The sequence below is a fragment of the Pseudomonas bananamidigenes genome (assembly GCF_001679645.1).
GTDB lineage: Bacteria > Pseudomonadota > Gammaproteobacteria > Pseudomonadales > Pseudomonadaceae > Aquipseudomonas > Aquipseudomonas bananamidigenes.
Genome location: NZ_LRUN01000022.1, coordinates 1 through 115,343, shown reverse-complemented (window position 1 = coordinate 115,343; position 115,343 = coordinate 1). Strand labels below are relative to the sequence as shown.

General features: G+C 60.3%; 91 protein-coding genes, 1 tRNA gene and 5 pseudogenes (1 of these 97 running past the window's edge). 54 read left to right on the top strand and 43 right to left on the bottom strand.

Annotated elements, in window-relative coordinates:
- Together BBF94_RS08375 and BBF94_RS08370 are read right to left on the bottom strand one after the other, a co-directional pair.
- A protein-coding gene (locus BBF94_RS08375) for a SpvB/TcaC N-terminal domain-containing protein (protein ID WP_065258570.1) crosses the window boundary here: on the bottom strand, positions 1–2,134 show its beginning. The gene continues 2,330 nt to the left of window position 1, outside the view; 2,134 of the gene's 4,464 nt are visible here — the first part of the coding sequence; it begins with the start codon at positions 2,132–2,134; its stop codon lies beyond the left edge, outside the window.
- Between the two features lie 152 nt (positions 2,135–2,286).
- Positions 2,287–3,810 carry a fumarate hydratase gene (locus tag BBF94_RS08370; protein ID WP_065258569.1) on the bottom strand — a complete coding sequence of 508 codons (1,524 nt, stop codon included), beginning with the start codon at positions 3,808–3,810 and terminating at the stop codon, positions 2,287–2,289.
- Between the two features lie 368 nt (positions 3,811–4,178).
- Here BBF94_RS08370 and BBF94_RS08365 point away from each other — a divergent pair, with 368 nt between their 5' ends.
- The 3 genes from BBF94_RS08365 (at position 4,179) to BBF94_RS08355 (ending at position 7,042) form a co-directional block, all read left to right on the top strand.
- The gene (locus tag BBF94_RS08365; protein ID WP_065258568.1) at positions 4,179–5,285 is read left to right on the top strand and encodes a GGDEF domain-containing protein; all 1,107 of its coding nucleotides are present in this window, start codon (positions 4,179–4,181) and stop codon (positions 5,283–5,285) included.
- Positions 5,278–6,213, top strand: a complete 936-nt coding sequence (locus BBF94_RS08360) for an iron-sulfur-binding ferredoxin reductase (RefSeq protein WP_065258567.1) — start codon at positions 5,278–5,280, stop codon at positions 6,211–6,213. Before BBF94_RS08365 ends, BBF94_RS08360 begins: the two co-directional genes overlap by 8 nt.
- Before the next feature lie 79 nt (positions 6,214–6,292).
- Complete coding sequence (locus BBF94_RS08355) at positions 6,293–7,042, top strand: enoyl-CoA hydratase-related protein (RefSeq protein WP_065258566.1); 750 nt, start codon at positions 6,293–6,295, stop codon at positions 7,040–7,042.
- 152 nt (positions 7,043–7,194) lie between these two features.
- Here BBF94_RS08355 and pyk read toward each other — a convergent pair whose 3' ends face one another.
- Entirely contained in the window at positions 7,195–8,646 is a 1,452-nt protein-coding gene (gene pyk / locus BBF94_RS08350) for a pyruvate kinase (protein ID WP_065258565.1), read from the bottom strand.
- Positions 8,647–8,817: 171 nt separating this feature from the next.
- On the opposite strand from pyk, the gene BBF94_RS08345 reads away from it, so the two are divergent.
- Together BBF94_RS08345 and BBF94_RS08340 are read left to right on the top strand one after the other, a co-directional pair.
- Positions 8,818–9,201: a tetratricopeptide repeat protein gene (locus BBF94_RS08345; RefSeq protein WP_065258564.1), complete on the top strand. Its 384-nt coding sequence runs from the start codon at positions 8,818–8,820 to the stop codon at positions 9,199–9,201.
- Positions 9,202–9,417: 216 nt separating this feature from the next.
- Complete coding sequence (locus BBF94_RS08340; protein ID WP_065258563.1) at positions 9,418–9,777, top strand: PilZ domain-containing protein; 360 nt, start codon at positions 9,418–9,420, stop codon at positions 9,775–9,777.
- Positions 9,778–9,916: 139 nt separating this feature from the next.
- Here BBF94_RS08340 and BBF94_RS08335 read toward each other — a convergent pair whose 3' ends face one another.
- Positions 9,917–10,318 (bottom strand): DUF6124 family protein, encoded by a 402-nt coding sequence (locus BBF94_RS08335; protein WP_082302379.1) that lies wholly within the window; start codon positions 10,316–10,318, stop codon positions 9,917–9,919.
- 466 nt (positions 10,319–10,784) lie between these two features.
- Here BBF94_RS08335 and BBF94_RS27530 point away from each other — a divergent pair, with 466 nt between their 5' ends.
- The 5 genes from BBF94_RS27530 to BBF94_RS08310 all read left to right on the top strand — a co-directional run bounded on the left by BBF94_RS27530 (position 10,785) and on the right by BBF94_RS08310 (position 26,213).
- Positions 10,785–11,732: a hypothetical protein gene (locus BBF94_RS27530; protein ID WP_141676563.1), complete on the top strand. Its 948-nt coding sequence runs from the start codon at positions 10,785–10,787 to the stop codon at positions 11,730–11,732.
- A gap of 126 nt (positions 11,733–11,858) precedes the next feature.
- Complete coding sequence (locus tag BBF94_RS08325) at positions 11,859–13,970, top strand: Ig-like domain-containing protein (RefSeq protein WP_141676562.1); 2,112 nt, start codon at positions 11,859–11,861, stop codon at positions 13,968–13,970.
- Positions 13,971–14,103: 133 nt separating this feature from the next.
- Positions 14,104–17,679 (top strand): Tc toxin subunit A, encoded by a 3,576-nt coding sequence (locus BBF94_RS08320; RefSeq protein ID WP_065258560.1) that lies wholly within the window; start codon positions 14,104–14,106, stop codon positions 17,677–17,679.
- A 12-nt stretch (positions 17,680–17,691) separates the two neighbouring features.
- Positions 17,692–21,813, top strand: a complete 4,122-nt coding sequence (locus tag BBF94_RS08315) for a Tc toxin subunit A-related protein (RefSeq protein WP_065258559.1) — start codon at positions 17,692–17,694, stop codon at positions 21,811–21,813.
- Positions 21,810–26,213, top strand: a complete 4,404-nt coding sequence (locus tag BBF94_RS08310) for a hypothetical protein (protein WP_065258558.1) — start codon at positions 21,810–21,812, stop codon at positions 26,211–26,213. The genes BBF94_RS08315 and BBF94_RS08310 overlap by 4 nt, the downstream gene beginning before the upstream one ends.
- Positions 26,214–26,294: 81 nt before the next feature.
- Here the strand turns inward: BBF94_RS08310 and BBF94_RS08305 are convergent, their stop codons facing one another.
- Genes BBF94_RS08305 through BBF94_RS08280 form a run of 6 tightly spaced genes read right to left on the bottom strand, consistent with a single transcriptional unit; the run spans position 26,295 to position 33,011 of the window.
- Positions 26,295–27,626 (bottom strand): DUF58 domain-containing protein, encoded by a 1,332-nt coding sequence (locus BBF94_RS08305; protein WP_065258557.1) that lies wholly within the window; start codon positions 27,624–27,626, stop codon positions 26,295–26,297.
- Positions 27,623–28,624 carry an AAA family ATPase gene (locus tag BBF94_RS08300; RefSeq protein WP_065258556.1) on the bottom strand — a complete coding sequence of 334 codons (1,002 nt, stop codon included), beginning with the start codon at positions 28,622–28,624 and terminating at the stop codon, positions 27,623–27,625. The genes BBF94_RS08305 and BBF94_RS08300 overlap by 4 nt, the downstream gene beginning before the upstream one ends.
- Positions 28,621–29,784 (bottom strand): DUF4350 domain-containing protein, encoded by a 1,164-nt coding sequence (locus BBF94_RS08295; RefSeq protein WP_065258555.1) that lies wholly within the window; start codon positions 29,782–29,784, stop codon positions 28,621–28,623. Before BBF94_RS08295 ends, BBF94_RS08300 begins: the two co-directional genes overlap by 4 nt.
- The gene (locus BBF94_RS08290) at positions 29,781–31,325 is read right to left on the bottom strand and encodes a DUF4129 domain-containing protein (RefSeq protein WP_065258554.1); all 1,545 of its coding nucleotides are present in this window, start codon (positions 31,323–31,325) and stop codon (positions 29,781–29,783) included. The genes BBF94_RS08295 and BBF94_RS08290 overlap by 4 nt, the downstream gene beginning before the upstream one ends.
- Positions 31,312–32,289 (bottom strand): stage II sporulation protein M, encoded by a 978-nt coding sequence (locus BBF94_RS08285; protein ID WP_065258553.1) that lies wholly within the window; start codon positions 32,287–32,289, stop codon positions 31,312–31,314. Before BBF94_RS08285 ends, BBF94_RS08290 begins: the two co-directional genes overlap by 14 nt.
- A complete protein-coding gene (locus tag BBF94_RS08280) occupies positions 32,286–33,011 on the bottom strand; it encodes an RDD family protein (protein ID WP_065258552.1) in 726 nt (241 codons plus the stop codon). The genes BBF94_RS08285 and BBF94_RS08280 overlap by 4 nt, the downstream gene beginning before the upstream one ends.
- Before the next feature lie 180 nt (positions 33,012–33,191).
- Between BBF94_RS08280 and sbcB the strand changes: the two genes are divergently transcribed.
- Positions 33,192–34,622, top strand: coding sequence for an exodeoxyribonuclease I (gene sbcB / locus BBF94_RS08270; protein ID WP_065258550.1), 1,431 nt, complete (start codon positions 33,192–33,194; stop codon positions 34,620–34,622).
- 99 nt (positions 34,623–34,721) lie between these two features.
- On the opposite strand, the gene mvaT is transcribed toward sbcB, so the two are convergent.
- Positions 34,722–35,099: a histone-like nucleoid-structuring protein MvaT gene (gene mvaT, locus BBF94_RS08265; protein WP_065258549.1), complete on the bottom strand. Its 378-nt coding sequence runs from the start codon at positions 35,097–35,099 to the stop codon at positions 34,722–34,724.
- A gap of 338 nt (positions 35,100–35,437) precedes the next feature.
- Between mvaT and purU the strand changes: the two genes are divergently transcribed.
- Together purU and BBF94_RS27950 are read left to right on the top strand one after the other, a co-directional pair.
- Positions 35,438–36,286, top strand: a complete 849-nt coding sequence (purU, locus tag BBF94_RS08260) for a formyltetrahydrofolate deformylase (protein WP_065258548.1) — start codon at positions 35,438–35,440, stop codon at positions 36,284–36,286.
- An 86-nt stretch (positions 36,287–36,372) separates the two neighbouring features.
- Positions 36,373–36,549 (top strand): hypothetical protein, encoded by a 177-nt coding sequence (locus BBF94_RS27950; protein WP_176704433.1) that lies wholly within the window; start codon positions 36,373–36,375, stop codon positions 36,547–36,549.
- On the opposite strand, the gene BBF94_RS08255 is transcribed toward BBF94_RS27950, so the two are convergent.
- From BBF94_RS08255 to BBF94_RS28360, 5 genes and pseudogenes are all read right to left on the bottom strand, one after another.
- Complete coding sequence (locus BBF94_RS08255; protein WP_065258547.1) at positions 36,533–37,531, bottom strand: lysylphosphatidylglycerol synthase transmembrane domain-containing protein; 999 nt, start codon at positions 37,529–37,531, stop codon at positions 36,533–36,535. The genes BBF94_RS27950 and BBF94_RS08255 overlap by 17 nt on opposite strands.
- Positions 37,528–38,304, bottom strand: a complete 777-nt coding sequence (locus tag BBF94_RS08250; protein WP_065258546.1) for a DUF2334 domain-containing protein — start codon at positions 38,302–38,304, stop codon at positions 37,528–37,530. The genes BBF94_RS08255 and BBF94_RS08250 overlap by 4 nt, the downstream gene beginning before the upstream one ends.
- Entirely contained in the window at positions 38,297–39,409 is a 1,113-nt protein-coding gene (locus BBF94_RS08245; RefSeq protein WP_065258545.1) for a glycosyltransferase family 4 protein, read from the bottom strand. The genes BBF94_RS08250 and BBF94_RS08245 overlap by 8 nt, the downstream gene beginning before the upstream one ends.
- Before the next feature lie 128 nt (positions 39,410–39,537).
- Complete coding sequence (locus BBF94_RS28365; protein ID WP_371320922.1) at positions 39,538–40,302, bottom strand: methyl-accepting chemotaxis protein; 765 nt, start codon at positions 40,300–40,302, stop codon at positions 39,538–39,540.
- Between the two features lie 93 nt (positions 40,303–40,395).
- Positions 40,396–41,427 (bottom strand): annotated as a pseudogene (locus tag BBF94_RS28360) (HAMP domain-containing protein); the annotation flags it as partial.
- 188 nt (positions 41,428–41,615) lie between these two features.
- Here BBF94_RS28360 and BBF94_RS08235 point away from each other — a divergent pair.
- On the top strand, positions 41,616–43,103 hold the full coding sequence (locus tag BBF94_RS08235; protein ID WP_065258709.1) for a helicase HerA-like domain-containing protein: 1,488 nt from the start codon (positions 41,616–41,618) through the stop codon (positions 43,101–43,103).
- 9 nt (positions 43,104–43,112) lie between these two features.
- Here BBF94_RS08235 and BBF94_RS08230 read toward each other — a convergent pair whose 3' ends face one another.
- Positions 43,113–43,568 (bottom strand): DUF721 domain-containing protein, encoded by a 456-nt coding sequence (locus BBF94_RS08230; RefSeq protein WP_065258543.1) that lies wholly within the window; start codon positions 43,566–43,568, stop codon positions 43,113–43,115.
- A gap of 309 nt (positions 43,569–43,877) precedes the next feature.
- Between BBF94_RS08230 and secA the strand changes: the two genes are divergently transcribed.
- The 4 genes from secA (at position 43,878) to BBF94_RS08210 (ending at position 49,688) form a co-directional block, all read left to right on the top strand.
- The gene (gene secA, locus BBF94_RS08225; protein ID WP_065258542.1) at positions 43,878–46,616 is read left to right on the top strand and encodes a preprotein translocase subunit SecA; all 2,739 of its coding nucleotides are present in this window, start codon (positions 43,878–43,880) and stop codon (positions 46,614–46,616) included.
- 122 nt (positions 46,617–46,738) lie between these two features.
- Entirely contained in the window at positions 46,739–47,956 is a 1,218-nt protein-coding gene (gene argJ / locus BBF94_RS08220; RefSeq protein WP_065258541.1) for a bifunctional glutamate N-acetyltransferase/amino-acid acetyltransferase ArgJ, read from the top strand.
- Between the two features lie 158 nt (positions 47,957–48,114).
- Positions 48,115–48,747 (top strand): glutathione S-transferase family protein, encoded by a 633-nt coding sequence (locus BBF94_RS08215; RefSeq protein ID WP_065258540.1) that lies wholly within the window; start codon positions 48,115–48,117, stop codon positions 48,745–48,747.
- A complete protein-coding gene (locus tag BBF94_RS08210; protein WP_065258539.1) occupies positions 48,744–49,688 on the top strand; it encodes a Nudix family hydrolase in 945 nt (314 codons plus the stop codon). The genes BBF94_RS08215 and BBF94_RS08210 overlap by 4 nt, the downstream gene beginning before the upstream one ends.
- A gap of 124 nt (positions 49,689–49,812) precedes the next feature.
- Here the strand turns inward: BBF94_RS08210 and BBF94_RS08205 are convergent, their stop codons facing one another.
- Genes BBF94_RS08205 through BBF94_RS08195 form a run of 3 tightly spaced genes read right to left on the bottom strand, consistent with a single transcriptional unit; the run spans position 49,813 to position 53,400 of the window.
- Positions 49,813–50,397, bottom strand: coding sequence for a cob(I)yrinic acid a,c-diamide adenosyltransferase (locus BBF94_RS08205; RefSeq protein ID WP_065258538.1), 585 nt, complete (start codon positions 50,395–50,397; stop codon positions 49,813–49,815).
- 3 nt (positions 50,398–50,400) lie between these two features.
- Positions 50,401–52,437, bottom strand: a complete 2,037-nt coding sequence (locus BBF94_RS08200; RefSeq protein ID WP_065258537.1) for a sensor histidine kinase — start codon at positions 52,435–52,437, stop codon at positions 50,401–50,403.
- Between the two features lie 45 nt (positions 52,438–52,482).
- A complete protein-coding gene (locus BBF94_RS08195) occupies positions 52,483–53,400 on the bottom strand; it encodes a putative 2-dehydropantoate 2-reductase (protein ID WP_065258536.1) in 918 nt (305 codons plus the stop codon).
- Between the two features lie 140 nt (positions 53,401–53,540).
- On the opposite strand from BBF94_RS08195, the gene BBF94_RS08190 reads away from it, so the two are divergent.
- Both BBF94_RS08190 and BBF94_RS08185 read left to right on the top strand, forming a co-directional pair.
- Positions 53,541–54,026 (top strand): YajQ family cyclic di-GMP-binding protein, encoded by a 486-nt coding sequence (locus BBF94_RS08190; protein WP_065258535.1) that lies wholly within the window; start codon positions 53,541–53,543, stop codon positions 54,024–54,026.
- 139 nt (positions 54,027–54,165) lie between these two features.
- On the top strand, positions 54,166–55,008 hold the full coding sequence (locus tag BBF94_RS08185) for a mechanosensitive ion channel family protein (RefSeq protein ID WP_065258534.1): 843 nt from the start codon (positions 54,166–54,168) through the stop codon (positions 55,006–55,008).
- A 117-nt stretch (positions 55,009–55,125) separates the two neighbouring features.
- Here BBF94_RS08185 and BBF94_RS08180 read toward each other — a convergent pair whose 3' ends face one another.
- Positions 55,126–56,472 carry an OprD family porin gene (locus BBF94_RS08180; protein ID WP_065258533.1) on the bottom strand — a complete coding sequence of 449 codons (1,347 nt, stop codon included), beginning with the start codon at positions 56,470–56,472 and terminating at the stop codon, positions 55,126–55,128.
- An 879-nt stretch (positions 56,473–57,351) separates the two neighbouring features.
- Between BBF94_RS08180 and BBF94_RS08175 the strand changes: the two genes are divergently transcribed.
- On the top strand, positions 57,352–57,777 hold the full coding sequence (locus BBF94_RS08175) for an HIT family protein (protein WP_065258708.1): 426 nt from the start codon (positions 57,352–57,354) through the stop codon (positions 57,775–57,777).
- Positions 57,778–57,780: 3 nt separating this feature from the next.
- Complete coding sequence (locus BBF94_RS08170) at positions 57,781–57,987, top strand: SlyX family protein (RefSeq protein ID WP_065258532.1); 207 nt, start codon at positions 57,781–57,783, stop codon at positions 57,985–57,987.
- A 68-nt stretch (positions 57,988–58,055) separates the two neighbouring features.
- On the opposite strand, the gene BBF94_RS28290 is transcribed toward BBF94_RS08170, so the two are convergent.
- Positions 58,056–58,658 carry a cold-shock protein gene (locus tag BBF94_RS28290; protein ID WP_065258531.1) on the bottom strand — a complete coding sequence of 201 codons (603 nt, stop codon included), beginning with the start codon at positions 58,656–58,658 and terminating at the stop codon, positions 58,056–58,058.
- A 306-nt stretch (positions 58,659–58,964) separates the two neighbouring features.
- Here BBF94_RS28290 and BBF94_RS08160 point away from each other — a divergent pair, with 306 nt between their 5' ends.
- The 19 genes from BBF94_RS08160 (at position 58,965) to nadA (ending at position 74,081) form a co-directional block, all read left to right on the top strand.
- A complete protein-coding gene (locus BBF94_RS08160) occupies positions 58,965–59,435 on the top strand; it encodes a Dps family protein (protein WP_065258530.1) in 471 nt (156 codons plus the stop codon).
- A gap of 274 nt (positions 59,436–59,709) precedes the next feature.
- Complete coding sequence (locus tag BBF94_RS08155; protein ID WP_225875043.1) at positions 59,710–60,021, top strand: ribbon-helix-helix domain-containing protein; 312 nt, start codon at positions 59,710–59,712, stop codon at positions 60,019–60,021.
- A gap of 114 nt (positions 60,022–60,135) precedes the next feature.
- Entirely contained in the window at positions 60,136–60,357 is a 222-nt protein-coding gene (locus BBF94_RS08150) for an FmdB family zinc ribbon protein (protein ID WP_065258528.1), read from the top strand.
- 108 nt (positions 60,358–60,465) lie between these two features.
- A complete protein-coding gene (gene aspS, locus BBF94_RS08145) occupies positions 60,466–62,241 on the top strand; it encodes an aspartate--tRNA ligase (protein ID WP_065258527.1) in 1,776 nt (591 codons plus the stop codon).
- A gap of 128 nt (positions 62,242–62,369) precedes the next feature.
- On the top strand, positions 62,370–63,116 hold the full coding sequence (locus BBF94_RS08140) for a YebC/PmpR family DNA-binding transcriptional regulator (protein WP_065258526.1): 747 nt from the start codon (positions 62,370–62,372) through the stop codon (positions 63,114–63,116).
- Positions 63,117–63,274: 158 nt separating this feature from the next.
- Positions 63,275–63,799 carry a crossover junction endodeoxyribonuclease RuvC gene (gene ruvC, locus BBF94_RS08135; RefSeq protein WP_065258525.1) on the top strand — a complete coding sequence of 175 codons (525 nt, stop codon included), beginning with the start codon at positions 63,275–63,277 and terminating at the stop codon, positions 63,797–63,799.
- A 114-nt stretch (positions 63,800–63,913) separates the two neighbouring features.
- Entirely contained in the window at positions 63,914–64,522 is a 609-nt protein-coding gene (ruvA, locus tag BBF94_RS08130; RefSeq protein ID WP_007951205.1) for a Holliday junction branch migration protein RuvA, read from the top strand.
- Positions 64,523–65,584 carry a Holliday junction branch migration DNA helicase RuvB gene (ruvB, locus tag BBF94_RS08125; RefSeq protein ID WP_065258524.1) on the top strand — a complete coding sequence of 354 codons (1,062 nt, stop codon included), beginning with the start codon at positions 64,523–64,525 and terminating at the stop codon, positions 65,582–65,584.
- A gap of 127 nt (positions 65,585–65,711) precedes the next feature.
- On the top strand, positions 65,712–66,179 hold the full coding sequence (ybgC, locus tag BBF94_RS08120; protein WP_065258523.1) for a tol-pal system-associated acyl-CoA thioesterase: 468 nt from the start codon (positions 65,712–65,714) through the stop codon (positions 66,177–66,179).
- On the top strand, positions 66,169–66,864 hold the full coding sequence (tolQ, locus tag BBF94_RS08115) for a protein TolQ (protein WP_065258522.1): 696 nt from the start codon (positions 66,169–66,171) through the stop codon (positions 66,862–66,864). The genes ybgC and tolQ overlap by 11 nt, the downstream gene beginning before the upstream one ends.
- Before the next feature lie 23 nt (positions 66,865–66,887).
- On the top strand, positions 66,888–67,340 hold the full coding sequence (gene tolR / locus BBF94_RS08110) for a protein TolR (RefSeq protein ID WP_169432690.1): 453 nt from the start codon (positions 66,888–66,890) through the stop codon (positions 67,338–67,340).
- Positions 67,340–68,419 carry a cell envelope integrity protein TolA gene (tolA, locus tag BBF94_RS08105; RefSeq protein ID WP_065258520.1) on the top strand — a complete coding sequence of 360 codons (1,080 nt, stop codon included), beginning with the start codon at positions 67,340–67,342 and terminating at the stop codon, positions 68,417–68,419. The genes tolR and tolA overlap by 1 nt, the downstream gene beginning before the upstream one ends.
- A 17-nt stretch (positions 68,420–68,436) precedes the next feature.
- On the top strand, positions 68,437–69,717 hold the full coding sequence (tolB, locus tag BBF94_RS08100) for a Tol-Pal system beta propeller repeat protein TolB (protein ID WP_176704434.1): 1,281 nt from the start codon (positions 68,437–68,439) through the stop codon (positions 69,715–69,717).
- Positions 69,718–69,769: 52 nt separating this feature from the next.
- Complete coding sequence (gene pal, locus BBF94_RS08095) at positions 69,770–70,267, top strand: peptidoglycan-associated lipoprotein Pal (RefSeq protein WP_003178634.1); 498 nt, start codon at positions 69,770–69,772, stop codon at positions 70,265–70,267.
- Positions 70,268–70,273: 6 nt separating this feature from the next.
- A complete protein-coding gene (ybgF, locus tag BBF94_RS08090; protein ID WP_065258519.1) occupies positions 70,274–71,110 on the top strand; it encodes a tol-pal system protein YbgF in 837 nt (278 codons plus the stop codon).
- Between the two features lie 164 nt (positions 71,111–71,274).
- The gene (gene queE / locus BBF94_RS08085; protein WP_065258518.1) at positions 71,275–71,922 is read left to right on the top strand and encodes a 7-carboxy-7-deazaguanine synthase QueE; all 648 of its coding nucleotides are present in this window, start codon (positions 71,275–71,277) and stop codon (positions 71,920–71,922) included.
- Between the two features lies 1 nt (position 71,923).
- A complete protein-coding gene (gene queC, locus BBF94_RS08080) occupies positions 71,924–72,616 on the top strand; it encodes a 7-cyano-7-deazaguanine synthase QueC (protein ID WP_065258517.1) in 693 nt (230 codons plus the stop codon).
- A gap of 63 nt (positions 72,617–72,679) precedes the next feature.
- A tRNA-Lys gene (locus tag BBF94_RS08075) sits at positions 72,680–72,755 on the top strand.
- A 267-nt stretch (positions 72,756–73,022) separates the two neighbouring features.
- The gene (gene nadA / locus BBF94_RS08070; RefSeq protein WP_065258516.1) at positions 73,023–74,081 is read left to right on the top strand and encodes a quinolinate synthase NadA; all 1,059 of its coding nucleotides are present in this window, start codon (positions 73,023–73,025) and stop codon (positions 74,079–74,081) included.
- 60 nt (positions 74,082–74,141) lie between these two features.
- Here nadA and BBF94_RS08065 read toward each other — a convergent pair whose 3' ends face one another.
- From BBF94_RS08065 to arcD (BBF94_RS08010), 12 genes are all read right to left on the bottom strand, one after another.
- Positions 74,142–74,630, bottom strand: a complete 489-nt coding sequence (locus tag BBF94_RS08065; RefSeq protein ID WP_065258515.1) for an RDD family protein — start codon at positions 74,628–74,630, stop codon at positions 74,142–74,144.
- Between the two features lie 97 nt (positions 74,631–74,727).
- Complete coding sequence (locus BBF94_RS08060; RefSeq protein ID WP_065258514.1) at positions 74,728–74,940, bottom strand: cold-shock protein; 213 nt, start codon at positions 74,938–74,940, stop codon at positions 74,728–74,730.
- A gap of 404 nt (positions 74,941–75,344) precedes the next feature.
- Positions 75,345–76,469 carry a glycine cleavage system aminomethyltransferase GcvT gene (gene gcvT / locus BBF94_RS08055; protein ID WP_065258513.1) on the bottom strand — a complete coding sequence of 375 codons (1,125 nt, stop codon included), beginning with the start codon at positions 76,467–76,469 and terminating at the stop codon, positions 75,345–75,347.
- Positions 76,470–76,562: 93 nt separating this feature from the next.
- On the bottom strand, positions 76,563–77,939 hold the full coding sequence (locus tag BBF94_RS08050; RefSeq protein ID WP_065258512.1) for an L-serine ammonia-lyase: 1,377 nt from the start codon (positions 77,937–77,939) through the stop codon (positions 76,563–76,565).
- A 75-nt stretch (positions 77,940–78,014) separates the two neighbouring features.
- Positions 78,015–80,867 carry an aminomethyl-transferring glycine dehydrogenase gene (gcvP, locus tag BBF94_RS08045; RefSeq protein WP_065258511.1) on the bottom strand — a complete coding sequence of 951 codons (2,853 nt, stop codon included), beginning with the start codon at positions 80,865–80,867 and terminating at the stop codon, positions 78,015–78,017.
- A 10-nt stretch (positions 80,868–80,877) separates the two neighbouring features.
- Complete coding sequence (gene gcvH / locus BBF94_RS08040; protein ID WP_007951190.1) at positions 80,878–81,261, bottom strand: glycine cleavage system protein GcvH; 384 nt, start codon at positions 81,259–81,261, stop codon at positions 80,878–80,880.
- A 304-nt stretch (positions 81,262–81,565) separates the two neighbouring features.
- On the bottom strand, positions 81,566–83,074 hold the full coding sequence (locus tag BBF94_RS08035; protein WP_065258510.1) for a sigma-54-dependent transcriptional regulator: 1,509 nt from the start codon (positions 83,072–83,074) through the stop codon (positions 81,566–81,568).
- A gap of 208 nt (positions 83,075–83,282) precedes the next feature.
- Positions 83,283–83,645 carry a DUF5064 family protein gene (locus BBF94_RS08030; protein WP_065258509.1) on the bottom strand — a complete coding sequence of 121 codons (363 nt, stop codon included), beginning with the start codon at positions 83,643–83,645 and terminating at the stop codon, positions 83,283–83,285.
- Between the two features lie 64 nt (positions 83,646–83,709).
- Positions 83,710–84,639, bottom strand: a complete 930-nt coding sequence (gene arcC, locus BBF94_RS08025; protein WP_065258508.1) for a carbamate kinase — start codon at positions 84,637–84,639, stop codon at positions 83,710–83,712.
- 177 nt (positions 84,640–84,816) lie between these two features.
- Positions 84,817–85,827: an ornithine carbamoyltransferase gene (locus tag BBF94_RS08020; RefSeq protein WP_065258507.1), complete on the bottom strand. Its 1,011-nt coding sequence runs from the start codon at positions 85,825–85,827 to the stop codon at positions 84,817–84,819.
- Between the two features lie 174 nt (positions 85,828–86,001).
- On the bottom strand, positions 86,002–87,258 hold the full coding sequence (gene arcA, locus BBF94_RS08015) for an arginine deiminase (RefSeq protein WP_065258506.1): 1,257 nt from the start codon (positions 87,256–87,258) through the stop codon (positions 86,002–86,004).
- A gap of 34 nt (positions 87,259–87,292) precedes the next feature.
- On the bottom strand, positions 87,293–88,720 hold the full coding sequence (arcD, locus tag BBF94_RS08010; protein WP_065258505.1) for an arginine-ornithine antiporter: 1,428 nt from the start codon (positions 88,718–88,720) through the stop codon (positions 87,293–87,295).
- Positions 88,721–89,158: 438 nt separating this feature from the next.
- Here arcD (BBF94_RS08010) and arcD (BBF94_RS08005) point away from each other — a divergent pair, with 438 nt between their 5' ends.
- Positions 89,159–90,586: an arginine-ornithine antiporter gene (arcD, locus tag BBF94_RS08005; protein ID WP_065258504.1), complete on the top strand. Its 1,428-nt coding sequence runs from the start codon at positions 89,159–89,161 to the stop codon at positions 90,584–90,586.
- A 16-nt stretch (positions 90,587–90,602) separates the two neighbouring features.
- Positions 90,603–90,749: pseudogene (locus BBF94_RS28135) on the top strand (DNA-3-methyladenine glycosylase 2 family protein); the annotation flags it as partial.
- Between the two features lie 129 nt (positions 90,750–90,878).
- On the opposite strand, the gene BBF94_RS08000 reads toward BBF94_RS28135, so the two are convergent.
- The 9 genes and pseudogenes from BBF94_RS08000 to gap form a co-directional block, all read right to left on the bottom strand.
- A complete protein-coding gene (locus BBF94_RS08000) occupies positions 90,879–92,225 on the bottom strand; it encodes a CoA transferase (RefSeq protein WP_065258503.1) in 1,347 nt (448 codons plus the stop codon).
- 142 nt (positions 92,226–92,367) lie between these two features.
- Positions 92,368–92,892: pseudogene (locus BBF94_RS28355) on the bottom strand (methyl-accepting chemotaxis protein); the annotation flags it as partial.
- A 333-nt stretch (positions 92,893–93,225) separates the two neighbouring features.
- Positions 93,226–94,233: pseudogene (locus tag BBF94_RS28350) on the bottom strand (PDC sensor domain-containing protein); the annotation flags it as partial.
- A 453-nt stretch (positions 94,234–94,686) separates the two neighbouring features.
- Complete coding sequence (locus tag BBF94_RS07990) at positions 94,687–95,082, bottom strand: YbaN family protein (protein WP_065258502.1); 396 nt, start codon at positions 95,080–95,082, stop codon at positions 94,687–94,689.
- 165 nt (positions 95,083–95,247) lie between these two features.
- A complete protein-coding gene (locus BBF94_RS07985) occupies positions 95,248–95,844 on the bottom strand; it encodes a biliverdin-producing heme oxygenase (protein WP_065258501.1) in 597 nt (198 codons plus the stop codon).
- A gap of 110 nt (positions 95,845–95,954) precedes the next feature.
- Positions 95,955–98,540 (bottom strand): TonB-dependent receptor, encoded by a 2,586-nt coding sequence (locus BBF94_RS07980; RefSeq protein WP_065258500.1) that lies wholly within the window; start codon positions 98,538–98,540, stop codon positions 95,955–95,957.
- 122 nt (positions 98,541–98,662) lie between these two features.
- On the bottom strand, positions 98,663–99,628 hold the full coding sequence (locus BBF94_RS07975; RefSeq protein WP_065258499.1) for a FecR family protein: 966 nt from the start codon (positions 99,626–99,628) through the stop codon (positions 98,663–98,665).
- Positions 99,629–99,751: 123 nt separating this feature from the next.
- On the bottom strand, positions 99,752–100,270 hold the full coding sequence (locus BBF94_RS07970) for an RNA polymerase sigma factor (protein WP_065258498.1): 519 nt from the start codon (positions 100,268–100,270) through the stop codon (positions 99,752–99,754).
- Between the two features lie 189 nt (positions 100,271–100,459).
- On the bottom strand, positions 100,460–101,461 hold the full coding sequence (gap, locus tag BBF94_RS07965; RefSeq protein ID WP_065258497.1) for a type I glyceraldehyde-3-phosphate dehydrogenase: 1,002 nt from the start codon (positions 101,459–101,461) through the stop codon (positions 100,460–100,462).
- A 221-nt stretch (positions 101,462–101,682) separates the two neighbouring features.
- Between gap and edd the strand changes: the two genes are divergently transcribed.
- From edd to BBF94_RS07910, 11 genes and pseudogenes are all read left to right on the top strand, one after another.
- A complete protein-coding gene (edd, locus tag BBF94_RS07960) occupies positions 101,683–103,509 on the top strand; it encodes a phosphogluconate dehydratase (RefSeq protein ID WP_065258496.1) in 1,827 nt (608 codons plus the stop codon).
- A complete protein-coding gene (locus tag BBF94_RS07955; RefSeq protein WP_065258495.1) occupies positions 103,506–104,456 on the top strand; it encodes a glucokinase in 951 nt (316 codons plus the stop codon). The genes edd and BBF94_RS07955 overlap by 4 nt, the downstream gene beginning before the upstream one ends.
- A 178-nt stretch (positions 104,457–104,634) precedes the next feature.
- A pseudogene (locus BBF94_RS07950) lies at positions 104,635–105,365 on the top strand (response regulator).
- A 31-nt stretch (positions 105,366–105,396) separates the two neighbouring features.
- Positions 105,397–106,824, top strand: a complete 1,428-nt coding sequence (locus BBF94_RS07945) for an ATP-binding protein (RefSeq protein WP_162803532.1) — start codon at positions 105,397–105,399, stop codon at positions 106,822–106,824.
- Between the two features lie 296 nt (positions 106,825–107,120).
- A complete protein-coding gene (locus BBF94_RS07940; protein ID WP_065258493.1) occupies positions 107,121–108,380 on the top strand; it encodes a D-mannose isomerase in 1,260 nt (419 codons plus the stop codon).
- 118 nt (positions 108,381–108,498) lie between these two features.
- Positions 108,499–109,800 (top strand): ABC transporter substrate-binding protein, encoded by a 1,302-nt coding sequence (locus BBF94_RS07935; RefSeq protein ID WP_065258492.1) that lies wholly within the window; start codon positions 108,499–108,501, stop codon positions 109,798–109,800.
- Between the two features lie 93 nt (positions 109,801–109,893).
- A complete protein-coding gene (locus BBF94_RS07930) occupies positions 109,894–110,802 on the top strand; it encodes a carbohydrate ABC transporter permease (protein WP_065258491.1) in 909 nt (302 codons plus the stop codon).
- Positions 110,795–111,640: a carbohydrate ABC transporter permease gene (locus tag BBF94_RS07925; RefSeq protein ID WP_065258490.1), complete on the top strand. Its 846-nt coding sequence runs from the start codon at positions 110,795–110,797 to the stop codon at positions 111,638–111,640. The genes BBF94_RS07930 and BBF94_RS07925 overlap by 8 nt, the downstream gene beginning before the upstream one ends.
- 2 nt (positions 111,641–111,642) lie before the next feature.
- On the top strand, positions 111,643–112,803 hold the full coding sequence (locus BBF94_RS07920; RefSeq protein ID WP_065258489.1) for an ABC transporter ATP-binding protein: 1,161 nt from the start codon (positions 111,643–111,645) through the stop codon (positions 112,801–112,803).
- A gap of 195 nt (positions 112,804–112,998) precedes the next feature.
- Entirely contained in the window at positions 112,999–114,348 is a 1,350-nt protein-coding gene (locus tag BBF94_RS07915; RefSeq protein WP_065258488.1) for a carbohydrate porin, read from the top strand.
- A gap of 113 nt (positions 114,349–114,461) precedes the next feature.
- A complete protein-coding gene (locus BBF94_RS07910) occupies positions 114,462–115,316 on the top strand; it encodes a D-hexose-6-phosphate mutarotase (protein ID WP_065258487.1) in 855 nt (284 codons plus the stop codon).
- Positions 115,317–115,343 lie beyond the last annotated feature (27 nt).

Below are 115,343 nucleotides of genomic sequence, written 5' to 3'. Positions count from 1 at the left end.
TGCGATGTTTCAGCGTGGCGCCGTAGCCCATGTTGTTGTTGCAGCCGGTGAGCAGGTAGGGCCGTTCACTGACGAAGTGATACACCCAATGCTGCGGCGTCATGTGGGGTCTGATGAACAGCAGGCTGGCGCAGCCAATACCCTGCAGGTCGGCAAAGGTCACCTGACAGAGGTTGTCGTAGTGAATACCGTCAGGCCAGGCAACGATGAGCGGGTCTTGCTCAAAAGTATTGCCCCCGTGATTCCAGTAGATCTCGAAGTGATCGGAACACAGACGGATCAACGCCGGTGCACCGGAACCGTCGAGATCGGCAAAGCGAATCCGGTCGGCATCGAAGCCCGGGTATTCGAAGGGAAAGTCGCTGATTGCAACCGCCTTGCCGAATCTGCCATGGCCCAGATTGGCCCAGGTTTCGATCCGGTCGTGACGAACCCGGCACAGACCCGGGAGGTCACTGGCGTGCAGGTTGCCGAACATCACCAGTTCGGTGCGGGCGTCGCTGAACAGCGGCAGTCGGTCCGGAGTGTGCGGTACATCCTTGCCGGGCGCGAAGCCTTTTTCCCGCACATTGGCGTACACCCGGACGCTGTTCGGGCCGATCAGGGCCATGGAGTCCAGACCGTCGCCGCTCAGATCGCCCAGTTGCGCCAGTTGATGGAAAAACTCCACAGGGAACTGGCTGAACGGTTTGAACAACGACCAGGTGCCGTCCGGATCGAGCGTGTAATAACCGCTGCCGCCGGGCCGGGCGACGACCCAGTCGAGGCGGCCGTCACCCGTGAGGTCGGCGAGGATCTGCACCACCGCTTTGTTGCTGTCGGCGTTCGGAATCAGCGGCAGCAGTGTCCAGGGCCCGTAAACGATTTCGTCCGTGCCGGGCTCGCCGCGCAAGGGTTCGCGATAGTACCAGGCGCCGTCGTACTGGCAGAGAAATCCCGGCACGCCTTCGCCGTAAAGATCGACGCAATGGTAGGGCTGGCCGTCGTTGAGGCCGGGCATGTGGTCGAGTTGCAGGAAGGGTTTGGGGAGGGTATCGAGTGTCAGCGCTTCATAAAAATATTCCAGCGGCGGCAGGTGTTTGACGCGACCTGTAGCGTCATAACTCATGTAATGCGCGGCTTTCAGGTGGTTGTACCGGTGCGCTGTGGGTTCGTGCTCCAGCAACAGGCGATTGACCAGCACCGGAGCAGAGCTGATGGCATTGAACAGCAGGAATTGTCGGCACAGGCGCCGGGTGCCGACTTCAAAGCCGTAACGATGATTGCGAAACGGGTCGGAACGCACCGTCCAGTCATCCTCATTGGCGGCATACGGTGGAACATCGTCATATCCGGCGACGCGTTCGCCGTAGTCAACGATCAGTCGGAACAGCCAGTCGAGTAATTCAGGTTGCGCGATATCAAGGCAACACAGATCAGCGCTGGCGGTCTTGTTGCAATAACAGACCTGCCGCAGGTAGCGCTGGGCACTGTAGTCAAAACGGGCGTCAGTGACTTTGTCGTCCGCCTTGTACTGATAAAAGATGTTTTCGCCCACAGGGTTCCTGACTTCCACCAGCAACCACACTGCGACAAGGGTCGGGTCCGCCGGATCATGGATGCAGGCATCCAGGGTGTAGCCATAGCAATACAGAGTGCCGTCTGCTCCAGACACCATCCAGAACGGGTGACCGCCACCGGTGGGGGTCCAGAGCTCGTAACGGGTGAAAGTCGTTTCCAGGCGCGGAATGTAGCGCACCACGGAATAGGTTTTGGCGCTCTCGCCTTTACTGTGCGTACGCGTCGCGGTCTTGATCATGCCGCGCGTCGTCAGTTCGGGCCGCAGTTCGACGCCGTCAGCCAGCATGGCGTCCGTTGGCAGGTTGTGCGGCACGCCTTTGCTGGTCTTGCGCGAGATGGCAGAGGTCGGCAGATCCCAGCCGAGGCCGCACTTGCCGTTGCCCCCGTTGCCGTCATAAACCAGTTGCAGCTCGGGAACCAGCGTCCGGCCGGAGGCGGTCAGTGTTGGCAGCGACAAGGCGTAAGAGCGCTGCCCGGTCGCACCGATCTCACCCCAACTGCGCCCATTCGTTGCAATGGACGCTGTCTTTGCAATCGAGGGAGGCGTGACGAGCGCATCTGCATCAAGGGCCATGGCAACTCAACCTGAAGATGTCGAGTCGTCACGCTAGCAGAGCGGTGGTGGGGCAGGCACCTGTCAGATCTGACAGGTGCCGACTGACGGCAGGCGAAAAAAAACGGGCGGTCATCGCTGACCGCCCGGTTTTCTACAGACCGCTGAAGCGCTTACTGCACTTCCACCGCCAGGCTTTCGCTGATCTTCTGTTGCCAGATCGCAGGGCCGGTGATGTGCACCGATTCACCTTTGCTGTCCACCGCGACGGTGACCGGCATGTCCTTGACCTCGAACTCGTAGATCGCTTCCATGCCCAACTCGGCGAACGCCAGCACCTTGGACTTCTTGATCGCCTGCGCCACCAGATAAGCGGCACCGCCGACGGCCATCAGGTACACGGCCTTGCTGTCCTTGATCGCGTCGATGGCGGCCGGGCCGCGCTCGGACTTGCCGATCATGCCCAAAAGGCCGGTCTGCTCGAGGATCTGACGGGTGAACTTGTCCATCCGCGTGGCAGTGGTCGGGCCAGCCGGGCCAACCACTTCGTCGCCGACCGGATCGACCGGGCCGACGTAGTAGATGAAGCGACCTTTCAGGTCCACCGGCAGGGTCTCGCCCTTGTTCAGCATCTCGACCATGCGCTTGTGCGCGGCGTCGCGACCGGTGAGCATCTTGCCGTTGAGCAGCACGGTTTCGCCCGGCTTCCAGCTCTGCACGTCTTCCGGGGTCAGGGTGTCGAGGTTGACGCGACGGGCCGACGGGCCGGCTTCCCAGACGATTTCCGGGTAGGCGTCCAGCGGCGGCGCTTCCAGCGAGGCCGGGCCGGAACCGTCGAGCACGAAGTGGGCGTGACGGGTAGCGGCGCAGTTCGGGATCATGCACACCGGCAGGGAGGCGGCGTGGGTCGGGTAATCCATGATCTTCACGTCGAGCACGGTGGTCAGGCCACCGAGGCCCTGGGCGCCGATGCCCAACTGGTTGACCTTCTCGAACAGCTCCAGACGCATTTCTTCGATGCGGTTCTGCGGGCCACGGGCTTTCAGCTCGTGAATGTCGATGGATTCCATCAACACTTCCTTGGCCATCACCGCGGCTTTCTCGGCGGTGCCGCCGATGCCGATACCCAGCATGCCCGGCGGGCACCAGCCGGCGCCCATGGTCGGCACGGTCTTCAGGACCCAGTCGACGATCGAGTCGGACGGGTTGAGCATGGCCATTTTCGACTTGTTCTCGGAGCCGCCGCCCTTGGCCGCCACGTCCACTTCCACGGTGTTCCCCGGGACGATGGAGTAGTGGATGACCGCCGGGGTGTTGTCCTTGGTGTTCTTACGCGCACCGGCCGGGTCGGCCAGGATGGAGGCGCGCAGGACGTTTTCCGGCAGGTTGTAGGCGCGGCGCACGCCTTCGTTGATCATGTCGTCCAGGCTCATGGTCGCGCCATCCCAACGCACGTCCATGCCCACACGCACGAACACGGTCACGATGCCGGTGTCCTGGCAGATCGGCCGATGGCCGGTGGCGCACATGCGCGAGTTGATCAGGATCTGCGCCATCGAGTCACGGGCCGCTGGCGATTCTTCGCGCAGGTAGGCTTCGTGCATCGCCTGGATGAAGTCCACGGGGTGATAGTAGGAAATGAACTGCAGGGCGTCGGCAACGCTCTGAATCAGGTCGTCTTGCTTGATCACGGTCATGAGTCGCGCTCCTCTAAAAGACGGGAACATTTAATAGGGCAGCTTCGAGTTCCGGGCTTCGAGCGGCAAGACAAGGACAGTACGCGGACTGCCTGAACTTGAGGCTTGATGCTGGCGGCTTGAAGCTGGCCCTTTGGGCCGGGCACGCCTGGCTGCTGGCGCGACGCTAAAAAGGCGCGGCAGTATACCGCGCCTCGGTGGCGGGCACATCTGCCGGGAGTCATTCGTTGGTCGCATGGCTGCAGGTTTTTGACGCCAAATACCCGGCCCGAAAATCAATGGTCATTTATCGACTGGCCCTCTAAAGTGGCAGCCGGTCTGTAGAGTAGGACACTCGGTCAGCCTTTTATCGCACGGTGAGTCAACGATTGACCCATAACGCCATTCAACGTCTTTTGCTCAAACGCTTCGCCCTCGCTGCAGCCACCTATGGATTGGCCTTGCTGCTGCTGTGGCTGGCGTATTTCACCGGTCACTATGAAGATTCGCTGGCCGGCGTCGCCGTCGGCAGCGCGCTGGTGGTGATCAGCCAGGCGGTGCTGTTCGCCATCTTCCTTTCCGGGCGCAACCTGCGGTTCCCCGACCCCAGCCTGACCGAGGCGCAAGTGCTGCTCGGCCTTGGCTGGCAGACGTGGTTGATCGCCCATCTGGAGGAAGCCCGGGGCGAGTTCCTGGTCTTCTATGTGCTGATCCTGCTGTTCGGCCTGTTTCATCTGTCACGGCGGGCCTTCGTGCGCTGCGCGATGCTGGTGTTCTTCAGTTTCTGCGCGATCACGCTGTGGGACGGTTACCACTTGCGGCTGCACGACCCGGCGCTGTCCGCGTTGCAGGCCTGCATCCTGCTGATCGTGCTGGCCTGGCTGGTGATCTATGCACGCTTCGTCCAGACCTCACGGCAACGCATGCGCCAGCGCCGCTTTGCCTTGCAGGCGCATCAGGACACCTTGCGCGGGATGATGCGTCAGCTCGAGGATCTGGTGGCCACTGACGAGCTGACCGGGCTGTTCAACCGCCGGCACTTTCTGCGTCTGGCCACCCGCGAGCTGAATGCGATGGAGGCCGATGTGGTGCATGGTCTGGCGCTGATCGACCTCGACCATTTCAAACGCATCAACGACCTGCACGGCCATGCCGCCGGCGATCAGGTGCTGCAGGCATTTGCCGGCGTGGCCGGTGCCTGTCTGCGCGACGGCGACGTGCTGGCGCGTTATGGTGGTGAGGAATTCGTGGTGCTGCTGCCCGATTGCAACGCCGAGCGCCTGACCGCTTGCTGCGAACGGTTGCGCATTGCTTTCACCGACGTCGAACTGGTGGGCCTGAACGTGAAAAACCTGAGCCTTTCCGCCGGCATGACCCTGCTGGAACTGGGCGATGATCTGGACGATGCCTTGCAGCGAGCCGATCAGGCGCTGTACCGGGCCAAGCGCGACGGGCGCAATCGCTGCGCGGCGGCGTGGGAGAACGTCGATGCCTGAATTGCGAGTCGGTGAGAATCAGTGGTCGGTGGCGGCGGGCAGCAATCTGCTCGACGCCCTAAATAAGAATGGCGTGGCGGTGCCTTACAGCTGCCGCGCCGGCAGTTGCCATGCGTGTCTGGTGCAATGCGTGCAGGGCTTGCCCGCCGACAGCCGCCCCGATGCCTTGAGTGCCGAACAGCGTGATCAGGGCTGGCGGCTGGCCTGTCAGTGTCAGGTGGTGGAAGACTTGCAGGTACACACCTTCGACCCGCTCACTGACGGTCGCCCGGCGACGGTCGAAGCGCTGGACTGGCTCGGCGACAGCGTGCTGCGTTTGCGCCTGACGCCGCAGCGACCGTTACGCTACAGCGCCGGCCAGCATCTGGTGCTCTGGGCCGGGCACATTGCGCGGCCGTATTCGCTGGCCAGTCTTCCCGAAGAAGACCGCTTTCTTGAGTTCCACCTCGATTGCCGTCAGCCCGGCGAATTCAGCGACGCCGCCCGGCGTTTGCAGATCGGCGACCCGATCCGCCTCGGCGAGTTGCGCGGCGGCGCGTTGCATTACGACCCGGACTGGCACGACCGACCGCTGTGGCTGCTTGCCGCCGGCACCGGGCTCGGCCCGTTGTTCGGCGTGCTGCGTGAAGCCTTGCGACAGGATCACCGGGGCGCCATTCGCGTCATTCACCTGGCCCATGACACCCACGGGCATTACCTGGCCAAACCGCTTGCCGCACTGGCCGCGCAGCGGGAAAACCTCAGCGTCGAACTGTGGACAGCGGCAGAGTTGCCGGGCGCTTTGGCACAACTGCGCCTTGTTTCCCGACAAACCCTGGCCTTAGTCTGCGGCTCGACCGCCAGCGTCGACGCGTTTGCCAAGCGTCTGTTCCTGGCCGGACTGCCGCGCAATCAACTGCTGGCCGATGTCTTCCTGAGCCGTGGTTGAGCGCTGATCTTAATTGAGATTGAAGATCCTCTGTGGTGAGGGAGCTTGCCACAAGGAACGCTGCCAACCAGGACACACCATGCCCGAAGCCATTCTGCTGCAACGCGAACGCGGTTTGCTGACCCTGCGCCTCAACCGCCCGGACAAGAAAAACGCCCTGACCCGCGCCATGTACAGCCGATTGGCCGAGGCACTGAAGCAGGCTGATCGCGATCCGGAAATCAACGCCGTGCTGATCACCGGCAGCGCCGAGTGCTTCACCGCCGGCAACGACATCGCCGACTTCATCCAGCAACCGCCGAGCGACCTCGACAGCCCGGTGTTTCATTTCATGCTCGAACTCCTCGAATGCCGCAAACCGGTGATCGCCGCCGTGGCCGGAGCGGCGGTGGGGATTGGCACGACGCTGTTGCTGCATTGCGATCTGGTCTACGTGGCCCGGGATGCGCGGCTGCGCATGCCGTTCGTCAATCTCGGGTTGTGCCCGGAATTCGGTTCCAGCCTGATCCTGCCGCGTTTGCTCGGGCAGGCCAAAGCGTCGGAACTGTTGCTGCTCGGCGAAGGTTTTACCGGTGAGCAGGCGGCGCAATGGGGCATTGCCACCGAGGCGCTGGGCAGTGGCGAAGCGGCACTGGCCAAGGCGCGGGAGATGGCGCTGCGGTTTGACGAGTTGCCGGCCGAGGCGGTGCGCATCAGCAAGCAATTGATGCGGGCGCCGGATCGCGACTTGATCCGCAAGGTGATCGAGGAGGAGGGCGCGCTGTTCACCCAGCGGCTGAGGTCGCCGGAGGCGTTGGCGGCGTTGACCGGGTTCATCAAACGCCACTGACCGTCGACCAACCGATCGTTCCCACGCTCTGAGTGGGAATGCCTCAATGGACGCTCTGCGTCCGCTTCGGCATGGGACGCGGAGCGTCCCGGCTGCATTCCCACGCAGAGCGTGGGAACGATCAACTCACGATCAACTCAGAAAACTGTCACTCAGACCTGGGGATCGCCCACGTGCAGGATCTTCATGCCGTTGGTGCCGCCGGTGGTGTGGTAGCTGTCGCCCTTGGTCAGGATCACCCAGTCGCCTTTTTCCACCACGCCGCGTTTGGTCAGCTCGTCGATGGCTTTCTGGCTGACTTCGCTCGGCGGCAGGGATGCCGGGTCGAACGGCACGGTGTACACGCCACGGAACAGCGCCGCGCGGGCCTGGGCTTCACGATGCGGAGTGAAGCAGTAGATCGGCACCGACGAGCGGATACGCGACATGATCAGCGGGGTGTAGCTGCTTTCGGTCAGCGCGATGATCGCTTTCACGCCCGGGAAGTGGTTGGCGGTGTACATGGTCGCCAGCGCGATGCTTTCGTCGCAGCGCTCGAATTCCTTGCCGATGCGGTGGCTGGAAGTCTTGCTGGTCGGGTGCTTTTCAGCGCCGACGCAGATGCGCGCCATCGCCTGCACGGCTTCCAGCGGATACTGGCCGGCAGCGGATTCGGCGGACAGCATCACGGCGTCGGTGTAGTCGAGCACGGCGTTGGCCACGTCGGACACTTCGGCGCGGGTCGGCATCGGGTTCTGGATCATCGACTCCATCATCTGAGTCGCCACGATCACGGCCTTGTTGTGGCGGCGTGCGTGCAGAATGATTTTCTTCTGGATGCCCACCAGCTCGGCGTCGCCGATTTCCACGCCCAGGTCGCCACGGGCAACCATCACCGCGTCGGAGGCCTTGATCAGACCGTCGAGGGTTTCGTCGTCGGCCACGGCTTCGGCGCGTTCGATCTTCGCCACCAGCCAGGCAGTGCCGCCGGCTTCGTCGCGCAGTTGACGGGCGTAGTTCATGTCGGCGGCGTCACGGGGGAAGGACACGGCGAGGTAGTCGACTTCCATTTCCGCGGCGAGCTTGATGTCGGCCTTGTCCTTGTCGGTCAGGGCCGGCGCGGTCAGACCGCCACCGCGACGGTTGATGCCTTTGTGGTCGGACAGCGGGCCGCCGATGGTCACCACGCAGTTCAGTTCGGTGGCGGTGGCGGTTTCAACGCGCATCACCACGCGGCCGTCGTCGAGCAGCAGCTCGTCGCCCACGCCGCAGTCCTTGACCAGGTCCGGGTAGTCGATGCCGACCACCTGCTGGTTGCCTTCGGTCAGCGGATGGCTGGTGGAGAAGGTGAACTTGTCACCGATCTTCAGCTCGATGCGCTTGTTGGCGAATTTGGCGATACGGATTTTCGGGCCTTGCAGGTCACCCAGCAGGGCGACGAAGCGGCCGTGCTTGGCGGCAAGATCACGCACCAGCTTCGCGCGAGCCTTGTGCTCGTCGGGGGTGCCGTGGGAGAAGTTCAGACGGGCGACGTCCAGGCCAGCCAGAATCAGCTGTTCGAGAACTTCCGGCGAGTGACTGGCCGGGCCAAGGGTAGCGACGATTTTGGTACGACGGACGGACATGCAAAGACTCCTCAGGTTCAAGCGCCAGCGAAGGCTACTATGCTCGAAGGGTGTAGTCATTGTTCGTTTGCACTACTTACGATTTTCTTTTTTGAACGCGACAATCGGCGCAAACGGCTCTGAAGATTTCTCACAAGGGGTCGATACAGAGCACAAGACAGGAGAACCCCCATGCGATTGTTGCCCATTGCCGCCCTTGCCCTCAGCGTCCTCGCCGTTTCGGGCTGCACCCGTTGGTCGATGAACCATCATCTGAACAACGCCTACAGCGCCTATGACCGGGGCAACTGCGAGCAGGTGATGCTCGAACTGTCCAAGGTCGAACGCGCCAGCCGCGCCCGTCCATACGTGTGGCCGGAAGTGTCGATGATGCGCGGTCAATGCCTGGAACGGCAAAAAATGTTCATCGATGCGGCGCAGACCTATCAGTTCATCATCGCCTCGTATCCCAACAGCGAATACGCCTACCGCGCCCGGGCGCGTCTGGAAACCCTGCAGAGCCTGGGCCACTACCCGACCCGCAGTGCCGCCGTGGTGCCACCCGCCCGTTTCTGATGGCGGTTGTCATACAAAAGCTGGCTGCTTGTATAGGGTGAGCTATAGTCCAGAGACACCGGTGCAGATGCGTTCTGTACCGGCGCAACACCTGCGACCGGCATGAGCAGTACGTGGCGAGCACCACACCGGAAGCGGGGAGAGCGGACCTGACGGGCAGGTTCGTTCCGAAGCACAGTGCGGCCCGTTTACAGGGCCCTGCATGGCGATACGCTCATGTTTACCGACCGTCGAATCGAGCGGCATCAGTTGCCGTATTTTCTGCGAGTGTTCAACAGCGTCACCGACAAACCCATCGGCTTTATCGGCAACGTCTCCGAAGACGGGTTGATGCTCATCAGCCAGTTGCCGATGATGATCGGCGCCGAGTTCAAACTGCGTCTGAAGATTCCCGTGGGCGACGGCTGCCAGCAGGTGATCGACCTGACCGCGTGCTGCCTGTGGTGCCATGAAGATGCGACCCCGCAACATTACGACGCCGGCTTCAGCCTGTTTCGCACGCCCCCGGAATACGGGCAACTGGTCGAGGCGTTGAAGCAGTACTTCAGCTTTCAGCCTTTGCCGGCTTCGGCCTGATTCGAAATCTCAAAAGCATTGCTGGCAAGCCAGCTCCCACAGGGCCAAGTGGTGAACACAGATACTGTGAGCACCGGTACTCCCTGTGGGAGCGGGCTTGCCAGCGATGGCGTCATTTCAGACAGCCCATAACCAAAGGTCAGGCAATAGCAATCGCCCGCTCGTTATCCAGTGTCTTTTCCGCCAGCAACAACCCCATCTCGCTCAACTGGTAGATCGCCATCGCCAGGTGTCGTGGCTTGTCGTCCAGGCTGTCGGCCAGATCCAGCAGCAGAATGCTCACCGATGAAAAGGTTTCGTAGGTCTGAATGGCGATCGCCTCGGGGTTGATCTCGGGATCGACCTTGAACATCTGCATGCCGCGATCCACGGAGTTGCGCGGTTTTTCGGCCTTGGGATTGAGGTAGAAGTCGAGGGCCCGATGGGCCGCGTCGTGGAGTTTTTTCGAATCGATTGAAGCGTAGGGGGAGACCGGGTCGGCGTGATCGGTCGGCTCCTTTGGATCGGTGTCTGCAGGGGGATTTGGAACTGGTTTTTTCATGTATTTCGTACTCGTCGTTAGGGCCACCTTTGGCTCGCGACTAAACGAGATAAGGGTGGCGGCTGTCAGCAGGTTAGTCGACCGGCGAGTACGTGAACCGGCGCGCCCGAGAGCGCCCTGCGAACAGCCACCATCGAGTGCGGGGATAGGGACTACCCGACTGGATGACGCTTATGCGCAACGTACTGAAGCCGGGCGACTAAACCCGATCGCTGATTGGCAGCGACACGGATCAAGTTACGGGGCAACGCCAGGGCGCACAAGCCGGCGGATTCTGAGGGATTTGTAGGCAATGGCACAAGGCGTCGTAGCCCGCTGTTACGACTTGCAGGACGCTGCCGGGCGGGGTTGTGGGAAGAGTTACCGTCTATCGGGACTGTCAGAACTGTCAGGTGTGGTGGCCAATGGTGTTGGTTTTCAATGCCTTGAAAATCGGTTGTTGGGCACTTGAAAGATCGTGGGGTGAATGATGGACACAAGCAATGATGACAAAGAGCTTCACGGTATCTCACCAGACGAACCTCAATCCATTGGTGATATGCCAGTAGCCGTTAACCAGCCTGTCGAGGAAACGACCGACGATTCTGAGACACCCGAGCCGATTGCAGCTCTCGTCGCTTTCGAGTCTCCTGCAGACAATAGCGTTATTCTTCGAAGGGCCGGATTTCAGATCAGAAGCGGGTATCTTGGCAGGCCTGCAAGCCGAGCTGAGCTTCGTTTTCTCAACAGTACTGGTTCCTCGTACCAGCAAAGGTCGATAGCGACTACGGATGGCGGAATTGTCTATACAACTGATTTTGAAATGCAGGAGGGACAAAACAGTATTAGCTTCAGAACAGTTTTTGCTAACTACTGGTCGGAATGGTTTTCCACTGGAAAATTTCTGGCTGTAAATCCACCGACGATCTCCACAGCTCCTGGCACTGTTTTCCCTACCACCACACCCACGATAACGGGGACCGGACAGGCCGGTGCAAAGGTCCAGTTGTGGCGCAATGGTATGCCTCATAGCAGTGTGGGTTATGTATCTGGCACAAGTGGTGTGGGAACCTGGTCATTGACAACTTACATTTCTTCCGAGGGGAGTCTTACAGTCTCGGTTCGAGAGGAATTCAGCGGCTGGAACGGACACATTGATTCGGTGGCTGTTTCCTTCGAGATCAAGTTGCCGGTCGCGGATCCTTTCATCGATGATCCAAAACCGAATCAAATCATCACCGTTCCCAAACCCACCGTCTCTGGAAAGGGCCATTCCGGTGCGATTATCCGCATTTACGAAGCTGGCAGCGGTGCAATTCTCTATGGTTCGGGCAGCGTCAGTAACGGCAGTTGGAGCATCCCTCTGACGGAATCTTTGCCGAGCCGTCGAATCACCCTCGTAGCCGGGCAAACGTTCAATGGGGTCGAAACGTGATCCAATGAAGTGCCTGTCGACGTTCGGCTCAAACCCAAAACCCCCACCATCACTCAACCCGCCGCTAACTCAGAAGTGAATCGTTCCTTTAACGTCAGCGGAACCGGGGGCGAGGCGGGAGCAGGGATGACGATCCTTCGTGATCTCGACAGTCTGGCAGTGGGTAGCCTTCAGTCTGTAACAGGTGACGCATGGAGTGTGCCGGTTGTTCTTCCTGACAGTAGTATCCCGCCAGGAGAAGTCCGTTTGGTGGCACAGCAGACGCGTAACGGAGTTCCTTCCGATCGAAGCGTTTATCGCGCCTTCAAATTAAAACCTCCACAACCGACCAAACTGACGGCACAGGTCGATGCCCAAGGCAATGTGACCCTCGGAGGTGTCGGACATGTCGGCGCGACGTTCGATCTCCACGTCGTAGGCAACATGACGCCTTTCCGCTCGTTTCCCGTGACGACATCTCCCTGGACCGAGCTGTTTGTGGATTGGTTGCCGGGTACTTCGCTTATCGGTGGCCGACAAAGTGTGCCCGACGGTGCAGGGCAGCCGATCTATTCGGACTGGATAGCGGACGGCACGACGGTCGTGGTGCCTGTTCCTCCTCCGACATTGAGTGTCCGCGTCAGCCCGGAGGGCATTCCCACGTTCTCCGGCACTGGCAGGAACTGGTCCGGTCAACCCGCATCCGAAGTAGAGGTCTTGCTGAACGACGGGGGCACCACGAACGTGCCAATCGCCGACGTTGGCGCAGATACGACCTGGCACAGCACGGCAGCCGAACGCTGGGCTCCAGGTACGTATTCGATAACCGCCATCCAAAAATTCAGAGAGACGTTGCAATCAGAACGGGTTCAACCGCCTGTTTCCGTGGTCATCCCCATCCCCCTTGCGGTGATCGAAAAAGTGACCCCGAACGGCCTGTTTGCAAAGGTGAATGGCCAATGCTGGCCGGGCGCGGTGGTGACGATCACGTTCAGTGACAGCCCTACGCCCCACCCGGTTACGGATACCGACAAGAACGGGGAGTGGGATTTCCAGCGCCCCACGGCGTTCCGCCCCGGCAATTACACGGTCACGGTCACACAGACATTCGGCGGGCAAACCTCCAACCCGGTGTCGTTGCCCTTCGAGATAGCGGTAAGCGTGCTGGTGATCACTCCGCCACCCGGTGGGCAAACGGATCATTTGCCGGTATTGCACGGCACCGGCGGGATCGAAGGTTTCACGATCAGCGTGTTCGATTACGTGACCCCCAAGCCATTGGGTGAGACGCTCGCCAAAGGCGATGCCTGGTCGGTGCAGCTTACGGAACTCGATTACCTGACCCATACCGTTTTCGCTGTGCAAAAACTGGGTGACCTGCAATCGCAACCCAGCACTTCGGTCGATTTCAAAGTGGTGTTGTTCGCGCCAAGGATCGACTTTCCAATAACCAGAACTTCGGTCCCCCGGACCTTCACGGTAGAAGGCTACGCCAGAGCGGGAAAAGGGTTCGACCGTACGGAAGTCGATTTGTACCTCGATAACGTCGCCCATCGCATTTATCCGCATTTTGGCGATGGTTATTTCAAGGAATATTTCACCCTGCCATTGGGGCCCTGCGTGCTGAAAGCCAGGCAGTACTTCAAGGATCAGGTGTCGCCGCCTGCCCAGGAGATACTGCTCACGATCGTTCCCGACAAGGCGCTTATCGAAACGCCGGGTATGGGTGAGGCCGTTGGACAGACTGCGGTGATCTGCGGGTTCGGATACCCGGAAGATACCGTCGTGGTTGCCCTGTCAGGCGGCACGGAACTGGGACAGGCCAGGGTCCAGGAAGACGGGACGTGGTTTTGCCCTGTCGAACTGCCTGCGTCTGGCACCGACCCGTCATTCATCACCGAGCAGCGCAACGGTGAGTTCCATTCGGGTTGGTCGCAACCCCGAGCCGTGCAACGGCTTGAGCCCCCTCCCACGTTTGGCGAACCGCCGGAGGGCAACTGGGAGGGAACAAAACCAGATTTTGCAGGCAGTGCTCTGGCGAATTCGAAGGTTGATGTGCGCGCCTGGTACGACCCCGGCGAGAAACTTGCCGAAGGTCTTGTGACCAGCGGCGGACGTTGGGCCGGTGTAGCCGAACGAAATCTGCCTGCCGGTCCGCAATGGGCCCGTGCCGTGCAAGTCGTGGGCGGAAAACATTCCATGGCGGCTGACAGCAAACGGTTCGAAGTCCTGCCGGCCGACGAGCCACGCTCGAGCTAATCCGACCAATGGCGACGTCCACTGTCATTTCTGACAGTAGACGTCGTTGGCTGGATGACGCCAAATCCACAGCATGTCCAACACGCAACTCGCGACACCTGCTGAAAACCGTGTCGGAACCAGGAGCATCAACATGACCCGCTCTCCCGCTCAGATCGCTCAGAAGATGTTCACCGAGGCGGTCGGTAAACCCAAGCGTTCGTCCACGACGGCACTCACACGTTTTTTCAAGTCGGGGGGATCGGTCGTCGCGCTGGCAAACAAAGGCGTTGACGGGTTGATGCACGACTATGGCCTGGACCGGCATCAGGCCAGCGAGTTTCAGCAGCGTCTCAATGTGCTGTCTACCCTGGTTTTACGGCAGTTCATAGAGCACCAACTGACCGCCAAAGGCGCCACGACTGTGGCGCGTGCAGGACTCGATAACGGCCCTACCTACGCCTTGCTGTTCAAGCCGAATTTCGATGCGTTGTGTCCGCCGGGTGCAATTGAAGCCATTCATTCGCCCGCAGCCTATCTGACGGCCCTGATGCATTGGGCCATGCATCGGCTGGGCGTGAGCGATGGCAAAGGCCTGCCACTGGTGGGACGGCGTACGGATCTCGAAAAGCTGTTGGTCGATGTCAATGCCGTTCAGGGCGTGGTGTCGTCAGTGGAGGTGATCAGCCGCATCATGGAGCGCTACATCACGGCCACACTGGGGGCTATCGAGAATCTCGACATGGAGCTGAACCAGAAGGCATTCCCCCGCGAGCTGCCTTTCCACTGGCCCTGGGTCACGCTCGATCATGTGCTGAAGGGGCATGGCGAATCGGTGGGCAGCGTGGTGCGACTGTGCGATTTGCAGTATCCGTACTGTCTTCGTTCAGAACCGTGGAGCAACCAGTCCGACAAAGCCCTGATTCAAGCCTCACGGTTGAGTCCTTCACAGCGGGCAATCCTGTCCGAGGCGAGGCATTTTCCAGACAATGCGGGCGAGTTCTACGCGAAATACTTCGGCCTCAAGGAGATTTCAATCGGTAATCTGAGGCTCGTGTCCGTTTTCAATGAGAGAACAAAACTGGACACACCGGCACTCGAGGCGTTGCTTTCGATTGAGGCTTCTACTCCTTTCCTGTCCGAAAACGCACCGGGTTTCGCAGCGGGTCCGGTAACGGGCAAAGACCATGGGTCTGTCTTTATCAATGAGGCCAAGGCCCCGCCCATTACCATCGTTAATACCGGTGTGGAACTGCTCAACCGTTTCGAAAATATGGAGCCCGACCGGGTCGACCGTGCCAATCGTATAGTGCGACTGACAGACTGGCTGCGATTGGCCAGTCACGAAACCGATCGACTGATCGTTGCAGCAATGCTCGCCGAAGTGCCCGCGCCGACACCTTCTCGTTACTGGATGACATCCAATACCCAGCGAGCGCTTGGCCTGTTTCAGGAACTGCGAGAGGTCTTTGGATGCACTGCAGAAGACTTCGCCGCTTTCATCGGACCGCTTTCCGTTTTCGGGCGCGGCACGGAGCGAGCTCAGTTCGATCGAATCTTCAACAGTGGTGGCGCCGGTTCCCGTCCATTGTTACTTGATGACCGATCCTTCCCGGTGATTCCGGAGAACGCTGCCGATCTGCTCACGGTCAGGCAATTGTGCGCAGGCCTGGGCATTGATCTGGAAACCTATTTTTACCTGGCCAACCTGATTGCCGCCGCTCACGAACTGCCTCAGCTCAAGTGCAGCTTGCCGGTGGTGTCCGGTTTTTATCGCATGGTCAGGCTGCCGCGGTTGCTGGGGATTACGCCGATCGAGGCGGTCCTGTTGCTGAACATGATGGGCGGTCAGGCATGGGTGAACGCGTTGGCCGGCGTGCCACAGATCAACGACAAGAAAACACCTGATAACCCGGATGTACTGAGTGTGATGCATGCCTTGATGGATTGCGTGCAATGGGCTCGGGCTGCACAACTGCCGGTGCATTGGGTGGTAAGACAGGCAACGGTCTGGCCGCCGGCTCAGCCCGATGAAAGTCAGCTGACGCTGTTCGACCAGTGGCGCCGGCAGGTCACGCCGGCTCAGGTGACGGAAGATGCACTGCGAATGGCCGGTATCGCGCCCTTGTCGAATGATCGGCGTTGGTTGCGGGCACTGGCGGCGTTGGTCGATGAGCGAGGGCTGATTCGTGATTTTGTCGAGTCAGCGGATCAGACCTTTGAAGCCTATGCCCGGGAAATGATCGAGCGGGCTGTGCTGTTGGAGACGGGCAGCGTCGATGCAGGGCTGGTCGGCTTGATTCTGGCAGTCGTGCTGCGTTGCCGCGCCAGTCAGAGCAGTGTGGTGCAGGAGGGGCTGGCGGCGTATAGCGGTCTGAAGCCTGATCGCGTGCTGCAGGTGCTTGGCTGGTCTGGCGGGAGTGTGCATTTCGTATTGGCTCAAGTGCTCGGTTTGCCGGAAGTCGCCAATGAAGGCAGCACCGTTGCGCCACGGGCGGACTTGCCGAGCGATCCTGTTCTACAGGTGCTGGCCGAGTTCTCGAGACGCAGTGCCGTGGTCGCGATGCTGGAACTCAGTAGTGAGTTCCTGACCCATTTCATTTCCACCCGATTGCCGGAGGACAACGTGTTCGCTCTGTCGACGTTGTATGAACTCACGGTCTACAAACGTGCCCTGAACATGAGCGATCAGCCTGAAAAAAGGCTGGTCGATTATCTGCACCGCATGAGTGTGCTCCCCACCAATCTGAGCAACCACGGACTTGAGCTGGTTCAGGAACGGGCCGCGAAGTGGCTTGCGGAACTGTTTAACTGGAGCGTGGATGAAGTACGCGCCTGCGCCGCTCACGTGAACCCCTCGAAAAAGTTGATCGTGACGTTGCAGCATCTTGATGTGCTGACGCGCCTGCGCTTGCTTGCCCAAAAAACCGGACAGAGTGCCGGGACGCTTCTCAGGATCGGAAGTCTGTTGCCCGAAAGCCCCTACGCAGATTATGACCACGTCGCAGACCTCGTCAGAGCCAGCCTGGCGACCACGGCCGAGCCGACCTATACGGACGATGTCATGGCTGTGGGGCTGGACGTGGTGGTGCGTTGGTCCACGGATCCGGATCCTGTCAGGTTGATCGCCAACAAGCCGGGTGAGTCCGCCGAGTTCACCGTGAAAGTAGAGAACCGCAAAGGTGAGGCGCGACGGAATGTCAATGTTTACTGCGCCACGACGCTGGGCCGGTTCGAGCATTCAATGATCACCACCGGTATCGATGGCACGGCGACGGTCAAGTTTTTCCCGGACGGTCGGATGGGCAGTGTCACGCCTGTGTTCTGGCTCGATCTGGGTGAAGAGACAGCCGCGCCGGGGATCGAAATCGGTCCGGATATGACCACTCTCTACACGACGACCGACAACCCTTTCCCACTGCCAGACAGCACCGTACCGGTCGGAACGCTGGTGACCTATCGTGCCTTCGTCCAGGACGACTGGGACAATCCCATTGCAGACACTTCGGTGACCTGGACGCTCAATCCCTTGCCTCAGGGTGAGATCAAAACCGTCACTGATCGCCTGGGGCGCACCGAAGTGACCTTCACCAGTGACGTACCGGTCACCGTGAAGGTCAACGCGAAAGCTGAAAACACGACCGGCGTTGATCTGCGCAAAGTGGAATTTGTCGCGGCCGTTTCAGCGCATTTGCAAGTGCCGGCAACTCGCAAACAACGCAAACAGTGAGGGGAGACGGTGATGCACAACAATAAGCAGTCAGGTGAACTCTCGGCCCTGCGTCGTAATGCGCTGATCGATTTCTGCCTTCACGCCAAGCATCAAAAGGCTGGCCTTCTCTTTCCGATGAACACCCAATCGGCGGACGACCTCTGGGAGTGGTTGCGCTCCGATCCGCTGGACAGCGATGAGATTGAAACCTCATGGGTGGCAGAGGCCGTGAGCTGTTTGCAGGCCTACATTCATGCGGTGTTTCAGAAGCTCGAACCCGGATACGACGGGCGGGAATTCGACCCCGACCTGCTGGAGGAGTGGGACATTGCCGGCAGTTATGGGCCGTGGTCTGCAAACATGCTGCTGCTGTGCACCCCGGAGGACTACATCACACCCTATGTACGCATCCGCAAAACCGGGTTGTTCAAAGCGCTCGAGAGTCATGTGAACCAGACTTCGATCACCGACGATTCGGTACTCAAGGGCGCACAGCGTTACCTGCGCAGCTTTGAGGAAACCTGCAATCTGAATGTCCTGAGCGGTTATCTGGACGGTGCGAACCCACTGAAAACCCGTTATTACCTGGTAGGCAGACAGCGCGTTGCACCTTATGAGTGGTTCTGGCGAGAAGCACACATCGAGCTTGCGCTCAATTCGCCAGCGGTCAATCCGACGGCATGGCGAGAATGGAAACCTGCGGACATCCCGACCGATGACACGGTGCTGGATTGCCGGATGGTCTATTGGGAGGGCCGGCCCTGCATGGTCTGGGTCCAGTGGCGCCCGGGTGTTTTCGATAACACGGGTGAACTGCAAACCCTCCATGAGCTGGAAGTCATGGTGGCGTTCATCGCCCTGGACGACAGCTGGTCGCCACCTGTTCGTTTGCATCTGCTGCAGACGGACAAAGACGTTTCGAAGGGATGCCGGCTGGTCGCGGTGATCTTGCGCGACGAGATCGATACCGCGTATCCCAAGGGCCGGCTGGCGGTGCATGTGACCAATGCCCAGCCCAAAGTCGGTACGTCATCGACGTTGTCTGTGGCGATTTATGAAACCCGTGACTCGCTGTTTCGCAAGGTGAAGGACGAAACGGCAGTCATGGATTACCTGGCCAATCACTTGTTTGTCGATCGCCGTACGCTTCAGCAAAAGATGCAGCCGCAGTTGTTTCCGGCGGTCGATAGCCGGGTAACGCAGCCAGGCACGCAGCCCGACACGTTGGCGGAGCACCTGGGGATCAAGGCATATATAGTGCGTAACGCCTCGGATTACTCGCTTTGGGTTCAGGGACATTGTGCTCGTGTCTCGCGTGGCAGTGGCAAAAACGTAGAGTTCACATTGGCCATTCAATCTGGTGCGAGTGGGGATCCTGCGCCGGACAAGGCCAGTTTCTCGACCTCCGGGGGGTGGGCAACGAAATGGCAGGAAGTAAAGCGATCGGCATTCAACAGCAGCACGATCACCGTGAAATTGACGGGAACCGGCACTGGAGCCGGTTACGGTGAGCGAACCCTCGTCCTGACGGTCCCCGCCACGCTCGGTGCGCCCGGGCCGTTGCCGTCCATTCATGACACCGATGCGCAGGGCGCCCAGTTTCTGGCCTTCAATCAACAGGCAAACGTTTTAAAGCTGAAATACGTCCGGCTCAATACCTTGATCGGGCACGAACTGGTGTTGCGCTCCAGTGTATCGATCGGGGCGTTGCTGGACTGGGCGACGCAGTTTCCAAAGGAACCGCCTATGCCCGATGGACCGGCTGAGCCGAACGGTCCGTTCGATGGTGCCAACGGTCTTTTTTTCTGGGAGCTGTTCTTTCACCTGCCGCACCTGATTGCCGCCCGGCTGCGGGATGAAAACCGTTTTGATCAGGCGCAGCGCTGGCTGCACTTCATATTCGAGCCCCAGGCGCCTGCGAAAGACGCGCAGGGTGAGACTCCGGCAAGACCGCAATACTGGCATTGCCGGCCTCTGGACGTGAAAAAGCCTGACATCGCCTACGAAGTCTTTGCACCGGGTGATCCGGATGCCATTGCCTATTCATCACCCCGGCATTACCAGATGGTGATTTTCCTCGACTATGTGAACAACCTCATCGCCTGGGGCGACTGGCTGTATCGCCAGATGACGCGGGACAGTCTGACGGCCGCCAAGCTGCAATATGTCCGCGCCAGATCGCTGATGGGCGCGAGACCGCATACACGCAGCGTCCATCGCTGGGTGGCCAGGGAACTGGGTGATCTGGTGAAGGAGATGCAGACCCGACCGGCCCTCGCAGAATTTGAAAAGACATTGCAGTTGCAAGAAGAACATCTACCGGTCAGGGCTGCGCGCACTCAGCATTTGGGTGTCTACGGCACATCTTCATTCAAGATACCGGTGAGCCCGAGATTGCTGACGTTCTTTGACCTGCCGAACCAGCGGATCGACAACATTCGGCATGGCCGGACCATCGATGGCAAGGTGGCGTCCATCCCGCTCTTTTCGGCCATGGATCCACGGGACTTGCTGAACCGTCTGGCGGCCGGTAACGCCGGCCCGGTACGACCGATGGGCGGACAGCTGCGGGTGGCAGCCTACCGCTGGATTGTCCTGTTCGATGCGGCATTGCAGATGGTGCAGCAATTGCAGGAGTTGGGAAACGAGGTGCAGCGCCTGCTTGAACAGCAGGACAGGGTTCAGCAGGAAGTATTGCAGCAACGTCAATTGACTGAGTTGGGCGATTTCGCTCGCCGGGCTCAGGAAGAATCCATCGCCCGCGAGGTCGAGCTTCTGACGGCGTTGCAACACAGCAGAACCATGGCCGAAGAGCGTGAACTGCATTACGCCGATCTATACGACAAACACATTTCTCCCGACGAGTTCAAAGTCATGGAGCACGTCGAGGCGGCTGCAGGCTTTGTGGCTCTGGCCACCGGCTTTCAACTGGGGGCGGCAGTCATCCATGCGTTCCCCAATATCTTCGGGTTGGCCAACGGCGGCCATCAGCCGGGTCATCTGGTGAGTGCCGTAGGGTTTGGCTTTCAGATTGCTGCTGACGTCCAACGCGCGAATGCCGACAAGACAGCCACCTCCGAAAACTACCGTCGTCGTCGGCATGAATGGTTACTGATGCGAAATCAGGCCGTTGCCGAGAAGAATGCGATCAGTGCCCAGATCGCGGCCCAGGAACGGGCCATCGCGTCGGCAAGAATCAATCTGGAGCATACCCTCGCGGCCAATGCCAAGGCGCTTGATCTGTTCCAGTTTCTGCAGACCCGGGCAACCAACCCGGAGCTTTACCAGTGGCTGATGGGGCAACTGAAAACCTTGCACTTTCAGGCGTATGACGCGGCTGTTGCACTGTGCCGGAGCGCTCAGACAACCTTGCGCGCGGAAACCTGTGAGTTCGATGCCTATCAACTGGACACCGATGTCTGGCGCGACCAGCGACACGGATTGACGGCCGGTGCCACCTTGCAGGCCAGTCTGTTGCGAATGCGCTCGGAATATCTGCAACGACGGGAGCGACGCCAGGAGGTCCTCAAGACCGTTTCGCTGCAACGGTTGTTCGACGGTCCGGCGACCCGGCAGAAGGGGTATGAAAACTGGGCCGAGGCACTGGGGCACCTGGTTGATACGGGCTCTCTGGATTTCGAGCTGAATCAGCTGCTGTTCGATCGCGACTACCACGATCATTACTGCCGACAGATTCTTCGCGTCGAAGTCTCTCTGCCGGTGCTCACGGGCCCTTTCGAAAACGTGGTGGCGAACCTGATACAGGTCGGCAGTCATATCGCCATGAAACCGTCGAACGAGTCTTTGGAGTATCTGCACGCCGGTGAGGGCGTGGCGCCTGTCGATGTGCTGATCAACCTCAGCAGCGGGCAGCAGGTGTCCCTGTCCACCGGGCTGGATGATACCGGTGTGGTTTCGCTCAGAGCTGACGAGGGCCTGACGCTGCCGTTCGAAAACACCGGCGCGGTCTCGCGCTGGCGGATCGTATTTCCCTGGCACGTGAAGCAAAAGCCGATGTTGCTATCGCTGACCGATATCGTGATCAAGGTCTATTACACCGCCAAACTCGGAGATCTGGCCTTTTCCAAAAAGGTTCAGGAGCTGGTCAACGAAGCTGAAAGCAAGACCGGGGCCAAGGGGACGCAATCATGAGCGAAAGAGAAATCGACACGGAACATAACTTCGTGAAGAACGGTGACATGACCGAGGGCTACGACTACTGGGATGTGGTGAGCAATGCCGTAGGTTTCGTTATCCGGACTGACCAATGGGGAGACACCCGCGTGTCGATCATGACGCTGACCAACCTCGCGGCGGTCAGGCAAAGGATGGTCGTGCCGATCGGACAGCAGGCGCAGGCTCGTTACAGCCTGCGTTTTCTCTATGAAAACACTTATCCGAATTCGGTCGGACGCGTGGTGCTCAACAAAAGGGGAAGTGTTGAAAAGTTCGAAATCGAATTGCCGGCTAAGGCGAAACTTGCCGATCCTTTTGCGGTTGATCTGCTTGAGATGCAGGAGGATTTGCCGGACAGGCTGGGGCTGCAAGCAGGTGATGAGCTGGAGATCAATCTGAGCAGCCCGAAAAGAGAGGTGGGCGAGCCCAGCTCGGTGGAAATCCGCCTGACCGGCATTGAGATAAAACTGAATCTTCCGGCGCTGGCGCTGGAAGCCGTCATCAATGATGGCAAACGTTTCGACTCTGGCAGTGTCCTGCCGATCTGCCTGGGTGCCAGCGGGGAGCAACGTCACAGAATCTCTTTTGCGGTTGACTCGCAAAGCGTCTGGAACAACCTTGAGGCCAGTCTGTGGCTTGAAGATAACCCGCTGGAGGCCATTACCGCTGAGCCCGGGTTGGGACAGTCTCAGCTCATCGGTCTGGACTGGCTGCTGGATTGTCCGGAACCGTCAGGCAAAGAACCTTATGAACTGAACGCGAAGATTTACAGCAAATACTCGGCGCCACCGCATCCATTGTTGATTTCCTGGGGGCATCATCGCCTGGACCTGCTTGCGCTCAAAGAGGCCGAGACGTACCCGGTCATCGAGTACAACCAATCGGTGGAACTGCAGATTCAGGTCCGATCCTTCTATACCCACGCTCCGGTAGTGGGTGAGGTGGTCTGGCGGGTGGAGAGGCATGCGGGGACTATCCTGCAACGGGCACCCACCGATGCCCGGGGTCGGGCAACGTATCAATACACGCCAACCGAGGAGGGGGTGAGCAGGGTGACCGCCTCGGTAGTCAGCCCTTTGTCCGACAATGGCGAGGCGACGCATACCTTCGAGGTTCGGGCGTTTGCCATTGATCCGTTCAAAACCTTACTGGCTCGGTTCGATGGTGGGACACCGGCCGCCTGGGGGGAGAAGACCCGCTATCCGGAGCGCGGAGAGGCATTTCCTGTCGATTTGAACATTCCGGCGGGGCACCCGCTGGGTGACGCTACATTTTCCCTGAATTGGGGGAGCGGGGATTCGCCTGCGGATGTGGGAGCGACTTCTGTCCCGGACTTTGAAGAGCAAGTGGCTGTCGCTGGCGATTCTGTCCTTTGGAACGCGCACTTCGAGGACAAGCGCGACGGGGTGTTTGACTGGATTCTTGGTTGTTCCAGGTTGCAGCATTTATCCCGTGGCAATGCCATGTCACTGGCATACAACAAGATCGAGATCGGCAAGACCTGGGGGCCGAACAAGTCACCGGTGGTGGATGAACGCGATGTCGTCACCTGCATGGTTCAAGTGCAACGACGCGACAGACAACCGGTCAGCAATGTGGAAATAGAGTTTGATACACCGGCCGGTCCGGTCAGGTCGGTGACGGGGGTGGATGGCTGGGGGAGTGTCGATCACCTGCCGGCCAGTGCCGGTGATTACGCTATCGTCGCACGGGTGCAGCGCCACGAAGACGCGCCAGTGGATGAGCACCCATTCGCGGTCAAGGCTTTGCCCACCAGTGCCTGGAAAGGGCAGGTCAATGTCTCTCTGGACGGAAAACCGGTCGACCGGCTGATTCAGGGCGTGGTCTGCCGACGAGGCAGAGCCCACAAGCTGCGTATTGATCCCGTTGAGGGCAGCAGTTTTATCGGCAAGTCGATTGCACTGGACTGGAACCGGGATACGCCACCGTTACCGGGATTCCAGCTCAGTCCGGCGGCCGGTGTTGCCCGGGAGATGAGCAGCTCCGGTCTTGAATGGGACATCGTCTCGGATCCGGACAAGAGTGGATTCTCGACGCTGGCGTTCAGCAGTTCCCACTTGCCGGAAGTCCGCGAGATTCCCCTTCGGCTGCTGGGCAGCGATCTGGCCGGCGAGATCCGGATGATGCTTGATCATGTTTCGGCGGAACCGGATACCAACACGCTTTACCCCTGCCTTTGGGCTACCCACAAACTCACACTCATGCCGATCGGGGTCAGTGCATTGCACGGTTTGTCGGTCAAGACCGCGATTGCGCCGATTCCACCCGGTCTGGTAATCGATCCCCCGCTTTCAACCGATGTCTTTATGACGGCGGGGGGCGCACGCCGGGAACTGAATTTTTCCAATAGCTCGGACGATGCAGTGATGACATTGACCGAGACCGTTATGTTGGGTGAGGAGGCGCTGACGGCGCAGACGCAATTGATGTTGGGTCACAACAAAATCAAGTCGGTTGCCGCTCGCGGGCCGGCCATTGATCCGGTATTGAGCAAGGGACAGCGTGCGCGAGTGCAAGCGCGGTTCTACTCGGCATTTGCTGATCGGCCGGTCGAGTCTTCGCTGATTGAATGGCGAGTGGGGAGTGCAGATCCGATCAACGTACCGACAAATCCGGATGGCTGGTCACTGTATGACGCACAGTCGCACAGCGCGGGTATCAGTACCGTAAGCGCGACCGCTCTCAATCTGTACGATCAGACAACGGCCGTGCAGCATTTTGAACTCTATACCTTGCCGTACGATCCCTGGAATAGGCTGCGGTTGGTCACCGAGTTATCCGAGGGGCTTTGGGGGCAACATGCTTTGTTCCCCAGACGTGCCGAGTCGTTCAGCTTTGATCTGCAGGCCGACGACGACAATCCGTTGCGCAGTCAACGGCTGGCTGTCGGCCTGGATCATCCTGCCCCGAGCGAGCTTGGGCTGGAATTCAACGAGGTGTTGGGTGAGTTCCGGGACTGGACGAGCGGGGGGCTGAAATACTCGTTCAATGCCGGCGATATCAAGGACGGCGGCGTGTCCGTCCGATTGGCCGCCAGCCGTTTGTTGGAACTGTCTCCTCCCCAACCCATGTCATTGGGTACCCAGGCGATTGCTGCGCGTATCAATGCCAGTGCAGGTGTGTCTCAGACTGTCGATTGGGGTAAACCTGTTGTTTGCGAGGTTCGATTGACGAATGCGTTGACCGGCAAGGCGATGGCGAATGTGCGGGTCATGTGGGAGTTGCCGGAGCAGCAGCCGAAATTTACGACCACTAACTTTCATGGTTTGACGTCAATATCTTTCATTCCCCAGCACGCTGGACCAGGCACTGTTCGTGCTGTCGTCGTCGGGGGCGCAGACTCGGCTTCTGTTTACATGAATTATTCAGTGAATGAACCGCGTCGGATTGAAAGTCTGACTGTTGATATGAATAGCGGTCTTCCTGGGCAGGAAGTTATTGCGACTGTCATGGTTGTTTCGGCCAGATCAGGTAAACCGCTGCGCAATGTTTCAGTAAAGTGGGCACTCTATGGAATCAAGATTGAACCAACCGAAACCGGTGCGGACGGCTGTAGCCGGGTGGTATTCCGGATTCCTCCGATTCGAGATGGAAGGCTGGACGCGATTGTTGAGGGTGGCCTAATTGGGAGGGAGGTGAAGAGTATGAAACTTTCAGCGGAAGTAGACTCGATTACATGGTTGCAGGAATTCAAGCTTACAATGGATCGTTCTCCCATTGATCTGGTTGATGGAGAGCTCCAGTTGTTCTCAAAAGATAAGCAGGGTGGACCTCTTGAACTTCATTTTGAAGAACATAGCTGGTTGCGGAAGTGGGTCAGTATCGCGTTGGAAAACGTTCAAGATACAGAGCTTAAACGATTGAAGTTTGAGCCGGAATTAGGGGTGGAAAGAGTTGTTGATAAATCGCCAATGCGATGGTGGGTGTCAATCGACGGCGAGTATTCACCTATCGGGCCTTTCAAACTGAAGTTTACCAGCCCGCAGCTACCGGATTTGCCACTTTCGGGGCTGGTGCGACATAGCGACTCGCTGACGATGTTGATCGATGGGATTGTGTCGCCAAACTTTTATTTAAAAATTGGAAAAATACATACGGTGCGCTTCCTTCCACTTGATGGGTTCTATGTCGGAAAAGAAGTGCGGTTGATTTGGTCTGAAATTAGTAATTTCCCCGGGCAAGACATTGGAGTGCTGGTTACCCCACCAACGATAGACTATCAACTGATGGACGCCGATAAGGGAGTGGAATGGACGTTTGATTGTACGAATGCTCTGGGCCTGAACGCTGTAGTTGAGTTGGAAGTTCGCGGTCAGAAAGATCGAAATCTTGTATTTTGGCTTGGCTTAATATAGTCGTGTGATAACCAATTACGAATACCTGGCATGGTTTATAGGGCATCAACCCCTATCAGAATAGGGGTTGATGCTCACAGGTTAAAAGGCGCCTGTCCTCTTCAAGTTCAGATATCGGGTCAGGAGATTTGCCTCCAGCTCATGTGCATACAGATCCAGCACGGACACTCCACCAACTTTTACCTTGTCATGAAACTCTATGCGGGCATTGAGATAGTCCACTGTCGTGCAATAGCTCAGTGCTTGTTCAATGGTTTGAATCGGTGATAGCCGAACGTCTTCGATTGCTTTTTCCCGAAGGCAAACCACCAAAACTCGGTGCCGATGGTTCAAATGCCGGACGGCGATCAATAACTCCTCATCATCGTCATCCTGAACATTAGTCACTATCACCACCAACGCCCGCCGCTTCTGCCTCGCCAGCACCTGATTCACCGCCGCCGGATAATCCGCTGGCCGTTGCGTGCTTTCCAGATCGTAAACGCCGTTGAGCAACACCTTGAGTTGCCCGGCACCCTTGGCCGGTGCAATAAACCGCGGCTGGTCACTGGCGAAGGTGGACAACCCCACCGCATCCCCCTGCCGCAGCGCGACATGACTCAACAGCAGGCACGCATTCAATGCATGATCGAAGTGGGACAGCTCACCATCCTGACTGCGCATGCTCCGCCCGCAATCGAGCATGAAAATGATCTGCTGATCCCGTTCGTCTTCGTATTCCCGGGCAATCGGTGTGCGATGGCGGGCGGTGGCTTTCCAGTCGATCTGGCGCAGGCTGTCGCCTTCGCGAAATTCCCGCAGTTGGTGAAACTCCATCCCTTGGCCACGGCGTTGGCGCTGGCGTACGCCGAGCTGGCTGAGCCAGTTGTCCACCGCCAGCAGCTGGCCGCCGTAGAGACGGGCGAAGTCGGGATAGACGCGGGTGTGGTCGGTGAGGTTCAGCAGGCGTTTGCCGGACCACAGGCCCAAGGGGCTGGGCAGGTTGAGTTCGCAAGTATCGAAGGTGAAGTGGCCGCGTTTGAGCGGGCGCAGTCGATAGCCGATCTGGCTGCGTTGTCCGGGTTGCAGCTCGATGTCGAGCGGCAGGTTTTCGAAGCTCAGGCCGTCGGGGACGTGGTCGAAGATCTGCATGGCCAGTGGCTGGTCGAAGTCGTGTTCGACTTCCAGCCGGATTTCGCTCCAGCGACCGAGGGCCAGGCTGCCGGGCATTTGCCGATGTACGCGTGGCGAAGGCAGGCGCTTGAGGCGCAGCGCGTCCAGCAGGCTCAGTGCAAACAGCGCCAGCAGCAAGCCCCAGTTGATCGACAGCAGGCTCGACGGCACCTCGACATCCAGCGCCTGCAAGGTGCCCAGCACAATGCCGATGGCCAGCAGGATCGCCAGCCAGATCAACAACAGGCGCGAGGGTTTCACAGGCGCGGCGCCGGGATCTGGTCAAGCAGTTGCTGAAGGACTTGATCGACTTGCAGCCCTTCGATATCCAGCTCCGGTGCGAGGCGCACCCGGTGACGCAGCACCGCCAGTGCGCAACCTTTTATGTCGTCGGGAATCACAAATTCGCCACCGCGCAACAGTGCCCGGGCGCGGGCGCAACGGACCAGTGCAATGGAGGCGCGCGGACCCGCACCGAGGGTCAGCCCTGGCCAGCTGCGAGTGCTGCGGGCCAGGCGCACGGCGTAATCGAGTACCTGATCGTCCAGCGGCAGATCACTGGCGATGCGTTGCAGAGCCTGCACGTCCCTGGCCTGCAACACGGTGCGCAGCGGTTGCACGTCGAGCATGTCGGCGCGGGTCGAGCGACTGACCTGGCGCACCATGTCCAGCTCCTGCTCGGCGTCGGGGTAATCCATGCGCACCTTGAGCATGAAGCGGTCGAGTTCGGCCTCGGGCAACGGGTAAGTGCCTTCCTGTTCGATCGGGTTCTGCGTGGCGAGCACCATGAATGGCTGAGCGATCGGCAGGGCGCGGCCTTCGAGGGTGACCTGACGTTCCTGCATTGCTTCGAGCAGCGCGGCTTGCGTCTTGGCCGGGGCGCGGTTGATTTCGTCTGCCAGCAGCAGGTTGGTAAATAGTGGGCCTTTGCGCAGTTTGAACTGCTCGGTCTGCAGGTCGTAGACCGCATGGCCGGTGACGTCGCTTGGCATGAGGTCCGGGGTGAACTGGATGCGGGCGAACTCGCCGCCGAAACACTTCGCCAAAGCGCGTACCAACAAGGTTTTGCCCAGGCCGGGAACGCCTTCGAGCAGCACGTGGCCGCCGGCGATCAGCGCGGTCAGTACGTCGTCGATCACCGGGTTCTGGCCGATCAGCGCCTTTTGCAATTCACCGCGTACCGCTTGGGCCAACTGACTGGCGCGGTGGCGTTGCTGGGCCACGTGGCCGGGCGAGCCGGGTTCGATGTGTTCGGTCATAGCGAGTTCCTCAGGGCTTGCAGGTGGGCGACCTGACGGCAGAATTCGGCGCTGGACATCCGCCGCTTCGGTACCGGGCTCAGGGCCTGGCTGATGGCGCGGGTTGGCTGGCGGGACAGGCGCGACAGGGCCAGCCATTGTTCGGCGACGTTCAATTGGTCAAAACCGGGGTGACGGTGACGGGCACGGCGCATCACGTCTTGCTGCAAGGCTTGCAGCAAGGTCTGTTGACCGTTGTGGCGCAGAATGAAATCGGCACTGGCGCGCAGGTGTTCCATCAGTTGCCGACGACCGCTCGGGACAGGAGCCTGCACCGGGCCGTGGCGCACACCGACATGCCAGAGCCACAGACCAATCAGTGCCAGCAGGGCGACGATGGCTTGTGGAAAATACCGCCAGAGCAGGGTCGGCACACCGTCGTGTTCGGTGTTGTAGAGCAGCGTCACGGCGGTGTCGGCGCTCAGGTACCAAAGCAGCCAGGCATTGTCGTGCTCTGCAATGGCCGGGGTTTTCCACAGGTCGGCATCCGTGACCACGGTGATCGTGCCGTTTCCGTAAGCCAGTTGCATCATGTGGGTGGCTTTGGCGCTGTTGGCCCAGGCCTGGGCGAGGTTTTTCGGGTCTTCGAGGTGGAACGCGGTGTCGAATCCGGCGTAGGCAGGGGCGTCTTCGTCTTCCAGATAAAGCCTGGTCAGATTCGGGTAAGGATCTTCGGCGACATCCGGCGGCGGGTCTTTCAGATCCTTGCTGAGGGATTGATGCAGTTGCACACGATCGAGCAGCAGGTCATTGCTCTGGCCGGTCTTCTCATCCCACAGCGACTCGGCGACGAACACCAGCCGTCCGCCCGCCCGGGCCCAGTTCAGAACCTGATCGACCTGACGCGGAGTCATGTTCGAGCGGTCGTTGAACAGCAACAGGGTGTGCTGGCGCGGATCGATTTCGGGCAACACGGCGAGGCTCTCGGCGTGGTCGACGGTTATCCCGTGACCGCGCAGAAACATCTCCGCCGCCAGATACGGGTTGGCTTGCGCGGCGGGGGAAGGGCCGTGATCGACCACGGCCTGGTAAGGCGTGGCCTTGAGGTACAGATAAACGCCCAGCGCGCCCAACAGAGCGAGGATCAACGCGCCGGCCAGCCAGAGTGCGCGCCGGTTCAACGGGCAGCTCCATGGCCGAACAGTGACCGCCAGCCATCGCACAGTTCCTGTTGCAGATGCGCCGCCGGCACGCGGTGCCCGTAGGCCATGTTCTGCCAGTGGCCGGTGAGATGACGGCTGTAAGCGAGCAGATCCGGACGTTGCAAATGTTCGATCCGGGCCAGCACTTCGCTTTCGGTGTCGGCCGGTTTCAGGGTCAGGTTGAAGTCGTGCAGCAGATGACTGAGCAGCGCCCGGTACAGCAGGCCGAGCGCCGCACGGGGTTGGGTCTGCCAGAGTTGTTCGGCACGGGCGGCGATGTCGTCGGGCAGGGTTTCCTTGCTCAGGTCGAGACCGAAGGCTTGCTGTGGCACTGGCCGTTTTGTCCGCACCGGCAGTGATGGACGACGACTGACGAACGTTTGCAGAAGCTCGCGATAGCGCCAAATCAGCCAGCCGACTGCGCCGATCACCACGACCCACAGCAACACTTCAATGGCCTTGGCCAGCCCGTTGAGGTGTTGACCATTGAGCCAGCCCAGCAGGGTTTTCAGCCATTGTGGCGCTTTGCTGTCCTTGGTCTTTTCGACGGTGGCAGGATCTTCGCCGAAGCGATAACGGGTAACGGTTTCCTTGTTCTTGAACGGCGGGTGTTCCAGCAAGGCCTTGATGCTATCGTGGGATGCCTGACTGTTCAGTGGCTGATTCAAAAGCCGGGGCGCATCCGGAGCGGTGGCGGGGTCGGCGGCCCATGCCGAAAGCACTCCCGGCAGCAACAGACAAACCACCAGCAGCAAGCCGAGTGCGCTGCTGTTCAGGCGCTGACGCAAGCGGCGGAACACCAGTTCGATGTCCCATGCTTCCAATACCGTGCGCCGGTTCAGATAAAGGCTGAAACCGCACGCGACGTAGATCGGTTCCCAGATCACCAGTATCAGTGCATAGAAAGCGTTGGTCAGGTGCTCGAGCCAGCGCCATTGGTGGTCGACGGCGAAGATCAGGCTTTGCCAGTCCCAATCGGTTTCGACCTGTTGCGGCAAAAGCAGGTAGAACAACACCATCAGGCCGATCCATAGCGCCGTTTCCAGATGCACGCCGATGATCGTCAGCCACTGCGCCGCGCCGGCATTGCGTTGCAGCAACACCCGAAGACGCTGCTGGCGGGCAAGGCCACCCAGGCCTTCGAGCTGCACCACCGGCATCAGGAAGCTGCGACTGAAGCTCAGACGTCGCCAGGTCAGGCTGGCCAGCAGTTGCGGTTTGAGCAGGCGCGGCCATTGGCGCAATGCTTCTTTAAGGGTGGGCGTTTCGCCGAACAGGGCTTTGGACAGGATGTACAGCGGCAAACGTTCGTAAGCAGGTTTCAGCCACCAGAAAATGAACACGGCGAGCGACGGTGAATCCCACAACAGCAGGCTGAGCCCCCCAAACAGCGGAAGGGTGACGATGGCCCAGCTGGTCATCAGCAGGCGCCGGTGTTGCTGGCTCATGCGCACGCCCAGGTCCATGGCTTCCCAGGTGGTACGCGGGCGGATCACCACGGTGGCCTCACTCAGGCGCATGGCGGGTCCTTCCGGCGAACAGCAGATAGGTCGCCACGCAGAGCCAGAGCCCGGCGCCGACCAGGTATTTGGTCTGCGGTGTAATCCCGGTGCGTGATGACCAGTAAGCCTCGATAAACGCGGCGATCAGCAGGAACAGCATCACCCCGCAGATCAGCAGTACGCTCTGGCGCGCCGCACGCTTCAGAGCCTCACCCCGTGTCAGGCGTCCCGGTGCGATCAACGCCCAGCCCAGTTTCAGCCCGGCAGCGCCCGCCAGGGTTATGGCAGTGAGTTCGAACGCACCGTGCCCGATCACGAACGACCAGAAGGTCTGGCCGAAGCCGATTTCACTCAGATGCCCGGCCACGCTGCCGATGATCAGGCCGTTGTAGAACAGGAAAAACCCGCTGCCCACTCCCAGCAGCAAACCGCTGGCGAAGGTCTGAAAGGCAATGCCGATGTTGTGCATGATGTAGTAGCCGAACATCACCCAGTTTTCGCTGGCGGCGCGTTCGGCGGTGCGCCCGAGATGGCCGGCGACCGGATCGTACATGCCCTGCATCTCGCGTACCTGCTCGGCGGGAAGCAGGTTGTAGATCAGTTCGGGATTCAGATACACCAGTACGCCGAATCCGATCAGGCTGCCGAAGAACAGCAGCCCGGCGGCCAGCACGAAGCGCCATTCGGCCCGTACCAGCCGTGGAAATCCGGCCATGATGAAGCCCATCAGATTGGCGCCGAGCCGGCTGCGATGTCGGTAAAGCTGTTGATGGCCGCGCAGCACCTGCTGTTGCAGCGAGTCGATGAGAAAACTGCTGTAGCCACGCTCCTGTGCCAGCGCCAGATGTTGACAGAGTCGGCGGTAGGCCTTGGGAAATTCAGCCACCTGCGAAGTGTCCTTGCCGCGCTCCAGACGTTCGAGGGCGAGGGTGAAGCGCTCCCATTCGGCCTTGTGGCGGCTTTCGAAAAGACTTTGCTTCATGTCGGCCCCAGCAGGCCACGGGCGATGCCATTGAGTTCGCCGACGGCTTTCGGTGCGCTGATGTGCAGTGGCTGGGCCAGCAGCGCCGCGAGTTCATTGACCCGCGCGGTCGACAGTTCACCCTGACGCTCGGCAAAGGCGAGCAGGGCGCGTTGTTCGATCAGGGTAAGCGGGACCGGGGAGCGACGAGGCTCGGCATCAGGCAATGACGGACGCTTGAGCGGACGCTCGCTGTAGACCACCAGCGTACCGGCCGCGATGTCACCGAGGCGTTTGAACGCAGGATGTTGCAGGCAACTGAGGGCGCCGAGGAAATAGCCGAACGGCATCAGATCGACGAAACGCAGCAGATTGCGCAGCAGCGAGGCCGACCAGCCGACCGGCGTGCCGTCGTCGTGCACCACCCGCAAACCCATCCATTGCTTGCCCGGCGAGCGCCCCTGGCGCAGCACTTCGAACAACACCATGTACCACCAGCTCACCGCGAACAGCAGCAGCGAGCCCAGGCCAATGCCCAGTTGGCCGAGAAGGGCCAGCAGCATGAACAGCAGCCCCAGGATCAGTCCGCGGAATACCAGATCGATGGTGAACGCCACGGCGCGCACCATCAGGCCGGCGGGACGCAGCGGCAGGTCGATGCCTTCCGGCGTTTCGACCTGATGCCGTGTGTCCAGCGGCGGTGTCAGCGTTGCTTTCCCTGGCGGTGCTGTGGTCTCGAGCATGGGCTACCTGATGTTGCCGGATCGGGATGCGAGTGAATCCGATGCTAGCAGCCTCACGGGGGGAAACGACATAACTATGTATCGCCCTTCGCTCAGGCAAATGTGCCTGAATGATGCCGTGCTGGCCGCGACGACGGTCGAACGCCTAGACTTTGCCGATCTTCAGTTCAGGAACCGCCCGTGACTTCCATCTTCTGGTACGACTACGAAACCACCGGCATCAATCCCCGATGTGACCGCCCGTTACAGGTGGCGGGTATCCGCACCGACCACGATCTCAACGAAATCGACGAACCGGTCAATCTTTACTGCCAGCCCAGCGAAGATATCCTGCCGCACCCGGCGGCGTGCGCAATCACCGGCATCACCCCGAGCCGTCTTGCCGAACAGGGTTTGAGCGAGGCCGACTTCATGACCCGGGTCCACGCCCAACTCGCCGCGCCCGGCACTTGTGGTGCTGGCTACAACACCTTGCGCTTCGACGACGAGATGACCCGCTACAGCCTGTACCGGAATTTTTTCGATCCCTACGCCCGTGAATGGCAGGGCGGCAACAGTCGCTGGGACCTGATCGATGTGGTGCGTGCCGCCTGTGCGTTGCGTCCCGACGGACTGGTCTGGCCCACCGATGACGAAGGCAGGGTCACGCTCAAGCTCGAACGCCTGACCGCCGCCAATGGCATCGATCACGGCAACGCCCACGAAGCCTTGTCGGACGTGCGCGCCACCATCGCCCTGGCCCGATTGATCCGCGAGAAGCAGCCCCGTTTGTACGACTGGCTGTTTCAGCTGCGCAGCAAACAGAAGGTCCTGGACCAGATTCGTCTGTTGCAACCGATGGTGCACATTTCCGGACGGTTCTCGGCGGCGCGCAGTTTTGTCGGTGTGGTGCTGCCGCTGGCCTGGCACCCGCGCAACAGGAACGCGCTGATTGTCTGTGATCTGCATCTGGACCCGCAGGGCCTGCTCGACCTGGATGCGCAGACCTTGCGTCAGCGGCTGTATACCCGTCGCGACGAGCTGGCCGAGGGTGAACTGCCGGTGCCGCTCAAGCTGATTCACATCAACAAGTGCCCGGTGGTCGCGCCGCTGTCGGTGTTGCGTGTCGAAGATCAGCAGCGTCTGGGGCTGGACATGGCGCTTTATCAGGCCCGAGCATTGCGACTAAGTGACGCACAGCAAGTTTGGAAAGATAAGATCCCGGCGATTTATGCCAGCGAAGATTTCACCCCGAGTGAAGATCCCGAACAACAGTTGTACGACGGATTTATCGGTGATCGTGACCGGCGATTATGTGAGCAAGTGAGGACGGCAGATCCTGTGCAATTGGCACGAGAACATTGGCTGTTCGATGACGAACGTTTGCCTGAATTGTTGTTTCGATATCGAGCGCGTAACTTTCCGGATACGTTGAATTTCGAAGAGCAAGAACGCTGGAAAGTCTTTTGCCGGCAACGCTTGTCCGACCCTGAATGGGGCGCCCCTAATACCCTGGATTCTTTTGCAGAGGCGGTGGAGCAATGGTTGCTAAATGCGACACCGACGCAGAGTGAGGTGCTTGTTGAATGGCAGAACTATGTCCAGGCATTACGCAAACGTTTGAATCTTTGAAATCGAACATGTCTGCCACATGAATGACAGGCATAAAAAAACGCCAGCGAATGCTGGCGTTTCCTGTTGTCGCAGGTGCTCTGCGACGGGAGCTGCGGCTTAGCCCAGCAGGGTAGCCCAGCCTTCAACCACGTCAGCGCCCCACTTGGCTTTCCACTCTTTCAGAGTCTTGTGGTTGCCGCCTTTGGTTTCGATGACTTCGCCGTTGTGCGGGTTTTTGTATTGTTTAACTTTGCGTGCACGCTTGGTGCCGGTAGTTTTTACCGCAGCGCCACGTGGGGCTTTGGTTTTGGAATCCGGATCCAGCAGCGCGATGATGTCGCGCAGGGACTTGGAATATTCACCCATCAGGGTGCGCAGTTTGCCTTCGAATTCCAGCTCAGCTTGCAGTTTGTCGTCTTGCGACAGGTTCTTCAAACGGGCTTGCAGCTCTTTGATTGCTTCTTCTGTGGCGCGATATTCGTTGATCAAGGACATGATTACTACCTTATGTAGGAGTGCACGATGGCAGGGGACAGTGCGGCAATAATAGTCAGGCTGTTTCATCAAGTAAACATTTAGCCAGGCTTTTTATTTGAATTAGTTACGTCGAAAAGCGCTGATTTGAATGTTCAGTTAAATAATGTGATGCAGTCTTCACGAATATTCACAGTCGCCTGTTCGTACATGACGTTTGTCGCGCCATGATCCTGACGTGTGGCTGTGTCAAAAAAGCTGAAGCGAGTCCCGGCGGGGGCTGGAGCTCATGAATACTGCAGTTTTGTGGCGCAGTCGCTAGAATGGCCGCCTTTGCGAAGTTCTGGAGTTTCCCCCTCATGCGCACTTTTCGGCTGGTGATTTCTTGCCCGGACCGCGTTGGCATCGTTGCCAAAGTCAGTAATTTTCTGGCAGCCCACAATGGCTGGATCACCGAAGCGAGCCACCACTCGGACAATCAGGTCGGCTGGTTCTTCATGCGTCACGAAATCCGTGCCGACTCACTGCCTTTCGGTATCGAAGTATTGCGCGAGAAGTTTGCGCCGATCGCCGAAGAGTTCTCGATGGACTGGCGCATCACCGACACCGAGCAGAAAAAACGTGTGGTGCTGATGGCCAGCCGCGAATCCCACTGCCTGGCCGATTTGTTGCACCGCTGGCACAGCGATGAGCTGGATTGCGAGATCTCCTGTGTGATTTCCAACCACGATGACCTGCGCAGCATGGTCGAGTGGCACGGCATTCCTTATTACCACGTCCCGGTCAATCCGCAGGACAAGCAACCGGCTTTTGATGAAGTGTCGCGTCTGGTCAAGCAGCACGATGCCGACGTGGTGGTGCTGGCGCGCTACATGCAGATCCTGCCGCCGGACATGTGCCGCGAATATGCGCACAAGGTCATCAACATTCACCACAGCTTCCTGCCGTCGTTCGTCGGCGCCAAGCCGTATCATCAGGCGTCGCTGCGCGGCGTGAAGCTGATCGGCGCGACCTGCCACTACGTGACCGAAGAGCTGGACGCCGGTCCGATCATCGAGCAGGACGTGGTGCGTGTCAGCCACAGCGACAGCATCGAAGACATGGTGCGTTTCGGCCGTGACGTCGAGAAAATGGTGCTGGCCCGTGGTCTGCGCTATCACCTGGAAGACCGCGTGCTGGTGCACGGCAACAAGACCGTGGTGTTCTGATCGCAGCTTTGCGGTTGAAAAAACAGGGGCCTGGGCGTTCAATCGCTCCAGGCCCTTTTTTTGTCTCAGCCCCGGAGAAAACGTCGATGAGCGATCCACTGGACAAAGCCACTTCCAAAGCGCCCGCCACTTTGGGTGAGGGCTGCCTGAGCCGCTATGACCCGGATGACATGACGCCCGAGGACGGCACGGAGTTTCCCGGCGCTGCCGAGTTGTGGGAGCAGCTTCAGGAAGAACAGGACGACGTCAGGAAGCCTCTCTGACGCTCAGCAGCTTTTTGAGCAGCGGTCGGCCCAGCATCAACACAAACACCGGGCCACCGACCAGCAGATAGAAATAATAGGTCACCACGCGCCAGATCAGGATCGCCGCGGCGGCGGTGGATTTGCCGACCATCGGAGTCAGCAATGCCGCCGAGGTCAACTCTGCTGCACCGGCGCCACCCGGCAGCAGGCTGAACTGGCCGGCTCCCAGCGAAAGCATCTGGATCAGAAAGGTCCAGGCCCACTGCAAGTCCGCCCCCAAACCGCGCAACGCCAGATACAGCACGCTGTAACGCAGCAGCCAATGCACGCACGCCAGGGCAAAAACCTTGATCAGGGTCGGCCATGGCAATTTCAGGGCGTCGGTGAAGGCCGCGAGAAAATGCAGCAGCTTGCGTGCCCAGCGTCGCCGCGTGCCCGGCTGAACGTTCAGGCGAGCCAGCAGGCGGCCACTCCAGCGAATCAGCAGGCGGTGATAGCGCGCTACCAACACACAACTGAACAGTCCGCCGAACAACGACACGGCGCTGACCGTCAGCAGCCATTCCATACGGTCGCTCAGATGCTGAAACAAGGCGTAAATCAGAATCCCGCTCAGGGCACAGAGGAAAAACAGCAGATCGCTCAACTGGTCCATGGCGAATACCGCGCTGCCCCTGGCCGGGCGTACACCGTTGCGGGCCAGCAGCGCCATGATGGTCAGTGGCCCGCCACTGCCGCCGGGCGTGGCGCACCAGGCGAATTCGGCGGCCATCACCACGCCCAGGCTTTTCAGCGGCGTGACCCGGTTCCGCTGGTCGCCGAGCAACAGCCGCAGGCGCAAGGTGTTGATGCCCCAGCACAGCAGGACCATGGCGAACATGAGCAACAGCCAGTGCAGCGGAAAGGCTTGCAGGCGTCCCCAGGTTTCGCCGCCGCCCAGCAGAACCGGAATCAGCACTGCGGCCAGCAGGCCGATCAATAACAGCATGCCGCGATTCATGCGGGGTATTCCGGTTGCGTGCCTTGTCGCTGCAGCCAGTCGATCTTGGTCATTGGTTGTCGTCCGTCCGCCAGCAGGCGTTCAAGGGTTTGCCACCAGTAATCCCGGGAAAAACGGTGGCGCATGTCCACCGGATGCAAGCCTAGTCGAATCACCGGTGCCCGGCGCCAGCGTTGTGCACGCTGTTCGCTGACCAGTTTCGACAGGCCGCGACGCCAGGGACTGCGTGCGCTCCAGACCAGCCCCGGAGCCTTGACCGGGATGAAGTCCGGCAAGTGATAAAGGTGCTGTGCATCGCTGGTGTAGCGCAACGGCAATTCACCCAGTGCCTGACGAGTGCCTGGGCTCATCAGCCAGGCCGGGGCGACAAAACCGTGCAGTGGCCAGTCGTGGCGCCGGAACAGCTCGATGCCCGGATGAAGGCGGGACAGCGCGGCTTCCCGGGACAGCTGAAAAAATTCGCCTTCATGGGTGTAGACCCGACGCATGAACCAGTCTCGCGGGGTTCGCGGACCGGGCTCGATGTCTTCATGGAAACAGCCGTGCAGGGCCAGTTCGTCACCGCGGGCCACACGTTCGTCAAGCATCCGGTAAAACCGGGGATGGGCATCCACGGCAGCCTGTCGATGGAAGTCCGGTACCACCAGCCACGTCATCGGGATGTTGCCCAGCCCGTCAACGGCTTCGACGAAGGCGTGATAGTCGGCCCATGTTGAAGGCGCCACGTCGTGCAGCACCAGCAACACGGCAGGCCGCTCGAGGCGCTCAGCCATTGGCCACCTGCGCAGCCGAATCACCGAGCACGGCGTGATAGTGGCCCAGCAGGCTGTCGACCACTCTGTCCCAGGCGTAATGCCGTTCGACATGCCGGCGCGCCTGTCGACCCAGGCGTGCGGGATCTCTGCTGAACAGCTCGCGTACGGCATTGGCCATGGCCTGTGGATTGTTCGGTGCACAGAGCAGACCGCAGGCGTCGTTGACGATTTCCTCGAAGGCTCCGGCCGCCACTGCGACCACCGGTGTGCCGCAGGCCATCGCCTCCAGAATCACCAGGCCGAAGGTTTCCTGATCGCCGGCATGCACCAGGGCGTCGGCACTGGCCAGCAAGCGTGCGACTTGCGCTGCCGGGCAGAAATCATCGATCACACTGACGTTGTCGGGAACCGTCGCTGGCATTGCCGAGCCGACCAGCAGCAAGTGATAGCGCGGGCCGAGGCGCTGCATGCATTTGAGCAGCACCGGCAGGTTTTTCTCTTTGGAGCCGCGTCCGGCGAAAATCAGCAGGCGGGCGTCTTCGGCAATGCCCAGTTCTGCCTTCAACCCAGGGTCACGAGCCTCGGGATGAAAGGTTTGCAAATCCACCCCCAGAGGCTGGACGAAAACATTGCTCACGCCCAGACCGCGCAGCTTGTCGGCCATCACCCGGCTTGGCGCCAGCACCCGGTCAAAGTTGCCGTATAACCGGCTGACATACGCCTCGACATTCGGTGTGACCCAGTGGCCCACGCGGTTGCTCGCCAGCAGCGGCAAATCGGAGTGGTAAAAGCCGATCACCGGTACGTCCAGTTGCCGGCGTGCATCCAGCGCCGCCCAAGCCGTGAGATAGGGATCACCGACTTCGATCAGATCCGGTTGCAAGTCGTGCAGGACGTTGCGCCACGGCGCCAGTCGCAGCGGAAAACGGTAGCCCTTGCCAAAGGGCAGGGCCGGGGCGGGAACCTTGTAAACGCCGTCCTGCTCGCCGTAACGCGCGCCAGGGATCAGCAGGCTGTGGTGAATGCCGGGTTTGAGCCCCAGACGACGGTGCTTGGCATCCAGATAGGTGCGTACGCCGCCGCTGGCCGGGGCGTAAAACATGGTGATGTCGGCGATGTGCACGTGGAACGGCCCTCCGCTCGTTGATCTCCCTCGGTTGACCCTTATCGGGAAGGGATGTTCGGTCGGGATCGAGCAGGGGGCGAAAAGCGCCTGACCCTCTCCGGGGAGGAGAGGGCAGGTTATCGGACTTAAATGCGGAAGCTGCCGACCAGTTGCTTCAGGCGCGAAGCCTGCTGCTCCAGATCCGAACAGGCACGCAAGGTCGCCTGCAGGTTCTCGACGCCTTCCTGGTTCAGCGTGTTGATCTCGGTGATATCGACGTTGATCGACTCGACCACGGCGGTCTGTTCCTCGGTCGCGGTGGCCACCGACTGGTTCATGCCGTCGATTTCGCCGATGCGCTGGGTCACGCTGTTCAGGCGCTCGCCGGCGAGATTGGCGATTTCCACGCTGTCCTGGCTGTGGCGCTGGCTGTCGCTCATGGTGCTGACGGATTCCCGAGCGCCGACCTGCAGCTCCTCGATCATGGTCTGCACCTGTTGCGCCGATTCCTGAGTGCGGTGCGCGAGGTTGCGCACTTCGTCCGCCACCACCGCAAAACCGCGACCGGCCTCACCGGCCCGCGCTGCTTCGATGGCGGCGTTGAGCGCCAGCAGGTTGGTCTGCTGGGAAATGCTGGTGATCACCTCCAGGATCTGGCCGATGTTCACGGTCTTGCTGTTCAGCGATTCGATGTTGCTGCTGGAGGCGCTGAGCATGCTCGACAGTTGGTTCATGGCCTTGATGCTGCGATCCACCACTTGCTGGCCGTCTTCGGCCAGGCCACGGGCGTCGCTCGCCTGAGTCGAGGCTTGGGCTGCGTTGCGGGCGATTTCCTGGGCCGCGGCGCCGAGCTGATTGATCGCCGCCGCCACGCTGTTGGTGCGCGAAGCTTGCTGGTCGGAGTTGTACATCGACGAGTTGGACGCCGCGACGACCCGCAGCGCGACTTCGTTGACTTGTCCGGTGGCCGACGACACTTCGCGGATCGAACCGTGAATTCGCTCGACGAAACGGTTGAATGCCGTGCCGAGCACGCCGAATTCATCGTGGTTCTGGATGGTCAGACGCTTGGTCAGGTCGCCTTCGCCGTCGGCAATGTCTTCCATGGCGCGGGTCATGACATGCAGCGGCTGGATCAGGATACGGATCAGCATGCCGAGCAGGGCGATGATGATCGCCACCGCAATCACGGTCGCGATAACGGCCGAGGTACGGAACTGGCTGAGCATCGAGAAGGCTTTGTCCTTGTCCACCGACAGGCCGATGTACCAGTTCACCGACGGCAGGCCCTTGATCGGGGCAAACGTGACGATGCGGGTCTTGCCGTCGACAGTGACTTCACTGAAATCGCTGCTGATGCGCGGCGTGTCCTGCGGGTAGGCTTCCTTGAGCGACTTCATCACCAGCGCCTTGTCCGGGTGCACCAGGATCTTGCCGTCGGCGCTGACCAGGAACGCGTAGCCCATACCGGAGAAATCCCGGGCGCTGAGGGTGTCGATCAGGGTTTGCAGGCTCAGGTCGCCGCCCACCACACCGACGCTCTGGCCGGCTTTTTTCGCGGCGGTGGCGATGGAAATGATGGTCTGGCCGGTGGCCGCGTCGATGTAGGGTTCGGTCAGGGTCGAGGTGCTGCTGCTTTCGGCACCTTTGTACCAGGGGCGAACCCGTGGATCGAAACCGTCCGGCATCTTCGCATCCGGACGAATGGTGAAGTGCCCGGTGGCGTCGCCGAGGTAGGACGCCATGAATGTCGAGGTCAGGGCTTTTTGTTCCAGCAGGCTGGCGACGGCGGCCGGCTCGGGATTGATGGTGATGTTCTGTGCCGCGTTCTCGATCAGCAGGATGCGCCCGCTGAGCCAGGTCTGGATGTTGTCGGCAGTGACCTCGCCCATTTCGTTGAGGTAGTTGTTCAGGTCATCGCGAATCGCATTGCGCTGCAGCCAGTCGTTGTACAGCGTGAACGAGGCGAAGGCGGCAATGACGATGAGGGCGGCGGCAAGCAGGATTTTATGGCTGAAGCGTAGATTTTTGTTCATGGCTTGGGGTTCCGCTAAGGTCTTAATGTCCAGCGCGTGCTTTTATAAGAGCGCGCAAAATGGGCAGGGGTGAAAGCTCACTGATATTTCCGTCTCTCCTTAGGGAAATCTCAGACCGGATTTTTGATCGGGTCTCTCATTTCTCTCTATCGGCCATGCTCGACAAAGATTAACTATTGGGTGACCAAATGCCTGACTCTTCGCAACTCGTTATCGGTGCCGATCTTTCCGGGCAACCGATCGCCCAGGCGATGCGCCTGGCCAACCGTCACGGATTGGTGGCCGGCGCGACCGGCACCGGCAAGACCGTTACCCTGCAAAGGCTGGCCGAAGCCTTCAGCGATGCCGGCGTCGCGGTGTTCGCCGCCGACATCAAGGGTGATCTGTGCGGCCTCGGCGCTGCCGGCAACCCTCAGGGCAAGGTCGCCGAGCGCATCGCCGGCATGCCGTGGCTCAATTACCAGTCCAGGGCTTATCCCGTTACCTTGTGGGACATTCACGGTGAGTCCGGTCATCCGCTGCGCACCACGCTGAGCGAAATGGGGCCGTTGCTGATCGGCGCGTTGCTGGAGCTGACCGACAGCCAGCAGTCGGCGCTGTACGCGGCGTTCAAGGTCGCGGACCGCGAAGGCTTGTTGCTGCTGGATCTGAAAGACCTGAAAGCGCTGCTCAACCACCTCAAGGACAACCCGCAACTGCTCGGCGAAGACGCGGCGTTGTTCACTACCGGCTCCAGTCAGGCGTTGTTGCGGCGCCTGGCAGTCCTCGAACAGCAGGGGGCCGAAGCCTTGTTTGGCGAGCCGGCGCTGCAACTGGAAGACATCCTGCAACCGACTGCCGACGGTCGTGGGCGGATTCATTTGCTTGATGCCAGTCGTCTGGTGCACGAAGCGCCAAAAGTCTACGCAACGTTCCTGCTGTGGCTGCTCGCCGAGCTGTTCGAGCAACTGCCGGAGCGGGGCGATGCCGACAAACCGCTGCTGGCGCTGTTTTTCGACGAAGCGCACTTGTTGTTCGGTGATACGCCCAAGGCCTTGCAGGAGCGTCTGGAGCAAGTGGTGCGGTTGATCCGTTCCAAAGGTGTCGGAGTGTATTTTGTCACTCAGTCGCCGGGCGATCTGCCTGATAGCGTACTGGCGCAGTTGGGCTTGCGGGTGCAGCACGGACTGCGGGCGTTCACCGCCAAGGAGCAGAAATCCTTGCGGGCGGTGGCGGACGGGTTCCGGCCGAATCCGGCGTTCGATACGTTATCGGTGTTGACCGAACTCGGGATCGGCGAGGCGCTGGTCGGCACCTTGCAGGAAAAGGGCACGCCGGAGATGGTCCAGCGCGTGCTGGTGGCACCGCCGCAATCGCGGATCGGGCCTTTGATCGAGACCGAACGCACGGTGCTGATTGCCGGATCGCCGTTCAAGGGGCGATATGACAAGCCGATCGACCGTGAGTCGGCGTATGAAATCCTGACGGGACGCAAGAACCTGGGGCCTGAAACCGAGGCGATTCCTGGCAAACCGGCGCCAGAGGAGCCGAGTCTGGCGGACAAGGCCGGGGAGTTCCTCGGCACCGCCGCAGGGCAGGCGCTGAAATCGGCGATGCGTCAGGCGGCGAACCAGTTGGGCCGGCAGTTGGTGCGCGGGTTGATGGGATCGTTGCTCGGTGGCAGCAAACGCCGCTGATCGGGAACGTCAGGGTTTGGTCCTGGCGTGCGCCGCGAGGCGCTCCAGGGCCGCCCGCAGGTTCGGATCGCTGATCCCTTCGGCGGTCGACTGAATGGTCGCGGCGGCATCCGTCGACAGGTCCAGCATGTGTCCGGCCGGCTCGGGCCGGGAGACGGGAGGGCGCACCGAGAACTTGATCCGCGTCAGGCTGGTGAACTCGTCGAACATCTGCAATTGCCGCAGCAGGCGTTTCTGCTGGTAGCGCAGGCGCGTCGCCCAGTGGCCGTCGGTGACCACCAGCGACAGTTCGCCTTCGCGCCACCTGGCCACATGGCAGTGTTCGCGGGCGGCGGGCTGCAACTGACTTTCGAGCAGGCGTTGCAGGTGGGCCAGGCGCTGGGCCTGGCCGAGGATGGCTTTCAACGGCCTGGCTTCGCGTAACAGAACGGCGGGCGCCTTGGCCGTGAGTGGGCGAAATGCCATGATCCAACACCTTATCTGACTGAGGCGCCATGGTAGCAGACGGCTCCCATTTCAATCGCCCATTGCTTTTGTCCCTGCTTTGCCCATTAAATCAACGATTAACTTCTGTCGCCAAAGGCTTGAAGTTGAGCAAAACGTCCCTATTTTAAGTGAGCCCCGTCAAAGCGCAGTGCCAGCATCGTGGAATATCCCCACTTTCCTCACTTCCGTTTCCGGGTAGAATGCTCGTTCGCATGCGGCCATGAGGGCTGCACGGGCGACGCTCACGGGGCCGCCCTCCATCCCTTTAGTGTGGAAGATCCTGCCGATATGTTTGCGCCTTTGTTAAAGAAACTTTTTGGAAGCAAGAACGAGCGTGAAGTCAAACGCATGCTCAAGACGGTGCAGCTCGTCAATGCCTTCGAAGAGAAGATGGTCGCCCTCTCGGACGATCAACTGCGCGCCAAGACCGCAGAGTTCAAGGACCGCATCGCCAAGGGGGAGACCCTCGACAAGCTGTTGCCCGAAGCCTTCGCGGTCGCCCGCGAAGCCGGCAAGCGCGTCATGGGCATGCGCCATTTCGACGTCCAGCTGATCGGCGGCATGACCCTGCATGAAGGCAAGATCGCCGAAATGCGCACCGGTGAAGGCAAGACGCTGGTGGGGACCCTGGGGGTTTACCTCAACGCGCTGTCCGGCAAGGGCGTGCACGTTGTGACCGTGAACGACTACCTGGCCCGCCGAGACGCCAACTGGATGCGTCCGCTGTACGAATTCCTCGGCCTGAGCGTCGGCATCGTGACGCCGTTCCAGCCACCGGAGGAGAAGCGCGCCGCCTACGCCGCCGACATCACCTACGGCACCAACAACGAATTCGGGTTCGACTACCTGCGCGACAACATGGCGTTCAGCATGGAAGAGAAATTCCAGCGCGAACTCAACTTTGCCGTGATCGACGAAGTCGACTCCATCCTCATCGACGAAGCGCGTACCCCGCTGATCATTTCCGGTCAGGCCGAGGACAGCTCGAAGCTGTACATCGAGATCAACAAACTGATCCCGAAACTCAAGCAGCACGTTGAAGAAGTCGAAGGCGTAGTCACACAGGAAGGTCATTTCACGGTCGACGAGAAGACCCGTCAGGTCGAACTCAACGAAGCCGGTCACCAGTTCATCGAAGACCAGCTGACCAGCATCGGCCTGCTGGCCGAGGGCGAGAGCCTGTACTCTGCGCACAACCTGAGCCTGCTGACCCACGTCTATGCCGGCCTGCGTGCGCACAAACTGTTCAACCGCAACGTCGAATACATCGTGCAGGACGGCCAGGTCGTTCTGGTCGACGAACACACCGGCCGTACCATGCCGGGTCGTCGTCTGTCCGAAGGCCTGCACCAGGCCATCGAAGCCAAGGAAAACCTGAACATCCAGGCCGAAAGCCAGACCCTGGCTTCGACCACGTTCCAGAACTACTTCCGTCTGTACACCAAGCTGTCCGGCATGACCGGTACGGCCGACACCGAAGCGTTCGAATTCCATCAGATCTATGGTCTGCAGGTCGTCGTCATCCCGACCAACAAGCCGTTGGCCCGCAAGGACTACAACGACCTGGTGTTCCTGACCGCCGAAGAGAAATACGCGGCGATCGTCAATGACATCAAGGAAAGCATGGCCGCCGGCCGTCCGGTGCTGGTGGGCACGGCGACCATCGAAACCTCCGAGCACATGTCCGCCTTGCTCGTGAAGGAAGGTATCGAACACAAGGTCCTGAACGCCAAGTTCCACGAAAAGGAAGCCGAGATCATTGCCCAGGCCGGTCGTCCGGGCGCCCTGACCATCGCCACCAACATGGCCGGTCGTGGTACCGACATCCTGTTGGGCGGCAACTGGGAAGTGGAAGTGGCCTCGCTGGAAAACCCGACCCCTGAGCAGATCGCCCAGATCAAGGCCGACTGGCAGAAACGTCACCAGCAAGTGCTGGAATCCGGCGGCCTGCAGGTGATCGCGTCCGAGCGTCACGAATCCCGTCGTATCGACAACCAGCTGCGTGGCCGTGCCGGTCGTCAGGGCGATGCCGGTTCCAGCCGCTTCTACCTGTCGCTGGAAGACAGCCTGATGCGCATCTTCGCCTCCGACCGGGTGAAGAACTTCATGAAGGCCCTGGGCATGCAGCCTGGCGAAGCGATCGAGCACCGCATGGTGACCAACGCCATCGAAAAGGCCCAGCGCAAGGTTGAAGGCCGCAACTTCGACATTCGTAAACAACTGCTGGAGTTCGACGACGTCAACAACGAGCAGCGTAAAGTGATCTATCACATGCGCAACACGTTGCTGGCCGCCGACAACATTGGCGAAACCATTGCCGACTTCCGCCAGGACGTACTGAACGCCACCGTCAGCGCCCACATTCCGCCGCAATCGCTGCCGGAGCAGTGGGATGTGGCCGGTCTGGAAGCCGCGATTGCCAGCGACTTCGGCGTGAAGCTGCCGATCCAGCAATGGCTCGACGAAGACGATCACCTGTACGAGGAAACCCTGCGCGAGAAGCTGATGAACGAGCTGGTCGCCGCGTACAACGAGAAAGAAGACCAGGCCGGTGCCGACGCACTGCGCACCTTCGAGAAACAGATCGTGCTGCGCGTGCTGGACGACCTGTGGAAAGACCACCTGTCGACCATGGACCACCTGCGTCACGGCATCCACCTGCGCGGTTATGCGCAGAAGAACCCGAAGCAGGAATACAAGCGCGAGTCCTTCACGCTGTTCTCCGAGCTGCTGGATTCGATCAAGCGCGACTCGATCCGTGTGCTGTCGCACGTTCAGGTGCGCCGCGAAGATCCGGCCGAGGAAGAGGCGCGCCTGCGTCAGGAAGCCGAGGCACTGGCCGCTCGCATGCAGTTCGAACACGCCGAAGCCCCGGGTCTGGAGCAGCCGGAAGCACTGGTCGGTGAAGAGGTCGATGTGGCCCTGGCCACCGCACCGGTTCGCAACGAGCAGAAGCTGGGCCGCAACGAACTGTGCTACTGCGGTTCGGGCAAGAAATTCAAGCATTGCCACGGGCAGATCCAGTAAACCCCGTTTCAATCGCTGAAATACCCGCGCCGCGACCGGCATCAGCCGTCGCGGCGTTTTGCCATTTACACCACCGTCACTATGTCTGGCGGTGCTGACATCATTGAGTAAGGAGCGCATTCATGGCTGTTGGTCTTGGTCCTTTGCCAACGTTGCACCCGGTTGCCGGTTTTGAACTCGGTATCGCTTCGGCCGGCATCAAGCGCCCGGGGCGCAAGGATGTCGTCGTGATGCGCTGTGCCGAAGGTTCTACCGTGGCGGGCGTGTTCACGTTGAACGCTTTCTGCGCAGCGCCGGTGATCCTGGCCAAAAAACGTGTGCAGAACGCTGTGCGCTACCTGCTGACCAACACCGGCAACGCCAACGCCGGCACCGGCGAGCCGGGTCTGGCCGCCGCCGAGCGCACCACTGCGAAACTGGCCGAACTGACCGGCGTGGATGCCAGCCAGGTCCTGCCGTACTCCACCGGCGTGATCGGCGAACCACTGCCGGTCGAGAAGATCGAAGGCGCCTTGCAGGCTGCACTGGACGATCTGTCGGAAAACAACTGGGAAGCGGCCGCCACCGGCATCATGACCACCGACACCTTGCCAAAGGGTGCCAGCCGCCAGTTCCAGCATGACGGCGTGACCATCACCGTCACCGGCATCAGCAAGGGCGCGGGGATGATTCGTCCGAACATGGCGACCATGCTCGGCTACATCGCCACCGACGCCAAAGTCTCCCGCGACGTGCTGCACAACCTGATGCTGGATGGCGCCAACAAGTCGTTCAACCGCATCACCATCGACGGCGACACCTCGACCAACGACTGCTGCATGCTGATCGCCACCGGCAAGGCTGCACTGCCGGAAATCACTCGGGCCGAAGGCGAGCTGTTCGCCAAGCTGAAACAGGCGGTGTTCGAGGTGTGCATGGACGTGGCCCAGGCCATCGTGCGTGACGGCGAGGGCGCGACCAAGTTCGTGACCGTTGAAGTCAATGGTGGCGGCAATCACCAGGAATGCCTGGACGTCGGCTACACCGTGGCCCACTCGCCGCTGATCAAGACGGCACTGTTCGCCTCCGACCCGAACTGGGGCCGGATTCTCGCCGCTGTCGGCCGGGCCGGCGTGCCGGATCTGGACGTGAGCAAGATCGACGTGTTCCTCGGCGATGTGTGCATCGCCAGCCGTGGTGCCCGCGCGGCGACCTACACTGAAGCCCAGGGCGCGGCGGTGATGCAGCAGGAAGAAATCACCATCCGTATCGAACTGGGTCGCGGCGATTGCAGCGAAACCATCTGGACCACCGACCTGTCCCACGAATACGTGAAGATCAACGCCGAATACCGCACCTGATCCAACCTGAAACCGAGCCGCCTGCATCGCCAGCAGGCTGGCTCCCACAGGGATTTGTAGGCGATACGGATCCAGTGTGGGAGCGAGCCTGCTCGCGAAGACGGCCAACCAGACACCGTAGATTCTGGCCTGTCCCTCCTGATGAAAGGATCCCAACCATGTCCTTGCACCTGATCATCGGCGACAAACTGCTTTCCTCCTGGTCCCTGCGCGCGGCACTGGCGCTTGAACTGACCGGCGCGCCCTACACCGAAGAACTGGTCAAGCTCGGCAAGCCCGACACCCGCGAGCGACTGCTCAAGCATTCGCCGACCGCCAAGGTGCCGCTGCTGAAAACCGCTCGAGGCACCATCGCCGACTCTCTGGCGATTGCCGAATACCTGGCCGAGCAGTATCCATCCGAACAACTCTGGCCTACCGATATCGCGGCTCGCGCCCAGGCGCGTTCTGCCTGCGCGCAAATGCACAGCGGTTTCTTCGCCATGCGCAATCACATGCCGTTCAACCTGAGCCATGACGCACCGCTCGATCCGGTACCGCCGGAGGTGAAAGTCGATGTCGAGCGCATGCTCGCGCTGTGGGCCGAATGCCGTGCGGCGGCGACCGAAGAGGGGCCGTTCCTGTTTGGTCGCGTGTCGCTGGCCGATGCGTTCTTCGCGCCGATTGCCGTGCGCCTGCGGACCTATCAGGTGAAGCTGCCGGCGGAAGATGAAGCCTATGTTGAAACCGTCTACCAATGGCCAGCCTTCAAGGCCTGGCAAAAGGCCGGACTGGAGGAATTGCAGTCGTGAAACGCGTACACGTCGCCGCCGCCGTCATTCGTGACGACAGCGGCAAAATCCTTATCGCCCGTCGTGCCGATACTCAGCACCAGGGTGGTCTGTGGGAATTCCCTGGTGGCAAGGTCGAGGCCGACGAGTCGGTGCAGACTGCGCTGGCCCGTGAGCTGCAGGAAGAGTTGGGCATAGTCGTCGGCGCCGCCCGCCCGTTGATCAAGGTTCGTCACGATTACCCGGACAAACAGGTGTTGCTGGATGTCTGGGAGGTTTCGAGTTTCACCGGCGAGCCTCACGGCGCCGAAGGCCAACCGCTGGCCTGGGTTTCGGCGAAGGAACTGACGAACTACGAATTTCCGGCAGCCAACCAGCCCATCGTGGCGGCTGCGCGTCTGCCCGCTGAATATCTGATCACACCGGAAGACCTGGAAGCCCCGGCCTTGCTGCGCGGCATTCAGAAGGCGATTGCCGGCGGGATCAAGCTGATCCAGCTGCGTGCGCCCAATGGTTATGACCCGAAGTACCGCGACCTGGCGGTGGACGCGGTCGGTCTGTGTGCCGGCAAGGCGCAGTTGATGATCAAGGGGCCGTTCGAGTGGCTTGGGGATTTTCCGTCCGCCGGTTGGCACATTACCTCGGCGCAGCTGCGCAAATACGCGGCAGCAGGGCGCCCGCTACCGGCGGAGCGCTGGTTGGCAGCATCCTGCCACAATGCTGAAGAACTGGCGCTGGCCGAGCAGATGGGCGTGGATTTCGTCACCCTGTCACCGGTGCAGCCGACCCTGACTCATCCGGACGCACAGCCGCTGGGCTGGGAACAGGCTTCGACATTGATCGAAGGTTTCAGCAAACCGGTATTCCTGCTGGGTGGAGTCGGCCCGGCGGAGCGCGAGAAAGCGTGGAATGCCGGGGCTCAGGGGGTGGCGGGGATTCGCGCGTTCTGGCCGCAAGCTTGATGAAGCATTGATGCAACTGGCCCTTTCGCGAGCAGGCTCGCTCCCACATTTGATTGCATGCCAATTAAAGGAATGCATTTTCTTTGTGAGAGCGAGCAAGCTCGCGAAGGCGTCCTGACAGTCGTTATTGATCTGAAGGCTTGCTCGCCGGCTGCCACAGAATCTCGGCAACACCCTGGCGCCGTGCAATCAGCCTCGCCGCCACAAACAACAGATCCGACAAGCGATTGATATAAGCCAGGCCAACCCCGGCCAGCGGTTCTATGGCGTTCAAATGCTGACAACGCCGTTCGGCGCTGCGCGCCAGGCTGCGGCAGACGTGGGCCTGGGCAATCAGCATCGAACCGCCGGGCAGAATGAAATTCTCCAGCGGCCCCAATTCTTCGTTCCATACATCGATGGCCGCTTCCAGCCTTTGGATTTCTGCTGCGTTCAAGGCCCGGTATTCCGGCATCGCCAGCTCGCCACCGAGATCGAAAAGCCGATGCTGACAAGGCGCCAGAACGTCGATCAATTCGTTGAGCCCGGGGCAGGTCTCGCGTTCGGCGATCAAGCCGGCCAGCAGCACGCCGACCTGACTGTTCAGGGTGTCGACTTCGCCAATGGCTTCGATGCGCGGGTGATCCTTGGGCACGCGACGACCATCGCCGAGGCCGGTCTCGCCTCTGTCGCCGGTGCGGGTGTAGATCTTCGACAAGCGAAAGCCCATGGGTTACCTCGGTAGTTGATTGGTTTGGGCAGCGATGGGCGCCGGTTGCGCGAGCGGCAGGCGCAGGGTGAAACAAGTGCCTTGCCCCGGTGTGGACTGCACTTCCATCTGTCCCTTGTGATTGTTGGTGATGATGAAATACGACACCGACAGCCCGAGCCCGGTGCCCTGGCCGATTTCCTTGGTAGTGAAGAACGGTTCGAACGTGCGTTTGCGCACGTTCTCGCTCATGCCGATGCCGTTGTCCTCGACCTGAATCTCGGCCCAGGGCGGATTGAGCCGGGTACGCAGGATGATCCGCCCCGGTTCGCTGTCGTCTGCGCGCTGGTGGATCGCTTGCGCAGCGTTTTTCAGCAGGTTGAGCAGTACCTGTTCGAGTTCGTTGGCGGTGCCCGGCACCGGCCCGAGTGCCGGATCGAACTGGCGGATGATCGCCTGGCCCTTGAAGTCGAAGCCGATGGCCAGATCGAAGTCGTTGCCGGCGATCTCCACTGCTTGATCGATCAAGGCCGGCAGGTCGCACGGCGCCATCTGTCGCGTGCTGCGACGGCTGAAACTGAGCATGTGGGTGACGATCTTCGCCGCACGGGCGCCGGCCTGCTGGATGCCGTCGAGCAGTTGCGGGACTTCCCGGGCTTGCAGGTAGCGGTTCACGGTCTCCAGCTCGATACCCAGGTGTTCGGCCTGTTCGAGGTTCTTCGGCAGGTCGGGCGACAGCCGCCGGCGAATGTTCTGTACGTTGTGCAGGATCGCGCCCAGCGGATTATTGATTTCGTGGGCCATGCCGGCCGCGAGGCCGCCGACCGAAAGCATTTTTTCCGACTGCACCATCATTTCTTCCAGGGACAGACGCTGGGTGATGTCGTCGATCCGGATCACCACGCCACGCCCGGCACCGCCCATCAGCGGGTAGAAGGTCAGGGCATAGTGCTTGGGTTCGTCGTCCTTGAACCAGGTCACCCGCTCGATCTTCGCCACGGTGTGTTCTTCCACTGTTTGCTTGAGTTGCGGCAGAAACGGCTTGAGCGGTTCGAAGGCAAGGAAGATCGGCTGGTTCAACGCTTCGTCCAGCCGCGTACCGGAGAGGGCGCTGGCCTCCTGGTTCCACTGGGTGACGTAGAGCTGCTCGTCGAGGGCGATCAGCGCCGAAGGCATGGAGTCGATGATGCTGTTGAGGTAGTTCTGAAAGCCCGTGAGCTTTTTCTCGATCTTGCTGCGCACCTGGACTTCCAGTTCCAGTTTGCGATTGGTGTGGCGGGTTTCTTCGGCCAGGCCTTGCGCCTGATCGTAGGCCGCCTGCGAGTCGTCGCGGGCACGCTTGAGCTGCTGTTCCCGGGCTTCGATGCGCGAAAGCATGGTGTTGAAGGCTTCGGCCAGGCTGCCGATTTCGTCGTGGTTGCCACGGGAGGCGCGCAGGGAGTAGTTCTCTTCGCGGGTTACCTGACGGGAGAGTTCTTCGAGTTCATGGATCGGCCGGGTAATCAGGCGTTTGATCTGTCGGGCGATCACCAGCCACAGCAGCACGCTGAAAATCAGGATCCCAAGGCTGGCGGTCAGGGTGCCGGTGTAGAACGCCATCGGCAATTCGCTGCTGGCCACCAGCAACAGATGACCCGGCGCAGTGCCGGGGCGGGGCAGCGTGATCAGTTGATTGCTGCGAAACTCGGTGAGCTGCCAGGCTTCGATGTGCCGGTAGCGTTCCGGCAGGTTGAGCTTGTCGCCGCGCTGCACCTGAGCGATGCGTTCGCCTTTGCCGTCATACAGTGCAGCGGCGCGTAGCGGTGAGTAGCTGTCGAGCTCCTTGAGCAGGCGTTCGGCGCTTTGCGGTGATTGCAGGGCTTCGGCGATCAGGCTCGGGTTCGCGACCAGGCGGCCGATGGTCTGCAGCGCCTGGGGTGCCATGCTTTCCTGGGAAATGTAATAGGCCGCGCTGATGAAGGTCAGGTTGGCGACCAGTAATACGGTGGTCAACAGCACCAGCAGGGCGGCCAGCAGTTTCTGGCCGACCGGCAGGTTTTCGAGGCGCTGGCGCAATGGCATCAGGTTTATCGCTGCAAAGGAACAAGTGGGCAGCGTAGCCGCTGCTCAGTCGACGGGCAATCCGAGACTGTGCAGATGGGCTGTCAGCCGTTGCTGCAATTGTTGCAGATGCGGCAGGCTGATTTGATGGCGTTGCGCAACTTTGCAGGCATGGCCCAACAGGTAACTGATCTCGGTGCGGCGTCTGTTGGCCACATCCTGATACATGGAAGAGAAGTTGGCCGCGGTGGCATGAATCACCCGCTCGACTTCCTGTTGCAGGTTGTCGGCCGCCGCAGGCTGACCGCAACGTTCCAGCAATTCGGTCAGTTCGGCACACAGGGTGGCGACTTCGCAGTGATGTTGCTGCAAACCGCCATTGCGGCAGTCGTGTAACACGGTCAGAGGATTGATCGCACAATTGAGCGCCAGTTTTCGCCACAGACGGGTGAGAATGTCGGCGCTCCATTCGTGGGGGATTTTTGCCGCTTCCAGATCGTCGAGCCAGATCGGTGCCACAGGATGGCCGGCATCACCGAGCCAGGTGTAGCCATGGCCGGCGAAGACCACGCGCCAGTCACCGTCGCGAAATGCGCCTTCGGTGCTCGATGCGCTGATGCAGCGTAACTGCGGCACGAGCGCCGCAACGGCTTCCTGGCTGCCGAGGCCGTTCTGTAGAAGAATCAGTTCGGCGTCCGGCGCCAGGCGATGAACCACGGCGGCCACGGCGCTTTCGGCGTCGTAGGCCTTGCAGGCCACCAGCAGGCGGCGGATCGGTCCGGGGCTGTCCGGGGTTTCGCCGGGGATGACGTAAGTGCTGGCGATGCCTTGTTCGACGAGGGTCAGCCCGCCAGCGGTCGCATAGTCATGCAGGCGGTCGATGTCACGCAGGATCAGCCGCACCGGCAATCCGGCCCGGGCCAGTCGCGTGGCCCAGAGGGTGCCGAGACTTCCGGCGCCGAGGATGTGCCAGGGGGTGGACATCAGTTTTTCACTCGGTAAGGTACAGGCATGCAAGGCTCGCCGTGTCGGTGGGTAAAGACCCGTTATAATGAGCCCGATTTTAACCGCAAGCCAAGCGCGCCGGGTCCTGAACGAGCGCGCCTTTTTATTGGAGAGATTACATGCCGTCGTTCGACGTGGTATCCGAACTGGACAAACACGAGCTCACCAACGCGGTCGAGAACGCCGCGAAGGATCTCGATCGTCGTTATGACCTGAAAGGCAAGGGCAGCTACGAGTACAAGGAAAAGGAACTGACCGTCAACCTGACCGCTGAAGCCGAATTTCAGCTGGAGGCGATGATCGAAATCCTCAAGCTGGCACTGGTCAAGCGCAAGATCGATGTGCAGTGCCTCGAGGTCAAGGACGCTTACGCATCGGGCAAGGTGATGAAGCAGGATGCCGTACTTCGGGAGGGCATCGACAAGGAGCTGGCGAAGAAGATCGTCGCTCACATCAAGGACGCCAAGCTCAAGGTGCAGGCCGCCATCCAGGGCGAGCAGGTGCGCGTGACCGGCAAGAAGCGTGACGATCTGCAGGAAGCCATTGCAGCCCTGCGTGCCAAGGAATTCGGCATGCCACTTCAGTTCAACAACTTCCGCGACTGAGCCACCTCGGTCGGGAACCTCTCGGCGTTTTCAGCGTCCGAGGGCCAAGCAGCGGCAGAAACGATTGAGCCTCAAGGGACTCGGTCTTTCTGCCGTTGATCTTTCATAGCCCGGGTAGCCGGAAATCAGGAGATAAAAGATGGATTTGAATGCTGAGGTGGACAACCTGGTCAAGGTGTCCCAGGCGTGGATTCCGATGATCATGGAGTACGGCAGCCGTGTGCTGCTGGCGGTGATTACCCTGGCCATCGGCTGGTGGCTGATCAACAAGGTCACGCAAAAGCTGGGCGGCCTGCTGGCCCTGCGCAATGCCGATCTGGCGCTGCAAGGTTTCATCAGCAGCCTGGCCAACATCGTGCTCAAGGTGCTGCTGATCGTCAGCGTCGCGTCGATGATCGGTGTCGAGACCACCTCGTTCGTCGCGGCGATCGGTGCGGCGGGCCTGGCCATCGGTCTGGCGTTGCAGGGCAGCCTGGCGAACTTCGCCGGCGGCGTGCTGATTCTGCTGTTCCGTCCGTTCCGTATCGGTGACTGGATCGAAGCGCAGGGCGTGGCGGGTACTGTCGACAGCATCCAGATTTTCCACACGGTGCTGCGTACCGGTGACAACAAGACCATCATCGTACCGAACGGCAATCTGTCGAACGGCATCATCACTAACACCAACCGTCAGCCGACCCGCAAGGTTGTGTTCGATGTGGGTGTCGATTACGAAGCCGATCTGCAAAAGGCCCGTCAGGTGCTGCTGGATCTGGCCAAGGATGATCGCGTTCTGCAGGATCCGGCACCGCAGGCCGTTATTTCGACATTGGGTGACAGTTCGATCACTGTTTCTCTGCGTGTGTGGGTTAAGACCGCAGACTACTGGGATGTGATGTTCATGTTTAACGAACAGTCCCGTGATCGTTTAAAGGCGGCCGGTATCGATATTCCGTTTCCACAGCGAGTGATTCGTGTGGTTCAGGAAACAGCGGTGCAATGATAGGTTGCTAATTAATTGCCTGACTTGTTGGTCAGGCAGTTATTACAAGTGACAGATAACAAAAAAGGCCCATCCGAAGATGGGCCTTTTTCATTCAACCTAACTAACCACTGACGATTACAAGATGTTCAGTGGGTACTCGGTGATCAGACGGAACTCTTTAACGTCGCCTTCGCCTTCATCAGCGTTGGCAACGTGCCAGGCTTGACGAATACGGAAGGACAGGTCTTTGGCCGGACCGCTTTGAACCACGTACTTGGCTTCAAAGTTGGTTTCGTGGTGCTTGCCGTCTTCACCGTAGAGACCGGCATAAGAGCTACCCGCTGGAGTGTGGGTGCCGTCGATGTCCCAACCCTTGACGTAACGAACCATGAAGCTCAGGCCAGGAACGCCGTACTCGGCCATTTTCAGGTCGTAACGGGCTTGCAGGGATTTCTCGCCTGCACCGTTGAAGTCGGAGTACTGGATGGAGTTGGCGAGGAAGATCGAGTCGCCACCACGGTTGTTTTTGCCCACGCCGATGTAGTCGAACGGGGTGTCGCCGTTGACCTTCTGGAAGGCCAGGGTGAAGGTGTGTGCCTTCAGGAACGACAGGGCGGTCGCCAGGGAGAATGTGGTGTTGCTGATGTCACCTGCTTTGGCGCTGCCGGTGTCGGTGGTGCGGTAGATGTTGAAGTCAGTGTTCAGCGAAGTGTCACCACCGAACGGCGTGGTGAGGTTCACGTTGGCGTAGTACTGATTCCAGATGTCTTCGAGCTTGGCGCCGTACAACGATGCGGTCAGGTTGTCGGTGATGCCGTATTTGCCGCCGAAGTAGTCGATGCTTTTGGCTTCGACGCCAGCGTAAGTGGCGTAGAGGCCGCCTTCACGGGCGTTCTTGTCCTGGCTGGTGGCCGAGTAGAAGTGGCCGGCTTCCAGGTCGAGGTCCTTGATTTCGCTGCTCTGCAGCTGGAAGCCGCTGGCAGTTTGCGGAAGGATACGGGAACCGCCGATAGCGAACACTGGAGCCGTGGTTGGCTGCTGGTCGCCGATTTTCAGCTCGGTCTTGGAAATGCGGAATTTGATGGCGGCGCCGGCCTTGCCCTGGCTGTCGTTGACGTCATGGGCGTAACCGTTGGCTTTGACAGCATTGCTGCGGCTCATGTTACCGGTACCGCTGGTACCGTCACCGCCGTCCAGCTTTACAGCCAGGTAACCGAATGCATCGATACCGACGCCTACGGTGCCTTGGGTGTAACCGGAAGTGAAGTTGCCGAGGAAGCCCTGGGTCCAGTCTTTCTGGTCGTGGCCGCCGTTCTTGTTGTCCCGGTTGAAGTAGTAGTTCTTCAGCGTCTCGGTCAGTTTCGCGTCTTCAACAAAACCTTTGGCTTCTGCCTGGTCACTTACAAAAGGCGCGGCCGTAGCCAACTGGGAACTGGCTGCTGTAACGGCCAGTGCGATCATGCTCCACTTCATCACGCGCATCGTGATTTGCTCCTTTGGTTTTAGAAGAGTACTGCCGTCCCACCTGTTTTATTATCTGGGCGGCTCTTTCTTTTTGTGTCGGCGCAAACTTATATCACGCCGACCATGTTGGCGATACTTGCGCCTACAACCTTTCATGTTCTTTACGACGCTGTCGCAAATGACTGGGTCGATGTCGCAAATTCACAGTACCCATGCAGCCGGGCTGACAACTTTATCGCTGTTTCCGAGCCTTTCTGCATCGGTAAAAAAGAGTCCCTGGCAAAACACTTGAATCTCCATCGGGCAACCCTGCCACTGTTTTTCTGGGGTCTTGAGTGTCCACTTCCCGTGGGGTACTCATGGCCCATTTGAGTATGAATGCAACAAGCGTGCACAAACCGCAGAATCGATGCGGTTATTTTCTTTCGCACCCGCCCGACTCTGTAAAAACCTTGTAAAACCGGGGCTTCTGGCACGAAGTTGACGGGGGTTGACGCACCCCTGTTGCCTGGTGCTGTCACAGGTGTTTCAGCCCGCGACAATCAAAAACGTTACCGGTTCACCCTGTCAGTGAGTATTTGGCGGATACTCAAGCCATTGAGCGTAGACGCGCTGTACGGTTTTGGTGCAAAAATTTTTTCCGGCTGTACTGAATTCAAACACTTGGGTCCTGTCATGGGCCTGAACACGGCAGTGCGCTGTGGTCATTTCGGCGGGTTGCACGGCTTGATCGGTCTCGTGCTGGTGCGCAATCGCCGGAAATGTTCCATGTCGGGGCACCGTTTCGCCGTGAAGGGCCGGGCAATCAAAGGTATGCTGCCGTCCTGTCGCTTGGTGCGCCTTCTCCGCAGGAGGCTCGCCAAGCTGAATGATGCCGATCAGCCGGGAGTGCATGCAGTGTTTGCTTTAGATCCACGACTTCAACAGGACAGCCTGACCATCGGCGATTTCCCGCTGTGTCGATTGCTGCTTTCCAATGACGCCAACTACCCCTGGTTCATCCTGGTGCCTCGCCGCGACGATATCAGCGAGTTGTTTCAGTTGGATGTCGCCGACCAGCAGCGTCTGTGGCAGGAAACCACCGCGCTGGCCGAAGTGCTCAAGGATTCGTTCGATGCCGACAAGATGAACGTTGCCACCCTGGGTAACGTCGTCAGTCAATTGCATATGCATGTGATTGTGCGCAAACGTGACGATGCCGCGTGGCCGGCGCCGGTCTGGGGCAAGCATCCGGCCAAGCCTTACAGCGAGGAGCAGGTAGCGGCGATTCGTGAACGTCTGCGCCTGGTGCTGGATGAAGATTTCAAGTTTCTGGAGGGCTGAATCATGAGCCTGGAACAACGTGTTACCGATCTGGAAAGTCGCCTGGCGTTTCAGGACGACACCATTCAGGCGTTGAACGATGTGCTGGTGGAGCAGCAGCGCGTGGTTGAGCGTCTGCAGTTGCAGATGGCCGCAGTGCTCAAGCGTCAGGAAGAGATGGTCGGCCAGATCGGCTCCTTCGAGGAAGATGCGCCGCCTCCGCACTACTGAGTTTCAGCTTCTTCAGGACGATAAAAAACCGCGAGCAGCCAGGCTGTTCGCGGTTTTTTCGTTGTGAATCAGCGACGCGGCAGAGCCGCGATCACGTCTTCGGCCTGCAGGCCTTTGTCACGGTTCATCACCGAGAACTCCACGCGCTGGCCTTCGACCAGTACGCGGTGGCCTTCGCCGCGGATGGCGCGAAAGTGCACGAAAATATCATCGCCGGAGTCCCGGGAGATAAAGCCGAAGCCCTTGGAGGTGTTGAACCACTTGACGGTGCCGGTATCGCGGTTGCTCATGTCGTAGTTGGTCGGAGCGGCAGCCGGGGAGGACTTGTAGAAACTGACGGCCAGGTGCAGGACCACGGCAACCAGAGCGATTGCCAGGCTGAACAGAACCGCAGGCTGACCGGCGATGACCGGCATCGGTGCGATCAGGGTCAGGGTTTGCAGTACGACGGTCAGAACCAGAAGGGCGCTGACCAGATTTTGCAGATGCTGGCGCGGGCCTTTGTTCCAGTTAGGGATCACCGGAGCAATGACCAGGTTCAGCAGGCCGAAAAAGGCCAGGTAAAGTGCATCGGGTTGTTGCAGGTAAGGAACGGCTTCGGATTTCAAGCTGGGTATGAACGACAGCAGCAACGCCGCTGCGCCCATCAGCAGGTGGACGATTTTCAACATTTTTATTGACTCACGTTATGACGGCTCACAAGGAAGAGCTGAAGGCGCACGGTTCGCTTCGAAACAATAAGAGGCGTTGGACACGTGCCCGGCATCAGCCTATGCGCAACACCCGGAAAACGGGGCGTAGCGACACACTGCCTATTTAACAGCAAAGCCCGTAGCGACTCAAATCACCCCGGCCAGCGGGTGCGTGGGGCGATTTGTCGCCTCTATGGGCTCGATACGGGGGCTGCGGGGCGAGGGTGCCCTTGCTACAGTGAAACGGCATCTGCTGGATGAACTCAATCGCCTCAGGGGGTAAACATGGCAATCGATATCGGTATCAGTGAAGAGGATCGCAAATCCATCGTCGAAGGGTTGTCGCGCCTGCTGTCGGACACCTATGTGCTGTATCTGAAAACCCACAACTTCCACTGGAACGTCACCGGGCCGATGTTCCGCACCCTGCACCTGATGTTCGAAGAGCAATACAACGAACTGGCCCTGGCCGTGGACTCGATAGCCGAGCGCATCCGCGCACTGGGTTTCCCCGCACCAGGTGCCTATGCGACTTATGCGCGTCTTTCTTCTATTAAAGAAGAAGTGGGTGTGCCGAGTGCCGAAGACATGATCAGGCAGCTGGTCGAAGGCCAGGAAGCGGTCACTCGTACCGCTCGCGGCATTTTTCCACTGCTGGACAAGGTCAGTGATGAACCGACGGCTGATCTTCTGACTCAGCGCATGCAGGTTCACGAGAAAACCGCCTGGATGCTGAGGGCGCTGCTCGAAGCCTGATCGCGCAGGCGCACGAACACAAGTTGTGGGGCGTGCGCCTTTTTTGAAACGTGAAAAGACATCCAATGATGTAAGAAATTCGGAAGGCGATCTGCCGCTCCATCATCCTCCCTACTGTGTTGGCTTATCCTACGCGGACGGACAAAAAGTCGTCTGGATATGCCGTTGCCCCTGCGCATTTAATGAGTTGACAGGATGTTGCCTCGACGAGAGGCAGCGATGGCAAAGGAGTGTCAACGATATGGAAGATGGAGAGAGGCGAGATGGCCTTGTCATGGGTTTGCGACAGGAGAGGGGGCTGGCGCCGCTTCTTGAAGAGTTCGACATGACATTGATCCGGCCGCTGGCCCGTTCGGTGCGGCTGAATGGTTTTGCGACCTGCATGCGGCTGGAGCAGGTTTACTGGAATATTCTGGGCCGCATGGCCGAGAACAACAGCTGTTCGGTCGGGACGCTGTTGTCCCGTGTGGATCGCGAAGTGCATCTGCGCCACGGCGGGGTCAAGAACTTCAGCGGCCTTGTGCGGGTGGTCTGTGTTGTCCACGGCCTGCGGGAAGCCTCGGCGGCAGCCGGGAGTTGTCGGTGAGGGGGCGGCCCGTGCAGTCTTCCGGCTGCACAGGCCGCATTTTAATGGATATAATCCCGCTCTTTCGCCACACCGCCCTGCGGGAGCTGGCAATCTGATCACCGAGACAACTCCATGCCGATGTACGATTACCAATGTGCTTCCTGTGGTCATCAGTTGGAAGCCATTCAAAAGATCAGTGACGCACCGCTGGTCGATTGCCCTGCCTGTCAGGCACCAGAACTCAGGAAACAGCTGTCCATGCCAGGCTTTCGTCTAAGCGGCAGCGGTTGGTACGAAACCGATTTCAAGACCGGCGCGAAGAAGAATCTGGCCGGTGGCGACAAATCCGACTAGGGTTCATGCCCGGGTCCAACGACACGCGAGAGCATCCACCGGCCGCACGGAATCTGAGTGCGGCGGATCTCCACCGAATTTCGAATTACGAGAAGCGAAACCACTACCATGATGCGCAGCCATTATTGCGGCCAACTGAACGAAAGCCTGGAAGGCCAGGAAATTACCCTTTGCGGATGGGTTCACCGTCGCCGCGACCACGGCGGGGTGATTTTCCTCGATATCCGTGATCGTGACGGTCTGGCCCAGGTGGTATTCGATCCGGATCGCGCCGAAAGCTTCGCCGCCGCCGACCGCGTTCGCAGCGAATACGTCGTGAAGATCACCGGCAAGGTGCGTCTGCGTCCGGCCGGCGCCGTCAATGCCAACATGGCCTCGGGTGCAATCGAAGTGCTGGGTTACGAGCTGGAAGTGTTGAACGAGGCCGAAACGCCTCCGTTCCCGCTGAACGAATACTCGGACGTCGGCGAAGAAACCCGTCTGCGCTACCGCTTCCTCGACCTGCGTCGTCCGGAAATGGCCGAGAAGCTGCGTCTGCGTTCGCGCATGACCACCAGCATCCGTCGCTACCTCGACGAGAACGGCTTCCTCGACGTGGAAACGCCGATCCTGACCCGTGCGACGCCGGAAGGCGCGCGCGACTACCTCGTGCCGAGCCGTACCCACGCCGGTTCGTTCTTCGCCCTGCCGCAATCGCCGCAGTTGTTCAAGCAGCTGCTGATGGTGGCCGGTTTCGACCGTTACTACCAGATCGCCAAGTGCTTCCGCGACGAAGACCTGCGTGCCGACCGTCAGCCTGAATTCACTCAGATCGACATCGAGACCAGCTTCCTCGACGAAAAAGACATCATGGGCCTGACCGAAGGCATGATCCGCAACCTGTTCAAGGAAGTGCTGGATCTGGAGTTCGGCGAATTCCCGCACATGACGTTCGAAGAAGCCATGCGCCGTTACGGTTCCGACAAGCCGGACCTGCGCAACCCGCTGGAGCTGGTGGACGTTGCCGACCAACTGAAAGAAGTCGATTTCAAGGTCTTCAGCGGCCCTGCCAACGACCCGAAATGCCGTATCGCCGCATTGCGCGTTCCAGGCGGGGCGAGCATGCCGCGCAAGCAGATCGACGACTACACCAAGTTCGTCGGCATCTACGGTGCCAAGGGCCTGGCGTACATCAAGGTCAACGAGCGCGCTGCCGGTGTTGAAGGCCTGCAATCGCCAATCGTGAAAAACATCCCGGAAGCCAACCTGAACGTGATCCTCGATCGCGTTGGCGCAGTCGACGGCGATATCGTGTTCTTCGGCGCCGACAAGGCCAAGATCGTCAGCGAAGCCCTGGGCGCGCTGCGTATCAAGCTCGGTCACGACCTGAAGCTGCTGACCTGCGAGTGGGCACCGATGTGGGTCGTCGACTTCCCGATGTTCGAAGAGAACGATGACGGCAGCTTCTCCGCATTGCACCACCCGTTCACGGCGCCGAAGTGCACCCCGGAAGAGCTCGAAGCCAATCCGGCTGGCGCGCTGTCCCGTGCCTACGACATGGTTCTGAACGGCACCGAGCTGGGTGGCGGTTCGATCCGTATCCACCGCAAAGAGATGCAACAGGCGGTATTCCGTCTGCTGGGCATCAACGAAGCGGAACAGGAAGAGAAGTTCGGCTTCCTGCTCGATGCCCTGAAATACGGTGCGCCACCACACGGTGGTCTGGCCTTCGGTCTGGACCGTCTGGTGATGCTGATGACCGGTGCCCAGTCGATCCGTGAAGTGATCGCCTTCCCGAAAACCCAGAGTGCCGCCGACGTGATGACGCAGGCGCCGGGTGTCGTGGATGCCAAGGCACTGCGCGAATTGCACATTCGTTTGCGCGAAACGCCAAAGGCTGAGTAAGACGGGCCTGAAGGCGCATCTTCGGATGCGCCTTTTTTCTTTCTGCAAGGAACAGGTCGAGATTTTTTGTTTGCCGGCTGCGCAATGTGCCAAGCGGGCAAGGTTTCAAAGAGAATTCGGAGCGAGTTATGGCAGGTCATTCCAAGTGGGCGAACATCAAGCACCGCAAAGAACGTCAGGATGCCAAGAGAGGCAAGATCTTCACCAAGTGGATTCGTGAACTGACCGTCGCGGCCCGTCAGGGCGGCGGCGATCCGGGTTCCAACCCGCGTCTGCGACTGGCCCTGGACAAGGCGCTGGGCGCCAACATGAGTCGTGACATCATCGATCGTGCCGTGGCCCGTGGTGCCGGTGCGACCGAAGCGGACAACGTTGAGGAGCTGACCTACGAAGGTTACGGTCCCGGCGGTGTGGCGGTGATGGTCGAGTGCATGACCGACAACCGCAACCGCACTGCCGCAGCCGTGCGCCATGCGTTCAGCAAATGCGGCGGCAACCTCGGGACTGACGGTTCTGTAGCCTATCTGTTCGAACGCAAGGGGCAGATCAGTTTCGCGCCGGGTGTTGATGAAGACTCCCTGACCGAAGCGGCGCTGGAAGCCGATGCCGACGATGTGGTTGCTCATGAAGACGGCTCGATTGACGTGTTCACCTCGTTCACCAGCTTCTATGCGGTGCGCAATGCGTTGGAAGTGGCGGGCTTCAAGGGTGATGATGCGGAAATCGTCATGCAGCCGACCACCAGCACCGAGCTGGATCTGGAAGGTGCGGAGAAGGTGCTCAAGCTGATCGACATGCTCGAGGATCTGGATGACGTGCAGAACGTCTATTCCAACGCGGACATTCCGGAAGACGTGGCGGCTCAGCTCGGTTAAGACCGACTATTCTCCACTGTGGGAGCGAGCCTGCTCGCGAATGCGGACTTTCATGCAGCCTCGTTGCCGAGGATGAAACCGTTTTCGCGAGCAGGCTCGCTCCCACATTCGTTATTCGTTGCATTTGATCTTTTGCCTTTACCGAATCCTCAGGCGTTATGACTTTAATTCTTGGTATCGACCCCGGTTCGCGCATCACCGGATATGGCGTGGTACGCGATACTGGTCGTGGTTGCGTCTACGTGGCTTCCGGCTGCATTCGCACCGGCGCCGGCGAGTTGCACGAGCGTCTGCAGATCGTTTATCGCGGCGTGCGGGAAATCATCCAGACCTACGGACCGGTGACCATGGGCATCGAGAAGGTGTTCATGGCGAAAAACGCCGATTCCGCGCTGAAACTGGGGCAGGCGCGGGGAGCTGCCATTGTCGCTGGCGCTGAAGAGAGTCTGGAGATCGCCGAGTACACGGCGACCCAGGTCAAGCAAGCGGTGGTGGGCACCGGCGCCGCCAACAAAGAGCAGGTGCAGATGATGGTCATGCATATGCTGAAGCTGACCAGCAAACCGCAGATCGATGCGTCGGATGCCCTGGCAATCGCCATTTGTCATGCACACACCCGGTCCAGCTTGCTGCCTCACGGTCTGGGTACCGCACGCAGTCGTGGCGGTCGCCTGCGTCTCTGATAGCATCAGCAGTCAAATTTCCGGAAGGCGGATCTCGTGCCTGGGTCGTCGGCCCGAAAACCGCTTTTCGACAGTCGCCAGCCCACGGCTGGCCAACGCTCAAGGATCTGAAACGTGATTGGACGCCTGCGGGGCACCCTCGCTGAAAAACAGCCGCCGCATCTGATTCTGGATGTAAACGGCCTCGGGTATGAGCTGGAAGTGCCCATGACCACCCTGTATCGCCTGCCGTCGGTCGGGGAGCCGCTGACCTTGCACACCCATTTGGTCGTACGCGAAGACGCGCAGTTACTCTATGGTTTTGCCGGCAAGCGTGAGCGAGACTTTTTTCGCGAGCTGATCCGTCTCAATGGTGTAGGGCCCAAGCTGGCGCTGGCCTTGATGTCGAGCCTGGAGGTGGACGAGCTGATTCGTTGCGTGCAATCCCAGGACACCTCGGCGCTGACCAAGGTGCCGGGCGTCGGCAAGAAAACCGCCGAGCGTTTGCTGGTGGAGCTCAAGGACCGCTTCAAGGCCTGGGAAACCTCGCCGGCCATGTTTGCGCTGGTGCCGAACCAGCCGGACGGCCCGGCGCCGGTCAACACCGCCGAGAACGACGCGGTCAGCGCGCTGATTTCCCTGGGCTACAAGCCGCAGGAAGCCAGCAAGGCGATTTCCGCGATCAAGGAGAAAGGCTTGAGCAGCGAAGACATGATCCGACGCGCCCTGAAGGGAATGATTTAAGTGATTGAAGCTGATCGTCTGATCGCCGCCACGCACAGTCCGCGTGAGCGCGAAGAAGTCCAGGATCGGGCGATACGTCCCGTCAGCCTGGCCGAATACATCGGCCAGCCGACCGTGCGCGAGCAGATGGAACTGTTTATCCAGGCCGCCCGGGGCCGTGGCGAATCTCTCGACCACACCCTGATCTTCGGTCCGCCGGGGCTGGGGAAGACCACTCTGGCCAATATCATTGCCCAGGAAATGGGCGTATCGATCAAGAGCACCTCGGGGCCGGTGCTCGAGCGACCGGGCGATCTGGCGGCGCTGCTGACCAATCTTGAGCCTCACGATGTGCTGTTCATCGATGAAATCCATCGTCTGTCGCCGATCGTGGAAGAAGTGCTGTATCCGGCGATGGAGGATTTCCAGCTCGACATCATGATCGGTGAAGGGCCGGCGGCGCGTTCGATCAAGCTTGATCTGCCGCCGTTCACCCTGGTCGGTGCGACGACGCGGGCGGGGATGCTGACCAACCCGTTGCGCGACCGTTTCGGGATTGTCCAGCGTCTTGAGTTCTACAGCACTGCAGATCTGGCGACGATTGTCAGCCGCTCGGCGAACATCCTCGGTTTGCCGCTGGATCCTGAAGGTTCTTTCGAGGTCGCCCGTCGTGCCCGTGGCACGCCGCGAATCGCCAACAGATTGTTGCGTCGGGTACGGGATTTCGCCGAGGTCCGGGCCAAGGGGCATATCACCAAGTCCGTTGCCGACCTGGCGCTCAACCTGCTGGATGTCGACGAGCACGGTTTCGATCATCAGGACCGGCGTTTGCTGTTGACCATGATCGAGAAGTTCGATGGCGGGCCGGTCGGCATTGATAGTCTGGCCGCTGCGATCAGCGAGGAGCGCCATACCATCGAGGATGTGCTGGAGCCGTATCTGATTCAGCAGGGCTACATCATGCGTACGCCGCGAGGCAGGGTGGTGACCCGGCATGCGTATCTGCATTTTGGTTTAAACATTCCGTCACGAATGGGCGAAACACCCGTGGCAGACGAGTTTCTCGATGCCTTGGACGATTGATACACATTTATTGGCGATTTATTCAGCGTTTGTACTGTCTCAGGACGGTACTTTTGCGGTAAAGCCTTTGAACAATGAAAAACAGTTGCCTGGCCGGATTGGCAACCCGAGGAGTAAGCACTAGAGTATGCGCGCGCAAAACGGGCTTGAGCCGTTCGCACATCGTTGTCGCGTTTATTACGAGGACACCGATGCGGGCGGCATCGTGTATTACGTTAATTACCTCAAGTTTATGGAACGGGCTCGAACCGAGCGGCTCCGGGAGCTGGGCTTTGCCCAGTCGGCGCTGGCAGGTGAGGACCTGTTGTTCGTCGTGCATTCCAGCGAAGCGCGTTATCACGCGCCGGCGCGACTGGACGACGAGCTGCTGGTAAGCGCTGATGTAATCGAATTGAACCGTGCCAGTCTGCGCTTTCGACAGCAGGTCAGGCGGGCAACGGATAATGTGCTGCTCTGTGAGGGGCAGTTTCTGGTGGCCTGTGTGCGCACTAACAGTTTGAAACCCCGGGCCCTTCCCGAAGACTTGCGTACGGCTTTCGCCGAGGCGGTCGGCACGGGTACACACTTGAAGCAGGAGATAAAGCGTGGAAGCTAACGTCGTCGACCATTCCTCCATGTGGAGCCTGGTCAGCAATGCCAGCATCGTGGTGCAGTTGGTAATGTTGACCCTGGTGGCCGCATCGGTGACCTCATGGATCATGATCTTTCAGCGCAGCAATCTGCTGCGCGCCGGTCGACGTGCCCTGGAGAGCTTCGAGGAGCGCTTCTGGTCGGGTATCGACCTGTCCAAACTCTACCGTCAGGCCGGCAGCAACCCGGATCCCGACTCGGGCGTCGAGCAGATCTTCCGTGCCGGTTTCAAGGAGTTCTCGCGTCTGCGCCAGCAGCCGGGTGTCGATCCTGAAGCGGTGATGGAAGGCGTGGCCCGTGCCATGCGCGTGGCCATCTCCCGCGAGGAAGAAAAACTCGAGCAGAGCCTGCCGTTCCTGGCCACTGTCGGCTCGGTCAGCCCGTATATCGGTCTGTTCGGTACCGTCTGGGGGATCATGAACTCGTTCCGCGGTCTGGCCAGCGCACAACAGGCCACTCTCGCCACAGTGGCGCCGGGTATTGCCGAGGCCCTGGTCGCTACCGCGATCGGCCTGTTCGCCGCGATCCCGGCCGTTATCGCTTACAACCGTTTCTCTGCCCGCAGCGAAACCCTGCTGGGCCGCTACTACACCTTCGCCGATGAGTTCCAGGCGATCCTGCACCGCAAAGTGCACACCAGCGAAGAATAAGCAGGTATTTCCCGATGGCTTTAATCACTCGAGCCCGACACAAGCGCAAGCCGGTCGCCGAGATGAACGTAGTGCCTTACATCGACGTGATGCTGGTGCTGCTGGTCATCTTCATGGTGACTGCGCCGATGCTCAATCAGGGCGTGAAGGTGGATCTGCCCAAGGTTTCCAGCGAAGCCTTGCCGCAGGACAACAACACCCAGGTGCTGACCATTTCGATCAAGGCTGACAAGACCTACTACTGGAACCTTGGCAGCGAAGTCGACACCGAGAAGCAACAGGACCGGGCCATGACCCTGCCGCAGATGACCAGCGCGGTGACCAAGATCATCGCGGCCGGCAATGATAACGGCAAGCGTACCCAGGTCTTCATCCGTGGCGACAAGTCCGTCGATTATGGCTCCGTCATGGGCGCCATGGGCGGGTTGCAGAAAGCCGGGGTCGGTAATGTTGGCTTGATCACCGAGGCGCCCTGATGCAGCAACAGCGAGAGCCGTCCGCCTCGGAAAGCTACTTCTGGCCCAGCGTCTGGGCGATTGGCTTGCACGTGCTGGTGTTCGGCATGCTGTTCGTCAGTTTCGCCATGACGCCTGAGCTGCCGCCGGCCAAGCCGATTGTCCAGGCGACCTTGTACCAGCTGAAATCGAAAAGTCAGGCGACCACCCAGACCAATCAGAAGATTGCGGGTGAGGCGAAGAAGTCCGCCGCGCGCCAGACCGAAGTCGAGCAGATGGAGCAGAAAAAGGTCGAGCAGGAGGCAATCAAGGCGGCGGAACAAAAGAAAGAAGAAGCGGCTCAAAAGGCCGAGGAAGCCAAGAAGGCCGATGAGGCGAAGAAAGCGGAACAGGCGAAGAAGGCTGACGAAGCCAAGAAAGCCGAAGACGCGAAGAAAGCCGCCGAAGCCAAGAAGGCAGAAGAGAAACAATTGGCTGATATAGCCAAGAAGAAAGCTGAAGAAGAAGCCAAGAAGGCTGCTGAAGAAGAGGCCAAGAAAGAGGCTGCTGAAGAAGCCAGGAAGAAAATCGTCGAGGACGCGAAGAAGAAAGCCGCCGAAGACGCCAAGAAGAAAGCCGAAGCTGAAGAGGCGAAAAAGAAAGTCGCCGACGAAGCCAAGAAGAAAGCGGCTGCCGATGCTGCGAAGAAGAAAGCGCAGGAGGCGGCACGCAAATCGGTCGAGGACAAGAAGGCCCAGGCACTCGCCGACCTGTTGTCCGACAAGACCGAGCGTCAGCAGGCTTTGGCGGATGAACGTGGTGACGAAACCGCGGGCAGCTTCGATGATCTGATTCGTGCGCGGGCGGCGGAAGGCTGGGCTCGTCCTCCTTCGGCACGCAAAGGCATGACGGTTGTGCTGCAGATCGGCATGTTGCCGGACGGCACGGTGACCACGGTCAGCGTGGCCAAGTCCAGCGGCGACGGTCCGTTCGATGCGTCGGCAGTGGCAGCGGTCAAGAATATTGGACGTTTGACGGAAATGCAGGGAATGAAGCCGAGCGATTTCGCTCCGTATCGTTCATTCAAGATGACATTCACACCTGAGGATCTAGCCTTGTGAGAAACCTTCTTCGAGGAATGCTGGTCGTGATCTGCTGCATGGCAGGGATCGCGATGGCGGATGAAAAGAACATTCTGGTCACCAGCGGCAGCGATCGGGCGACCCCGATCGCCGTCGTGCCGTTCGGCTTCCAGGGCGGTGCCGTGCTGCCGGATGACATGGCTGAAATCATTGGCAACGATTTGCGGAACTCGGGCTATTACTCGCCGATTCCGAAGCAAAACATGATCAGCCAGCCAAGCCAGCCGAGCGAAATCATCTTCCGTGACTGGAAGGCGGTGGGGGCCCAGTACATGATGGTCGGCAATATTGTTCCGGCGGGCGGTCGCCTGCAGGTGCAGTGGGCGCTGTTCAACGTCGCCACCGAGCAGAAAGTGGCGGACGGCAGTGTTTCCGGTACGACCGAGCAGCTGCGTGACATGGCCCACTACATCTCCGATCAGTCGTTTGAAAAGCTGACCGGTATCAAGGGTGCATTTTCGACCCGTCTGCTGTACGTGACGGCCGAGCGCTTCTCCGAGAAGAACACCCGTTACACGCTGCAACGTTCGGACTACGACGGCGCCCGTGCCGTTACCCTGCTGCAGTCGCGCGAGCCTATCCTGTCGCCGCGTTTCGCACCGGATGGCAAGCGCATCGCCTATGTGTCGTTCGAACAGAAGCGTCCGCGCATCTTCATGCAGAACATCGACACCGGTCGCCGTGAGCAGATCACCAACTTCGAAGGCCTGAACGGTGCTCCGGCCTGGTCGCCGGATGGCAATCGCCTGGCGTTCGTACTGTCGAAGGACGGCAACCCGGACGTCTACGTGATGAACCTCGGCTCGCGCCAGATCACCCGAGTGACTGCAGGTCCCGGCATCAACACCGAACCGTACTGGGGCAAGGATGGTTCGACCATCTACTTCACTTCCGACCGTGGCGGCAAGCCGCAGATCTACAAGACCAGCGCCAATGGCGGTGGTGCCGAGCGTGTGACGTTCGTGGGCAACTACAACGCCAACCCGAAGCTGTCGGCTGATGAAAAGACCCTGGTGATGATCCATCGTCAGGACGGTTTCACCAATTTCAAAGTGGCGGCTCAGGATTTGCAGCGCGGAAGTGTAAAAATCCTCACTGATAGCACTCTGGACGAGTCGCCTACTGTTGCGCCCAACGGCACCATGGTAATCTACGCCACCCGCCAGCAGGGCCGGGGAGTCTTGATGCTCGTGTCCATTAATGGACGCGTGAGGCTCCCGCTTCCTACCGCTCAAGGCGAAGTCAGAGAACCGTCCTGGTCCCCTTACCTGAACTGACGCGGCGCTTTACGTTTTACTTAACACACTGGGGTTCATTAGGAGTTTCACGATGGAAATGCTGAAGTTTGGTAAATTTGCTGCGCTGGCTCTGGCCATGGCTGTAGCTGTAGGTTGCTCGTCCAAGGGTGGCGACAACGCCGGTGAAGGCGCTGTTGATCCAAACGCTGGTTACGGCGCAAACACTGGTGCAGTTGACGGTTCCCTGAGCGAAGAAGCTGCTCTGCGCGCAATCACCACCTTCTACTTCGAATACGACAGCTCGGACCTGAAGCCAGAAGCCATGCGCGCTCTGGACGTTCACGCCAAAGACCTGAAAGCAAACGGCGCTCGCGTTGTTCTGGAAGGCAACACCGACGAACGTGGTACTCGTGAGTACAACATGGCACTGGGCGAGCGTCGTGCGAAAGCCGTTCAGCGCTACCTGGTACTGCAAGGTGTTTCCCCAGCTCAGCTGGAACTGGTTTCCTACGGCGAAGAGCGTCCAGTTGCTACCGGCAACGACGAGCAGTCCTGGGCTCAAAACCGTCGCGTCGAACTGCGTAAGTAATTCGATATGCGAACGTGCCGTCGTGCTGTAACTGTTCTGGCTCTCAGCCTCGCGCCGCTTGCGGCGTGGGCTGCGGTTCCTGTGGTCGATGACAACTCCGGTTATAACAATAGCGGGAGCAGTTATCCGCCTGCAGGTTACGGTACGAACGGCGCCTATGCCGGGGGAGCGGCTACGGCCCCTGCCTCGGCACAAGGCATGCTGTTCAACCAACTGCAACAGATGCAGGATCAGATATCGCGCCAGCAGGGTGTGATCGAAGAACTGCAGAATCAGGTTGCGCGCATGAAGCAGGAATCCCTGGAGCGATACCAGGATCTTGATCGGCGCATAGGGTCGGGTGTTGCACCTGCCGCGACTCCAGAGAATTCTTCAGCCGGTGGTGATGCAAGCGCTGCTGCCGGTGCCGCCGCCGGTGCCGGGGCTGCTGCTGCCCAGGCGCCCGCCGCGAGCAGTGAGCCGGGTGATCCGGCCAAGGAAAAGCTTTATTACGATGCTGCCTTCGACCTGATCAAGGCCAAGGACTTCGACAAGGCCAGCCAGGCGTTTTCTGCGTTCCTGCGTAAATACCCGAACAGTCAGTACGCGGGCAATGCCCAGTACTGGCTGGGTGAGGTGAACCTGGCCAAGGGCGACCTGCAGGGCGCGGGTCAGGCTTTCGCCAAGGTTTCTCAGTTGTATCCAAAGCACGCCAAGGTGCCGGACTCGCTGTACAAGCTGGCTGACGTAGAGCGCCGTCTCGGTCACACCGACAAGGTCAAGGGTATTCTGCAGCAAGTGGTTTCCCAATACCCGGGCACCTCTGCAGCCCAACTGGCACAACGCGATCTGCAACGCATGTAACTGTGTTTGTCCGTCTGGAAGAAACCCGCGCTTGTCGCGGGTTTTTTCGTTAGAATTCACGCCCTTTTATGAAACACGCTTCTGGTGATCTACGCGTTGGCGGGGTTGCCTGAGGTGCCTGACGGAGGCGGACAGCCTGTTTAGCTGTTACGCCCGTGGCGACTATGCAAGACACATTGAGAATCACCGAAGTTTTCTACTCTTTGCAGGGGGAAACGCGGACTGCAGGGCTGCCCACTGTTTTTGTGCGTCTGACCGGTTGCCCATTGCGTTGCCAATACTGCGACAGTGCCTACGCCTTCAGCGGCGGCACGATTCGTACGCTCGACGATATCCTTGAGCAGGTAGCCGGATATCGTCCTCGCTACGTCTGCGTCACTGGCGGTGAGCCGTTGGCGCAACCGAATGCCATTCCTTTGCTCAAGCGATTGTGTGATGCCGGTTACGAGGTCTCGCTGGAAACCAGCGGCGCTCTCGATATTTCGGCGGTCGATCCACGGGTCAGTCGAGTTGTCGACTTGAAGACCCCGGACTCGAAAGAGGCGCATCGCAACCGTTACGAGAACGTCGAGCTGCTGACGCCCAACGATCAGGTGAAGTTTGTCATCTGTTCGCGGGAAGACTATGACTGGGCAGTATCGAAGCTGATTCAGTACGATCTTGAGCGGCGCGCTGGCGAAGTGCTGTTTTCCCCCAGCCACCACGACCTGAACGCTCGGGATCTGGCGGATTGGGTGGTGGCGGATAATTTGCCCGTACGCCTGCAATTGCAACTGCACAAGTATCTGTGGAATGACGAGCCGGGGCGCTGAGATGGCAGAACAACTGAACACTACTGAAAAACGTGCGGTCATTTTGCTGTCCGGCGGTCTGGACTCGGCAACGGTGGTTGCCATGGCTCGCGCGGAAGGTTATCGCTGCTACACCATGAGCTTCGATTACGGCCAGCGTTCCCATGCCGAGTTGCATGCTGCCGCACGCGTTGCCCGCGATCTGGGCGTGGTCGAGCACAAGGTCATCGGTCTGAACCTCAACGGCATGGGTGGTTCGGCCCTGACCGATAGCAATATCGATATACCGCAGGAGCCGGGAGAAGGCATTCCGGTGACTTATGTGCCGGCGCGCAACACCGTGTTCCTGTCCCTTGCGCTGGGTTGGGCTGAAGTGCTGGGTGCCCGTGACATCTTCATTGGTGTCAACGCGGTGGATTACTCCGGTTATCCGGACTGCCGTCCTGAGTTCATTGAATCTTTCGAGCGCATGGCCAACCTTGCGACCAAGGCCGGTGTGGAGGGCGACGGTTTCCGTATCCAGGCTCCACTGCAGAACCTGAGCAAGGCCCAGATCGTCCAGGCGGGTGTGAAGCTCGGTGTCGACTACGGGCTGACCGTTTCCTGCTATCAGGCGGACGATGAAGGCCGTGCCTGCGGCAAATGCGACAGCTGCCGCCTGCGTGCAGAAGGCTTCGCAGCGGCCGGAATCAGCGATCCGACACGTTATTTTTGATTTTTTTCAAATTAGGTGTTGAATAGTCCTTAAAAATCAGTATTATACGCGCCACCACACAGCGGGTCGTTAGCTCAGTTGGTAGAGCAGTTGGCTTTTAACCAATTGGTCGTAGGTTCGAATCCTACACGACCCACCATTTTTGATGTTTTTAAAAGTCTGGAAGGCCCACGAAAGTGAGGATTTCCGGATTTTTTTTTGCCTGCGATCTGGCCTCTCCTTTTGGCGTCGTTGCGCTGACACAGGTCAGAATCATCTTTTGCATCACCGGGATATTCTGTAGCCTTGCGCAGCTTCAACGCTGTCCGTGCCTGATAACACTCACTCTCCCGGCGGTACCCTCAAGCGGTCCGGAGCCGGGTGTATACTCGACTTTCGCGCGAATGCGCCTGCAGGTCTTGCGAACATGACGCAGATTTCCGAACGCCTTCTGGTACAAGCCCACCTCGATGCCAAGCAGCCCAAACCGCTGACTGCCGAGGAGGAGGCTTTTTACCGTTCCGCCATCGCCGCCGAGCTCAAAGCTCAGGACGCGGTGCTGGTCGCCCATTTTTATTGCGATCCGATCATCCAGGCCCTTGCCGAAGAAACCGGCGGTTGCGTTTCCGACTCTCTGGAAATGGCCCGTTTCGGCAATGCTCATCCGGCCAGGACCGTGGTGGTCGCCGGCGTGAAGTTCATGGGGGAGACCGCGAAGATTCTCAACCCGGAAAAACGCGTGCTGATGCCGACCCTGGAGGCGACCTGCTCGCTGGATCTGGGTTGCCCGGTGGATGAGTTCTCGGCGTTCTGCGATCAGCATCCGGAGCGTACCGTTGTGGTGTACGCCAACACTTCGGCAGCCGTGAAGGCCCGGGCGGACTGGGTGGTGACATCGAGCTGCGCACTGGAGATCGTCGAAAGCCTGATGGATAACGGCGAAACCATCATCTGGGGGCCGGACAAGCATCTGGGCACCTACATCCAGCGCAAGACCGGCGCCGACATGCTGCTGTGGGACGGTGCCTGCATCGTTCACGAAGAGTTCAAGTCCAGGCAACTGGAAGACATGAAAGCGCTGTACCCGGATGCGGCCATTCTGGTGCACCCGGAGTCACCGACGTCGGTGATCGAACTGGCGGACGCCGTCGGTTCCACCAGTCAATTGATCGCTGCCGCACAGTCGTTGCCGAACAAGACCCTGATCGTGGCCACCGATCGTGGCATCTTCTACAAGATGCAGCAGCTGTGCCCGGACAAGGTCTTCATCGAGGCGCCAACCGCCGGTAACGGCGCGGCGTGTCGCAGTTGCGCCCATTGCCCGTGGATGGCCATGAACACCCTTGAGCGTACGCTGAAGTGCCTGAAGGAGGGCTCGAACGAGATCTTCGTCGACCCGGCGCTGATTCCCCAGGCCATTCGTCCGCTCAAGCGCATGCTGGATTTCACTCAGGCTGCGCGGATGAAGCTGGCAGGCAACGCCTGATTCCGTGTTGCAAAAAAAAAAACGCCCCGATCGTATCGGGGCGTTTTTGCATCCACGGGATTACTTCGCTTTCTTCGGAATCCGCACCAGTTGCGAATCCGAATAGATGTCATGCCAGGCGCGTTTCTGTTTATCGAACAGCGTCCAGAAGAACCCCAGGCCCAGACACAGCCACGAAGCGATCGAAACCATGAATCGAAGCAGCGCCTGCCAAAGACTGATCGCAGTGCCATCGGCGTTCTGCACGCGAATGCCCCACACCTGCATGCCCAGTGTCTGGCCTGCGTGAGTCCAGAACTTGGCGAAGAAGCCGAACAGCACCAGCAGCAGCACTGTGGAATAGAGGGGGTCCCCATCCAGCTTGCCGGCATCGGTCAGGATCCGCAGACGTTCCTCGCCGATGATTGCGGCCTGAATCATCTTGTAGATGCCGCCAGTCACGATCAGCAGGGCGGTGCACAGCAGAAAGTCATAGAACATCGCTGCCAGGCGACGGCCCAGGCCGACGGCGGGGAACTCGCCCTGGGGATTGAGCAGATGTTTCGACATGGCAGCCTCTGGATGGAAAGTGAAGCGCCATTTTACGGATTCGCGCGCACAAAAAAGCCCCTGATATCAATATCAGGGGCTTTTTCGTTACAGAAAATCAGGCTTCAGCGATGACTTCGTCAGCTTGCATGCCTTTCTGGCCCTGCACTGCAACGAAGGTCACTTTCTGGCCTTCTTTCAGGCTCTTGAAGCCGCTGCCCTGAATGGCGCGGAAATGCACGAACAGATCCGGACCGCTTTCTGGAGTGATAAAACCAAAACCTTTCTCGTCGTTAAACCACTTGACGGTACCGCTCTGACGTGTGGACATTTCTTATTTCCTTTGACGCAAAAATTGATGACAGTCTCTTCCTCATGAAAGAGTACTGGGGCTGGTTGCAGGAGAGTAAGAAGACGTCGAACGGGATGTAGCTAACTTGTAGGCTACTGCCCAGGTCACGATTCCAAGCTGACCCATGCAAACACAGTGGGCAAACTCTACGCCAACTACATGAGGAAATACAAGCCCTGTGAAGGCCCCGGATTTCCTGTGCTTGCCGGCTGTTAGTCAGTTCACTAGTCGGGCTTATACGATTAGCCTGTTCAATTGTTTTCGATCGTTATAAGCCAAGTTCATATTCGAATCGAATGTAAGGAAAGTGCACTGTTTTATGGCGATTGCGTTACACATTAGTGCACGCATAACGCAATCGCGTTACTTATAGAAACAGTCAATCATCCACGATAGTAGCGTTGTGGAACGAATGGCATTTTGCTTACAAGCATTTGCACCTTTTTCCCACGAACAATGGCCCAGACTGGCGTGTCCAGGGCGACGTAGGTGCTGTCGAGGTAACCCATCGCCAATGGCCCCCCCAACGTCGGGCCGAAGCCGCCGCTGCACACGCTGCCGATGATTTCGCCGGCCTCGTTGACGATTTCTGCACCTTCACGGACCGGTGTGCGTTCCTGCGGCAGCAGGCCGACGCGTTTGCGTGCGACACCGTTCTGCTGCTGGCCGAATACCTGTTCTGCACCCGGGAAACCGCCGGCACGCGCACCATCGGCGCGGCGCGGTTTGGAAATGGCCCACAGCAGGCTTGCTTCGATCGGCGTGGTATCGCTGTTCATATCGTGGCCGTACAGGCACAGGCCGGCTTCCAGGCGCAGCGAGTCACGGGCACCGAGGCCAATGGCGGCGACTTCCGGTTCGGCCAGCAGGACACGGGCGAGTTTTTCCGCATCGGCTGCCGGTACGGAGATTTCGAAACCATCTTCGCCGGTGTAACCCGAACGGCTGACGAAGCAATCCACACCCAGCAGTTTCACGCGGGTGAACTGCATGAAAGTCATTTTCGCCACTTCCGGCGCCAGGCGTGCAAGCACGGTGACGGCTGCCGGGCCCTGCAGGGCGAGCAAAGCTCGGGCTTCGAACAGCTCGGTAATGGTGCACTGATCGCCGATGTGTTTTTGCAGATGGGCCAGGTCCTGATGTTTGCACGCGGCGTTGACTACCAGGAACAACTCGTCGTTGCCAAGGTTGGCGACCATCAGGTCATCGAGAATGCCGCCGGTTTCGTTGGTGAACATCGCGTAGCGCTGCATACCCGCCGGCAGATCGATGATGTCCACCGGCACCAGGGTTTCCAGGGCTTTGGCGGCATTGGCGCCGCTCAGGCGGATCTGGCCCATGTGCGACACATCGAACAGCCCGGCCTGCTCACGGGTGTGCTGGTGCTCTTTCATCACCCCCAGTGGATATTGCACCGGCATGTCGTAGCCGGCGAACGGCACCATGCGGGCGCCGAGTTCGAGATGCAGAGCGTGCAACGGGGTTTTCGACAGTTGTTCGGTGGACATGCATGACTCCTTGATTCACACCAACCCTCTGCCGGAGGGAGAGGGGACCGGTTTTGTGTTCTCTCCCGCAGGGAGAGTGAGTTAATGACGCGATCAGCACTCGATAATGTTGACCGCCAGACCGCCGCGGGCGGTCTCCTTGTATTTGCTTTTCATGTCGGCGCCGGTCTGGCGCATGGTGCGGATGACCTTGTCGAGGGAGACGAAGTGCTGCCCGTCTCCACGCATGGCCATGCGCACGGCATTGATCGCCTTGACCGAGCCCATGGCGTTGCGCTCGATGCAGGGCACCTGCACCAGCCCGCCGATCGGATCACAGGTCAGGCCGAGGTTGTGTTCCATGCCGATTTCGGCGGCGTTTTCCACTTGCTGCACGCTGCCGCCGAGGACTTCGCACAACGCACCGGCCGCCATCGAACAGGCCACGCCGACCTCGCCCTGACAGCCGACTTCGGCGCCGGAAATCGAGGCGTTTTCCTTGTACAGAATGCCGATGGCCGCCGCGGTCAGCAGGAAACGCACCACGCCGTCATCATTCGCGCCAGGAATGAAGCGCATGTAGTAATGCAGTACTGCGGGAATGATCCCCGCCGCGCCATTGGTCGGTGCCGTGACCACGCGCCCGCCGTGGGCGTTTTCTTCGTTGACGGCGAGGGCGTATAGATTGACCCAGTCGAGCACCGACAATGGATCGCGCAGCGACGATTCCGGGTTCTTGCACAGTTGCCGGTGCAACGCCGCCGCCCGTCGCTTGACCTTCAAACCACCCGGCAGGATGCCCTCGTTGCGACAGCCCGCGGCCACGCAGTCCTGCATCACTTGCCAGATTTTCAGCAGACCGGCACGGGTTTCCGCTTCCGGGCGCCAGGCGCTTTCGTTGGTCAGCATCACTTGGCTGATCGACAGCCCATAGGTGGCGCAGTGCCCGAGCAAGTCCTTGGCACTCTTGAACGGGAAGGTCAACGGTGTGGCGTCTTCGACGATACGGTCGGCTCCGGCCGCATCTTCGTCGACCACAAAACCACCGCCGACCGAGTAGTACTCGCGGCTGCGGATCTGTAATCCCGCTGCATCGAAGGCACGGAAAATCATGCCGTTGGGGTGATAAGCCAGCGGCTTGCGGATCATGGCCAGATGTTCTTTCTCGTTGAACACGATGCTTTGTTCGCCGAGCAGGCTTAAACGACCGCTGCTGCGAATGTCCTGCAGACGGGCAGCGACGGTTTCAGTGTCCACGGTATCCGGGTGTTCGCCTTCCAGACCCAGCAGCACGGCCTTGTCGCTGCCGTGGCCCTTGCCGGTGGCGCCCAGGGATCCGTACAGCTCGACCCTCACGCCAGTGGTGGCCGACAGCAGGTTTTCCCGGCGCAGGCCTTCGACGAAACGCGCGGCAGCGCGCATCGGGCCGACGGTGTGGGAACTGGAAGGGCCGATGCCAATCTTGAACAGGTCGAACACGCTTAACGACATGGTTGTTCTCCGGTTTCTTGTTATAGGCACATCAGGCACGCGTGAAAGGGGCGGGCGAACCCGCCCCCTCACAGGTCAAGCGTAGCTTTCGATCGACGGGCAGGCGCAGACCAGGTTGCGGTCACCGAACACGTTGTCGACGCGACCGACCGGCGGCCAGTATTTGCCTTCGATCAACGACGCCACCGGGTACACCGCTTGTTCGCGGCTGTACGGGTGAGTCCACTCGCCGACCAGCTCGGCAGCAGTGTGCGGAGCGTTCTTCAGCGGGTTGTCGTCCTTGTCCAGGGTGCCGTTTTCAACAGCGCGGATTTCTTCGCGGATGCGGATCATGGCGTCGCAGAAACGGTCCAGTTCTTCCCTGGATTCGCTTTCGGTCGGCTCGATCATCAGCGTGCCGGCCACCGGGAACGACATGGTCGGGGCGTGGAAGCCGAAATCGATCAGGCGCTTGGCAACGTCATCGACGCTGATGCCGCTGCTGTCTTTCAGCGGACGCAGATCAAGAATGCACTCGTGCGCCACCAGGCCATTGCTGCCGGTGTACAGCACCGGGTAATGCTCTTCCAGGCGACGGGAAATGTAGTTGGCATTGAGAATCGCCAGTTGCGAAGCACGCTTGAGGCCTGCGCCGCCCATCATGCGAATGTACATCCAGGTGATCGGCAGAATGCTCGCGCTGCCGAACGGTGCCGCGCAGACCGCGCCTTCCTTGCGTTCCATGTGGCCATGGCCCGGCAGGAACGGGGCCAGGTGCGATTTCACGCCGATCGGGCCGACGCCCGGGCCGCCACCACCGTGGGGGATGCAGAAGGTCTTGTGCAGGTTCAGGTGCGAGACGTCGCCGCCGAACTTGCCCGGTGCGCAGAGGCCGACCATCGCGTTCATGTTGGCGCCATCGATGTACACCTGGCCGCCGTTGTCATGAATGATGCCGCAGATTTCGCGGATGCCTTCTTCGAACACGCCGTGGGTCGACGGGTAGGTGATCATCAGCGCTGCAAGGTGTTCGCGATGCTCGATGGCCTTGGCGCGCAGGTCTTCGATGTCCACGTTGCCACGGGCGTCGCACGCGGTCACGACCACGCGCATGCCGGCCATGTTGGCGGTGGCCGGGTTGGTGCCGTGGGCGGACGACGGGATCAGGCAGATGTCGCGACGGTCTTCGCCACGGCTCTGGTGGTAGGCACGGATCGCCAAGAGACCTGCGTATTCACCCTGGGAGCCGGCGTTCGGTTGCAGCGAGATCGCGTCGTAACCGGTGGCGGCGCAGAGCATCGCTTCCAGCTCGTCGGTCAGTTGCTGGTAGCCGGCGCTTTGCTCGGCCGGGGCGAACGGGTGCAGGGCGCCGAATTCGGACCAGGTCACCGGGATCATTTCGCTGGCGGCGTTGAGCTTCATGGTGCACGAGCCCAGCGGGATCATGGTGCGATCCAGTGCCAGGTCCTTGTCCGCCAGTTTGCGCAGGTAGCGCATCAGCTCGGTTTCCGAGTGATAACGGTTGAACACCGGGTGGCTGAGGATCGGCGACTGACGCACCAGTGCGGCTGGAATGGTGCTCTGAGCGGAGGCGGCGAGAGCGGCGAAATCCGGCAGAGTCTTGCCTTCGGCGAACAGCCCCCACAGGGTTTCGATGTCGGCCTGGGTGGTGGTTTCGTCCACCGACAGGCCCAGACGCTGGGCGTCGATCACGCGCAGGTTGATCTGTTGAGTGCGAGCCTTGTCGTGCAGCGCAGCAGTTTGCGCACCTGTGGCCAGAGTCAGGGTGTCAAAGAAGCTGGCTTGCTCGACGGTCACGCCCAGTGCGCTCAGGCCTTTGGCCAGGATCGCGGTCAAGTGGTGGACGCGGTTGGCGATCCGGGTCAGGCCTTTCGGGCCGTGGTACACGGCGTACATGCTGGCGATGTTGGCCAGCAGCACTTGTGCGGTGCAGATGTTCGAGGTGGCCTTCTCGCGGCGGATGTGTTGCTCGCGGGTCTGCATCGCCAGACGCAGGGCCGGTTTGCCGAAGCGGTCAACCGAAACGCCGACCAGACGGCCCGGCATGTCGCGCTTGAACGCATCTTTGGTGGAGAAGTAAGCCGCGTGCGGGCCACCGAAGCCCAGCGGCACGCCGAAGCGTTGTGCAGAACCGATGGCGACGTCTGCACCGAACTCGCCCGGGGCGGTCAGCAGGGTCAGGGCCAGCAGGTCGGCGGCCACGGCTACCAGGGCATTGGCAGCGTGGAAGCGTTCGGTCAGTTCGCGGTAGTCGAACACATCACCGTTGCTCGCCGGGTACTGCAGCAGGGCGCCGAAGAATGGCGTCACGTCGGTCAGTTCGCGCTCGTCGCCCACCACCACTTCAATGCCCAGCGGCTCGGCACGGGTGCGCAGCACGTCGAGGGTTTGCGGATGACTGTGGATCGAGGCGAAGAACTGGTGGCTGCCCTTGTTCTTGCTCAGGCGTTTGCAGAAGGTCATGGCTTCGGCAGCGGCGGTGGCTTCGTCGAGCAAGGAGGCATTGGCGATCGGCAGACCGGTGAGGTCGCTGATCAGGGTCTGGAAGTTCAGCAGCGCTTCGAGACGGCCCTGGGAAATTTCCGGCTGGTACGGGGTGTAGGCGGTGTACCAGGCCGGGTTTTCCAGCAGGTTGCGCAGGATCGGCGATGGCGTATGGCAGTTGTAGTAGCCCTGGCCGATATAGGTCTTGAACAGCTGGTTCTTGCCGGCGATGGATTTGATCATCGCCAGGGCGTCGGCTTCGCTCAGGCCGTCGTCGAGGCCGAGTACGCTGGTGCCTTTGATGCTTTCCGGGATGACACTGGCGGTCAGGGCTTCGAGCGAGTCGAAGCCGAGGCTGTTGAGCATGGCCTGCTCGTCACCGGCGCGAGGGCCGATGTGACGAGTAATGAATTCGTTGGTGGTGCCGAGATTTACTTGGGTCATGTCAGGTTCCTCAGGCTTCGGCTTGGGCTTTGATCAGACGGTCGTAGGCGTCCTGATCCAGCAACTTCGCGACAGCCGATGCGTCGGCAGGCTTGAAGCGGAAGAACCAGCCTTCGCCCAGCGGATCTTCGTTGACCAGTTCCGGGCTGTCTTCCAGCGCCGGGTTGGTCGCCAAGACTTCACCATCCAGCGGCATGTAAACGCCGCTGGCGGCTTTGACCGATTCCACGGTGGCGGCTTCGGCGCCTTTCTCGTAAGCCTGCAATTCAGGCAGTTGCACGAACACCACGTCGCCCAGGGCGTTCTGCGCGAAAGCGGTGATGCCAACAGTGACAGAGCCATCGGCTTCAGCGCGCAGCCATTCGTGATCTTCAGTAAAACGCAACTCGCTCATGGAATCTCCTAAGGGCCAGACTCGTCTGGTGGACGCGGTGGAATACTCGGGCAGCAATACCCTGATTTTATGAGCGGTGACTTAGCAAGAACGCGGCCAAAGTAAAAAAATCGTTATAAATCAATAAGTTGGTTGGCTGTATGGCGAGCGTGACCGGAGAGGCTGTAGCGAAATCGCTACAGCTTGGAGCGAAGAAAAAAGCTGAAGTGGATCAAAGCCTTGCACGGCGGTGATCGGAGAGAGGTGTAGCGATAACGTTCCGCTGTAGCGCTTTCAGTACAGTCGGAGGTCGCTTTTGTCGGGGTCAGGCTTTTCCTGGAATCCCGTACTTGCGCAGCCGATGGGCAATCGCGGTGTGTGAGGTCTGCAGACGACTGGCCAGTTGTCGGGTCGAGGGGTAGCTGACGTAGAGTTTCTCCAGCAGCGATTTCTCGAAGGCTTCCACCGCTTCTTCCAGACTGTCGACGTCGGTGTCGGTCTGGCGTGCGACCGCGGTGCCGGCGATGTCGAGGTCGCCGATGTCCACCAGGCTGCTTTCGCAGATCGCGGCGGCACGGAAGATCACGTTCTGCAATTGCCGCACGTTGCCCGGCCAGCGGTTGCCGAGCAGCGCCGGGTAAGTGCCCGGGGCGAGGCGGCAGACCGGGCGCTGGATCTGCGCGCAGGCCTGCTGCATGAAATAGCGGGCCAGCAACAGAATGTCCTGACCGCGCTCGCGCAGCGGCGGCACTTCGACGTTGAGCACGTTGAGGCGGTAGAAGAGATCTTCGCGAAACAGCCCTTCGCTGACCATTTTCTCCAGATCGCGGTGGGTCGCGCTGAGGATTCGCACATCGACCTTCACTTCGCGATCACCGCCCACCCGACGGAAGCTGCCGTCGTTGAGGAATCGCAGCAGCTTGGCCTGCAGGTACGGCGACATCTCGCCAATCTCGTCGAGAAACACCGTGCCTTGGTTGGCCAGTTCCATCAGCCCCGGTTTGCCGCCCCGTTGTGCACCGGTGAAAGCGCCGGGGGCGTAGCCGAACAGTTCGCTCTCGGCGAGGTTCTCCGGCAGGGCCGCGCAGTTCAGTGCCAGAAAAGGTGCGTTGTGTCGGGCACTGCTGGCGTGACAGGCGCGTGCCACCAGCTCCTTGCCGGTGCCGGTTTCGCCCTGGATCAGCAGCGGTGCATCGAGCGCCGCCACCCGTTGTGCGCGGGCCTTGAGGGTGCGGATCGGCGGGGACTCGCCGAGCAGCGCGTCGAAGCCTTCGGCGTGATCGTGGTGCAGCGCCGAGAGCTGCTCGCCGATGCGGTTCGGTTGATACAGCGTCAGCAGGGCGCCGGCATCGGTGATCGGTGTGGCGTCCAGCAACAGGGTCTGGCCGTTGACGGTGATTTCCCGCAGCGGCAGACGAAAACCCTGTTCCAGCAAGGTGTCGAGCAGGCCCGGTTCATTGAACAGCTCCGATACACTTTCACCCGCAGGTTCGCGACCGTACAGGGCGATCAGCGCCGGGTTGGCCAGCAGCACCTTGCCGGCGCTGTCCAGCGCCAGCACCGGATCGGTCATCGCCGCGAGCAACGCGTCGAGCTGCAAGTGCCGGCGCTGGCCGGGGAGGATGTCGACCACCACCACGGCTTCCACGCCGCGCACCCGGAACAGCGCATCTTTCAACTCTTCGAGCACTTGCGGGCTGAGGGTCGGGGCGTCGATGTAGACGTTCGGCGGGACCATTTCCACCGCATCCAGATTGAGGTTGCGTCCACCGAGGATCGCCAGGACTTCCTGGGTGATGCCGACGCGGTCGATGAAGCTGACGTGGATACGCATGGGGTGGTTCTGGGTTCTGGAGTGCGGAGGGGGCAAGTATGCCTTGGGGCGGGGAAATGGTGAAACCGGGCGCGTTCTTCCGCTGGCTACATACCCTTGTGGGAGCGAGCTTGCTCGCGAATGCGGTGTATCAGCAATGAAGATATGGACTGACAGAGCGCTTTCGCGAGCAAGCTCGCTCCCACAGGGGGTATGGGGTGAGTTCGGGTTACTCGAAATGCTCGGGATTGACCGGATCCCCGGATTTCATATTCAGCTGCGTACGAATGTCTTCAAACATCAGGTCGTAATGCTTGTGCACCGAGCCGATCTGGCTGTGGCTTTTGGGGATGCCGTACTTTTCGGCGATCTGCGTCACGTTGCGAGCGAAGTTGTAGGCCTCTTCCTTGGGCAGAAAGAAGGGCTCGTTGACCTCTTTGCCCTGGATGCTTCCAATCAGCCGGAACTGTATTCCTTTGCCTTTTTGCGGATCCTGCGACACCTCGTATTCGAGGCGGATGTTGTAGTTGACGTCATCCTGGGTCAACGCGTGCCGCTCGATGTGCAAATGACCGGGTTCGAACTGGGCCATGGTGTTCTCTCCTTTCAAGGCATGGGAGAAGGGCAGACCTGGAGTCTGCCCCAGCATTTCATTCTTATCGGTAGGTGATGCCGGGTTTCGCGGTACTGACGCGAGTACCGGCGGTGCCCTGGACGATGGCTTCGATGTCTGCCAGCGAACCAATCACCGCAACCTTGCCAGTATGGCGCGCAAATTCGCAGGCTGCCTGCACCTTCGGCCCCATGGAACCGGCGGCGAAGCCCAGGCGCTCCAGTTCGTCCGGGTGGGCCTGGGCGATGGCTTTCTGGGTCGGCTTGTTGAAGTCGACGTAGGCGGCGTTGACGTCGGTGGCGATCACCAGCAGATCCGCTTCCAGTTGTTCGGCGAGCAATGCCGAGCACAGGTCCTTGTCGATGACGGCCTCGATGCCCTTGAGGTTGCGCTGCTCGTCGTACATGGTCGGAATGCCGCCACCGCCGGCGCAGATCACGATGCTGCCCTTGTCCAGCAGCCACTTGATCGGGCGGATCTCGAAGATGCGCTTGGGTTTCGGGCTGGCGACCACGCGACGGTATTTGTCACCGTCGGCCTTGACCACCCAGCCTTTCTCTTTGGCCAGGCGCTCGGCTTCTTCTTTGCCATAGACCGGGCCGATGAATTTGGTCGGGTCTTTGAAAGCCGGATCTTTGGGGTCGACTTCGACCTGAGTGAGCAGGGTGGCGAACGGTACTTCGAAGTCCAGCAGGTTGCCCAGTTCCTGTTCGATGATGTAGCCGATCATGCCTTCGGTTTCGGCACCGAGCACGTCCAGAGGGTAGGCTTCATCGGGTTTGTAGGAGAGGCCTTGCAACGACAACAGGCCGACTTGCGGGCCGTTGCCGTGGGCGATGACCAGTTGATTGCCGGAATGGATCTTGGCGATTTGCTCGGTGGCGATGCGGATGTTGGCGCGCTGGTTGTCAGCGGTCATCGGCTCGCCACGGCGGAGCAGGGCGTTACCGCCCAGAGCTACGACGATACGCATGGTGCATGTCCTTCTGAATAACAATAAGGTCTGACTGAACAAACTCGTTCACTGTGGGAGCCGGGCTTGCCCGCGATGGCGCCGGATCAGTCAGCATTGTCGTTGGCTGACATACCGCTATCGCTGGCAAGCCAGCTCCCACAGTGACCGTGTCGTGTCAGTGGGAGCTGCGCCGGGTTACAGATCAGCCAGAGTCGACACCAGAATCGCCTTGATGGTGTGCATGCGGTTTTCCGCTTGCTCGAAGGCGATGCAGGCCGGCGACTCGAACACGTCGTCGGTCACTTCGATGCCGTTGGCCAGGTGCGGGTACTGTTCGGCGATCTGTTTGCCGACCTTGGTATCGCTGTTGTGGAACGCCGGCAGGCAGTGCATGAACTTGGTGCGCGGGTTGCCGGTGGCTTTCATCAGCTCTTTGTTGACCTGATACGGCAGCAGTTGCTTGATGCGTTCGCCCCAGGCATCGACCGGCTCGCCCATCGAGACCCAGACGTCGGTATGCACGAAGTCCACGTCCTTGACCGCCGCTTTCGGATCTTCGGTCAGGGTGATGCGGGCGCCGCTTTCTTCGGCGTATTTGCGGCAGCGCTCCACCAGATCGTCATGGGGCCACAGGGCCTTGGGTGCGGCAATGCGCACGTCCATGCCAAGCTTGGCGCCGATCAGCAACAGCGAGTTGCCCATGTTGTTGCGGGCGTCGCCCAGGTAGGCGTAGCTGATGTCATGCAATGGCTTGTCGCTGTGTTCGCGCATGGTCAGCACGTCGGCGATCATCTGGGTCGGGTGGTATTCATCGGTCAGGCCGTTGAACACCGGTACGCCGGCGAACTTGGCCAGCTCTTCGACGATTTCCTGCTTGAAGCCACGGTACTCGATGGCGTCGTACATGCGACCCAGCACGCGGGCTGTGTCCTTCATGCTTTCCTTGTGGCCGATCTGCGATGAATTCGGGTCGATGTAGGTGACGTTGGCGCCCTGGTCATAGGCGGCGACTTCGAACGCGCAGCGAGTGCGGGTCGAGGTTTTTTCGAAGATCAGGGCGATGTTGTTGCCCTTGAGGTGTTGCTGCTCGGTGCCGGTGTACTTGGCGCGCTTGAGGTCACGGGACAGGTCCAGCAGATAACGCAGCTCGCGGGTGCTGTGATGTTCGAGACTGAGCAGGTTACGGTTGTGGATATTGAAAGCCATGATGGATCTCCTTGCCCGACACTGTGAAAGCTACTGCGCTCGGAAATACTGCGTTAAAAACAGGCTCGGAATGCTCATTTACAGCCAGTAAACTCCGCTTCCTCGCCTGTTTTTGCCTTGTCTTTCCTTCTCTCGCTACGCTTTCACAGCGCCGGGTCGTTTTAAGTCAAAAAGTTAGTAGTCGATCGGGTCGCGCACGATCGGGCAGGTCATGCAGTGGCCGCCGCCGCGACCACGGCCCAGTTCGCCGGCGCTGATGGTGATGACCTCGACCCCGGCCTTGCGCAGCAGGGTATTGGTGTAAGTGTTGCGGTCGTAACCGATGACGACCCCGGGCTCCAGGGCCACCACGTTGTTGCCGTCATCCCATTGTTCGCGTTCGGCGGCGAAGCTGTTGCCGCCGGTTTCCACCACGCGCAGGTTCGGCAGATTGAGCGAGCTGGCCACCACTTCGAGGAACGTTTTGTTCTCCCGGCGTACATCCATTCCGTAAGGTTTGCTTTCGTCAGGTCGGATGATGAATGGCACGATTTCCTTGACCACTTCCGGGAAAACGGTAACCAGGTCGCGGTCGCAGAAGCTGAACACGGTGTCCAGGTGCATCGCTGCGCGGGATTTCGGCAGGCCGGCAACCACGACCTTGTCCGCCGCACCTTTGGCGAACAGCGACTGCGCCAGTTGACCGATGGCCTGACGCGAAGTGCGCTCGCCCATACCGATCAACACCACACCGTTGCCGATCGGCATCACGTCGCCGCCTTCGAGGGTGGCCTGGCCGTGGCCCTTGTCCGGGTCGCCGTACCAGACTTCGAAGTCGGCGTTGGTGAACTCCGGGTGGAATTTGTAGATGGCGGTGGTCAACAGGGTTTCCTGACGACGGGCCGGCCAGTACATCGGGTTGAGGGTCACGCCGCCGTAGATCCAGCAAGTGGTGTCGCGGGTGAACTGAGTGTTGGGCAGTGGCGGCAGCAGGAAACTGGAGTGGCCCAGGTAATCGCGGTACATCTTGATCACGCTGGCGCCTTCGCTGTCCGGCAGATCCTCGCCGGCCACACCGCCGATCAGGAATTCGGCGAGCTTGCGCGGCTCCAGGCCTTCGAGCCAGCTGCGCACTTCGTTGGTCAGGCCGACACCGACGGTGTCCGGGGTGATCTTGCGATCCAGAATCCATTTCAGCGCTTCGGGATTGCCGACGATGTCGGTCAGCAGGTTGTGCATTTCCAGCACTTCGATCCCGCGCTCGCGCATCTTGGTGACGAAGTCGAAGTGGTCGCGCTTGGCCTGATTGACCCAGATGACGTCGTCGAACAGCAGTTCGTCGCAGTTGCTCGGGGTCAGCCGCTGGTGGGCCAGGCCTGGGGAACAAACCATGACTTTGCGCAGTTTGCCGGCTTCGGAATGGACGCCGTACTTAACTTTTTCCGTGGTCATTTCAGTGATCCTCCAGAGACAAAACGTTTGGCAGTTACAGAGTCAGGAAGCCGTCGTAGAGACCGTAGGCCGCCACCAGGGCACCCACGACCACCGCGGCGAAAATCAGCTTCTCGACGTGGGTGAAAACCGGTTTGTGAACTTCAAGCTTGGCCTTGGCGAACAGGATCGCGCCGGGGGCATAGAGCAGAGCCGACAGCAACAGGTACTTCACGCCGCCGGCATAGAGCAGCCACACGGCGTAGAGCAGGGCCACGGCACCGATGAGCAGATCTTTCTGCCGCTCGCCGGCCGCGCCTTCGTAGGTTTCGCCGCGCACCGCCAGCAGCAGCGCGTAGGCCGCCGACCACAGGTATGGCACCAGGATCATCGAGGTGGCGAGGTAGATCAGCGACAGGTAGGTGCTGGCCGAGAACAGGGTGATGACCAGGAACAGCTGCACCATGGCGTTGGTCAGCCACAGGGCGTTGGCCGGTACGTGGTTGGCGTTTTCCTTGCGCAGAAACTCCGGCATGGTGTGGTCTTTGGCGGCGGCGAACATGATCTCCGCGCACAGCAGCACCCACGACAACAATGCCCCCAGCAGCGAGATGATCAGACCGACGCTGATCAGTACCGCGCCCCAGTGACCGACCACGTGTTCGAGCACGGCGGCCATTGAAGGGTTCTGCAGCCTGGCCAGTTCCGGCTGGGTCATGATGCCCAGCGACAGCACGTTCACCAGCACCAGGAACAGCAGCACGGTGATGAAGCCGATGACGGTGGCCTTGCCGACGTCCGAACGTTTTTCCGCCCGGGCCGAGAAGATGCTCGCGCCCTCGATGCCGATGAACACCCACACGGTGACCAGCATCATGTTGCGCACCTGGTTCATCACGCTGCCCAGATCCGGGTTTTTCACGCCCCAGATGTCAGCGGTGAAGATGTCCAGTTTGAAGGCGAACAGTGCGATCAGGACGAACAGCAGCAGGGGGACGACCTTGGCGACGGTGGTCACCAGGTTGATGAACGCCGCTTCCTTGATCCCGCGCAGCACCAGAAAGTGCACGGCCCACAGCAACACCGAGGCACCGACGACGGCCGCGACCGTGTTGCCTTCACCGAACACGGGAAAGAAATAACCGAGCGTACTGAACAGCAGCACGAAGTAGCCGACGTTGCCCAGCCAGGCACTGATCCAGTAGCCCCAGGCCGAAGAGAAGCCCATGTAGTCGCCGAAACCGGCCTTGGCGTAGGCGTATACACCGCCGTCCAGGTCAGGCTTGCGATTGGCCAGGGTTTGAAAGACGAAAGCCAGGGTGAGCATGCCGACGGCGGTGATGGCCCAACCGATCAGCACCGCGCCGACGTCGGCGCTGGCTGCCATGTTTTGTGGCAAAGAGAATATTCCGCCACCGATCATTGAACCGACTACCAATGCAACCAGTGCACCTAGTCGTAGTTTTCCGGGAGCTTCAGACATTGCATGACTCCATTGCAGGAGAGAAGAGTTCACAGCGTAGTTCTGTTGGCTTTTCAAACAGCTGACGTAGATCAGTGCATGCTCACATTCCATTGTTAATGAATGACTTATGAAGCCGATGCTGGCATAAGGCTTGTGTCTGGAAGGCCCGCCCCAGAGGCCTTTCGATAGTGCGGTTGGGAATGGATCCTATTGCTTTCGAGTTATCACGCTAGTTGCTTTTCGACGTTTGGCAAATTTTTCACATCTGTTTTCAGCACAGAATTGATTTATCAGGATCAGCGCACAAAATTATCTTGCTGTGCTATGCGTTAGCGTCATTCGCTATATATAAGTGGGCGTTTTTCGGCATTACCTGATAAACGTCATCCTGTTTTGTCCGTTTAGTTAATTGTTGTTACAAATAAAACCGGACCCTGATCTTTCAAGGAGATTTGAATGTCGCAACCGACGCAAAAGCTGCGCCTTGGCGCACTGATCGCCCTGGTGGTGGGTTCGATGATCGGCGGGGGGATTTTCTCGTTGCCGCAGAACATGGCGGCGCGGGCTGACGCCGGGGCGATCCTCATCGGCTGGGGGATCACCGCCATTGGCATGCTCACGCTGGCCTTCGTGTTCCAGACCCTGGCCAACCGCAAGCCGGAGCTGGACTCCGGCGTCTATGCCTACGCCAAGGCCGGGTTTGGCGACTACATGGGTTTTTCTTCGGCGTGGGGTTACTGGATCAGTGCCTGGCTGGGCAACGTCGGGTATTTCGTGTTGCTGTTCAGCACCCTCGGCTACTTTTTTCCGGTGTTCGGCCAGGGCAATACGCCGATCGCCATCGGTTGCGCCTCGGTGCTGCTGTGGGCCGTGCATTTTCTGGTGATGCGCGGGATCAAGGAGGCAGCGTTCATCAATCAACTGACCACCGTGGCCAAGATCGTGCCGTTGATCATGTTCATCGTCATCGCCGCCGTGGCGTTCAAGGCCGACATCTTTACCCGTGACATCTGGGGCCGCAGCAACCCGAACTTCGGCGGGGTGATGGATCAGGTGCGCAACATGATGCTGGTGACGGTGTTCGTGTTCATCGGTATCGAGGGCGCCAGCGTTTACTCGGCGCGGGCCGAGAAACGTTCGGATGTCGGCCGCGCCACGGTGATCGGCTTCATTGGTGTGCTGGCGCTGCTGGTGCTGGTCAATGTGTTGTCGCTGGGCATCATGAGCCAACCGGAACTGGCGACCCTGCAGAACCCTTCGCTGGCGGCGGTGCTGGAACACATCGTCGGGCCCTGGGGGGCGCTGGCAATCAGTATCGGCCTGGCGATTTCATTGCTTGGTGCACTGTTGTCATGGGCGCTGCTGTGCGCCGAAATCCTCTTCGCCACGGCCAGGGACAACACCATGCCGGCGTTCCTGAAAAAGGAAAACGCCAACCACGTGCCGGTCAATGCGCTGTGGCTGACCAACGTGATGATCCAGATTTTCCTGCTGATCACGCTGTTTTCCGCCGGCACCTACACCAGCCTGATCTACCTCGCCTCGTCGATGATTCTGGTGCCGTACCTGTGGTCGGCAGCGTACGCGGTGCTGTTGAGCGGGCGCGGCGAAACCTATGAACATGCCTCGGCCGAACGCACCAAGGATCTGCTGATCGGCGCCATCGCCCTCTGCTACGCGGTGTGGTTGCTGTACGCCGGCGGGGTGAAATACCTGCTGTTGTCGGCGTTGCTCTATGCGCCGGGCGTGATCCTGTTCGCCAAGGCCAAGCATGAACAGGGCGAGCCGCTGTTCACCACGATCGAGAAGGGGATTTTCACCTGTGTGGTCGCCGGGGCCGGGCTGGCGGCCTACGGGTTGTACAGCGGTCTGCTGTCGTTGTGAGGTTGCGACATGGACCGGGAATACGGGATTGCTGCGAGCACTGGAGGTGCTGGAGGGCGAGCGGGTAACGGCACGGGAATTGTCAGCCCGCGCCGAGGCCTGGCGTCCGTTTCGGGGGTATGCGGCGCAGTTGCTGTGGGCATCTTTGAGCAGGGCAGACTGATCCGGCAGTAATGTCATTACTGGCCCCATCGCTGGCAAGCCAGCTCCCACAGTATCCGGGCCGTACACAAAATCCGTTGACACCATTGGCCCCGTGGGAGCTGGTTTGCCAGCGATGGCGGTCTGAAATTCACCACTGCGCTCGATGTGATCCCAATTCAGTTGCCGGCAACGACCATTGCAACGGCGTTCCAGCAATACTCAGCGGCGCCTGGAGGCGATGTGCCAACCCCCAGGGTGTCTGCTCCACCTGCGAGTTCTGATCCTGTTCATCTTCCGGACGCAGCACTTCGTCCGTCCCCGGCCCCTGCTCGATCAACAGCTTCGCCGTCCGCGCCAACGACAATCTTGCCGATCCTCCTCGACCACTGCGCAGCCTCTCGGTCAGCAACCGGATCGCACTCGCCGCCATCAGATACCCCGTCGCATGATCCAGCGCCTGCACCGGCAGCGGCGTCGGTTTGTCCGCCTGCTTCCAGCGCTGCCCGGCCTCGGCAATCCCGCTGCTCATCTGCACCAGGCTGTCGAAGCCCCGGCGGTTCTGCCACGGGCCGCTCCAGCCGTAGGCGTTGAGGCAGACGTCGATCAGCCCCGGTCTCAGTTGCCGGCGGCGTTCGACGCCATAGCCGAGGTGTTCGAGCGCATCGGCGCGATAGCCATGCAGCAGAATGTCCGCATCCTTGAGCAAGCCTTCAAGCACCGCACGATCTGCCGGTTGCTGCAGATCCAGCCGTGCGCAGCGTTTGCCGAGGGTGACTTCCGGCACCACGCCGGGCTCGTTCCAGGTCGGCGGGTCGATGCGCAGGACATTCGCGCCCATGCCTGCGAGAAAGCGGCTGGCGGTCGGGCCGGCGAGGACGCGGGTCAGGTCGAGCACCTTGAGCCCGGCCAATGGTTGCGCCACCGTGCCTTGCCAGGGGTGATGACGTTCGTCTTTCTCATCAGTGAAATGCACCAGGGGTTCGGCATTCACCGCCAGTCCCTGGGGATGTTTTTGCCACTGTTCCCAACTGCGCATCTGGGCAGCGCAACCCTTGGCATCGACCACCGCCTGCTCCAGATCGGCACTGGTCCAATGTGCGACTTTCGCCGCCATTGCCGAGCGATCGGCACAGGCACCGAGCACGCTTTCAGCGGCGGCGCGGTGATGCGGGGCGTTGGTGTGCAGACGAATCCAGCCGTCCCGGGTCGCGTAATCGCCCGCTACCGGATCCCATAGCGGCGGCACTTCCCAACCCGTTGGCCGTAGTGAGGTGGCGAACCAGAACGAGGCGAGGCGGCGGTCCACTTCAAGGGCAGGTAAATGTCCGGTTTGCTGCCGGAGCAATTCGCTGATCGCCTGACCGGCTGCGGCAATGCTCGCGCAGGCCAGGTCGGTGACGGCAAACGCCGAGGGCAGGGCGCCCTCGGCGGTGAACGGAATTGGCGTGTTGGACAAACCGAGTGCGGCTTGAACGGACGTGAGCAGATCAGTCATCGAAGGCCCTCCGGGAGAGGGCCTGATCATAGAACAGATGACGAGATCGTTCCCATGCTCTGCGTTTCAGTTCTGGAGCGGGACGCGGAGCGTCCTGGGCTGCATTCCCACGCGGAGCGTGGGAACGATCAGGGAAGGGAGGTCAAACGCGGAACTGATCCATCAATTTCATCTGCTGGCTGGCCAGAGCATTCAACTGGCTGCTGATCGCTGCCGATTCGGTAGCCTGTTCTGTCAGGGTTTCAGTGACGGTGCGGATCGCCGAGACGTTGCGGTTGACCTCTTCGGCCACCGCACTTTGCTGTTCGGCGGCGCTGGCGATCTGCAGGTTCATGTCGCTGATGACGGTGACCGCATCGCTGATCTTGCCGAGGGCGTCCACGGCCTGGCGGATCTGTCCGGCGTTGTTGTGGGCCTGGGCCTGACTCGAATGCATGGTGGCGACCACGCCACGGGTGCCGGTCTGGATGCGTTCGATCACCACGCGGATTTCTTCAACCGAATCCTGAGTGCGCTTGGCCAGGTTGCGGACCTCATCGGCGACCACTGCGAAACCACGACCGCTTTCACCGGCCCGGGCGGCTTCGATCGCAGCGTTCAGCGCCAGCAGGTTGGTCTGTTCGGCGATGCTGCGGATTACTTCCAGCACCGAGCCGATCTGTTCGCTGTTGACCGCCAGTTCTTCGACTTCGGTCACCGCTTTGCTGACCTCGTCGGCCAACTGGTTGATGTCGCGGGTGCTGCGCTCGATGATCGACAGGCCGTCCCTGGCCGACTGGTCGGCGCCTTTGGCCGCGCTGGCGGCGTTCGAGGCGCTGTTGGCGACGTCGTGGGCCGTGGCGCTCATTTCGTTGGAGGCGGTCGCAACCTGATCGATCTCGCGGAACTGCACCTGCATGCCTTCGCTGGTCTGGCGGGCGATTTCCGACGATTGATCGGCGGTGCCACGGGCTTCGGTGATGCTTTGTTTGATCTGAGCGATGGTCGGTTGCAGCTTGTCGAGAAAACGGTTGAACCAGTTCACCAGCTCGCCCAGTTCATCCTTTTTGGTGTAGTTCAGGCGCTGGGTCAGATCGCCTTCACCGCTGGCGATATTCTTCAGCATCTCGGCCACACTGTTGATCGGCCGGGTCACGCCCGAAGCGGTGAGCCAGATCAGCACCAGGCCGATCAGGCCGGCGATCACGGCCACCGCCAACGCGGTCATTACGCCGGTTTGCTGAGCGTCATCGAGCACCGCTTGCAGCTTGACCGAGTCGGCCAGCAGCACTTGTTTCGGAAGGTCGATGACCACGCCCCAGGCGCGAGAGTTGCCAATTGGATCGACCGGGTACACGGCGCGGATCAGGTCGCCCTGTTCGAGAATCTTCGGTGTGCCGTCGTTCAGCAGTTGCAGGATGTCCTTGCCTTCGGCGCCCAGGGTTTCGGCGATGCCTTTGCCGACCTTGGTCGCGTCGGTGCTGTAGGCACCGAGCACGCCGCTGCCGGAGACGATCAGCATGTGTCCTGCACCGTTGAACAGTTCGCGTTGGGAACCCACGGCCGCCGCTTGCAGGGCGTCGAGGGCGATGTCGATGCCGACCACGCCGATGGCTTTGCCGTCCACCAGCAGCGGCACGGAAATGGTGGTCATGAGCATTTCCTTGTTGCCCACGGTGTCGGCATACGGATCGAGCAGGCAGGTGCGCTTGTTGTCGCGAGGGCAGGTGTACCAGCTGTTGTAAGGCGTACCGCTGACGCTGAGGGTGGTCTTGGTCATGTCTTCTTCGACCATGATCGTGTTCAGCGCAGAACCGGCGGCGCGGCTCCAGTACGTGGCGAAGCGCCCGGCTTCGTTTGACTGGCGCGCCGCGTCGTTGACGAACTCGCTGTCCTTGCCGTCCAGGCCGTTGGGTTCGAAGGCCAGCCAGATGCCCAGCACCTTGCTGTTGCGCTCGAACGCGGTTTTCAGGCTCAGGTTCAACTCTTCACGCAAGGCTCCGGCGTCCAGCGAACGCTTGGCGGCCATGACGCGCATGTCCTTGATCTGGTCGGCCAGTGCGGTGATCACCAGCAGGCTCTCGCCGAAGGTCTTCTGCACTTGCACCGCCTGTTCGGCGGCCTTGGCCTGCAGCAAGTTCTGCACGCTGGCGGTGAGCATCTTGCTGCTCGATTCACTGACCAGTTCGTCGTTCCGGTTGGTCTGGTAGATGTTGATGCCGACGATCAGCGCCACCACGCCGAGCAGGCAGAGCCCGGACAGCAGGACGATTTTCAGGCGAATGGACAGGGAGTCGAACATGGGACGTTCTCGCGAATGAATGAGCTGTTGGCTACGGGGCACGGAATTGCCCGGTTCGCCAAATCCATTCAGCGCCATTCAATGCTCATCGGCGCGGGGCGAGGCGGCATGAGCCGTCTGCCGACGAACGGTCGCGGCAAAACGTTTGCGCGGGGAAATGCCCTGAAAAGCAATGAGAAATCAGGAAATCTCTGGCCGGGATTCCGGGCGCGACCAGATCCACAGGTTGCCCAGCGTCATGCCGGCAATGGCCAGGTAGACCGGCCAGCCATGATCGAGCATCACCAGCATCAGGGTCGCGCACAGCAGCATGCTGACGGTGGCGCTGACCTTGGCCTTGCGAGCGATGATCTTGCCATTGCGCCAGTTGCTCAGGATCGGCCCGAACAGCCGATGGTTTTCCAGCCAGGCACTCAGGCGCGGCGAGCTGCGGGTCGCGGCCCAGGCGGCGAGCAGGATGAACTCGGTGGTCGGCAGGCCGGGCACGACGATGGCGATCAGGCCGATGCCGAGGCTGACGTAGGCCAGCAGGCCGAACAGCAGGCGGGCGAGTCGGGAGGAGGCGGGTTGGGGCATGGGCTCGAGGGAATGCGTGAGGCGAAATGGCAATCTTACAGATTTGTGCGGTTCCCTGTAGGAGCGAGCTTGCTCGCGAAAGCGGTACGTCAGTCAACGATGATGTTGAATCTGACGGCCTCTTCGCGAGCAAGCTCGCTCCCACAATGGGCAGTCGGTGTGGCTTCAGGCCGGTTCGGCCTCCGTGGCGTAAGCATGCTCCAGCAGCACGGTGAAGCGGTTGAACGCATCGAGCGCGCCTTGCTCCACTTCGGCTTCTTCCTCGGCACTGAACGGCAGCGAGTCGAGGGTGCGCACGAAGCTTTTCCAGCCTTCGGCCCGGCCGCCTTCAGGCTCGCCGAGGTGACGGGCGCCGAAGGTTTCACTCAGGTCCAGCGCGACCGCGCGTTTGATCAGGAACGCAGCACCGAGCTTGGAACCCTCGGACACGAAGATCCAGCCCAGCGCGCGGGCCTTGCTCGGGTTTTTCACCGCACCGGCCACCGGGGCTGGCACTTCAGTGTCCAGGTCGGCGAGGTCGGCTTTGGCCGCTTCGGCGCGGCAACGGGCCGGCAGGTCAGGGACGATGGCAGTCAGTTCGGCATCGTTGTACAGCGAGACCAGTTCCGACTGGAACAGGTACTGCGCGACCACGAAGCGGGCGAAACTGGCGCGGGTCTCGAACGGCGCGTGGGCCTTGACCAGTGCGTCGAGCTTGCTGTGCGGCTCGTGGGTGATCTGGTTCAAGCGTTGCGAACGCAGGGCTTTTTCCGGGGTGCTCATGGGATGTCCTTGATAAAAGAGGCGCTTGATAACGAGACGAACAAGAAGTCGTGGGAGCGTAAAAAAACCTCACTGCGTGCTGATTCACACACGCAGCGAGGTGGGGCGGATCAGATGTCCCAGACCAGATTGATCGCGAAGTTGCGACCCGGTTGAGTCAGGCGATCAAGGTTGGCCGGGCTCAGCACGGCGGCTTCGCCGACACTGTCGTAGCCGCGCACGTCATCCCACAGCCAGTACTTCTTGTCGGTCAGGTTGTAGACGCCGCCGCTGACGGTGACGTCGTCAGTGACTTTGTAATACCCGGTCAGGTCGAGAACGCCGAAGCCCGGCGACTTGAACTGACTGCTGACGCCGTCCGGCGATTTGAAGTTGCTGTCGTCGACGCGATCCTTCTTCTTGACCACGGTCCAGCTCAGCAGGCCGCCGTAGTTGTCCTGGTCGTAACCGAGGCCAAACACGCCGGTCAGCGGGTTGACGCTGTTGAGCGGCTCGCCGGTGTCGTTGTTGCGACCATAGGCGTAGGCAATCGAGCCTTGGGTGTACAGACCTTGTGGCGCGCCGAACGAATCCAGATTCAGACGACCCTTGACTTCGGCACCCTTGATGGTGGCGTGCTTGATGTTGTTGGTCTGGAAGGTCAGCTCGTTGTAGCCCGGGGTGACGGCATCTTCGTTGATGAAATCGCGGTACTTGTTATAGAACACCGCCACGTCGAACGAGCCTTGTTCGAAGTTGCCGCGCAGGCCGGTTTCATAGCTTTTGCTCTTTTCCGGTTCCAGGTTCGGGTTCGGCGCCACGTTATAGCCGGTGGTGCTGTTCTCGAAACGACCGTACAGCGCTTTTGCGGTCGGCGTGCGGAAGCCTTCGGCGTACTGGCCGTACCAGGTGTAATTGTCGGTCAGGGCGTAGGTCAGGCCGAATTTCGGCGAGACTTTATGCCAGGTCTTGTTTTGATCGCTGACCGTGCCCTTGCCGTCGGCGGCCACGGTGTTGAGGAACTCCTGAGTGATATGTGGCTTGAGCTGGGTGTAGTCGTAGCGCAGGCCCGGCAGGAAGGTCCATTTGTTCCAGCTGATCTGGTCCTGGGCGAACAGGCTGTAGGTATTGATGGTCGGGTCAGGGAAGTCGCTGGACTTCTTCAGCACGTCGGTTGCACTGGTGGCGCCGATGGCGGTGCAACCGCGACCGACTGCCAGGCACTTGCCATCGCCGCTGCGTGAACCTGTGACCTTTTGCTGTTTGATCGTGGTGCCGTAGGTCAGCACGTGATCGGTGTCACCGATGGCGAATGCCTTGTCCAGTTGCGCATCGAACACCCATTGTTTTTCCTCGTAAATCGTGTCGCGGGTACGCAGCACTTTACGGGTCATCGGGTAGTAGAACTCGTCGGTGCTCTGGTCGGTCTTGGCGGTCTGGTGGTTGAGGCTCCACTTCACGTTGTCCGCCAGCAGGCTGTTCAGCTCAAAGCTGTGTTCCAGGCCGAAACGTTCGCGGGTGACCGTGTCGTTGCCGGTGCGCCACTGGTACATGCCGCCGGGCAGCACGCTGTCCGGAATCGTCGGAGCGCCGTTGAAGTAGGGGCCGCCGTAGGCGCTTTTCTGATCGGTGTCGCGATCATCCTTGTACTTTTCGTAGGTCAGGCCCAGGCGCGAACCTTCGTTGTAGTTCCAGCCGATCTTGGCCAGAACGTTGCTGGCTTTCACGTCTTCCGGGTTGGCGGCGGTGCGCTCCAGGCCGGTGCCGTTGTTGCTGCCGTAGGAATCGGTTTCATGGCCGTCGCGCCGGCTGTAGTGCAGCAAACCGTCGAACTGGTCGGCGCGACCGGCGACGGTGGCGGATTTCAGCCAACTGTCGTCGGCGGAGCTGTAGCCGGTCTTCAGGCGGGCGCCGACATCTTTGCCGGGCTTGATGATGTCGTCCGGGTCAAGGGTGTAATAGCTCACCGCACCGCCGATGGCGTTGCTGCCGTACAACACCGAGGCCGGGCCGCGGAGGATTTCCACGCGTTTGACGATTTCCGGGTCGACATAGTTGCGCTGGGTCTTGGCGTACGGGCCGTTGAAGAAGCCGTCCGGCACTTCGACGCCGTCGACCTGGGTCAGAATGCGGTCACCGTCGATGCCGCGAATGTTGTAGCCGCTGATCCCGCCGCGCTGGCCGGCGCCGCCCACGGAGACGCCCGGCTCGTAGCGCACCAGATCCTTGATGGTGTTGACGTTGTTGCGGTCCAGATCCTGACGGGTCTGCACAGTAACGGTGGCCGGCACGCTGTTGACTGACTGTTCCTGACGGGTGGCGCTGATGGTCACCTGCTCGAGGTTGAGAGCGCCGCTGTTGATGCGTTTTTCCAGCACGACATTGTTGTTGCTGATTTTGCGGAAGCTCAGGTTGGTCCCCACCAACAGGCGCTCCAGGGCTTTTTCCGGTGGCAGCGAACCACGCACGCCCGGCGACGACACGCCTTTACCCAATTCAGCCGGCAAGCCGACCTGCCAGCCGGTGACGGCAGTGAATGCGTTGAGCGCCGACACCAGCGGTTGCTGGCCGATGGCGAACGCGTAATCGCCCATGTTGCGTGCCGGCTGCTCGGTGGCGGCCATGAGCGGCGCGGTGCCGGCCATCAGGATGGCGGCGGTCAGCAGCGACAGTACGCGGGAAGGGGAGGAAGTCTGGCGGGTAAGGCGTGAGGACATCGATAGCGCTCCGTGTCGCACGAATCTTTATAGGTGCTGATTCACGTCCAAAGATGCGAATCTATTGCATTGGCTATAACGAGACGAACGAGCTTCGGCTATCGAGTAAAAATAATTCTCATTTAGTTCAGGATCACCAGCGCCGGGAATTCCTGAAGCCTGGCGGAGGTGATGTGAGCAAGCGAACGCACCACGTCCAGCGGCTGGTCGAGACGGTAATTGCCGGTGACGGCGACGTCGGCCAAGTGTTCATTGGTGTTGATGATGAAGCCCGGATAATAGCGGCGCAGCTCCGCCAGCACCTGGCTCAGCGGACAGTTCTCGAAGATCAGCCGACCTTGTACCCACGCCAGATCGGTGGCGGCATCGGCCTTGGCCGGCCGGTCGAAACCATTCGGGCCGATGCGGATGCTTTCCCCGGCGGACAGACGCACGCGGGCATCGTCACGGGTCGCACGCAGATCGACGTCGCCACGTTGCACCCGCACCTGCGCCACGCCATCCAGATAGCGCACGGCGAACGCGGTGTCTCGCACGCTGGCTTTCACCGGCCCGGCGTCGATTTCCAGCGGTTGGCTGCGGCTGGCCGGTATCTCGAAAAACGCTTCGCCCTGATACAGGCGTGCCACCCGCTGACGATCGTTGATCGTGCTGGAAAAGGCGGAATTGGTGTTGAGCAGGACTTTCGAACCGTCCTCAAGCTGCAAGCGTTGACGCTCGCCGACCACCGTCAGGTGATCGGCCTGCAGACGCATCGGCAGGTTGCTGAAACTGAACAGTCCGAGAATAAGCACCGCAGCAGTGGCCAGCGGTTTCCAGTGCGGTCGCAGGCGTGTGAGGACGGTGACTTTCTTTGGTTTGGTCGCGAGGTCTTGCGCGCACTGGGCGATCTGCGGGCCGTCCCAGATCGCCTGGGCCCTGGCGAATGCCTGGGCGTTCAACGGATCGGCCGCCAGCCAGGCATGAAACTGCCGGGTCTGCTCCTCGTCCGGGCTGCCGAGCACGATGAGCCAGTCCAGAGCCTGGTCCATTGCATTGGCAGCGTCCTGCGCCGTGTCGGGCGAAGGAGGGCGGTGAGTGTCCGTCACGGTGTTTCCTCGGCAGTGTCTGTGCACGGCTGTTTTTTAGTGAAGCGTAAAAGTCGGGCAAGGGTAACAAAGCCCGATGATCAGTGCAGTCGATCCTGAGGTATACAGAAAAGCCCTACAGCATCAATCGTCATTTAAACGCTCGGCGACACCGATGCAGATGGTCATGATCAGTTTGAGTTCTTTTTGCACTGTGCTGAGGGACACGCTCAGCTCTTCGGCGATTTCCTGATAGCTGTGCCCGTGCAGGCGGCTGAGGATGAAGATTTGCTGTTGACGGGGGCTGAGTTCACCGAGGCTCACGTTCAGGCGCTCCAGCAATTGTTCGGCGTGGGCGGCGTCTTCGGCGCTGCTGGCGGGGGCGGCGACGCTGTGCATCACGTCCTGCGGAACGTCGTCGACCATGGTGCGCGAATGAATCTTGCGCGCACGCAAATGATCCAGTGCCAGATTGCGTGCGGTCTGGAAGACAAAGGGTTCAAGGTGATCGATGGCCCGTTCGCTCAGCGCCCGCGTGACGCGCAGGTAGGTTTCCTGCAACAGGTCTTCGGCGGTGCTGTGATTGTTGACCATGCGTTGCAGCGTACGCAGCAGTGACGTGCGCTGGGCGAGGAAAACGTGATTGAACTGCGACTGACTCACGGGAGGGCCTGATCCATTTCGAGCGAATGATAATGCTTATCATCCAGTCGAGTGGTCAAGCCCTGATTTCAAATTGGAATCAAAACCCGTGGGAGCGAGCCTGCTCGCGAATACGATGTCTCGTCCAACATTGATGCTGGCTGATATATCGCTTACGCGAGCGGGCTCGCTCCTGAAGGGATTGTTGTTTTATTCCGCGTTGCACAGCGCCAGGCAGTTATCGAGCATGCGGTTGGAGAAGCCCCATTCGTTGTCGTACCAGGCCAGCACCTTCAGCAGTTTGCCGCTGGATTTGGTGTGGTTGGCGTCGAAGATCGACGACAGCGGGTTGTGGTTGAAGTCGCTCGACACCAGCGGCAGGGCGTTGTAGCCGAGGATTTTCGAGTGCAGGCTCGCGGCTTTCATCAGGGCGTTCACTTCATCGGCCGAGGCTTCGCGCTTGAGTTGCACGGTAAGGTCCACCAGCGACACATTGATCACCGGCACCCGCACGGCCATGCCGGTCAGCTTGCCCGCCAGTTCCGGCAGCACCAGGCCCACGGCTTCGGCGGCGCCGGTCTTGCTCGGAATCATGTTCTGCGTGGCGGAACGGGCGCGGTACGGGTCGGTGTGATAGACGTCGGTCAGGTTCTGGTCGTTGGTGTAGGCATGGATGGTGGTCATCAGACCGCTTTCGATGCCCAGTTCCCGGTGCAGCACCTGGGCCACCGGGGCCAGGCAGTTGGTGGTGCACGAGGCGTTGGAAATGATCTGGTGCGACTGGCGCAGGATGTCGTGGTTCACACCATAAACCACGGTGGCATCGGCGCCTTTGGCCGGGGCCGAGATGATGACTTTGCGCGCACCGGCAGTAAGATGCGCGGCGGCTTTGGCCCGGTCGGTGAACAGACCGGTGCATTCGAACACCACATCAATCTTTTCCGCCGCCCATGGCAGTTCGGCGGGGTTGCGGATGGCGCTGACAGAAATGCGGTCGCCGTTGACGGTCAGACTCTCGTTGTCATGCGCGACTTCAGCATCGAACGTGCCGTGAACGGTATCGTATTTGAGCAAGTGCGCATTGATCGCGCTGTCGCCCAGATCGTTGATGGCGACGATCTGCAAATCCTGACGATAGCCCTGGGTATACAGTGCGCGCAGGACGTTACGGCCGATGCGGCCAAAACCATTGATTGCGATTCGAAGAGTCATTGAGCAGCGCCGCCGTCGTTTTGTTGTTGGAATTACAAGATTATTCGCAAAAAAATAGAAAACAAGCCTTTTTGGTGGCAGTATTTTGTTTTATCTACAACGAGTGACCTGAATCAACTGGTCCGAATGGTCAAGGAAACCGCCCGTCATCCCACGCGTGCGGGCGCTTTGGTCAGCATAGACAATCAGGTCGCCACATCCGTTAGCCTGGAGTTCTACACATGCATCCCCGCGTTCTTGAGGTCACCGAACGGCTTATCGCCCGCAGCCGCGCCACGCGTCAGGCTTACCTTGCGCTGATTCGCGGCGCTGCAACCGACGGGCCGATGCGCGGCAAGCTGCAATGCGCCAACTTCGCCCACGGCGTGGCCGGATGCGGCAGCGAAGACAAACACAGCCTGCGGATGATGAACTCGGCGAACATCGCCATTGTGTCGTCGTATAACGACATGCTCTCGGCGCACCAGCCGTACGAAGTCTTCCCGCAACAGATCAAGAACGCGCTGCGCGAAATCGGCTCGGTCGGCCAGTTCGCCGGCGGTACCCCGGCCATGTGCGACGGCGTTACCCAGGGCGAGCCGGGCATGGAACTGAGCCTGCCGAGCCGTGAAGTGATCGCGATGTCGACGGCGGTGGCGCTGTCCCACAACATGTTCGACGGCGCACTGATGCTCGGCATCTGCGACAAGATCGTGCCGGGTCTGATGATGGGCTCGCTGCGTTTCGGTCATCTGCCGACGATCTTCGTGCCGGGCGGGCCGATGGTCTCGGGGATTTCCAACAAGGAAAAAGCCGACGTGCGGCAGAAGTACGCCGAAGGCAAGGCGACCCGCGAAGAGCTGCTGGAATCGGAAATGAAGTCCTACCACAGCCCCGGCACCTGCACCTTCTACGGCACCGCCAACACCAACCAGTTGCTGATGGAAGTCATGGGCCTGCACCTGCCGGGCGCGTCCTTCGTCAATCCGAACACGCCGCTGCGCGAGGCCCTGACCCGCGAAGCCGCGCATCAGGTCACGCGCCTGACCAAACAGAACGGCAACTTCCTGCCGATCGGCGAAATCGTCGACGAGAAGGCGCTGGTCAACTCGATCGTCGCGCTACATGCCACCGGCGGTTCGACCAACCACACCCTGCACATGCCGGCCATCGCCATGGCGGCGGGCATTCAACTGACCTGGCAGGACATGGCCGACCTCTCCGAAGTCGTGCCGACACTGAGCCACGTCTATCCGAACGGCAAGGCCGATATCAACCACTTCCAGGCGGCGGGTGGCATGTCGTTCCTGATCCGCGAACTGCTCGAGGCCGGGCTGCTGCACGAAGACGTCAACACCGTGCTCGGCCACGGCCTGAGCCAGTACACCAAAGAGCCGTTCCTGGATAACGGCAAACTGGTGTGGCGCGAAGGCCCGACCGAAAGCCTCGACGAAAACATCCTGCGTCCTGTGGCCCGTGCGTTCTCGGCAGAGGGCGGCTTGCGGGTGATGGAAGGCAACCTCGGTCGTGGTGTGATGAAGGTGTCTGCGGTGGCACTGGAAAACCAGATCGTCGAAGCGCCGGCGATGGTGTTCCAGGATCAACAGGATCTGGCCGACGCCTTCAAGGCCGGTCTGCTGGAAAAGGATTTTGTCGCAGTGATGCGCTTTCAGGGCCCGCGTTCCAACGGCATGCCGGAACTGCACAAGATGACGCCGTTCCTCGGCGTGCTGCAGGATCGCGGTTTCAAGGTTGCGCTGGTCACCGACGGGCGTATGTCCGGCGCCTCGGGGAAAATCCCGGCGGCGATCCACGTCAGTCCGGAAGCTTATGTGGGTGGCGCTTTGGCGCGCGTGCAAGAGGGCGATATCATCCGCGTCGATGGCGTCAAAGGCACTTTGGAACTCAAGGTGGACGCCGCCGAATTCGCAGCGCGCGAACCCGCCAAAGGCCTGTTGGGCAACAACATCGGCAGCGGTCGCGAACTGTTTGGCTTCATGCGTCTGGCCTTCAGCTCGGCAGAGCAGGGCGCCAGCGCCTTCACTTCTGCCCTGGAGACGCTTAATTGAAACTGGCTTTGGTCGGTGACATCGGAGGCACCAACGCGCGGTTCGCGTTGTGGAAAGATCAACAGCTCGAATCGGTGCAGGTGTTGGCCACGGCCGACCACGCCAGCCCGGAGGAGGCAATCAGCCTCTACCTGGGCGGGCTCGGCCTGGCGCCGGGTGCCATCGGTTCGGTGTGCCTGTCGGTGGCAGGTCCCGTCAGCGGCGACGAATTCAAGTTCACCAACAATCATTGGCGCCTGAGCCGCAAGGCGTTCTGCGAGGCGTTGCAGGTCGAGCAATTGCTGCTGATCAACGACTTCTCGGCCATGGCGCTGGGCATGACCCGTTTGCAGCCCGGCGAATTCCGTGTGGTCTGCGAAGGCGAGCCAGAGCCGTTGCGTCCGGCGGTGGTGATCGGCCCGGGCACGGGTCTGGGTGTCGGCACCCTGCTCGATCTGGGCGAAGGCCGGTTTGCCGCGTTGCCGGGGGAGGGTGGTCATGTTGATCTGCCGCTGAGCAGCCCGCGTGAAACCCAGCTCTGGCAGCACATCCATAACGAAATCGGCCACGTCAGCGCGGAAACGGCGTTGAGCGGCGCTGGCCTGCCTCGGGTGTACCGGGCGATCTGCGCGGTGGATGGCCATGAGCCCAAATTCGATACGCCGGAAGCCATCACTGCAGCGGGCCTTGCGGGCGATCCGATTGCCCTGGAAGTGCTGGAGCAGTTCTGCTGCTGGCTCGGTCGTGTGGCCGGCAATAATGTGCTGACCACTGGCGGTCGCGGCGGCGTGTACATCGTTGGCGGCGTGATTCCGCGCTTCGCCGATTTCTTCCTCGAAAGCGGTTTCGCCCGCAGCTTTGCCGACAAGGGCTGCATGAGCGATTACTTCAAGGGCATTCCGGTGTGGCTGGTGACGGCGCCGTACTCGGGGCTCGTCGGTGCGGGAGTGGCGCTCGAACAGGCTTGAAATGCGATCGAGTGTGGGAGCGAGCCTGCTCGCGATTGCGGTTTCACATTCAACACATCCGTTGACTGACACACCGCTATCGCGAGCAGGCTCGCTCCCACAATTGTTTCTGCAGTGTCTGTAAATTCAGTGCTTAAGGCATAATCCGCCCAATTCCAACAACAAGGATGCCTTCGAAGTGAGTTCAGTCAACAAGTCGATTTTGTTGGTCGATGACGACCAGGAGATACGCGAGTTGCTGGAAACCTACCTGACCGCGCGGGTTTTCAGGTACGGGCCACGGCCGACGGCGCCGGTTTTCGCCAGGCGCTGAACGAGGCACCGAGCGATCTGGTGATCCTTGATGTGATGCTCCCCGATGAGGACGGCTTCAGCCTGTGCCGCTGGGTACGTCAGCATCCGCGTCAGGCCCAGGTGCCGATCATCATGCTCACCGCCAGCTCCGACGAGGCCGATCGGGTGATCGGTCTGGAGCTGGGCGCCGACGACTACCTCGGCAAACCTTTCAGCCCTCGCGAACTGCAAGCGCGAATCAAGGCCTTGCTGCGCCGCGCCCAGTTCGGTCAGGAGCGAAGCGGCAGTGAAGTGCTGGCCTTCGATGAGTGGCGACTGGACATGGTCAGTCATCGACTGTTCCACAATGACGGCGAGGAAGTAATCCTGTCCGGCGCCGACTTCGCACTGCTCAAGCTGTTCCTGGATCACCCCCAGGAAATCCTCGATCGCGACACCATCGGCAATGCCACCCGTGGCCGGGATCTGATGCCTCTCGATCGGATCGTCGATATGGCCGTCAGCCGTTTGCGTCAGCGCCTGCGCGACACCGAAAAGCCGCCACGATTGATCCGTACCGTGCGCGGCAGCGGCTACCAACTGGCGGCCAATGTGGTTGCCGGCAATGGCCACTGAGTTTCTGCGCAACATCGCAAGCAAAGTGCCGATGCCGCGTTCGCTGCTCGGGCGGATGTTGCTGCTGACGTTGCTGGCGGTGTTGTTTGCGCAGACCTTGTCCAGCGTGATCTGGGTTTCCCAGTTGCGCGCAACCCAGCTCGAAGGCCTGGTCACCAGCGCCCGCAGCCTCGCCCACTCGATGACCGCCAGCGTCAGTTACTTCCGTTCGCTACCGGTGGCCTACCGGCCGTTGGTGCTCGATCAGTTGCGCAGCATGGGTGGCACGCGGTTTGTGGTGACACTGAACGACAAACCGCTGGGCATGGAAGTGCTGCCGGTCACACCGCGCAAGGCCGCGGTGCTGCAAGCGGTGGATGAAGTGCTGCGTCAGTCATTGGGCCAGGACACCGACATTCTGGTGACCTTCGTCAGCCCCGATGATCTGCGGATCTTCAACGCCGGTTTGAAGCTCGATGAGTTGCCACGCTCCTGGGCGCATTACGCACTGACCCTGGAACCGGTGAATCCGCCGGTGCTGGTGACCCAGATCCAGTTGGCGCCCGGTGAATGGCTGTACATCGCCTCGCTGTTGCCCGAGCCTTACACCAGTCTCGAAGAGCAAGGCCTGCCGACGCAGCAGGTGTGGTTCATTGTCTTCACCAGCGGTTTTCTGCTGTTGTTCATCGGCTTGCTGGTGCATTGGCAGAGTCGGCCCCTCAAGCGTCTGGCGCGGGCGGCGCGGGACTTGTCGCTGGGCGCGGACGTCGAGCCGGTGGCCGAGGGCGGCGGCAGTGAGGTGGTGGAAGTGGGTCGTGCGTTCAACACCATGCGCGAGCGCATCAGTCGTTACCTTACCGAGCGCAGTCAGTTGTTCAGCGCGATTTCCCATGACCTGCGCACGCCGATCACCCGCCTGCGGCTGCGGGTCGAACTGCTCGAAGACGAACAACTGCAAACCAAGTTCGGCCGCGATCTGGACGAGTTGGAACTGCTGGTCAAAGGCGCACTGCAATGTGTGAAGGACACCGACATTCACGAAAACATCGAGCCGGTGGATCTGAACCATGTGCTCGACTGTCTGGTGGAACCCTATCTGGCGCCCAACGGCAATGGCCGCGTAACCCAGCAGGGCCGGGCGCTGGCGGCGTATCCGGGCAAGCCATTGGCGCTCAAGCGCTGCATCGGCAACCTGATCGACAATGCGTTGAAGTACGGGCAGAACGCGCATCTGCATATCGATGATGACGAGAGTGCGTTCGTGCTGCACGTCGATGACGAAGGGCCGGGCGTACCGGAGCAGCGGCTGGAGCAGGTGTTCGAGCCACACTTCCGGCTGGCGGGGCAGCAGCAGGGGTATGGGCTCGGGTTGGGGATTGCGCGCAACATTGCTCATAGCCATGGCGGTGAAGTGACGTTGCAGAATCTGCGTGAAGGCGGATTGCGCGTGACCCTGCAATTGCCGCGCTCGGCGGATTGAGTCAAAAGCTTGCCCTCACCCTAACCCTCTCCCGGAGGGAGAGGGGACCGACCGAGGTGTCCGGCGTTATGCATCGACCTGAAAGACCTTATCGATTATGGATTCAAAGCGAATCGTTCAGGTCGGCGTAGCTCTGCAATATCCCTCGGTCAGCTCCCTCTCCCTCCGGGAGAGGGCTGGGGTGAGGGCTGGCTCTTTGTCACGGCTCGGTGACAAAAACGGTCCCTTTCGTTACAAGCCCCTCCCGGCCCGTTGTTTAGACTCCCCGCAGTCATAACAACAAAAAAAGGCCTTCCATGGATCTCTTCAATCCGGGCTTCAGCAGTTGGCTGAACGCCCCTGCCCACCAGCAATGGCTCGCCGATGAAGGCCTGCGCCTGCTGGCGTTTGCCAAGGCTTCGCGACTGCCCGAAGGCTTCGGCAATCTCGATGAGCGCGGTCGGCTCCAGGCCGGCGCACACGCCGAAACCATGAACACCGCGCGCATGACCCACAGCTTCACCATGGCCCACATTCAGGGCCTGCCGGGATTCGCCGAACTGGTCGATCACGGCATTGCGGCATTGCGCGGTCCGTTGCGCGATGCGCTGCACGGTGGCTGGTTCGCCGTCGCCGGACATCGCGACGGCAACACCGGCAAGAATGCTTATCTGCATGCTTTCGTGGCCCTCGCGGCGAGCTCCGCCGTGGTCGCGCAACGCCCCGGCGCGCAAGCGTTGCTGGATGACGCCATCGACATCATCGACACGTATTTCTGGAGTGAAGAAGAGGGCGCCCTGCGCGAATTCTTCAACCGCGACTGGCGCGAAGAAGAAGCCTATCGCGGCGCCAACAGCAACATGCACGCCACCGAAGCGTTCCTCGCGCTGGCCGATGCCACCGAGGACCCGCGCTGGCTGGTGCGTGCACAGCGCATTGTCGAGCGGGTGATCCACGTTCACGCCGCCGCCAATGATTACCTGGTGATCGAACATTTCGACCGAAACTGGCAGCCGCTGCGCGAATACAACCATGACAACCCCGCCGACGGCTTCCGCCCCTACGGCACCACGCCGGGCCATGGTTTCGAGTGGGCGCGGCTGTTGCTCCACCTCGAAGCCGCTCGAGTCCGGGCCGGCATGCTCACGCCCGGCTGGCTGGTCACCGATGCGCAAAAACTGTTCGAGCAAAACTGCCGTCATGGCTGGGACGTCGATGGTGCCCCGGGCATCGTCTACACCCTCGATTGGGACAACAAGGCTGTGGTGCGCCATCGCCTGCACTGGACCCATGCCGAGGCCAGCGCTGCTGCGAGTGCCTTGCTCAAACGTACTGGCGATGCGCAGTACGAATCCTGGTACCGGCTATTCTGGGAATTCTGCGAAGCGAATTTCATCGACCGCTGCGACGGCAGCTGGCATCACGAACTCGATCCGCAGAACCGTCCAAGTGCCGATATCTGGGCGGGCAAACCCGATCTGTATCACGCCTGGCAGGCGGTGCTGATTCCGCGTCTGCCGCTGGCGCCGAGCATGGCGACGGCGCTGGCGCAGTTGTCCCGGCCCGTTCCTGTGTAACCATGCGGTGACATTTGCGCGTCCCTTCGTTACCTGCGAGGGGAAACGCTCTGTTTAAACTCGTTTGCAGCGCAAGCACCAGACTTGCATGCATAACAACAAGAAAGGTACATCTCAGATGAATGCGATTTCTCGTCTCGCTACTGTCATTTCTGTCGCCTCCCTGTTCCCGCTCGCTGTGCTGCCCCTGAGTGTTTCCGCTGCCGAATCCAAAGGTTCGGTGGAAGTCGTGCATTGGTGGACCTCCGGTGGCGAAAAAGCCGCCGTCGATGTACTCAAGGCACAAGTGGAGAAAGACGGTTTCACCTGGAAAGACGGCGCTGTCGCAGGTGGTGGCGGTGCGACTGCCATGACCGTGCTGAAAAGCCGTGCCGTCGCCGGCAACCCGCCGGGCGTGGCCCAGATCAAAGGCCCCGACATCCAGGAATGGGCCTCGACCGGTCTGCTCGACACGGACGTGCTGAAGGACGTTTCCAAGTCCGAGAAGTGGGACAGCCTGCTCGACAAGAAAGTCTCCGATACCGTGAAGTACGACGGTGATTACGTGGCCGTGCCGGTGAACATTCACCGGGTGAACTGGCTGTGGATCAACCCGGAAGTCTTCAAAAAGGCCGGTATCGCCAAAGCCCCGACCACCCTCGAAGAATTCTACGCCGCCGGTGACAAGCTCAAGGCTGCAGGCTTCATCCCGCTGGCTCACGGCGGTCAGCCTTGGCAGGACAGCACCGTGTTCGAAGCGGTCGTGCTGTCGGTGATGGGCGTTGATGGTTACAAGAAAGCCTTGGTCGACCTGGACAACGCTGCCCTGACCGGTCCGGAAATGGTCAAGGCCCTGACCGAGCTGAAGAAAGTCGCGACCTACATGGACGTCGACGGCAAAGGCCAGGACTGGAACCTGGAAGCGGCCAAGGTCATCAACGGCAAGGCCGGCATGCAGATCATGGGTGACTGGGCCAAGTCCGAATGGACCGCCGCCAAGAAAGTCGCCGGCAAGGATTACGAATGCGTAGCCTTCCCGGGCACCGACAAGGCGTTCACCTACAACATCGACTCACTGGCCGTGTTCAAGCAGAAGGACGCGGGTACTGCGGCCGGTCAGCAGGACATCGCCAAAGTCGTGCTGGGTGAAAACTTCCAGAAAGTCTTCAGCATCAACAAGGGTTCGATCCCTGTGCGCAACGACATGCTCGCCGACATGGGCAAGTATGGTTTCGACTCCTGCGCCCAGACCGCTGCCAAGGACTTCCTGGCAGACGCCGAGACCGGCGGCCTGCAGCCGAGCATGGCGCACAACATGGCGACCACGCTGGCGGTGCAGGGGGCGTTCTTCGATGTCGTGACCAACTACATCAACGACCCGAAAGCCGACCCGGCCGACGCTGCCAAAAAACTCGGCACTGCCGTCAAGGCAGCCAAGTAACACCGGCGTAGAGCAGCTGCCAGCTTCAAGTCGCGCATCGGCTTGAAGCTGGCAGCTTGCAGCGGTCCTTCATCTTTTTTACTGGATCTTCCCATGAGTTCTGTTGCTGTGTTCAGCAAGGCCTCGCCGTTCGACGCATTGCAGCGCTGGCTACCGAAACTGGTGCTGGCGCCGAGCATGTTCATCGTTCTGGTGGGCTTTTATGGCTATATCCTCTGGACGTTTGTCCTGTCGTTCACCTCGTCGACCTTCCTGCCGAACTACAAGTGGGCAGGGCTGGCGCAGTACGCAAGGCTGTTCGACAACGACCGCTGGTGGGTGGCGAGCAAGAACCTGGCCGTGTTTGGCGGCATGTTCATCGCCATCACTTTGGTGATCGGCGTGACGCTGGCGATTTTCCTCGACCAGAGAATCCGTCGCGAAGGCTTTATCCGCACCATTTACCTGTACCCGATGGCGCTCTCGATGATCGTCACCGGTACCGCGTGGAAATGGTTGCTCAACCCGGGCATGGGCCTGGACAAATTGCTGCGGGACTGGGGCTGGGAAGGCTTCCGTCTCGATTGGCTGATCGACCCGGATCGTGTGGTGTATTGCCTGGTGATCGCGGCGGTCTGGCAAGCCTCGGGCTTCATCATGGCGATGTTTCTCGCCGGTCTGCGTGGCGTTGATCAGTCGATCATCCGTGCCGCCCAGATCGACGGCGCGAGCATGCCGCACATTTACTGGAAAGTGGTGCTGCCAAGCCTGCGTCCGGTGTTCTTCAGTGCGGTGATGATTCTGGCGCACATCGCGATCAAGAGCTTCGACCTGGTGGCGGCCATGACGGCCGGCGGCCCGGGTTACTCCTCCGACCTGCCGGCGATGTTCATGTACTCGTTCACGTTCAGCCGTGGGCAGATGGGCATGGGCTCGGCCAGTGCAATCCTGATGCTCGGTGCGATCCTCGCGATCATCGTGCCTTACCTGTACTCCGAGCTGAGGACCAAGCGTCATGACTAGTCTCGCTGCCAAACCTTCCATCAGCCTGAGTCGCATCGCGATCTACGCGGTGCTGATCCTTGCGGTCCTGCTGTATCTGGTGCCGCTGGTGGTCATGCTGTTGACCAGCTTCAAGACCCCGGAAGACATCTCCACCGGCAACCTGCTGAGCTGGCCGACCGTGGTCAGCGGTATCGGCTGGGTGAAAGCCTGGGCCACGGTTGACGGGTACTTCTGGAACTCGATCAAGATCACCGTTCCGGCCGTGATCATCTCCACCGCCATCGGTGCGTTGAACGGCTATGTGCTGTCGTTCTGGCGCTTCAAGGGTTCGCAGCTGTTCTTCGGCCTGTTGCTGTTCGGCTGCTTCCTGCCGTTCCAGACCGTGCTGCTGCCGGCGTCGTTCACCCTCGGCAAGATGGGCCTGGCGAGCACCACCACGGGCCTTGTGTTCGTGCATGTGGTTTACGGGCTGGCGTTCACCACGCTGTTTTTCCGTAACTACTACGTGAGCATTCCGGATGCGCTGATCAAGGCTGCGCGGCTGGACGGCGCAGGATTCTTCACCATCTTCCGCCGGATCATTCTGCCGATGTCGACCCCGATCATCATGGTCTGCCTGATCTGGCAGTTCACCCAGATCTGGAACGACTTCCTGTTCGGCGTGGTGTTCTCCAGCGGGGACTCGCAACCGATCACGGTGGCGCTGAACAACCTGGTCAACACCAGCACCGGGGCCAAGGAATACAACGTGGACATGGCGGCGGCGATGATCGCCGGGCTGCCGACCCTGCTGGTCTATGTGGTCGCAGGCAAGTATTTCGTGCGCGGGCTGACGGCCGGCGCAGTCAAGGGGTAATCATGGCTACGCTCGAACTTCGCAATGTAAACAAGACCTACGGTGCCGGTCTGCCGGACACCCTGAAGAACATCGAACTGTCGATCAAGGACGGTGAGTTCCTGATCCTTGTCGGGCCTTCGGGCTGCGGCAAGTCGACCCTGATGAACTGCATCGCCGGCCTGGAAACCATCACCGGCGGCGCGATCATGATCGGCGATCAGGACGTCAGCGGCATGAGCCCGAAAGATCGCGACATCGCCATGGTGTTCCAGTCCTACGCGTTGTACCCGACCATGAGCGTGCGCGAGAACATCGAGTTCGGTCTGAAGATCCGCAAGATGCCTCAATCGGCCATCGACGAAGAAGTCGCCCGGGTGGCCAAGCTGTTGCAGATCGAGCACCTGCTCAATCGCAAGCCGGGTCAGCTCTCCGGTGGCCAGCAACAGCGGGTCGCCATGGGCCGTGCCCTGGCGCGTCGACCGAAGATCTATCTGTTCGACGAACCGCTGTCCAACCTCGACGCGAAGCTGCGCGTCGAGATGCGCACCGAAATGAAGCTGATGCACCAGCGTCTGAAGACCACCACGGTCTACGTGACCCACGACCAGATCGAAGCGATGACCCTGGGCGACAAGGTGGCGGTGATGAAGGACGGGATCATCCAGCAGTTCGGTACGCCGAAGGAGATCTACAACGACCCGGCCAACCTGTTCGTGGCGAGCTTCATCGGTTCGCCGCCGATGAACTTCATCCCGCTGCGCCTGCAACGCAAGGACGGTCGTCTGGTGGCGCTGCTTGACAGCGGCCAGGCCCGTTGCGAACTGCCGATGGCGATGCAGGATGCCGGTCTCGAAGACCGCGAAGTGATCCTCGGCCTGCGTCCGGAGCAGATCGCGCTGGCCAATGGCGAAGGCAACGGCCTGCCGAGCATCAAGGCTGAAGTGCAGGTTACCGAACCGACCGGTCCGGACACCCTGGTGTTCGTCAACCTCAACGAGACCAAGGTCTGCTGCCGACTGGCGCCGGACGTGGCGCCGCAGGTGGGCGAGACCCTGACCCTGCAATTCGATCCGTCGAAAGTGCTGCTGTTCGATGCCAACAGCGGCGAGCGCCTGGGCGTGGCGGGGCATTCTCGGGTCGAAGCACGATCTGCAAACGTGGCGCAGTTCAAAGGGCGCTGAGGGTCAAAGAGTGTGGGAGCGAGCCTGCTCGCGAAGGCGGAGTATCAGTCGACTGAGATGTGGGAAGTAAAACCGCTATCGCGAGCAGGCTCGCTCCCACAGGGGAGCACGCGGTGTATTGCCTGCAATCCATCGCACGTTATGTAAACCGCGTTGGAAAAAACAGTTAATAACAATAAAGACGAGGATGTAGGGATGAAAAAGAAACACGTCAATGCCCGGTTGATCTGCCAAGTGTCAGCCGCGGCCGCATTGGTCATGGCCGGCAATGCCATGGCCGCCGATGCATTCAGCTCCGATTCCAAATGGATGACGGGCGACTGGGGTGGCGAGCGGACCAAATTGATCGAGCAAGGCATCGACATCAAGGCTGACTACGTCGGTGAGATGGGCGCCAACCTGCATGGCGGCTACAACGACGACAAGACCGGCCGCTACAGCGACCAGTTCGGTCTGGGCGTGGCTCTGGACCTGCAGAAACTCTGGGGTTGGGACAACACTCAGGCCAAGATCCAGCTGACCAACCGTAACGGTCAGAACATCTCCAACGATCGCGTTGGCGATCCGCGTGCCGGCACCCTGTCTTCCTCGCAGGAAGTCTACGGTCGTGGCCACATGGTGCGTCTGACCCAACTGTGGATTCAGCACCAATTCTTCGACAACAAGCTCGACGTCAAGGCCGGTTACTTCGGTGAGGGCGAAGACTTCAATACCTTCCCGTGCGACTTCCAGAACCTGGCGTTCTGCGGCTCGCAGGTCGGTAACTGGGCCACCAACATCTGGTACAACTGGCCCGTCAGCCAGGCCGCGATCCGCGTGAAGTACAACATCAACGACGAGCTCTACGCGCAGATCGGCGCGTACAACCAGAACCCGTCGCAGCTGGAACACGGCAACGGCTTCAAACTCAGCGGCAGCGGCACCAAAGGTACCGTGCTGCCGGTCGAGCTGGTCTGGTCGCCGAAGGTCAACAGCCTGCCGGGCGAATACCGCGTCGGTTACTACAAGAGCACGGCTGATGCCGCAGACGTCCGCGAAGACATCAACGGCAACGACGCCGCAACCACCGGCAACGCCTATCGCACCCACAGCAGCAAGCACGGCTACTGGTTCGTTGCGCAGCAGCAACTCACCAGCCACAACGGTGACGCTTCGCGTGGTCTGAACATCGCGGCCAACGCCACGTTCCACGACAAGGACACCAACTTCATCGACAACTATCAGTCGGTGATGTTTGTCTACAAAGGCCCGTTCGACGCCCGTCCGAAAGATGACGTCGGTATCGGTGCGGCGCGTATCCACGTCAACGACGACGTGAAGAAAAACGCCGAGCTGCTGAACGTCTCCAACGGTGTTTCGGACTACGACAATCCGGTGTTCTCGCCGATTCGCGAGACCGAATACAACTACGAGATCAACTACGGCTTCCACGTCACCAACTGGTTGACCGTGCGTCCTAACCTGCAATACATCACTCATCCGGGTGGTGTGGATGAAGTGGACAACGCTTTGGTCGCCGGCCTGAAAATTCAGTCTACGTTCTAACGCTGTTGCGATAAGCTCCTCTCCATGTGCGCATATTTGCGGACGGCCAAGGCTGTCCGCTTTTTTTTGAGGGCGGCGCAGCCCTGTGAAAGACGAGTTCAGGACCGTGGCAAATGCATGAGCATCCGCTGCAACGCTTTTTCAAATCCTTGCGCGAACGACCGGTGTTCGCCTGGGAGCGCTATCAGATGCGCGATGTGCTGGTGATCGACCATCCGCTGTGTCAGGCGGTATTCAGTCGTCAGGGGGCGCAATTGCTGCACTTTCAGCCGCGCGGGCAAAAGCCGTGGTTGTGGTGCGCGGCGAAGTGGCCGCATGTCGGCGCAATCCGTGGTGGCGTACCCGTTTGTTGGCCGTGGTATGGCCGCCATCCGAGTGAAAACGCCTGGCCGTCCCATGGCTGGGCGCGACTGCTGGACTGGAAACTGCTCGACAGCAGCGCCGCCGACGACGGCGTACGCCTGCACTGGCAATTGCAGCTGTGCGACTGGCAGGTGGACCTGCACGCGCACCTGGGCGAACGCATGGAATTGCACCTGAGCACCGAGCATCAGGACGACATGCCGTGTCAGTTGAGCCAGGCTTTGCACGCTTACTGGCGTATTGGCGACGTGAGTGAGATAGCGCTGTCTGGGCTCGAGGGCGCGCAGGGTTACGATCAGTTGAATCGTGAAGTCTGCCAGCAGGAAGGTGAGTTGCGGGTCGATGGCGGGTGTCAGCGGGTGTTCCAGCATGACGGCGAATTGCAACTCAAGGATCACGCCTGGCAGCGTGAATTGTGCATCGATACCGGTGACAGTGCGGACACGGTGGTGTGGCATCCGGGGGCGCGGCCGTTGCTGGGCGTGACCTGGGATGAGGTCTCGGAATTTGTCTGTGTCGAAGCGGCGGCGGGGGGCACCGACAGCCTGCATCTGGCGCCGGGGGAGAAGGCGCATTTGAGTTTGCAGGCGTGGGCGGGGGCTTGAGTGAGTCAGTTCCTCCGCTGCCCTCAC

Bases quoted from the DNA above. Each gene is read 5' to 3' on its own strand.
- BBF94_RS08370 (WP_065258569.1), bottom strand. From the start codon at position 3,810: ATGACCGTGATCAAGCAAGACGACCTGATTCAGAGCGTTGCCGACGCC.
- BBF94_RS08360 (WP_065258567.1), top strand. From the start codon at position 5,278: ATGCCTGAATTGCGAGTCGGTGAGAATCAGTGGTCGGTGGCGGCGGGC.
- BBF94_RS08355 (WP_065258566.1), top strand. From the start codon at position 6,293: ATGCCCGAAGCCATTCTGCTGCAACGCGAACGCGGTTTGCTGACCCTG.
- pyk (WP_065258565.1), bottom strand. From the start codon at position 8,646: ATGTCCGTCCGTCGTACCAAAATCGTCGCTACCCTTGGCCCGGCCAGT.
- BBF94_RS08345 (WP_065258564.1), top strand. From the start codon at position 8,818: ATGCGATTGTTGCCCATTGCCGCCCTTGCCCTCAGCGTCCTCGCCGTT.
- BBF94_RS08340 (WP_065258563.1), top strand. From the start codon at position 9,418: ATGTTTACCGACCGTCGAATCGAGCGGCATCAGTTGCCGTATTTTCTG.
- BBF94_RS08335 (WP_082302379.1), bottom strand. From the start codon at position 10,318: ATGAAAAAACCAGTTCCAAATCCCCCTGCAGACACCGATCCAAAGGAG.
- BBF94_RS27530 (WP_141676563.1), top strand. From the start codon at position 10,785: ATGATGGACACAAGCAATGATGACAAAGAGCTTCACGGTATCTCACCA.
- BBF94_RS08325 (WP_141676562.1), top strand. From the start codon at position 11,859: ATGACGATCCTTCGTGATCTCGACAGTCTGGCAGTGGGTAGCCTTCAG.
- BBF94_RS08320 (WP_065258560.1), top strand. From the start codon at position 14,104: ATGACCCGCTCTCCCGCTCAGATCGCTCAGAAGATGTTCACCGAGGCG.
- BBF94_RS08315 (WP_065258559.1), top strand. From the start codon at position 17,692: ATGCACAACAATAAGCAGTCAGGTGAACTCTCGGCCCTGCGTCGTAAT.
- BBF94_RS08310 (WP_065258558.1), top strand. From the start codon at position 21,810: ATGAGCGAAAGAGAAATCGACACGGAACATAACTTCGTGAAGAACGGT.
- BBF94_RS08300 (WP_065258556.1), bottom strand. From the start codon at position 28,624: ATGACCGAACACATCGAACCCGGCTCGCCCGGCCACGTGGCCCAGCAA.
- BBF94_RS08290 (WP_065258554.1), bottom strand. From the start codon at position 31,325: ATGCGCCTGAGTGAGGCCACCGTGGTGATCCGCCCGCGTACCACCTGG.
- BBF94_RS08285 (WP_065258553.1), bottom strand. From the start codon at position 32,289: ATGAAGCAAAGTCTTTTCGAAAGCCGCCACAAGGCCGAATGGGAGCGC.
- BBF94_RS08280 (WP_065258552.1), bottom strand. From the start codon at position 33,011: ATGCTCGAGACCACAGCACCGCCAGGGAAAGCAACGCTGACACCGCCG.
- mvaT (WP_065258549.1), bottom strand. From the start codon at position 35,099: ATGTCCTTGATCAACGAATATCGCGCCACAGAAGAAGCAATCAAAGAG.
- purU (WP_065258548.1), top strand. From the start codon at position 35,438: ATGCGCACTTTTCGGCTGGTGATTTCTTGCCCGGACCGCGTTGGCATC.
- BBF94_RS27950 (WP_176704433.1), top strand. From the start codon at position 36,373: ATGAGCGATCCACTGGACAAAGCCACTTCCAAAGCGCCCGCCACTTTG.
- BBF94_RS08255 (WP_065258547.1), bottom strand. From the start codon at position 37,531: ATGAATCGCGGCATGCTGTTATTGATCGGCCTGCTGGCCGCAGTGCTG.
- BBF94_RS08250 (WP_065258546.1), bottom strand. From the start codon at position 38,304: ATGGCTGAGCGCCTCGAGCGGCCTGCCGTGTTGCTGGTGCTGCACGAC.
- BBF94_RS28365 (WP_371320922.1), bottom strand. From the start codon at position 40,302: ATGTACAACTCCGACCAGCAAGCTTCGCGCACCAACAGCGTGGCGGCG.
- BBF94_RS08235 (WP_065258709.1), top strand. From the start codon at position 41,616: ATGCCTGACTCTTCGCAACTCGTTATCGGTGCCGATCTTTCCGGGCAA.
- BBF94_RS08230 (WP_065258543.1), bottom strand. From the start codon at position 43,568: ATGGCATTTCGCCCACTCACGGCCAAGGCGCCCGCCGTTCTGTTACGC.
- secA (WP_065258542.1), top strand. From the start codon at position 43,878: ATGTTTGCGCCTTTGTTAAAGAAACTTTTTGGAAGCAAGAACGAGCGT.
- argJ (WP_065258541.1), top strand. From the start codon at position 46,739: ATGGCTGTTGGTCTTGGTCCTTTGCCAACGTTGCACCCGGTTGCCGGT.
- BBF94_RS08215 (WP_065258540.1), top strand. From the start codon at position 48,115: ATGTCCTTGCACCTGATCATCGGCGACAAACTGCTTTCCTCCTGGTCC.
- BBF94_RS08205 (WP_065258538.1), bottom strand. From the start codon at position 50,397: ATGGGCTTTCGCTTGTCGAAGATCTACACCCGCACCGGCGACAGAGGC.
- BBF94_RS08200 (WP_065258537.1), bottom strand. From the start codon at position 52,437: ATGCCATTGCGCCAGCGCCTCGAAAACCTGCCGGTCGGCCAGAAACTG.
- BBF94_RS08195 (WP_065258536.1), bottom strand. From the start codon at position 53,400: ATGTCCACCCCCTGGCACATCCTCGGCGCCGGAAGTCTCGGCACCCTC.
- BBF94_RS08190 (WP_065258535.1), top strand. From the start codon at position 53,541: ATGCCGTCGTTCGACGTGGTATCCGAACTGGACAAACACGAGCTCACC.
- BBF94_RS08185 (WP_065258534.1), top strand. From the start codon at position 54,166: ATGGATTTGAATGCTGAGGTGGACAACCTGGTCAAGGTGTCCCAGGCG.
- BBF94_RS08180 (WP_065258533.1), bottom strand. From the start codon at position 56,472: ATGCGCGTGATGAAGTGGAGCATGATCGCACTGGCCGTTACAGCAGCC.
- BBF94_RS08170 (WP_065258532.1), top strand. From the start codon at position 57,781: ATGAGCCTGGAACAACGTGTTACCGATCTGGAAAGTCGCCTGGCGTTT.
- BBF94_RS28290 (WP_065258531.1), bottom strand. From the start codon at position 58,658: ATGTTGAAAATCGTCCACCTGCTGATGGGCGCAGCGGCGTTGCTGCTG.
- BBF94_RS08160 (WP_065258530.1), top strand. From the start codon at position 58,965: ATGGCAATCGATATCGGTATCAGTGAAGAGGATCGCAAATCCATCGTC.
- BBF94_RS08155 (WP_225875043.1), top strand. From the start codon at position 59,710: ATGGGTTTGCGACAGGAGAGGGGGCTGGCGCCGCTTCTTGAAGAGTTC.
- BBF94_RS08150 (WP_065258528.1), top strand. From the start codon at position 60,136: ATGCCGATGTACGATTACCAATGTGCTTCCTGTGGTCATCAGTTGGAA.
- aspS (WP_065258527.1), top strand. From the start codon at position 60,466: ATGATGCGCAGCCATTATTGCGGCCAACTGAACGAAAGCCTGGAAGGC.
- BBF94_RS08140 (WP_065258526.1), top strand. From the start codon at position 62,370: ATGGCAGGTCATTCCAAGTGGGCGAACATCAAGCACCGCAAAGAACGT.
- ruvC (WP_065258525.1), top strand. From the start codon at position 63,275: ATGACTTTAATTCTTGGTATCGACCCCGGTTCGCGCATCACCGGATAT.
- ybgC (WP_065258523.1), top strand. From the start codon at position 65,712: ATGCGCGCGCAAAACGGGCTTGAGCCGTTCGCACATCGTTGTCGCGTT.
- tolA (WP_065258520.1), top strand. From the start codon at position 67,340: ATGCAGCAACAGCGAGAGCCGTCCGCCTCGGAAAGCTACTTCTGGCCC.
- tolB (WP_176704434.1), top strand. From the start codon at position 68,437: ATGCTGGTCGTGATCTGCTGCATGGCAGGGATCGCGATGGCGGATGAA.
- pal (WP_003178634.1), top strand. From the start codon at position 69,770: ATGGAAATGCTGAAGTTTGGTAAATTTGCTGCGCTGGCTCTGGCCATG.
- ybgF (WP_065258519.1), top strand. From the start codon at position 70,274: ATGCGAACGTGCCGTCGTGCTGTAACTGTTCTGGCTCTCAGCCTCGCG.
- queE (WP_065258518.1), top strand. From the start codon at position 71,275: ATGCAAGACACATTGAGAATCACCGAAGTTTTCTACTCTTTGCAGGGG.
- queC (WP_065258517.1), top strand. From the start codon at position 71,924: ATGGCAGAACAACTGAACACTACTGAAAAACGTGCGGTCATTTTGCTG.
- nadA (WP_065258516.1), top strand. From the start codon at position 73,023: ATGACGCAGATTTCCGAACGCCTTCTGGTACAAGCCCACCTCGATGCC.
- BBF94_RS08065 (WP_065258515.1), bottom strand. From the start codon at position 74,630: ATGTCGAAACATCTGCTCAATCCCCAGGGCGAGTTCCCCGCCGTCGGC.
- BBF94_RS08060 (WP_065258514.1), bottom strand. From the start codon at position 74,940: ATGTCCACACGTCAGAGCGGTACCGTCAAGTGGTTTAACGACGAGAAA.
- gcvT (WP_065258513.1), bottom strand. From the start codon at position 76,469: ATGTCCACCGAACAACTGTCGAAAACCCCGTTGCACGCTCTGCATCTC.
- BBF94_RS08050 (WP_065258512.1), bottom strand. From the start codon at position 77,939: ATGTCGTTAAGCGTGTTCGACCTGTTCAAGATTGGCATCGGCCCTTCC.
- gcvP (WP_065258511.1), bottom strand. From the start codon at position 80,867: ATGACCCAAGTAAATCTCGGCACCACCAACGAATTCATTACTCGTCAC.
- gcvH (WP_007951190.1), bottom strand. From the start codon at position 81,261: ATGAGCGAGTTGCGTTTTACTGAAGATCACGAATGGCTGCGCGCTGAA.
- BBF94_RS08035 (WP_065258510.1), bottom strand. From the start codon at position 83,074: ATGCGTATCCACGTCAGCTTCATCGACCGCGTCGGCATCACCCAGGAA.
- BBF94_RS08030 (WP_065258509.1), bottom strand. From the start codon at position 83,645: ATGGCCCAGTTCGAACCCGGTCATTTGCACATCGAGCGGCACGCGTTG.
- arcC (WP_065258508.1), bottom strand. From the start codon at position 84,639: ATGCGTATCGTCGTAGCTCTGGGCGGTAACGCCCTGCTCCGCCGTGGC.
- BBF94_RS08020 (WP_065258507.1), bottom strand. From the start codon at position 85,827: ATGGCTTTCAATATCCACAACCGTAACCTGCTCAGTCTCGAACATCAC.
- arcA (WP_065258506.1), bottom strand. From the start codon at position 87,258: ATGACCACGGAAAAAGTTAAGTACGGCGTCCATTCCGAAGCCGGCAAA.
- arcD (WP_065258505.1), bottom strand. From the start codon at position 88,720: ATGTCTGAAGCTCCCGGAAAACTACGACTAGGTGCACTGGTTGCATTG.
- arcD (WP_065258504.1), top strand. From the start codon at position 89,159: ATGTCGCAACCGACGCAAAAGCTGCGCCTTGGCGCACTGATCGCCCTG.
- BBF94_RS08000 (WP_065258503.1), bottom strand. From the start codon at position 92,225: ATGACTGATCTGCTCACGTCCGTTCAAGCCGCACTCGGTTTGTCCAAC.
- BBF94_RS07990 (WP_065258502.1), bottom strand. From the start codon at position 95,082: ATGCCCCAACCCGCCTCCTCCCGACTCGCCCGCCTGCTGTTCGGCCTG.
- BBF94_RS07985 (WP_065258501.1), bottom strand. From the start codon at position 95,844: ATGAGCACCCCGGAAAAAGCCCTGCGTTCGCAACGCTTGAACCAGATC.
- BBF94_RS07980 (WP_065258500.1), bottom strand. From the start codon at position 98,540: ATGTCCTCACGCCTTACCCGCCAGACTTCCTCCCCTTCCCGCGTACTG.
- gap (WP_065258497.1), bottom strand. From the start codon at position 101,461: ATGACTCTTCGAATCGCAATCAATGGTTTTGGCCGCATCGGCCGTAAC.
- edd (WP_065258496.1), top strand. From the start codon at position 101,683: ATGCATCCCCGCGTTCTTGAGGTCACCGAACGGCTTATCGCCCGCAGC.
- BBF94_RS07945 (WP_162803532.1), top strand. From the start codon at position 105,397: ATGCCGCGTTCGCTGCTCGGGCGGATGTTGCTGCTGACGTTGCTGGCG.
- BBF94_RS07940 (WP_065258493.1), top strand. From the start codon at position 107,121: ATGGATCTCTTCAATCCGGGCTTCAGCAGTTGGCTGAACGCCCCTGCC.
- BBF94_RS07935 (WP_065258492.1), top strand. From the start codon at position 108,499: ATGAATGCGATTTCTCGTCTCGCTACTGTCATTTCTGTCGCCTCCCTG.
- BBF94_RS07930 (WP_065258491.1), top strand. From the start codon at position 109,894: ATGAGTTCTGTTGCTGTGTTCAGCAAGGCCTCGCCGTTCGACGCATTG.
- BBF94_RS07925 (WP_065258490.1), top strand. From the start codon at position 110,795: ATGACTAGTCTCGCTGCCAAACCTTCCATCAGCCTGAGTCGCATCGCG.
- BBF94_RS07920 (WP_065258489.1), top strand. From the start codon at position 111,643: ATGGCTACGCTCGAACTTCGCAATGTAAACAAGACCTACGGTGCCGGT.
- BBF94_RS07915 (WP_065258488.1), top strand. From the start codon at position 112,999: ATGAAAAAGAAACACGTCAATGCCCGGTTGATCTGCCAAGTGTCAGCC.
- BBF94_RS07910 (WP_065258487.1), top strand. From the start codon at position 114,462: ATGCATGAGCATCCGCTGCAACGCTTTTTCAAATCCTTGCGCGAACGA.